Raw genomic sequence first — 106,844 nt, 5'->3', positions numbered from 1 at the left:
TTCAGGTTGATATCCTAGCGGCATCCCAGGCAGGTGCGGAACAGGCAGTGTCTACAGGGGCGGCTGATTTTGCATTATCTAATGCTTTTAATGTAGGCGTCGCGAATATTAAAGATGCTGGAATTAAACTCATTGTGCAGGTACAGCAACGCACTTCAGCGATTTGGTGTTCATTAGCATCAAATACAAGCATTAAATCTCCGAAAGATTTTGATGGTAAGACATTTGCAACATTTGGTGCAAATGAATCGGATGCAGTTATACGGCGAATGATACAGGCAGATGGTGGAAAAGGAAACTTTGATAAAGTCACTGTAGGCACGTCCACTTTCCAGACCCTTACATCTGGAAAGGCTGATTTTGGTGGTTTTTATTCCACGTGGGAAGGTGTGCAAGCTGATCTGTACGGGCCAAAGCTCAATTGTTGGAATGAGCCCGATTATGGTGTCCCAGGAAATGCTGATGAAATTGGTATCATCACATCCGATAAGAAGATTGCTCAAGATAAAGAAACCGTACAAGGTTTTACTCGTGCAATTCAAAAAGGATATACGTGGGCATATCTGCATCCACAAGAAGCTGCACAGATTCTAGTGAATGCGGCAAAGGATTCCAATCTTGATGCAGCATTAGTGAAAAAATCTATGCAGACAATTGTCGATGGACAGTACTGGGGAAATGTGGATGAAGTTCGTTCTGGGCAATTTGCTATCGGAACGATGAATGAACAAGCTGCACAGCAGTACTTTGACTTTATAGCTGACGCTGGCGCGTATACTGATGCAAATAATCAAAAGGTAACAAAGGCGCCGGTTGCTTCTGAACAAATGGATGCGCAGTTCCTTACCTCAGGGGCTGACATTGTGAAGGCTATAAAGTAGGACTGTTCTGCACGGGTGTGAGATGAAACCGTGCAGTAATGTGCAGTGCGTTTGCACAACACAGATAGAAATGAAAAAAGAAATAAGACGAGGTAAGTAAGTATGGTTCAACGCGTAATTCTAGATTGCGATACAGGCATTGATGACACTATTGCTTTGATGTATCTTTTTGGCTCTCCAGATGTCGAGATTCTGGGTGTGGTAGGAACGTTCGGTAATGTGACGGAGGAGCAAGCGTGTAACAATAACCGTACTCTTCTTGATGCAGCAGGGTTCTCGCGAATTCCCTCTTATCGTGGTGTATTCAAACCGTCCTTTGATGAAACTGACGGTGATTATATAGTCGATGAAGGGTGCGAACGTTTCCATGGAAAAAATGGATGGGGTGGTGCTCAGCTTACATTGCCTTCATCACTCCAGCGAGGAGAGATTCTTACTGGTGGTGTTGAATTCGAAGCGGATGCAGTGCGACGTTATGGTCACGATGTAATCGTTATTGCTACCGGACCTTTGACAAATATTGATGCAATGCTTACACGATACCCAGATCTTGCGGGACGATTGCGACTCGTTATCATGGGTGGAGCTCTCACTCAGCCGGGAAATTGCTATAACCTTATCAGTGAAACAAATATGGTCAATGACCCGGAAGCGGCTAATCGCGTATTCCATAGCAGTGCGGATATCAGTGTTATCGGTATAGATGTTACTCATCGCACTTTGATGACCCGTGCTCATGTAGATGGATTCGCTACGGATGGTGGACAAATCGGACAGTTCCTTGCTGATGCATTACGGTACTATGTCAATGCAAACGAACAGGCTGATCCCGTGTTCCTTGCTGGCTCGCCTCTGCATGATCCACTGGCTGTAGCGGCAGCGCTTGATCCAAGCTTAGTGGGGTATTTCCCGATTAACCTCATGGTTGATTTACAGGGTCCGCAGCGTGGACGAACGGTAGGAGATCCAACTCTTATTAATGAACCAGCTCGCAATGTTCGTATGGCGCTGACAGTCGATAGTGAACGTTTTGTTAATCAATGGTATGAGCGGGTACAGCGTGCCATAGCAATGATGAATTCTGTTATTAATACGTGCAGCTAGGGTATTAAAAGCCTAGATAGTGAGACTAAATCTCACAAGATTATTTGCGAATTTTCATCCATTTCCAAAACTTGAGTCGAACTCACTCAAGTTTTGGGAATAATCGTATTGAAGCCGATGTTGTATATATCAGAAACGTGGTAAAGCCTTATACATACAAGTGATAAGGCTTAGGAAAAGAAGGTTTGTGATATGGAACAGAAATTTACAACATTGGCTCAAGAAGCCATATCGTCAGCTGTGCAAAGCGCATCGGCGGCTGGCAATCCTCGGGTTGAGACCTTGCATCTCGTAGATGCTCTTTTGACTCAAGAGCAGGGAGTAGTTCGAGATCTTATAGAAGCTGCTGGTGCAGATGTACAGTCTATCGGGGCATCGATCCGCCAAGCTCTTGTGTCTCTTCCAAGAGTTTCAGGTAGCTCGGCTGGACAAGCTACTGCAGCTCGTTCTTTGGAAACAGCGCTTACTGATGCGCAAAAAGTAATGAGTGAAATGGGCGATGATTATATCTCGACAGAGCATTTGCTCATTGCTATAGCTCAAGGAAATTCTGAAGCAGCGCATATTCTGACACGCTTCGGCGCAACTGCCGAGGCTCTAAAGGGGGCCGTTGAAAGTGTACGCGGTGGGGCACATGTGACTAGTCCTGATGCGGAAAGTTCATATAAGGCATTGGAGAAATATTCTACTGATTTGACGGCACGCGCTCGCGAAGGAAAGCTCGATCCTGTAATTGGTCGTGACAAAGAAATTCGTCGCGTAATACAGATTCTGAGCCGTCGTACCAAGAATAACCCAGTTCTTATTGGCGAGCCAGGTGTAGGAAAGACGGCAGTTGTTGAAGGACTTGCACAACGAGTAGTAGCAGGCGATGTGCCTACTACCTTGCAAAATAAACGCGTTGTGACATTGGATATGTCTTCTATGGTTGCGGGTTCAAAATATCGTGGCGAATTCGAGGAAAGATTGAAAGCTGTTCTCGAAGAAATTGAACGTTCTGATGGAAATATTATTACGTTCATTGATGAAATCCATACGATAGTTGGCGCTGGTGCGACAGAAGGATCCATGGATGCTGGAAATATGCTTAAGCCAATGCTTGCGCGAGGTGAACTACGACTTATCGGTGCTACTACTTTGGATGAGTACCGCGAAAACATTGAAAAGGATCCGGCACTCGAACGCCGCTTCCAGCAGGTATTCGTAGGAGAGCCAAGCGTCGAAGATACAGTTGCTATCTTGCGCGGACTTAAGGAACGTTATGAAGCACATCACAAGGTAACTATCGGTGATGATGCTCTCGTGGCAGCGGCAACACTGTCCAATCGCTATATTTCCGGCCGACAATTGCCGGATAAGGCAATTGATTTGGTAGATGAGGCTGCGTCTCATTTGCGTATGGAACTTGATTCGTCACCAGAAGAAATTGATGAATTAACTCGTCGAGTAACGCGTCTTGAGATGGAGGAAATGCAGCTTAAGAAGTCTGAGGATATTGCATCTCAAGAGCGTTTAGAGAAGTTGCAAGCTGAACTTGCTGATACTCGTGAACGCTTGGCAGGTCTCAATGCGCGATGGGAGGCAGAAAAGAGTGGGCATAATAAGGTTGGCGATTTGCGCGCACAACTTGATGCTTTGCGTGTAGAAGCTGATAAAGCTACTCGCGATGGTGATTTGGAGAAAGCCTCTCGCATACTGTATGGTGAGATTCCACAGATTCAAAAGGAATTGGTTGCGGCTGAAAAGTCTGATGAGGACAAGCGTGACAATGAATCTGCGCCTGAGGCGGAGCCAATGGTTCCAGATCATGTAGATGCTGATTCTATTGCTCAAATCGTGTCAGACTGGACAGGAATCCCAGTAGGACGTCTCATGCAGGGTGAAAATGAGAAGCTTCTACATATGGAAGATGAGCTGGGGAAGCGCGTTATTGGTCAAAAGGAAGCTGTTAAAGCAGTAAGTGATGCTGTACGTCGTTCGCGTGCAGGAATTTCTGATCCAAATCGTCCAACTGCGAGCTTCATGTTCCTTGGACCAACCGGTGTAGGTAAGACGGAGCTTGCGAAGGCTCTTGCTGATTTCCTCTTCGATGACGAGCGCGCTGTGGTGCGCATTGATATGAGTGAGTATATGGAGAAGTCTTCCGTATCTCGTCTGATCGGTGCGGCGCCGGGCTATATCGGTTATGAAGAAGGTGGTCAGCTAACAGAAGCTGTGCGTCGTCGTCCATATTCAGTAGTGCTCTTCGATGAGGTTGAAAAAGCTCATCCGGAGGTATTCGATATCCTTTTGCAGGTTCTTGACGATGGCCGATTGACAGACGGTCAAGGTCGTACAGTGGACTTTAAGAATACGATTTTGATTATGACGTCCAATCTTGGTTCCCAGTTCTTAGTATCGGGGGATTTGGATGCTGCTGCTCGCAAGCAAGCTGTGATGAATGCTGTGCACGCGCATTTCAAGCCTGAATTTATCAACCGCTTGGATGATCTGATTATCTTCGAACCATTAACTCGTGATGAGCTTGCACACATCGTGGATATTCAGGTAAAGTCCGTTGCGTCTCGCTTAACTGATCGCCGTATTACCTTGGATGTAACACCATCTGCTCGTGAATGGCTTGCTGATATGGGGTACGATCCAGCTTATGGCGCTCGTCCGTTGCGTCGTTTGGTTCAAAGCGAGGTGGGCGATCAGCTCGCTCGTATGCTTTTGTCTGGACAGGTTCATGACGGTGATACAGTACTCGTAGATCAAACTGGTGGTGAGCATCTTGAACTAACGAGTTGGGCTACTGAAGAACTTGCTGCTGGGGCTGAGGCACAAGCTGATGCTAATCGCGACAGGGAAGAGCAGAATGAGCATAATGAGAATAATAGCGATGCGAACAATGCTTAACTAACTTGTGAGTTTTGTAAAATATGATTGTGCATAGCTGATATGGTCATATTCATAGTGGTGGATTGGTACTTATGTATCAATCCACCATTTAGTTTGGGCGATTCCGTATGATTAATGACATGAGAAATCGCAGTATTGAAGCAAATGAGCCATCAGATCCAAGTCGTTTTTTGCACTTTTACAAAGTTCAAGTCGAGCTTGATAATGGCGAAATTAACCGTTATGACGTTGTTACTCGTCACGAAGCTCATACCTTAGAAGATCTCGATCGCAGCGAGGGTGATGCTGTGAGCATTATCGCGACTTCGCATGATAAGAATCGTATGCTTATTATTCGAGAGTATCGTCCTGCAATAAATGGGTACGTATGGGCATTCCCGGCTGGGCTTATCGATCCTGAAGATGAGAACTTTGAAACGGCAGCAATGCGTGAACTCAAAGAAGAAACAGGGTATGACGTGGAGCGAGTTGATGATGTACTACGTGCTACCTATGCTACCCCTGGCATGACAAATGAATCTGTCGCTTTTGTCTATATAACTGTTGATGACAAACAGGCTAACGTTCAGCAACATCTTGAAGATAGTGAAGATATAACTGTTCGTTGGGTAAATCGCGCAGAAGCACGTGAAATTCTTGCTGGAACTGATGCAATTGACCAGCGTATGGCCTTGGTTCTTCATGAATTTATCGCACATTAATAGAAAATAGATAGAATTCATAGATGGGGAGAGCTACTGATGGATTCATTTAAGTGTTTAACTTTTCTAGGTGCTTTGATTATTTAGGTTTAAATACACGTTTATTCGTCTGATTTTCCTGCTGGTGTTATTTCTTTTAAATAGTATGATCGCGTTTGCGAGTGGAACGATTTGGGAAGTCGCAAGATATGGCAATGAATATCGGCGGTATTAGATTGAGCTGCACATTATGGCTCGAAACAGTATGTCGGTCATCTGAGATCACTAATTAATCCATATCGGCTGATCGTTATATTTAATTTGGTATCCTGATACAAGCGGCTTAAGTCTAAGGAGATAGGTGTGAATATTGTTATTGTCGATGATGACAATACTGATGCAATGCATACAGAGACCATGGTGAATAATTTCTTCACTGAACTCAAACAAGAGCGCTTGTCTATAAGTACCTCTGGCATGCCCGAAGACAGCAAAGATCAAGAGATACATTATCGAATTGATAGATATACTAATGGGGAAGATTTTCTTCACGAGTACAGCAGTAATACAGACATGATTTTTCTAGATATTGAGATGCCTGGAATGTTGGGAATGGAAGTCGCTCAAACACTAAGAACTGTTGATGCGCATGTCCCGGTAACATTTACTACACGCCTAGCGCAGTATGCTGCCCAGGGTTATGATGTAGATGCTGTAGGATATCTCGTTAAACCGTTCAGCCAGCAAGCATTTGATATAAAAATGCGGAAAATGTTTACTATAGCGACTCGCAGAAAGTCACGCTCGCTACTTGTTGCGGCTGAGGGTAAAGTTCAGCGCATAGATATACGTGAAATACTTTATATTGAAGTTAATCGACATGAAGTGACGTATCATTGTTCCACATTCGAAGTGACAAGTTGGTCAAGCCTTAAAGATGTGATAGCAATGCTTGAGAGAGAAAATCTTTTATCATCATTTTCACAGGCAAATAGGTATTCCATTATTAATTTAGATCATGTTAGCGCGGTTCAAGGTGAAAATGTGTTTGTAGGAAAGAGGAGCATTACTTTAAGTAGGGGTAGGCGAAAACAATTTATGATGGATCTGGCACATTACTTTGGTTCTTAAGAAATATGCGCAGAAGCTGTTGATTAGAGCATTTGTATTAGGGAAAATATGGAATTTTACTCGATACGATTATCGTTATTTTATATAGAGTTAGTCCTAGGGGCGCTTATATTTATCCGAAAAGAAGACTGGGAAACCATTATTCTCAGTTCGCGTATCTGGAAACTCTTAGTTTTGCCCTTGTTAGCTGTTCTGTATGGAAGTGTTCCACTTTTATATCTCAAATTTGTGCCAATCGAATCTTATTATTTAACGCGTAGCGTCATGCACAGTAATGGTAGCCTCATGTATTACATTGTTTCAGCAGCTATTGTTGCCTTGTCTTTGCGCTTTGCGACAGCAATGACATGGATAAAAACATTAGTTGTTGTTTCGTGTGGATATGCGACTCAACATATTGCATTTGACATATATCGTGTGGTTCTTAACGTTTTTAACGTTAACATTGAAGTCAATGATTGGAATCGTTGGAATTACAGTGATGCATATTATGCTGTAATTTACCCCATTATCTTTTTATGTGCATGGATATTTTTTGCACGACGATTCAAATTTGATGAGAGTAAAGTACGAAGGAAAGTAAAGTGGGTATGCGGTTGTATTGTTCTTATTTTCTTCTTAGCTTTCGTCAATTTGTACTTTATTCAGCAGATTAGCGGACAGGCGAGAATGCTGGTCTATATTTATGATGCTGCGTTAACTATTTTCGTGTTAAATACCCTCATTCAGACGTCTACGAATACTCAGCTTTCATATGATTTGATGACAATGAAGAGACTTGACAAGCTACAGAAACATCATTATCAATTGGCTCGTGAGAATGTCGAAATTATTAATGAACTAGGACATGATCTGCGCAAATCTATGAGAGATCAGGAGATGATATCCGAAGCTGATCAGGCGATAAATATATATGACTCGGTATTTCGTACGGGCAATACCGCTCTTGATGTTTTGCTTACTGAACGCTCATTTTATTGCAATTCACACAATATCACGTTAAGTGCACTCGCTGACGGAAGTAAGTTAGACTTTTTAGATGATAGTACTGTCTATTCGATTTTTGGTAATCTTATTGATAATGCCATTGAATATATAGAGAAGTCTGATAATAGTCAAGAATTAAGCATTATTGATCTTACAATTCGCAGAGAAGCGAATTTTGTAATTATCGAAATCAAGAATCCGTTAATGGATAAAATTTATATGAGTAATGGACTGCCAATGACAACAAAAAAGGGTAGTGATACGCATCTTCATGGGTTCGGCACTCGGTCAGTCCTGCGACATGTGCATAAACTTGGTGGCGAAATGGTAATATCGACGGAAAATAATACATACTCTGTAACTATTCTTATTCCTTCCAATACTGGGCTTTCATAAGCGTGGACCTGGTGGTGATATGCTGCTGAGGTGGTAATGAACTATTCGTGCGTACTTTAATGCAGTTCGTGCGAGGCATGCTCAGTGCCTCTCCTGCGAAAATATATGGTTGAAAGTGATGTAGCAAGTCACACTGTATTTTCGAAGGAGAAAAAATGAGTAAAGAAAAGAAAGTGAAAATTCCTCGTCGAAGGATGAGCCAAAGAGCATTTAAAACATGGTGGATAACGCTTATAACACTTTTAGTTATTATCGCGCTCGCAATTAACACCGCAGCAATCATGTTTGCTCCAATGCTTGATAGTTTTTTGGGTGCGGGGAGAACTCAAGTGCATCGGGCTCAAGGTACGCAGCAATGGGATGCTCAGTATTACAAAAAGAAATATGGTTCACTTGCCGAAGCCGTTAAACACAGTACTCAGTTAGCTGAGCAAGTGAGTAACGAAGGGATTGTGCTTCTTAAGAATGACGGTACATTACCCTTGAGAAAAGGTGATGCAGTGACACCATACGGTTATGCATATAATAATCCGGTGTATTCTGGCACTGGTGCTGCTGCAACAACAAATGCTGACAATACAACTCCTGAACAGGGTCTGAAGAAATATTTTTCGGTGGACTCAACCATTGCTGATAGCACAATAAAAGCAACACCAAATTACCCGCAGGCAGCGAAGAATACTCCTGCACTTGATTACGATAAAACTAGCTTGCAAGCAAAAAATGATGCCGGCAAGAGCGCTCGTATTTATGAATATGAGAAATCAATCTATGAACAAGCTGTAAAAAGGAGCGAAAAGAGTTCCCGAGCAACCGCGATCGTGTTCATTGCACGAAATGGGTCAGAGGGGATAGATAAGCGTCAATTTGCCTACGCAGATGGAACGCCGCATTATCTTGCGCTCACTCAGGCAGAAAAAGATATGATTTCAGTAGCCAAAAGTGCGCATGACAAAGTTATCGTGATCCTCAATACTGCCAATCCAATGGAATTAAGCCCTCTTATGTCCCAAGAATTGGAAGTTAATGCAATTGTCTGGATGGGGACTGCTGGCTCCCGAGGTTTTTCAGCATTGGGTAATATTCTCAGTGGAAATGTAAATCCTTCGGGTCGATTAAGCGATATCTATCCTACTGATTTCACGAAAGATCCTACATACTCCAATTGGGGACAATTCGGATATTCGAATATTAATTACAACGATACAACTTTGATTAGTAGTGGATCTGCGACCCCATGGCCGTTTGTTGAATATGAAGAAGGCATCTATGTGGGATATAAGTATTATGAGACAGCTGCGGTAGAAGATAGTTCGTTTATTTATGGCGTAACAGATAAGCAGGGGAAAATGGCCCAATTGGGTGCTGTGGCATATCCATTTGGCTATGGATTATCATACACGCAGTTTGAGCAGACATTAGATAACGTTACGGTGGATAATCAAGGGAACGTATCGGTTAATGTCACTGTGAAGAATGTTGGCTCGTCTGCGGGTAAGGATGTCGCGCAGATCTATGCGACATTGCCGTACACTCAGTATGATCGTGATAATGGTGTGGAAAAGGCAACTACTCAGCTTGTTGATTTTGCAAAAACCAAATTACTTGAACCTGGTACATCACAAACTCTCAATATGATATTCCCGCTGGATACGTTAACATCGTACGATGTCAGTCATGCGAATTCCGATGGTACCAAGGGATCGTATATTTTGGAATCAGGTAACTATGCAATTGAACTTAAAAACAATTCGCACGATGTCATTGATTCTGAAACTATCTCGGTAAATCAGACGCACTGGTTTGAGGGGAAGAATCCTGTAACCAGCGACAAGAATGCGCAATCTCAGCTCAGTGATGATGGAAAGCCATTATCCAAAGCGATGCGTGGACAGTCATATACGGCTGCTCATAACCAGTTCCAAGATATGACTGATTATATGAAGGATAATACGACTGAACTTACTCGAGCAAGTTGGTCAACGACACAGCCAACGATGCCCAAAAATCGAACTGCGCAGGCATCAGAAAATGTGAGGAAGAATCTAGAGCGATGGAAGAATTTCGATGTAGACCACGATGAAGATCTAGGTAATACATCAGAAAGCAAAGTGTATTCTCAGAAAGCACCGGTCTCCAGAGCGGAAAACGGATTATCGCTTATTGATCTTCGCGGTGTAGCATACGATGATCCTCAATGGGATAAGCTTATGGATCAGCTTGATTTTAGTGGTGATAAAACGGATATTCAGCGATTGCTATTTATGGCTGCGTATCAAACTCCTTTTATCAAGTCAATTGGTAAGCCGATTACTGTTGACAAAGATGGCGCAATGGGATGGTCTACTTCAGGCGCGAGTTCGTGGCCATCGGTGAATGTAATGGCGTCTACATATGACACGCAATTGATGACATCCATGGGAGAAGCGATTGGAGAAGAAGCCCTTCAGCAAGGACTCACAGGCTGGTATGCTCCAGCGGTTAATACTCATCGTTCTCCATTTGGAGGCCGTGTGTATGAGTATTACTCTGAAGATGGTGTGCTTGCCGGAAAGCTTTCCGCAGCAACAATTTCGGGTGCGGGTAATAAAGGTGTCATTAGCTATTTGAAGCATTTTGCAATCAATGAGCAAGAAATGAACCGCTCTAACTATATGGCTACATGGGCAAATGAACAGGCGATACGCGAAATTTATCTCAAGCCATTCCAAATAGCAGTAGAGTCAGCTCGGTCATCCTTACCATATCTGACAAAAACCGGGCAAAAGAAAACCAAAATTATTCGCTCGGCGACTGCTATTATGTCAGCGCAAAATAATATCGGAACCGTTATCGGTTTTGGTCGATATAGTTTACAAACTAGCGTGTTGCGTGGCGAGTGGGGATTCCGTGGCGCTGTAGTGACGGATATGTTTATGGAGACATTGCCGCAGGCACGTGACTTATCGCTACGTGCTGGGTCAGATATGTACATGATTCAGATGCCAGGATATAACGCAACTGATTATGATTCTCCAACATCGCGCATGGTCATGCGACAAGCGGTGAAGAATGTTGCCTATGCGACAGTCAACTCAAATGCCATGAATGACGTTACACCTATGTCAACAGTATCTCAAGGTATTGCTGGCTGGCAGAAGCTTCTGTGGGTCTTGGATGCGTTCGTAGTATTAATTGTTGGATTGGAAATTTGGTGGATTATTCGCAGAGGGAGAAGAGCGCGTAGATATCCAGAGCAGTACAAATGGCCAAAGAAAAGTAAATATGCGAATTACAGTAGTAACAACTAGTGATAACTGATAAATTGCGATGACTTATTGGTGGCTTTGCCTGTATCAAGGGTGAAGCCGCCAATTATTAGGTGGTTACTTAGTGATGGAATTTACTATCTAAAGCAGTCTAAAGAAAAAAGAAATGTTGGCACATCGTTATGAGAAATGGTGATACGTTTTGCTATTATCGAACATATGTTCGAAACAATTCTTGGTCTGGTTATCGGTGCTGTGTTAGGTGCAGTTATTGGTTTTTTGTATGCGAAAAATCGTTACGGAAGCGACTCTAATGCCGCTGAACGTGAACTTGAGAATCAACAACTGAGCCAACAACTTCATGACGTGCAGTCTGAGCATGCTCGTATTACTGAACAGTACGAGCAAACTCGTATGGCGTTGGGAAATGAGCGAGAAAATACTGCGAAACTGAATGGGCAGTTACAGGGTGCTCGCGAACAACTTGACTTTGTACAGGAACAATTGGAACGTGTCCAAGATGCTGAGAAGCAGCGTATTGAGCATGAGCGTCAGCAAGCGCAAGAGCGAGAAGAAGAACGACTGCGCGCGCAAGAGGAGAATCTTCAAGAGGAATCTCGCGTACTGAAGGCGCTTAGTCCAGTTCAAAAGAATCTTGATTTGCTTCAGCAGAAAGTGACTGAGATTGAGGAATCTCGACAATCTCAGATGGGTAAACTGAGTGAGCAGCTTTTAGGACTTGGGGACGCTCAGAAGAAGCTCGACCAAGAAACTACTAATCTTGCTATGGCACTTCGCAATAATAAGGTTCGTGGTGCTTGGGGAGAAGCACAGCTGAAGAACATTGTAGAATCCGCTGGGCTTCGTGAACACGTCGATTTTGAAACACAGTATTATGTAGAAAATGAGGACGGTCAGCAGCAACGTCCAGATATGGTTGTTATGCTTCCCGACGGCAAGTTCATTCCTATTGATGCGAAGGTACCATATTCTGATTATCAACGCGCTATGGCTATTAGCGATGCTGCGTCGGAGCAGGAACTCCACTTACGTGAAGAATACTTTGCTAATCATGCCAAGGCACTTCGTGGTCATATCGATGTATTAGGGAAACGAGAATACTGGAAGAATAGTGGTAATCGAGTCGCTCCAGATTTCGTTATTGCTTTTATTCCTAATGAGTCTTTGCTTCAGGCAGCGCTTGACACGGATCCGACGATTCTCGATTATGCATTTAATAAGCAAGTAGCTTTGACGACACCAGTGACATTATGGTCTGTGCTTAAATCGGTAGCTTTCGCATGGCAACAACAAACTCTCAGCGATGAAGCACAACAATTATTTGACTTGTCACGTGAAATGTTTAAGCGTTTGAGCACAATGAGCCAGCATGCTAGCAAGCTTGGGAAGTCGCTCGGAACAACAGTGCAAAATTACAATGCTTTCGTGGGGTCGTTACAGTCCCAAGTCGTGCCTACTGCACGGAAGCTTAATTCCCTAGAGCCAGGGAAAGTTTTTGATGAACCCGTACCACTAGAAGAAGAAAAGAAGAGCGATATTCGTGAGATAACCGCTCCTGAACTTCTTCCTGACTTTGACGATTAGGTAGATGGGGTAGTAAGACGACGAGAGTGAGCGATAGAGTAACAGATATGACACAAGAATTTAAGGCAACGGGTAGTGCGGATTTACGAGAACAAATTGCAGCATTACCAGAGGATATGCTTGAACCTCAGCAGCGTTTGGAAAAGCTCGTACGAGCTGAAGTGCATGATAAACAATTTAGCGAGCTGACATCCGTGACTTATCATCACGATGGTGCTACATTAGCTGGTCATGCGTTACTTGATGTTCTAGAAACTGCCGGATTTGGAATTGACGATTTTGATGCTGTCGGCGCTATGACAACTGCTGGGATTCCTCTCGTCAGCGCGATGATTCATGCGGCAGCTTCACGCGGCCAAAATCTTGATGGATTCTTGATGGACTTCGTTTTTCCGGGAGTAAAAGGACCTTCCATTGCTGGGAAGAGAGTCATTCTTGTTGATGCATGGCTTTCAGAAAAATCTTTCGTACAAACGTCGTCAGTTGTCACGCTTACTCACGGAAATGAACTTAACCTTGATTTTGCCGTCTTGGAAAATGAAGGTGCGAATATTCTAGCCATAGCATCATTGGTTGGAAGTACGGGTACTGTGGAGCACTATGCGGATAAGGGTGATGCTGATACAGGGCAGTTACTGACTATTAGGCTTATTAACCCAATTACAGAACATGAAGTAACTGTTCCTTTCATTCCAGTCTTTTCTGATAAGGAATTGCAAGCATAATGATCCCACCCAGTGATTTTACACAACGAGTTTTAGCAGCAGGAGATCCAGGTCTACGTGAAGTAGGTGTGGGGCCTTGGGAAGAAGAACATCCCGATGAGCCACGGCCAGAAGGCGAGCAGTTTGATGCTCAACTTCTTGATGAAGGCGATCGCAGAAATGTCATGGATAAGTATCGGTACTGGACTGTTGAAGCGATTAAGAGTGATCTTGACCGCCAAGGACGCTATGGCTTTGAAGTAGCAATTGAAAACTGGACCCATGACTTTAATATTGGGTCTATTGTACGGACAGCAAATGCTTTCACTGCACATGCGGTTCATATTATCGGCCCCAAAAAGTGGAATCGCAAGGGGTCGCTTATGACAGAGCTTTACCAGCATGTATACAATCATGCGAGCATTGAAGAATTCGTCGACAATGTGACTGAACAGGCGCAAAGAGAAGGCAAGCCTCGACCTCGCATTATCGCACTTGATATCGTCCCGGGAGCAGTGCCTATTGAGACATACGATTTCCCGACGAATTGCATTATGATTTTCGGTGCTGAAGGGCCAGGGCTAACGAGTAAAGCGCTTGAACTTGCCGATGACGTCGTGTATATCTCGCAAACAGGTTCAGTTCGTTCTCTTAACGCGGGAGCGGCAGCTGCAGTTGCCATGCATACATGGGTTATGCAACACGGAAATATCAAGTAAATTACACGTTAATTCATGTGTTTGAAGCTTTACAAGTGTCGTGTTCAAACTCTAGTATGGGCTCATGCCTACATTTACACGTGAAGAAATTGAGCACTTGGGAGATCTTGCCCAGATTGCTCTGACAGACGAAGAAATTACTCGTCTCCAAGGCGAATTGAATGCTGTAGCTGAAGCAATCGCACAGGTTCAGGAAGTCGCAGGCGAGGATGTCAAGCCAACTGCAAATCCAGTTCCTTTGGAAGCATATATGCGTCCAGATGTACCAGCGACTCCATTGACTCAAGAAGAAGCGCTTTCAGGTGCGCCACTTGCTGAGTCTGGCATGTTCGTCGCTCCACAAATTTTGGGAGAGTAAGTCGTAATGGATAAAGAAACTCGCAATGAAATAGTTAAGCTTTCTGCATCGCAGATGGCTGAAAAGTTTAAGTCGGGTGAAGTAAGTTCTCGTGAACTCGTCGATGCTCATCTTGATGTTATCGAGGCTGCTGAACCATCAATTAATGCATTCCTGCAGGTTAGCGCAGACATAGCACGTGAGCAAGCAGATGCAGTTGATGCAAAGCGTGCTTCCGGTGAGCAGTTAGCTCCTCTTGCTGGTGTGCCTATCGCAATCAAAGATATGATTGTTACCCAAGGAATCGAGACTACTGCAGCTTCCAAGATTTTGCAGGGATGGATTCCTCCATATGACGCAACTGTTATCACAAAACTTAAGAATGCTGGAATGCCACTTTTAGGCAAAACAAATCTTGATGAGTTTGCTCAGGGGTCATCAACCGAGCATTCCGCATATGGCAATACTAATAATCCATGGGATACTTCTCGAGTTCCAGGAGGCTCTGGCGGTGGCTCAGCGGCGGCTGTAGGAGCGTTTGAAGCACCACTTGCATTGGGAACAGATACCGGTGGCTCGATTCGCCAGCCGGGTGCATTCACAGGAACTGTGGGTGTTAAGCCTACGTATGGTGGCGTATCGCGATTTGGTGCTATCGCTATGGCATCATCGCTTGATCAGATTGGTCCGGTAACTCGTACGGTTCTCGACTCTGCACTTTTGCAGGAAACTATTGGCGGACATGATCCTAAGGACTCTACATCGATTCCAAGCCCTGCTCCGGCAATGGTCGCTGCTGCTCAGCAAGGCGCAAACCGTGATTTGAAAGGCATGAAAGTTGGCCTTATCAAGGAACTTTCCGGTGACGGCTTTGATGCTGGAGTATCCAAGCGCTTCGATGAAGCTGTAGAAGAACTTAAGGCAATGGGAGCGGAAGTTGTAGAAGTCTCCTTGCCACACCTTAAGTATGCACTTGGTGCTTATTACATTATTATGCCTTCAGAAGTATCATCGAATCTTGCACGTTACGATGGCATGCGCTACGGTTTGCGCGTGATGCCACCAGAAGGTGTCCCAGCAACTGCAGCAAATATGATGGCGTATACACGTGAGGCTGGCTTTGGGGATGAAGTTAAGCGTCGTATTATTCTGGGTACATATGCGTTGTCAGCAGGTTACTATGATGCATGGTACGGAAGCGCTCAGAAAGTACGTACGCTCATTATTAATGACTTTAACAAGGCATTCGAAAAGGTAGATGTACTGGTTTCTCCTACTGCTCCATCAACTGCATTTAAGTTTGGTGAAAAGAGCGATGACCCAATCGCTATGTATTTGGGAGATATTGCTACAATCCCAGCAAATTTGGCTGGCGTCCCAGCAATTTCGGTTCCAGCAGGCTTAAGTGATGACGGCATGCCAGTCGGATTCCAATTCATTGCGCCACAGCAACATGATGAAGTTCTCTATAAGCCAGCAGCAGCTTTGGAAGCAGCCTTGGAGGATAAGTGGAACGGCCCAGTATGGCAGTGGATGAACACACCATGGTTGGGCGAATAGGCGAGTAGGTCAAAGGATAGGAAAATGGCTGAAAAATTAATGAAGTTTGCCGAAGCTGTAGAAAAATACGATCCAGTTATCGGTCTTGAAGTCCACGTAGAGCTCAATACAAAGACTAAGTTGTTCTGCCCTGCAGAAGTATCCTTCGGTGGCGAACCAAACACTCAACTTACTCCAGTATCATTGGGTCTTCCTGGGTCTCTTCCAGTAGTCAATAAGAGCGCAATTGATTATGCGATTAAGCTTGGTTTGGCATTACATTGTGATATCGCTGAGTGGAGTCAGTTTGCACGTAAGAATTATTTCTACCCAGATATGCCTCGTGATTATCAGATTTCACAGTATGATAAGCCACTGAACGGTGAGGGATACTTGGACGTTGAACTTGAGGATGGGGAAGTATTCCGTGTCCCAATCGAACGTGCTCATGTAGAAGATGACGCTGGAAAGAATACTCACGTTGGCGGCGCTGACGGTCGTATTGAAGGCGCAGATCATTCTCTTGTTGATTACAACCGTGCTGGTGTGCCACTTGTGGAAATCGTGACGAAGCCAATTACAGGTGCTGGTGCTCGTGCAGCAGAAGTTGCAGGTGCATATGTGCGCACAATTCGCGATATCGTACGAGCGCTCAACATTTCCAATGCTCGCATGGAACAAGGTAATATGCGAGCTGATGTGAATGTTTCTCTTCGCCCATCTGCAGATGACCCATTTGGAACTCGTTCAGAAACTAAGAATGTTAATTCGTTCCGCGGAATTGAACGTACAATCGTCTACGAAATTCGTCGTCAAGCAGCAGTTCTCGAAGCTGGTGGAGAAGTTCTTCAGGAAACTCGTCACTGGGATGAGGCAACGCAGACAACCGCTGGTGGACGCGTTAAGACAGATGCTGATGATTATCGTTACTTCCCAGATCCAGATCTCGTCATGGTTCACACCACGAAAGAACATGTAGAAGAACTTCGTGCCCAGATGCCAGAGATGCCTCGCGAACGCCGTAATCGTTTGCAGGAAGAATGGGGCTTATCAGATAACGATATGCGCGATCTTGTTAATGCCTCAGCTCTTGACTTGGTCGAGGAAACTGTAAAAGCTGGAGCAAGCGCAGCAGGTGCTCGTAAATGGTGGATGGGAGAAATCTCTCGTGCAGCTAATGAAAGTGATAAGAGCCTTGAAGAACTCAGCATCACTCCTGCAGATGTAGCGCGCGTTGAAGAACTTATCTCGGAAGGTAAGCTCAACGATCGACTTGCTAAGCAAACAGTTTCCGGCGTTATTGCTGGAGAAGGAACTCCTGATGAAGTTGTAGCAAAGCATGGCTACGAGGTAGTTCAGGATACAGGTGCTTTGGAAAATGAAGTAGATAAAGCGCTTGCTGCAAATCCAGATATCGTAGAGAAGCTTAAGAGCGGCAATATGAAACCTATGGGCGCGATTATTGGGGCTGTTATGAAAGCAACTCGCGGACAGGCCGATGCTAAGACTGTTACTTCTATCGTAATGTCGAAGTTGAAGTAAGATTGCACTCTACACATCGTTCGCTTTTCTGCGAATGATTATTGCTTTACTCGCATTAGTCAGACATGCGTACACACATGTGCACGCGTGCCGCGACTAATGCGAGTAAGCTTATATACGGCACAAGGATAATTAGGTGGGAAGGTGTCCGATGCTTGAGTCGAATAACGGCGTAATCAGTGATGATAATATGCGCGTACTATCTGAAAGCATAGAAATTCCGCAAATTCAGGGCGAAATGCTTACTCTTCGTGCTGCTCAATGGAATGATTTCGCAGCACTGGAACATATTGGCGCATTCGCGAATAGTGTGGGATTAGTAGGGAAAACTGGTGAGTCTACACGTGCAATTGTTCGTTCATGGATTCAACGTTCTATCCGTTGGCAAAAAGGAATTCGTACTCAAGAAGAAGGCCTTCAGGATGCTGAAGCACGTGGTGTCATGGCGTGGTCCATGTTCGTGGCAAATTCAGACGATACTGTGACGGACGAGACGGATACTAACCGCCATGATGAATTCATTGGTATGGCATTTCTCGTGGATATTGATGCGTGGGCTTCATCTGCGAGGATCCAGGTAATTCTGGGAGAAAATTATCGTGGTCGAGGCTACACGCGAGATGCAATGCCTCGAGTCATGACCTATGGCTTCGCGCCAAAGCCAGCTGGTCTTGGTTTACATCGTATCTGGATAAGCGTCCCGTCGACGAATACTAGGTCCCAAGCCGTATACCAGTCTCTTGGATTCATTGAGACGGGTGTTTCTCGAGATAGCTTATGGGACGACATTGAAGAACGTTATATCGACATGCACGTCTACGACATGTTAGTGGATGAATATGATCCTATTCGTTCGTTAGAAGCTTTTGGGTTGCATGCCATTATGGATAATCCAGGCGTACGTGAAGCCCTCGCTCAACATGAGCATACGATGGAATTAAGAAAACGTGTATCGCATGAAGAGCAAGATCTGACGGTGACTCAGACAGAAATGGAATCGGATTCTTTAGCTCGTGAAAACCATAATAATGAAGTGGATTCCACTCGCGGACATGAATATGTGCGTGAGGCAGGAGCAGTTTCTTCGCAGCATCGTGAGAAAATAACTGAGCATGGTGAACACGAAGATGAATTGAGCACGAGTAATGCCGAACTACCATGGTGGCGTAAACTAGGGGCAGGGCGTACTCGTAACTAGTAGCGACAACTGTTAATGTAATGCTACTTTAATGTAGCGTTACATCAAGATAAACGTTATAAGGAGAAATCCATGAGCGCAGAAGATCTCGATAATTACGAGACTGAGGCAGAGCTTGCGTTATATCGCGAATACCGCGATGTCATTAAGCTATTTACCTACGTCATCGAGACTGAACGACGTTTTTATCTTGCGAATCGCGTCGATTTTAATGTGCGTCAAGCTGGGCAAGATGCATATTTTGACGTCCAACTTACCGATGCCTGGGTGTGGGATGTTTATCGACCAAATCGTTTCGTCAAAAATGTTCGCATTGTTACTTTCAAGGATGTCAATGTTGAAGAGGTACAGAAAGAAGAAATAGAGGTACCTCGAAATCTTTAACTCGCTTAGACGTTGTAATTGCTAGCGTGCGCAAATGTATATCGTGCCTGTCGTAGCGGTGCTGATTGCTTAATCCTGCCTTCTAAGACCTATGCGAGGTGTAAAATATAGAGAAAATGTAGGGCTGAGGGTATTCTTATAAAGATTTCTATTTTAGAGGAGTAATTGTGGCAGAGAAACAGTCTGTAGTCATTATCGGTGGCGGTCCTGCTGGTTTGACCGCTGCATGGGAATTGGTCAAGGATAATTCCGATGCTTACGATGTAACCGTTTTGGAAGCAAGCCAAGAGTTTGGCGGAATTTCCCGTACTGTGAAGTACAACGGCAATCGAATGGATATCGGCGGTCATCGTTTCTTCTCTAAAGATGATCGCATTATGCAGTGGTGGAAGGAAGTATTGCCTCTTCAGGGTGCTCCTTCATATGATGACAAGAAGCTTGGTCGTCATCATGAACTGACAGAAGGCGGCCCAGATCCGGAAGAAACTGATGAAGTTATGCTCAAGCGTCATCGCTTGTCACGTATCTTCTGGAATCAGCATTTCTTTGACTATCCGATTAGTTTAAGCCCAAATACTATTAAGGCAATGGGTTTGTGGCTAACTATGCAAGCCGGATTTAGCTATCTGTGGTCATGCGTGCATAAGCTTCCAGAAGATAATTTGGAAAACTTCTACATCAATCGCTTTGGCCGCAAACTCTACTCCATGTTCTTCGAAGGTTATACAGAGAAGCTGTGGGGACGCCATCCATCTGAGATTTCTGCAGATTGGGGCGCTCAGCGTGTTAAGGGTTTGAATATTTGGAATATCCTCGGCAATGCTTTTAAGAAGCTTATGCCTAATCACAAGGCGGATAATTCTAAAGTCGAGACATCTCTTATTGAAGAATTCTGGTATCCAAAGCTTGGTCCAGGTCAGCTCTGGGAAGTTGTGGCTGATAACAGCAAAGCTCATGGTGCGCACATTATTACAGGAGCAAAGGTTACAGCAATTCGCACTCGTGACGGTAAGGCATGTGGCGTTGACTATGTAACTGAGAATGGTGAGACCGTAAGCCTTGACGCTGATCAAGTAATTTCTTCTATGCCACTTAATCATCTTGTCGATGCGTTGGCTCAAGGCGGCGCGACTGTGCCTGAAAATGTTGTAGAAGTGGCTCATGGTTTGCCATTCCGCGACTTCGTTACGGTTGGATTACTAGTCAAGAAGCTTCGCGTAAAGAACACTACAAGCGTTCCTACCTTAGGAAACCCACCAATCGTTCCAGATAATTGGATCTATGTACAAGATCCAGGATATAAAGTGGGACGTATTCAAATTTTCAATAACTGGAGTCCATATCTCGTCAACGATCCTGATAACACCGTATGGATTGGTTTGGAATATTTCACAGCTGAAGGTGACGACTTCTGGAATATGTCAGAAGAAGAAGCTCGAAAGTTTGCAATTTCTGAAATGATTCGTATGCGAGTTATTGACAGTGCCGATGACGTCATCGATGCTCATCGTGAGCGAGTACCAAAGGCATATCCTGCTTACTTCGATACATATGATCGAATTGATGAACTGACTAACTGGATTGATTCGTTAGGTAATGTATACTGCGTTGGTCGAAATGGTCAGCATCATTACAATAACCAAGATCATTCTATGGCTACTTCGATGGAAGCAGTTGAGAATATTAAGACTGGTCGCGAAGATAAAGCGAATGTATGGTCAGTGAATACTGAAAAGGCATATCACGAGTCAAAGTAATAGTTTACGAATGACAAGTGAATAAGCTGAATAAGCTGAATAAGCAAAGACGGCGTGGAATGATGAGTTCATCCCACGCCGTCTTGTTATGTTTATACAAAATCTTATAAGATATAGGTACATGAGTTTCATGGTATTGACTCGTACTAGAAGGAGGCGTAATGGATAAGTTTGTGGTTAAGCAAGAAGAATTATCGGGGCTTCACGATGGGCTTGATAACTCAGCAAACTTGCTAGAGGGGATGGCCAAGATACAAACTTCATCGTCTTCATTAGGCAAAGAGGTTAATTCCGCTATGGAGAATTTCTTTGAAGGATTAGATCAACGACGTACGACAATAACCGAAAATACTCAGAAGCTTGCTCAATATCTGCAAACTATTATGGATGAAACAACAAACCTTGATAATGAGATAGCATCTGGCTTACAACAAGAAGAAAAGTAGTTTAACACTTAGCATCAGATGTGTGGCTGCTTAATGCGATTGGCAAAATTACAGAACTTAACAGAATTTAAACCAATTTTCCTGTCATCTATACATGATGTAGGGATCGAGAAGAGAGAAAAATAATGGCACGACCTGACAACTCACAGTGGGCGATTGTTGGATATTCAGAAGATCCAGTTCCAGGAAATCCAGAAGAGGTTGAAACATTATCATCTAATTTGACGACTAAATATGTAACTCCTCTGTATGAATTAGCTACATCGCTCAAGCGTATTCAAAATCAGGCGAGCGGATCCCAAACGATGTTAAATAGTGAAGCGGGTAAAGCCTTTATTGATATGTTGGGAGATTTCCCGACTAAAATTGGTAATCTTCATGATGGTGTGAAGAGTGCAGCTTCTGCTCTTGACTCATGGTCTGTAGAAATGCGTAATCAGCAAAATTCGGCAGATAAAGCGTTGCAAGATGCAATAGATGCATATAATGCAAAGAAAACGGCACAATCACAGCTTACTGATGCACGCAGTCGGGAGCGCACACTGCGCAGCAAGAGCAATAATTGTGATGATACGCAGTCCTCACAAATTAAGTCGTCTCTGCAAGAAGTGCAAGACCAGACAACACAATTGCTCAAGGGGATCGCGGATTTAGACTCAACGATAGAAAAGGCAAAATCGTTAATACGAGTAGCAAAAGCTGGGTATGATGAAGCTGCGCGAGATGTAGCAAATAAAATTCGTAACGCGCAGAGTCAAGCTGGCATAAAAGTTATGAGTTTGTGGGAGAAAACGAAAAAGGCTGTGGGCGATTTCTTCCATAGCGATTTATGGAAAACAATCGTTAAAATATCAGAACTGCTCGGCGCAATCGTTGGCGTATTGAGCATCTTTATCCCAGGTCCTGGATGGCTATTTGCTGCGATTATATTAGGAACATCGTTAATCTCACTAACAGATTCTGCGGTACAATACGCAGATGGTGAGATGAGTGGCTGGGAATTTGCGGGCAACGTTCTTGTGTCCTTGCTAGGAGTAGGAGCCGGTGCTGCCGGAATCCAGAGTGTGCGTGCAGCGGGAGCTGCTGCAAAAGAAGCATCAGCAGTGACTACTGTGGGTAAACACGCACAAGAAGTCTCTAAGGGTAAAGCCTTGTTTGCGAAAGCTCTTGGTTTTGGTGATCAAGTCGTTACTAAGGATGGGGCACAGTATCTTGCTAAAGGCGCTATCAAGCACGGTGTGGGTAGTAATATGGTCCAAAGCATGATGCCGGGTATCGTGAAAGGCGATGCACTCGCCGAGGGTGGGGTTAAAAACCTCAAATTCGTATGGAATGGTGCTTTGGAATCAGCTGATGATATAGAAAAAACATTTTCATTCGCACATGACTCAGCTTCAACACTTAATGATATGTATGAGAACTTCGTAAAACAATCTCCTACACAAGCTAGCGGAGCAGATGCGATTTCGACAACTCTTAATACAGTCCATGTTGCTTTCCCGGGCCTTTCTGGCGATTTCGGAGCTGTCTCAGATTTGGCATCAAAAATTGAAGCATTTAAGAAAGACTAGGCAAGAGCGCTGAGTAAGAGAGACTAGCTAAGAAAGTCTGTGGAAGAAAATATAGAAGAAAATAGGGGAGAAGTATGAAGAGAAGCCTTACTGAACGAGAAAAAGTGACAGGTTTTCCTGCTGGATACTGCATGTCTATTTTCGGCAAGGGAATTCGGAAAGCTGCAGATGGAGATAAAGTCTATACGCTAAAAGGCGCTAAAACAAAATTTCTTATGCTGCTCATTCTTTGCACCATTGCATACTGCGCAAATTTAGCTTTTTGCATGCAATTTGGCGGACAGGCCAACGAGGATATGCGAATTTTTGCTTGTATGTATGCTTTCTTTGCAGCAATTTTTATCTTTATTTTTGGTTGGTGCTCAACGATTACCAAAAATACTTCAAGTAGAGCAAGAGTGTGGGTTGTTGGGGTACTTTTGGATATTGCCCTTGCATCATTCTTTGGCGCCTTATCTGCTGGTGATCATGAACTCAACGATATCGCATTCGTCGTTATTCCGTTTGCTATTACTGGATTTGTTGGGATTTTTTCAATAGACCTGTTATCGCGTCATGTGAAGGGAATAATTCCGATTATCGCTATTATTACTCCGGTATCAATCATTCCGTTTTGGCTGTTATCGCTGTTTTTCTCAACTTTCAAACCGGGCATTTTTGTTTTATCAGCAATTTTATGTGTGATTAGTGTTTTCTCGTTCGCTATGGATTTGACGACTATGAAGAATTTTTCAGAGCGTGGCGATGTTGATGCTTCATATGAATGGTATACAGCGATTGTCGCAGTTTTCGATCTCTTTATTGCAATTGGAGGCGCTTCTGGCGCAGGCGGTGCTGTTAGCGGCAAGAAATAGGGATAAACTATGGCTCAGTAATGCTTAATGAGATACGAGGAGTTGTGAACAGCTATGAACAGCTATAGAAGATGTGCGTTCATGCATTATTCGTTTCTATAGTGCTCCTTGTATAATTAAGACTTGCACGTGCCGAGTAGGATATTGCCACATAGATATGCTACTCATTAGGTCTAGTCCGCGTTCATGAGGCGAGGCAGACTGGTACCTCCGTGGGCAAACTCACGGAGAAAATAGTGGAATTCGTAGGTATCAATTGAATTGACGAATTCCCCGACTTAACGCTGATATGTGGCGGCGTATGAGGATTAGCATGAACGCTATTGAAGCTTTTGAAGCTAAGCAGCTTAAGGCTGAGGATTCCATTCCTCAGTTCCGTCCTGGCGATACCGTTAAGGTAAACGTAAAGATTCAGGAAGGTAACAACTCTCGTATTCAGGCATTCCAGGGTGTAGTAATTGCACGCCAGGGTGCGGGCTTGCGCGAGACCTTCATGGTTCGTAAGATTTCCTTCGGTGTAGGTGTAGAGCGTCGTTTCCCATTGCATTCCCCATCTATCGATTCTATTGAATTGGTACGTAAGGGTAAGGTACGTCGTGCAAAGCTTTACTACTTGCGCAATTTGCGTGGTAAGGCTGCTCGTATTGCTGAACGCCGCGACAACTCTGCTAAGTAAATAGTTATGCGTTGAAACCCGAGGCGTCTGTCTCGGGTTTCTTTATACCTAGTAAATGCGTGCGTGAAGAGAATTAAGCATACACTGTACAAAACGCATAACCCCATAAAAGGTAAGGACTTACCTATGAGCGACCGTCATATTCCTCGACATGATTCAGGCAAAAGGATTCGTTCACGTAGTAGTCAAGCAATGCTTGGTTTACTTGATACAACGGTTTATTTCGTGATGCCTTTGGCGATACTTCTTGTTCTTCGTTTTCTTGTTTTTGGACTTTTTATTATTCCATCAGGTTCGATGGAAAATACCCTGATGGTGGGAGACCGTATTATTACGTGGAACGTGAATATCAATGCTCAAACTCTCAAACGCGGCGACGTTGTGGTGTTTGCTGATGATGCACATTGGCTTTCTGTGCAAGATATTGAGAGCGCTGCAAACGCTACCCACGGTTTTGGCTATAATAACGGCGAGGAGCATCTCGTTAAGCGTTTAATTGGTATGCCGGGGGACGTTGTTGCTTCGCAAGGCAATGGGGCTCCGGTAACTGTTAATGGTAAAGCTATTGATGAGTCGTCGTATCTCAAGCCGGGGGTTCAGCCATCTGATCAAGCATTTTCTGTTACTGTACCAAACGATAGCATTTTTGTTATGGGCGATAATCGTTCGAATTCTGCGGATTCCCGATTCCATATGAACGATGGAAACTCTGGATGTGTGCGCATAAGCTCGGTAACAGGTGTGGGACTTGCTGTCTTCTGGCCAATTTCTGACTGGTCGCTACTTAATTCGGGTAGATCAGCATTCGAAAGTGCGGGCTTATAATGCCTACGCGAAAAGCTACATCAACCTCTACAATTATTCCGACATGGGAATTAGAATCGCAGATTGTTGATCAAGGTGCTCAATGGATAATTGGTATAGATGAGGTAGGGCGTGGATGCCTTGCTGGTCCAGTAACATTAGGCGCTGCAGCATTTCGAGCTGATCATATCGGTAGTGATACTATCCCTCAAGGGCTTAAAGATTCGAAGCTGCTTACTGCGAAAAGACGAGAGTCGCTTATAGATCCAGTTAAGCAATGGGCTGATGCTATAAATGTGGGCTCATCGTCAAATAATGAAATCGACGAATGGGGAATTAGCTATTGTCTGGGAATCGCGGCATTACGTGCTCTGTATAAAATTGAGCATTTCCTTATCGAAAACGATCGGGAACATTTTATGCCACGAACGCGTGTAGCAGTTATTCTTGATGGTCCACATGATTATATCTCACCAGTGATTGGCACTTTCGAGTCGCCAGATATCCCGATTATTCCACGTGTGTATACTTTAGTAAAAGGTGATCAAAAGTGTGCTAGTGTTGCAGCAGCCTCTGTGTATGCCAAAGTGCATCGTGATACTTTTATGTCTCATCTAGCACAAGAAAACCCTCAATGGTTGGCGTATGGTTGGGACAAAAATAAGGGATATGGATCTGCTCAACATCGTCAAGCAATTAAGGATTTTGGGACTACTGAGTATCATCGAGTTAGCTGGAACTTGACGTAACTATTGTATTGGCAACTTCTGTAATGCTGTTGCTGTGCGAAACGTCTTACAAGCTAAGATATGTGTAATACACTGGACGTATGAGTAAAAAGAAGGTTTCGATTGTTGACGTGGCTCACGCTGCGGGTGTATCGTACCAAACTATTTCGAGAGTGATCAATAATTCTTCTTCTGTTCGCGAGGAAACGCGTCGAAGGGTTTTAGATGCGATTGAAACACTTGATTATCATCCATCATTGTCGGCGCAGACATTGAAAACGCAACGAACGCGAATGATTGGTGTCATTGCATCGCAAACTCAATATGCAGGCCCATTGCTTACTCTTGCCGCTATTGAAAAGATGGCGAGAGATCATGGTTTATTCGTATCGCTTGCAACTGTTGATGAAGCGCATCTTTCACGCAATGATTTTGCGCAAATAGAGCAGAGCTTTATCCAATTGGGTGTGGAGGCGATGGTCATCGTTGCACCAACAGAAAATATGCTTACGCTTGCTGCCCAACCTGATAGCCGTGTTCCTCGCGTGCTTATTACGGCGCCCGAAGGTATTCAAAGCTTAGACAGCAGAGGGTTCGACGAAGAAAAAATTAAATTCGTGTGCACTGATCAATCACAGGTGAGTAGCGATATTGCTTCGCGGCTTAAGCATGCTGGCATACGTCACGTGTATTACATCAATGGCCCTGAGCAATGGCGTGATGCTTATACTCGTCGTAGTGCATGTGAGCGGGCTTGCAAGCTACATGGGTTGAGCGTGGATATAATAGATGCCGATGATTGGGTAAGTAGCAAAAGCTACGAGCATCTTTCGCGATTAATTAAAGAAGTTGGCTCTGATCATCTTAAAAACTGTACAATTTGGACAGCAAATGATTTACTGGGGATGGGGGCATATCGAGCCGTTCAAGAAGCGGGGCTTGATATACCGAAGGATGTCAGCATTGTTGGCTATGACGATATGCCGGGTACGGAAAGTTTAATGCCAGCGATGACAACGGTCAACCCTCAGTACGAAAAAGTTGGTTCTGTAGCTATGCGACTCGTATTAGATATGCTCAGCTATAAGCCAGTGATTAATAACGAAGCATATGAGATGCAACCCGAACCGATTGTCTCCCGCGAATTTTCTTACATGTATCTTGTAGAGCCTCAGCTCGTTATTCGTGAATCGACACGCCAGGAACGATAAGACTCGGTGACGGAGTTTTGTACTAGTAAAACTAGTGCTGCAGGCAGTTTCAACGATGTTAAATTTGAGTAGCGTATGAATTCAGTGTATAATTGAATGTAAGAAATGTGAACGTTCACATAAATGGAAATGATGCTCATACTGAGCATAACAGAATAGGCAATAACCTTACCATGACAACTAACACGACAACTGACACAATGGAGTGAGAAATGGTACAGACGCAAACAGAAGCTATCGCTCAAGGCAACACTTCTCTCGGTATCGAGTTCGGTTCGACTCGTATCAAAGCAGTTCTTATAGATGAGAACTATCAGACACTTGCTCAGGGGGATCATGCATGGGAAAATCATCTGGATAACGGCTTATGGACGTATACTCTCGACGAAGTGTGGGAAGGCGTTCGTGATGCATACGCAAAGTTGGCTAGCAATGTCGAGAAAGACTATGGAGTTAAGCTGACTCATATAGCGCGTATGGGTTTTTCCGCAATGATGCATGGGTATCTTGCATTTGATGCCGATGATAATTTACTCGTGCCATTTCGTACTTGGAGAAATACGAATACTCAAGAAGCACATGAGAAGTTATCTGAGCTTTTCCAATATAACATCCCACAGCGCTGGTCTATCGCCCACATTTATCAGGCAATACTCAATCAAGAGGAGCACGTATCGTCCCTGAACTTTGTGACAACTCTTGCCGGATATGTGCACTGGCAATTGACAGGGGAAAAGGTTCTTGGCATTGGCGATGCATCGGGAATGTTCCCAATTGATCCTCATACTCATCAGTATGAAGAGGAGCTCTTGAGAAAGTTCGAGAGTTTGCCAGAAGTGAGTTCACAGCCATGGAGCATTCGCGAAATATTGCCACAAGTTCTTGTAGCAGGACAAGAGGCCGGGGTTCTTACAGATAAAGGTGCAAAGCTTCTCGACCCGACAGGCACATTGCAAGCAGGATCTGTGCTTGCTCCACCTGAAGGCGATGCTGGAACGGGTATGGTAGCAACGAATTCTGTACGAGTACGTACAGGAAATGTCTCAGCTGGAACGTCGATCTTTGCTATGGTTGTGCTTGAGCACAAGCTTAAGGGGTTGCATCCTGAAATTGATGTGGTCACGACACCAGCAGGTGATTTGGCAGGCATGTCTCACGCGAATAATTTCACCTCGGACCTCAATGCGTGGGTGGGGTTGTTCCGTCAATTTGTTACAGCCGCTGGTATTGAGATGTCAGATGCGCAGCTCTTCTCAGTTCTTTTTAATGCTGCAATTGATCCTAGTACTGATGCTCATGCAGGTGGGTTGCTTAATTATTGCTTCTACTCTGGTGAATTCCTGGTGGGTCTAGAAGAAGGTCGTCCTGTATTTGCGCGCGGACCTCAATCATCTATGACACTTGGAAACTTTATGCGTGCGCAGCTCTTCTCAGCGTTTGCTCCAGTAAAAGTGGGAATGGACGTGCTGACGCACGATGAAGGAGTGCAGGTGGATTCACTCGTTGGTCATGGAGGTATCTTTACGACTCCAGTGGTAGCCCAGCGAATTTTGGCTGCAGCATTTAATACTCCTATACGTGTTATGAGTACTGCGTCTGAAGGTGGAGCATGGGGCATGGCAGTTCTCGCTGACTACACAGCACATTCAGATCAATTACTTGACGAGTATCTTGATTCGCGTGTATTTGCGGATGCGCAGTATTCCACTGAGCAGCCAATTGATACTGATGTAAAGGGCTTTGAAGACTTCTTTGCTCGATTTAAGCAAGGACTTAGTATTGAGAAAGCTGCCGTGGAATCAATTGATATAGAATCACGATAAGTTTCGACATAACATCCATAACTTGCAAATTTTTAAATCGCTTTTAATTATAAGGAGAAAAGATGGCTACTTTAGCAGATTATTCTGAGGAAACTCGTGCGGAAGTTAAGCAAGTACGAGAAATCGTAGCAAGTTTGCACGATCAACTTCTTAAATGGAATCTTGTTGTATGGACTGCAGGTAATGTTTCCCAACGCTTGAAGACAGCTGATTTGATGGTCATTAAGCCATCAGGACTTCGCTATGAATATCTCACACCTGCCAGCATGGTCGTGTGCGATCTTGATGGCAATGTAGTTGATGGGGCTGCTTCTCCTTCATCGGATACGGCTTCGCATTGCTATATTTATCGTCATATGCCTGATGTTTATGGTGTAGTCCATACACATTCCACATATGCGACAGCATGGGCTGCAACTGGCAAGAACATACCTTGCGCGCTCACAATGATGGGTGATGAATTCGGAGGAGAAGTTCCTGTCGGCCCATTCCGACTCATTGGTTCAGAAGCAATTGGAGAGGGAGTAGTAGAAACTCTTAAGAAATATCCAAAATCTCCAGCTGTTCTCATGCAAAATCACGGACCATTCACCATCGGAAAGGATGCAGAATCAGCAGTAAAAGCAGCTGCGATGACCGAGGAAGTGGCGCATACTGTATGGGCTGCACAGATGCTCGGAGGAGTTATCCCAATTCCTCAACAAGATATTGATAAGCTTAACGACCGTTATCAGAATGTGTATGGTCAGCATTAATCGACAGTTATAAAACTAAAAAAAATGGTTCGAGAATATACAGAAAGGAAATTCAATGAAGAATCCATTTGAAGGTAAAGAAATTTGGTTTGCTGTAGGATCTCAGGATTTATATGGCGAAGAGACACTGCAACAAGTAGCACAGCAATCACGCGAGATTGTTGATACATTGGACGCAAGCCCTGCAATTCCTGTAAAGCTCGTGCTGAAGCCAACGCTTAAGGATTCTGACTCGATTAAGAAGTTCATGCAAGAAGCAACAGCTGCTCCTGAATGCATCGGCGTTATCGCGTGGATGCATACTTTTAGCCCAGCTAAGATGTGGATTCGTGGCCTTAATGAATTAAAGAAGCCACTCCTGCAGCTCAATACTCAGCATCATCAAGAAATACCATGGCAGAGCATGGATATGGACTTCATGAATTTGAACCAAGCTGCTCATGGAGATCGTGAATTTGGTTATATCGTAACGCGCCTAGGAATTGCGAGAAAGATAGTTGTCGGACACTATACGGACCCTGATGTTGCTGAGCGCATTGGTGTGTGGGCTCGTGCATGCGCCGGTTGGGATGCTGCGAACACTATGAAAGTGATGCGCTGGGGCGATAATATGCGAAACGTCGCAGTTACCGAAGGTGACAAGACTGAGGCGGAGCGCGTATTTGGTGCTTCTATTAACACGTGGCCGGTTAACGAACTCGTTGAGCATGTCAACGCTGTATCTAAAGAACGTGTGGAAGCTCTTATTGAAGAATACAAGAAGGAATATGATGTTGCGCCTGAATTGCTTGGTGAACGTTATGAATCCTTGTATGTTGCTGCTCAAGAAGAACTTGGTATGCGTGACATGCTCGAAGAAGTTGGCGCCACGGTTGCTGTGGACAACTTTGAAGATTTGGGAGCGCTTCGTCAACTTCCAGGCGTAGGTGTGCAGCGCTTGATGGCAGATGGATATGGATTCTCTGCCGAAGGCGACTGGAAGACGGCAATGCTTGTGCGCATTGGAAACGTTATGGGTTATGGTCTCGAGGGTGGATGCTCACTCATGGAAGACTATTCTTATAATCTTGTGCCTGGCAAGGAAAAGATTCTCGGAGCTCATATGCTTGAGGTGTCTCCAACTCTTAAGACCGATGGAAAAGCCAAGCTCGAAATTCATCCTCTTGGAATAGGCGGCAAGGAAGACCCAGTTCGTTTGGTCTTTACTGCTACCCCTAAGAAGGATGCTGTAGTCGTTGCTATGAGCGATGTACGTGAACGCTTCCGTTTGGTTATGAATGTTGTCGACGTAGTAGAACCTGATCAGGATTTGCCAAAGCTTCCTACAGCACGTGCATTGTGGGAACCACGTCCAAACTTAAAGGACGCTACGCAATGCTGGCTTCTTGCAGGTGCAGCTCATCATACATGTATGACTACAACAGTTGGTCGCGAGGCATGGGAAGATTTTGCTCGTATGGCGGGAGTAGAACTTGCTGTTATTGATGAGAAGACAACTCCGGCAGAATTTGAAACAAATCTACGAGTTAACGATGTCTTTTATCGTCTAAACGAGCATTTCTAAGTTGTATCGGGTGAATCTCGATAACCTCGGATAATGTAATAAATATGGGGAGGAACTCGTATAATTGTGAGTTTCTCCCCATTGTTTTGGTTATTTTGTTCTGCTAATTTGGTGTTGTTTCGTGTGTAGCGACTAGCGGTGGTTTTGATCGTAGCAATATGAATGTCATTATGATATTCAAAATAAATATGATAATTAGAGTGATTATTTTTACTCGTGAATCATAAATATAAGAAATATGTCGAATGTAAAGATACGATGCTATAGAACCAAGGAAATCAGTAGTAAAGCAAAGTATGAACTCGCCTATACAGAATGCGGAAAGAATAATTCTTTGCCAGCTCTTAGTCATCCTCATAATGAATGAAAGACAAATAAGAGGGAATAAAATCGAGACGAAGAAAAAAGCCATGTTGCTACTGACGTCGAAATAGCCGGTGAGGTAAATGCTACACGCCGCAACTATAGTGGGAAAAACATTAATAAGAGTGAAATATAAAGCTAAGAGTAGCTTTGAGTCTTTGAAATATTTATCGGCGTACACGGTAATACATTCCTTTATGACTTGAATCTGGCCAATGGCCATTCCAATCTAGATAGTTACGGGTGTGTTGAGCGATTCGTAAGCGGTTTCCGGATTTTTGATAAACAAAACCGATATGATCAACGGATCCATCGTTAGAGAAGTCAACTCCGATAAAATCACCATCACGGACATAAACGACAAATGCATTCCAATCTTTCACGTGATAGCCACTTCCCATATAATTCTTAAATACATTGGCATTTACCCATGAAACAGAATGGTTGTTTTCGTCGGCGCCTCTCCACCACCAACCTTGATCTTTGTTCCCATAAACCATTCCAATTCCGCCTGCGTGAAGGATTTGAGATGCGAAATTGGTACAATCAGCATCTTCAATCCAAGGCCCCCAGCCTCTTTTCATGACCCCATATTGCTGATTAGCATTGACAGCGTACTTCGCAGCATATGCACGGGCTGCCGCAAGATTTATGCCAGAATTTCTATCGGGATAATATGGTCTATCATTCCCATTTTCTTGCTTCGTTGGCACAAGCATCCGCGCAGTCTCAACAGCTTGCCTTTTTGATACTTCACCGATTTCGTAACTATGAGCCACTGCGATAAGATTACGGATAATCTCAGCATTCTCACTCTTATTCTCATATAAGTCTAAAAATTCTAAGATTTCTTGACTGTCTACAGTACTGTTACTATGCGATACCAGAGTATTTTTATAAAGCGTTGCGGTATCTTCAGTTAATGCAGGGAGTGAGTATTGTTGCTGAAGCTTGGTTATAGCAGTCGTGTATTTATCCGTAAAAGTTTTCTTAGCTGCTTCAGGACTTTTATATGTGTCTAGCAGCGAAAACTTTTCACTGAGAAAATTATAGCTATTCTGCGTTAGCTCATAAGGATTTTCAGATTCTGAAGTTTGCCCTGCATATGCATGTGGAGTTCCTACGAGAACCGTTAAGGTAACAACAGATAATAGTGTAATCAATTTACATTGCTTTTTATGTAGCATTGTAGTTCCTTTCAACAATCATCGATGATTACTGTAAGTTATATGTCGCTCTATTCAGCCGTGAATAAAGTAATACTATTTTACTACTGGAAGTACACTCTGTCTATGAACTGAAATGCATGATGCAGTAAGAATGTAGAGAACTAACTACATTACTTTCGAGATTCGATAACGTGCATATGTTAAACGTGCAGTTCTTACGAAATGCAAAAGCATAAGAATCGCTACGAAAGATAGAGGAAGCATATGACGTTCAAAATTATTGGCTGGAGCCATAATCATAACGCCCATGAGAAGGATAAGCGGACTATATCGTAAGAGATCTTTCCATCGACGAAGGATGATAACTGCACATCCGAGCAGAAGAACGCACACAACGTAGAAGTTACCATGCATGAGCCATCCTAATATTGGAATCTCGCCGATGGTATTGCTAAATAGTTGTTCGATTTGACGTACCTGAGGTACCCAATATCGAAGTATCGGCGCGTTAGAGATTCGTGAATTGCTCAAATAATAACTTGTAGATACGTATGGGGTATCGTTCACATCAAAATAACCGTAAACTTTAGCCAAGAAAGCGTCTACATAAATTGTCGGATGAGTCAGCCCCAAGCTTAGCCACGCTTTATTGAAATTCGCCATATCTTCTTGGGTAACAGTTTCCCATTTATATGTTTCAACTTTTCCGTCGCTACCAGATGATTTCACTCGGTCTGCATCATCAGGAGAGTAAGTTGCCCCCATCGTATACAAGTTAAAAATAGGTCTAAGCTCGCTACGAACTTCTTCGGAAACACTTGATGGGTCATCTCGCATAACGCGTGCTATTTGTTGCAACTGTATACCTCTGCTCTCAATAGGATCTCCAGATATAATCGAGCCGGTATTAACAGCTATCGTTAAAGCACCTTGGAAAATAATGAATGGGATAACGAGTGAAATAAGATATGCCCGCCAGCGTTTACGGTCGGCTATAAAAATAAGTACGATTTGAACAGCAATAATATACGTTGCATATTTTGCCGAGCTGAGCATAACTGCAGTGCTCACAACAATGCCAACGATGAGCGAGCGTGGAATGTGCGTGCGATCTCTACGCGAGAAAATCTCATACCATTGACCAAACCACCAAAGGAAAGCAAATGCGAAAAGAGGGGACTTAGTCAAAGCAGTGGTTGAATATAAAACTTGAGGATTAAGAATGAAAAAGAGTAAGATAACTACTCGCCAAGCGATAGATGCTTCGCTGTTCTTGAGATGTGAATGCGAACGATTATAGATACGCAGTGGTCTTCCAAAAGTAAAGAAACGATTGAGAGTAACGCTTACACAGAAAATGGCGAAAACCATTTGAGTAAAGGATAGGATAACTAACCCCAAGTCAATCGTACCTGTATTGCGCTGCGACCAAATCAAGGTTGCACCATAAATGAACGTTAGTACAACGTTATGCTGATTCGTCAGATACGTAGGTGTATCTGGCCACATATAATGCGCGATAGGGTAGATATCGACCACGTTAAAAGTGTCGGCATAGGAGACATAAGTTCCGTTGAGTGATGTGGTCCAACGAGTCATTTCAGCGTATTGACTCATTAAATCGGCAGCAAAAATGGTAGGAACGAGGATAAATTGAATCGTCCAAAATGTGAGTAAGATGAGCGCAATTTTCCACCAACTGTTCGTCATAACAAGAATGTACTGACGAATTTTATGCCACCACGAGGTGAAAGCGCGAAGACGATTATTAAAACGCTTATGTTGGAGCTTGAAAGCATTCCATTTTTTGTTCAACTTTGGGTGGAGGTGGTGCCATCGTTGTGTAAGAAAATGAAGAATCCCTGATTGCGGTTGGCATAAACGCACGAGCAGCCAAATAACGGTCATACATAGAATCCATGTAATCGCAAAAAGAATTGCATTTCCAATTCCAAACGTTGCAATGGAGTGATCGCGACGATAAATTGGCCCTACACTTGTGCATAATGCAACCCACGCGCTCGCTAAGGCAGCAAGAGCCCACGCAGCAATATTTCCCCACGCGATTTTGTGAGTCGCAGATGTGGTGGAAGCGCTCATGTAAACTCCTCATTTTAGCTGCACAAATGGCATCTTGTTATAGGTGCGTTGTTGTCAGGTTGGTGCTCCACAACATAGACTGTATAACTGAACTATTTAGTAGCGAAGCAATCCAATACTCTCACTCAGGTTAAGCCTAAACTTTTGTTAGAACTTTACCGAAGCAAAATTATATCAAGAGAATATTAGGTATACAGAAAAACCGTTACATTCATACATATCTCTCATAGTTGATGTGCACAGGTAATGTACACAGTTGATGTGCTTGGCTGGCATACGGTGTAATCGTGCACCAACTTTGCAACGAAGATTTAAAAGTATGAACGTAACGGCTTTAGGTTTATCTTACTTTACTTGGCTTTGCGGCTTACAGGCTGCCAAGGTTCAAGCTCAACAGTTTCAGCCTCAAGCAACTGAGGATCCAAATATTCTTTACGAATAATGACTTCACGGACAAAGCGATCAAACCACTTATTTGTCATAGCATAGTAGCCATCTTTGCCGTTTTCCTTGCCCCAGCTATTCTCGACCCTCCAGCGGTTTGGATTTCCATCCTCATCAAGGTTGACACCCACGAAAGTCATAGCATGGTTGCTTGGATAGTCCATGTATTCGAGTCCTTGAGCTTTATCAAGGTTGAAAGTTGTGCCAAAGAGTTCATCAACACGAACAGTATTCTCATCAAAGAAGCCATCACCACGAAGAGAGAATTGTGTGCAATCACATGCAAACCATACTGGATGACCATTCTTAATCATCTGAACAGTAAGGTTACGGAATGTGTCGAGATCAACATTTACTGCATCCATATTTCCAGCTTCGATAACGGTTGCTGAGTTCTTGTATGCGTAGCGCTTGCCATAAGGAGTTGACTCGAGCGGGCTGTTAATAACAGTCTCATAGTCGTTAACATCAACAGGAACATACTTTTTGTAGAACTCCATAGGAGTAATGCCCAAATCTACAATCTGCTTACGAGTGTCCTTGCCATCCTTTGGCTTATCTTCAGCTTTGGTTGAAGTAGAATCGGACTCGTCGCTCTTGCTATCGTCCTTCTTGTCATCTTTCTTCTCGTCTTCAACGCGTGCAAAGAAATCAAACTTTACAGGTGGTTCGCCCAAGGAAATAGCGCACATGCGGTATACGAGGTCCATGTACTCATCTTTGCGAGCTCGAATCTGTTCTTCAGTCTCACCATCCTTATGAGCTTGGCGCATCTGAGCTGCGAATTCGCGCATCTTTGAGTTGATGTACTGGATGAAGTCATCAGAACTACGAGAATTAGCGGATTCTGGGTAAGCGCTCTTTGGCACCAATCCGTACTTAGAGACGAGATCAGCGAAGCCCTTCCACCAGTTTCCATCGTCAACAGGGCCTTCATTAATAGCTTGGAAACGACGGTCATCTACTGGAGCATCAATCGTTTCGATAACGTACTCAAGATATGAGTTTGCCTTCTCCATCTTCTCCCAGAAGAAAAGATAATTTTCAGAGAATTCAAAATCAGCGAGATTCCACTTATGCATTAATTCATAACGCAATACATTAAGACCTGCAAACATCCAGCAGCGGCCAGAACGCTCCTGATTAGTAATAGACCCCTGCTTGAGCTCAATATTGAAATCCATTGGTGTCTCGCGAGAGCCAGCATACGAAGTAGCTGCCTTGAGAACTCCCATGCTCACAGCTGCATTTGCTGCAACGCGATTCGCACGTTCTGCATTGAAGTGCTCAGAATAAGTGCTCAGCGAGGAAAGAGCTAGCGCTTTATCTGCCATTTTTATCTCCTATTTCATCTATGTAATTACTTGGTTTCTCCATGTATGCGATGTGTATATTGATAAATCCATTGATTATGAACTCATCGGTGCACCTGCTATATGAGGGAAACCGTTAAAGGCTATGAAGAAAATCATACTCAGCATGGGGTATGAGGATAGAGGTTGTGTGGTGAAGCATGATGAGCGCTTTTGAATGAAGGTACGAAGCGCTTACGTGAGGTGTCTCTATAGCTTAGCTGTGATACGACTCCTGAAGCAAGGCTATTTGGGAGATTGAATTTGCCTGTTGCGTGGAGCGGTTTCAAGTTATGCATATTTTGTATGAACAGATTGCTGGGATTATGCCAGTGACTGCGAGTGCTCCCGAAGCTCTTGAGCAAGTTGTTTATATGTACGTTTCCTCTGTACTAACTCTTGTATCCATTGGTATAGCTTGTTTTCAGTCGTGTCATCGGAATCTAAAAAGTTGATATAAATCTTTGCGCGTTTTAGGAGCAAGAGCATTGTAAGTACTGTTGTGCGCTTATTCGCATCGGAGTATGCATGTGCAGCTGCTAAGTGATAAGCAAAATCGGATACTTGGTCGAAAATATCTATGTAACCATGCTGGTCGTTGATGTTACCACCATAATATGAGGTGAAGCATGAATAAACTACTGATTCAACTTTTGCCCGAGTGTTAGGAAGATTTATATTAAATCCCTGATCTTTAATGACCTTACGATGATATGTGTCGATATCAGATATGAGAGCATCGAGCTGCTCTTGATCATAATCAAGGCAGCTCGTTTTCATGCATCACCTAGCAAGCGGAAGGTATTGTGATATCTATTGTAGATATCATCCATATCTTGAAGCATGGTTCCTTCTCGTGCGGGATAGCTTTTTACATCATCTGAATTCAAGATATCCTTGTTGGTTATCGTTTTATTTCGATCGCCGTCATATGTGTTTTTCCAAGCACTGTTTTCTCTATGCGAGTACGTTACGAGATCATAAGCAGTCAGGAATCCATATTTTTCTGCGACAATGTCAACGATATTTGTCGCGTACGCATCATTTACTATTTTTTTTGAAGGATTCGCGATATGCTCATGCCCGTACGATTGGAACGCATGGTATACATCTGGTTCTACTGGCCCATATTGCCATGCTTGAATCTCTGAATCATAGAGAGGTTTTCCGGTTTCTCGTAAAGACTCCACTTGTGCAAAATAAACGAGTTTATTAAGCGACAGATTAGAGAAGTTCAGAGATTGATGGCGAGTAATGAACAAGTTAGCGATGTCTAAAGCTGTTAGTGTCATATTTCCCTCCCATCATTTACAGTAAACATTATATTATACGGGGTAGTTAATTGATTTACAACTGCTTCAAGATATGTCGAGAGTTTGCCTGTACGTGGGTTAGTGCCGATAAGTCGGCGTATGCCATTTTTTATTTTTGTCTTGCCAGATGGTTCCTTGACCGTTTTCTCGCCGTGTTTTCGTTCTCGGCATGAGTTAGTCCTTTCTCATATTGGTGTGCTTATGAGAAAAGAATAAAAGTATATTTAAAGTATACTTTTAGGACAACAAAGAACAATCTAGGGCAAAAACTTGCAAAAAACTTGCATGTATAAAATTGCTTAGAATTGTTGAAAATGCTTAGAAAACCCTGTGATTACAGGTGGAGCGGATGACGGGAATCGAACCCGCGTAATCAGTTTGGAAGACTGTCCTATGATAGTGGTTTAAGCGTTGCAAATATTAGCTTTAGAAGCATTCTCGTTTTGCAAAAGTATATACTTGGTGTATACCTGTTCTTTTCTCTGTTTAATTTTTCATGCATTTCCAGTGTATCTTATCCATCGCAGTAAAGCATGGCTGTGAGATTTGAAGCTCATAATGTGTTTGTATGTAGATAACAAAAAATGCCCCTAACTCTCATGTAAGAGTTAGGGGCTGTGCTTGATGGAGAATAATGCTTTTACTGGATGAGTAGTGTTTGTCCTGGATGAATTAGATTAGGATTACTCAAGCTGTTAATACGAGCGAGCTTTTGCCAGCTTGTACCGTAACGTGCAGCGATACCACTTAATGTTTCACCACGAGACACCGTATGATATGTCTTCTGCGTGCCTACAATCTGATTGACACGTGCTTGTACAGTATCATAGTTAGCTCCAAGCGCATTACGACGAGCATCACCGTCACCATACTTGCCAGCAATAACATCACGTGCTAACTGCTCAATATCAACTGTAGGAGCAGTAGTTGCCTGTGGGGAAGTTGTAGCTGCGCCTGTAGGGTTAGCGTACTTATTCCACGCAGTAGCATCACCATAGAACTTATTCACATCTAATGGCCCATTGTAGCCAGTAAAACGACCGTTCGAAGAATACTGACGCATAGCACAGTTATAAGCTCCCTCATTCCACGGAGTAGCCTGATAACCCGTAGGATCATTATTCGCATACTGAGCAATCCACAAACCATAATCACCAACATTCGCAACCTTAGCGAGCGCGGATGCTTGTATGTAGATGAGTGGTTTGATTCCTGTTTGGTTGGTGATGTGGTCGCAGAATGTTTTTATCCATGTGTTTGGGTTGTTGTTCCAGGCGTTGTTTTCTCCTGCTTCGAAGTCGAGGACGAGGAGTGCTTGGTGGAGGTAGCCTTGGATGTTGGTGAGGAAGTAGTTTGCTTCTGCTGTTGGGTCTGTTCCTTCTGCGTAGTGGTAGACGCCGTAGAGTTTGCCGAGTGTTTTTGCTTGTTGGATTTGTTTGTCGCATGATGGGCTGACGTAGTGTGTGCCTTGTGTTGCTTTGGCGATGACGAAGTCGAAGCTTATTTTGGTGAGGTCTATGTTTGCTTGCCAGTTGCTGATGTCGATTCCGTTTAATGCCATGATGTGGTCCTTTCTGTTTTTAGATTGCTATGAAGTAGACGATGAGTAGGAATTTTGTGAGTGCTACGAGTGTGAGTGCTCCGATAATGAATAATCCTGCAAACATGAATGCTGTTAGCAGGATTATGAGGAGTGTGAGGAGTATGTGTTTGAGTTGTGTCACTCGTTTTCCTTACTGTGTTCTTCGAGTGTTTGTATGTGTCGTCCTGTTGTTTGTGTGGTTTTGATAAGGCTTGCTGGGGAGACGGTTTCTCCGCCTGCTGAAGCGATGGAGGTGAGAATACTGATTAATGCTGCCATGAGGGTTACGGATAGGACGTTTGTCCAGTCGATTTGGAGTAGCCCAACTGCCCCTGTACCGAGGACTCCGATTGCTGCTTGTGCAGCTGTTTTTACTGCTCGTTCAGCAGTGTCGAGCCAGAATTCTTTGTTGAAGTGTGTCATTTTATTTCTCCTTATTGGTTTGGTTAACTTGTAAGCCGACTTGTTGTGCTGTGTGTTCGATATCGTGACGGATTTCAGCTGGCAGATGTGGTTTAGGGTGTTTTTTAGACCAGGCAGGTTCTAATACTTCGCATAAATCTGCAAGCCAATGTCCGACAGAACGTATGTATGCTGTTTTGATATCGTCTTTGAGTTCTAACGTCGTTAATTGATTTTTTAAATCTCGACGTTTCTCTTGTTCCTGTCCTAAAAGGTCAGATAACTGTCCTACGCGGTGATCTGTTTCGCGGAGCTGTTCTCGTAGTTCAGTTTCGATTTCTACTTGGATTTTTTTCGACTGTTTCTCATCGTTTTTAGCTTGCGAGCGCGATGTGATGTATGCGACTGTGAAGCTGATGAGTCCTGTGATGAGGGCTACGATGACGTTGTCGAGGTCGAAGGGGCTGAGTGGTGGCATGTGGTGCCTTTCTGTGTTGTTTGGGTGACATAATATAAGTTCTCGGTTGCAAGGTGAGATTACGGGTCAAATTACTAATATTCTCAGCACGAGATGGTGGTCTGTTTCCAATGTTCGTGTCAGTGTGATTGATGACATGGTGTTCGCGGAATGTACGTTGAAGCGTCTTGATTCTTCATGGAATGGAGCATCTACTGATACGCTGTTTACCTTACCAGCAAAATACATGCCTAAGAATAATCGGTGGAGCATGTATGAGCCGCGTTTCGGAGTTTACGTCATTCCACGAGCAACAGGTAACGTCGAATTCGGACATTGGGGCAGTACCGCTCAAATGGGTAACGGTCAGATTATTGATTTAAATTTCAGCTGGCATCTACCGCAATAGTTTTAAGCGGTTAACCACATGCCAAGAATTTGCATGTAACGTCCATTACTAATATTGCCGTTAATCTCGACCTTACCGTCTTTATCAACCATAAAGCTAGCAGACTGGCCACCATGGTCACTGAGCATAATAATGCCTTGCTTGATAGGACGATAATCTGCAGGAATACTGTGATAAGGCGACACAGAGTGCGTGTTCTGCGGAGTATTACCACTAGTAACCGCCTGCTCAGAAACCATGACAAGACGACCCTGCTTATACAACGTCACGTTCCTATCAATATAAGGCAAACCTATTGATACAGACGTAACGTGATCAAGCCGAGAACTTATATTATGTATGTTTCCAAGCTTTGCAGCGGTCACGTTGACTGTTGGTACTAGTCCTGTAATAGAGACTTGGCAAAATCCGATTGTCGAATTTACAGTTGTATCGGATTGTAGAGATGGTGATGATACTGATGGTGCTGATGCGGTTCCCGTGGTTGGTGTTCCGCGTACAACGGTTAACTTGATATCTTCTATGCCTGTGTTTGATTGACGTGTATAGGTAAAGCAGAGTAAATCGATTCGATTGTATCCTGTTTGCCCTGACGTGATTGTTAACCGTTCCTGGCTTGTGATACGAATGTGACGTCCATTCACGAGCCAATGAGATACAGGGATAAGAATAGTGTTCGCATCTAAGACGGTGATGGTTGGATAGCTACCATCTTCGCTTGCTAATAGGTAGACTCCTCTACCTGCGAGCGCGGCGTTGAGTTGTGCGTCGTCTACTGCGCTGATATGGTTTTTTCCTGCTTTGCCTGTGATGAGTTCGATGCTCATTGTTGTTCTCCTGTGTTTATTCGACGGCGTTCATGAATTGCATGAAGCTGGTGTTGAGGCTGTTCATTTTTTTGCGTGCGAGTTCTGCGCATTTTGGGCAGATGAGGTAGTCTTTGATGGTTCCGTTGAGGTCGGGGTATTTGATGTGGATCCATGTGCTTTGTGTGGTGATGTCGTCGTCTTTGATGATGGCGGTGTGGTTGGTTGGGTAGCGGTCGCATGTGTACATGCTGTATCCGTTTGTTATTGGCATGGTTGTCTCCTTAATTGATTTGTTGTGTGGTGTCGTGGAGTGTTTGGTTGAGTGTGTATTCGATGTTTGTTGTGTCTCCTTCTATGGTGATGACTTTTTTGGTGACGTAGTTGGTGACGGTCAGGTGTGCTTGTTGTGAGATGGCTGTGACTTTGTCACCGATGTCGAGGTGGATACTTGTGTCGCTCATGTCTGCGTTGATGGTTCCGAGTGCTTGGTATTCTTCAAGCTTCTTTCGAGTGGTGTCGTTGAGCTCGTCTGGTTCAGCGTTGGTGTTCTCGTAGACGATGGTGTTTTCGAGATTGCCTGTGAGGGTTTGTGTGGTACTGATTTTGCCGTTTGTGTCGGCGTACCAGTGGACGACTGTTCGGTTTTTGAGTTCGCCTTTACCTAACCCGATGGCATGGTTGACTCGGTTGTAGTTGCGTGTGATTTTCATACCGAACGCGTTAGCGACAGCTAGGTTATTAATACTCTTTTGTGGTCGTGTTGAGATGAGTACTTTTTTCATGTCACTCTTATAAGTGAGTAAGAGTGTGAGATTGTTTGCTTGACACATGTCGAGTAAACCAGTGTATGCGTCTGTGTAGCGAGCAAACTGGTACGTTCCGTTTATCGTGTGTGGACAGGTCATGTCTGTTGTGAAAAGGCTCGTTAAGCCTAAACGTGTTATGAGTTGTTCGATGATGGTGCGGAATGCTCCGTTAACTGTGTAGTAGTCTTGACCGGTGGGTGGTTGGATGATTTTACCGGCGAGTATGCCGTGCCAGGAACGACCACTATAGATGATTTGATTATTGTCATCCGTGACAGTGTCAATGATTCCACCTATATCACTGTTTTCGGATACTAAAAGGCAGCTACCAGAGATGATAGCTGCCTCATGAGTGTCTACGGTAAGTTCGAAATCGTTTTCTCCACTCCCATACGCTATATCAAGAGATGGATTAAGTAAAACTTTAATCCTATTGCCTTGATTATCGGTAATCATATAGTCCATGGCAAACGTCCTTTCTTGACCCATAGGGTTACATCGAAATCGAATTCGTTAGACCATAAAACGGGGTGAGAACCCGGAGGAACAGGTGCAAAAATATTCTTACCGTCTACAAAAGAAGCGTTATCGAGAACATTTCTGCTCGTTCCTAAACTATCGATGAGAATAACTGTTTTCTCACGCGAATCAATCGAGAGCCTATACGTGTCTGGAACATCGATAGATACTTGATACACGTTGTTAGCGATACTGATTTGTGGATTTGTAACTGGACCATATATCGTCAAATCGCAATCAAGAGTGACGAGCTGAGGATTAGTAATATCACCATTCATCTGAACGAGTGAATAATCATAATCGTAATCGAGACCTGTCTGGTCAACAATATCCATCGTGTAAGATTGACGTATCGGCTCACGCCACACACCATCAATAAGCAGCACGGTCAACTCAGTTTGGGCAAGCAAAGGTGAAACGTGTTTTGCTTCATCTTTAACGATAAAACATAATGTCTCACAATCATCCGCTACAAGAGTTGCTGGAGTATTATTCTCAACATCCGCATCACACGTATCAAGAAAATCCTGCAAGACCTGCTTATCAATAGCAGAAAGAGTAATAGTACGAGTCTGACTATTCTTATACCGTTTCTGCAGATAACGACCCTTATTCTTATATGACCATTCACCCGAACGTAAAGACTCAACAGTCCCGCCAAAAAGAGCAGGACCATTGAGCTCAAAACGACGATTCACACAACCAGAACGATACGAAAGACTATGCGATACCATAAATCCTCTTTCTCTGACGTAACGACTCCGATGGAGCATTATCAGCAATAATGTCACCCAAATCCTCATACAAAGACCCCACCAAATCAGTCAACCTATCCAACTGAGACACCTGCGAGCGCGCGGTGTCGATTTCGTATCGTTGTGTGGTTGTCAGTAGTGGTGTGGTTGGTTGTGCTGTGAGTTTTGTGTTGAGTGTTTGGTGGAAGCTGTCGGCGAGTGTGTCGTTCATGGTGTTGACGGTTTTTTGGACGTCGGTGAAGGATGTTTTGAGTCCTTGGTTGAGTCCGTGCATGATGGCGTTGCCGGCTGGTATGAGGAGTTTTTTGTCGTAGCTAATTGGGCCTTTGTGTTGTTTGATCCAGTCTGCTATTCCTCCGACGAAGCCGGTGACGTTTTTCCATGCTTCTTTGAGTCCGCCTAGGAGTCCGTCCATGATTGCTTTTCCTGCGTTTGATAGCCATGAGCCTGCACCGTTGAATGCGCCTGTGATGGTGTTTTTGACTCCGTTCATGAGGTTTTTCACTGTGTTTATACCGTTGTTGATGACGGTAGTGAAGTTTGACCAGGTGCTGGATAGGATTGAGCTGATTCCGTTCCAGGTGGAGTTCCATATGTTTTTGATGAGGTTGAGTTCTCCGGTGAAAATGGTGATGATAGTATTCAAGACGGTGGAGAAGATTGTTTGGATTGCTTGCCATATGCCTGAGAATACGTTTTGTATTCCTTGCCATGCGAGGCTCCAATTACCGCTGATGAGTCCTGTGGCAATGTCGATGATGCCTTGGATGACTGTCATAGCGTTTTGTACGACGGTTTGGATTCCTGACCATACGATACTGATAACACTACTCACTGTGGACCATAGAGTATTCCAGGTGACGCTAATGTTGTTTCCGATTGCTTGGAATATGGATGCAAGGTTATTCAGGATTGGTTGAATAATCGGTATGATTGCATTCCATACTTGAGCGATCATGCTTCCAGTACGTTGAAGAACAGAAATTATTAGTGTGAATGCTTGGCTAACGATAGGAGAGACAATATTCCACACGTTTTGGATGACTGTAATAATCCCTGAGATGACTCCTACAAGCCAATTCAATACACCACCTAACGTGTTAATCACAGCATTGAAGATTCCTGATTGTGCTACAAAGATGGCAATCTGCTTAACCCATTGTCCCAAAGGTCCTACGATACTTCTGAAGAGTTCACCTAACTTGGACATGAGTGGCCCAAGAGATGCAAGGAAACTCTGGAAAGGGGCAGACGTCGCGACAGCATTAATAATACTGTTGACAAGCTCTGTAAAACCCGCAATAACAGGCTGAATAAAAGCACTTACACCCTGAAATACTGCTGTAACACCTTCCATTGCTCCACGGAGCATAGAAGAAATAGACGTGAGTAGTCCGGGGTTCGATAGCGATTGAATCATGCTCGTCCACTGAGATAAAACAGACTCACCAAGCTGATCAAAAATGCCTAATACACTTTGTGCAATAGACTGCAATCCAGCTGATAAGCTCTGCCCTAATCCTGAACTAGCAAAGACTGTCTCAATATTCTTCCACCCGTTAGAAGCAGCAGACACTAATTGCTTAAACTTGTCAGTGAACGCTTCCTTAATATAGTCAAGCTGACCCGTAAGATTCTCAGAAATACCAAGGTTCTTGCCCTGGAATAAGTCTGTGAAAGCCTGACTAATTTGACCGCTAAAACCAGTAATAACCTGTGGGATAGCAGCAATCATACCCTTAGCGATTTGCACGATACGTGGAGCAATGTTCCTACCAACTGTGATCACGCTGGTTACGAGGTCTTGTGATAAGACAGCGAGATTAGCGTCGTCGCGTCCTAAACCTGTAACCCAGTTCGTCCATGATGCTTTCATGGAACTTACAGACCCTTCGATAGTGGTTGCTGCTTCCTTAGCGGTCGTACCTGTAATACCGAGGTTCTCTTGGACAAGATGGATAGCGGTGACAACATCACCGAAGTTGCTGATATCGAATTTCTTCCCCATCGCGCTAGGAAGCTTGGAAGCGTCATTGAGCAAACGCTGAAGCTCTGTCTTCGTGCCACCATAACCAAGCTTCAAATTATCGAGCATCATGTAATTGCCACGAGACAACGACTGATACGTTTGAATAATGGAATCCATGGAAGTACCCATCTTATTCGCATTATCACTCATATCACGTATAGCCATATCTGATAATTCAGCAGACTTGTGTACATTACCGCCCACAGAGCTCGTCATAGCAGCTGCAAATGAAGTAACAGTATTCATGTACTCATTAGCTGATAGTCCAGCGGTTTTAAAAGCACTCGAAGCATACTGCTCAACCTGTCCTGCTGCATCCTTAAACAAGGTTTCGATACCGCCAACAGCCTGCTCATACACAGCATAAGCATCTAATGCCTGCTTACCGACAGCAACAAGTGCAGCACCTCCTGCAGCAACACCAGCAATAACAGCCGCCTTAGCAACACTTCCTAACGCTTTCGCTTTAGATGCAAAACCAGCATTATACGATTCGCCTATCTCACTTCCAGCTTTACTACCAGCGCTATTACCTGCTGACTTGAAAGCGTCTGCAATAGACTTACCCACACCCTTCATGCTCGGAATAATCTCAACATAAGCTGCAGCGAGCTTGACACCGTCATCAGCCATAATAAGTTTTCCTTTCTTCTATCCGTAAAGAGCTGTGAGTAGGTCATCTGGATTCATTGACCCAGTCTTCTCAGTGTTACCTGCGGATTCTTGACCAGGGCGAATAATAGAGCTCTTCCATTTACCGTTACTTTGCGCGGCTTTCGTTTTCGTCCACGCATTAAATGACACGGCATCAGCAATCTCAGCAAGTAAATACGCTTCAGTACTCCACGTTGCCCGTTCATCAAATACTTTCCAAATACTCGCGTTCAGTGGAAGGTTTGCAGCAAGATCTGCAGCACGGCGAATATTAAGACCATCGCCCAAGTAATCAATATTGAGCCCATAGAAACGTTGAAAATCAGCACGTACCACATCAGGGTGCGTTCCAATCATCTCTATGAGCATTAAGAGTTTGGGTTTAGCTGCTTCATCACATCCATCGTGAACTCTTGAACAGTCTGCGCATCAATACGACCAGACTCAGGATCGCGCAAAGCACTCTTCACTTCCTTATACTTATCACCACACAAAGTACGCAACAGTGGAACAACAGCGAGCGCGCCGTCTCCGTCTTGTGTGGTTTCGTCTGCGTGTGTGAGGTCGTAGAGGTGTTCGATGAAGTCGAGGTCGTCGAGGATTGTTGGGTCGATTTGCCATGTGAGGTCTTTGTAGGTGACTGTTTGTGGCTTGTTTTCGTGTGGTAGTGGCATTGTGTGTCCTTACGGGTTTTATAAAGCGAGGAGGGCATCTGTTGTTAGATGCTCTCCTCGGTTGTTGTGGTTTGTGTTTTAGTGGGATTCACCTGGTGCTACGACTGCGCCTGATTGTGTTTTTGGTTTGAGAGGTTCAATGTAGTTTTCGGTGAAGTGGTTTTGTGAGTTCCTGTATGCTGTGCAGGTTACGCCGTAGGTTATTGCGTCTGCTGCATGCTCTTGGCGTTCTTCAGTGTCGGTTACGCTTGCGACTTCGATGACTGTTCGCTTGCGTCTATCGTTTCCTGCCATGAGGATATCTGCAACGAGTGCGACCTTTTCTCCTGTTGGTGGAGTGGTCGAGTAGTGGATTGATTCTTTCGCTGCATCGATGATCACGTTTTCACTGCCGAAGCGGAGCTTGAGGCTGTACTCGTTTGTTTCGAGCATTGTGAATTTAATGGTCTCTTCATGTGACGAGTTGATAGCGAGCGCGGTTTCGCCGTCCATGTCTGCGACTTTTGTGGTGTCGTTGTCTTCTCCGTAGGTGACGCCGTCTTCGTCGAGCAGTCCAACGCTGTGGAATGCTTCGTTGAGTTTGTCGTGTGCGTTTTCTGGTAGTGGTGTGCCTAGTGGTGCCCACCAGAGGACGCCTGCGGGGTTCTTTTTGGCTACTGCTACATCAGCCATAGTGTGCTCTCCTTAAAATTGTGTTGGTTGTGGTTTGCTTGTTGTTATGAGTAGTGTGAGTGTGTATCGTTCTCTCACTGGTGGTCCCGGGTCTGGGTAGTGTGCGATCGCGTTGATTTGGTAATCGGCAACTACGGGTATCTGGTAGAGGATGCTTAGGCGAGGAACGATAAGAGTGTGCATGAGCTTAGAGCATTCGTATCTAGTTGAAGCGTACCCGTTGATGGTGAGTGTCCACGCGTCGGTTACGTTTCCGATACTTGCTCCGATTTGCTCTACAGTGATTACGCGAGCGTTATCACGTGCAGGCATATCTGCCGAAATGGTAACGTCATGCAGGTTCTTATCGTTTTTGAGCCAGTCGATAACTATCTGTTCGATAATCATGCAGCCCCTCCACTGCTTAATGCTCTGCGCAGTGTATCGTGCTTTGCGTTGTCTAAGCACGCGTACAAGTTACCTCGACTCGTAACGAGAGCTATAGAGCCTTTACGTGAGTCTCTGACTTGGACAGCCGTGTATACGACTGGACGATATTTGAATTGTGCCATGTTGTTCGCTTTTTTAGCGAGCTTTTGAGCTTCACCATCAACGACTTTCTGCACAATCTCACTACGCCTATAGTCAGTAAACGCGCGCATACGTAGCTTCACATTCGTGCCAGCCATTATCCCTCCTTATCGGCTACTTGGACGACAAGATTCCATGCGGTAGGAGTTAATCCAGCGTTGTACGGTCTAGGGTCTCCTATAACCGTGTACTCGTTATCATCGATACGGATTAAGCAGCCACGTAGACTCTTAAACTTCCAAGCACGAGGAAAATACAGAGTGTACGCGACTGTAATACCGTCAGGATGAGTATTCTCAGTAGAATTCGATTGCGCGCCTGGTGCAACAAGCACGTTAGGAACACTCTCGAACACCTGTTCATACACGGATGCGCCGAATGGGTCCACAGTAGACTCTCGTTTATAAATAACGGTTACTGTTTCACCACGCATGATTATTCACCTGCCAAATCAATATGAAACCCGGTCTGTCCCGAGCTCTTCGATAAACGTCTCTTCTCCGCGCGAGACAAGTACAAGTCTCCCGTCGGATTAGTAAACGTCCATGATTGAGAAAAAGGACCCGTGGCTTGAGTTGCTTGAGATACTCCAGAAAGACCATCCCCTAAAGTAGTGGATGCAGCCAAAGCTCGCTGAACCATAGCGCATGCCATTACTTCAAGGATTCGCTTATCGTCAGTGAGACGATGTGGAGGAATCTCACTACGAATAACGTCAGAAGCGTCAGAAAGCAATTGCGTTGCACGCTTCTCATCACTACTACTGACGTTATAACGCTTTTTCAACTGTTCCACAGTCGCAAATACTTCCTCCATACGTCGCTACTCCTAGTGAGAGGAAGAAGCGCCTGAAGTGGAAGCGATAACAGCGAAACGCTTTTCGAAGACATACCATGCGTAATACATTTCCATACGCAAAGCAATCTGATTCTTACACTTCAAATCACCAAGCCCATCAGGATCACCAGTAGAAATGAGCTCGACAGGCATCTGGCGCTGAATACCCCAATACACACCGTTCTGGAAATCACCAACAATACCCTTCACGTTTGGCTTCGTGGTAGCCTCAGGCGGGTTAACTGTTGTAGTTACGCTAACAGGTACGCTCTTAAAGCTTTCAATACCTACACCAAAGCCAAGCTCTGGATACAATGGACGATTATTCTTATCAGAAGCCGTAGCAAGCTCATACGATGCAGTAGGAGTCAAAGCCATACCGTTAATTGGATAACCCTCATCATCAGCTGAAAGAACCATACCAATCGCCTTCTGCAAATCCGCATTAAAATCAGACGTAGCAGCTACACGATTCGTTGTAGCATTCAAATAATTCGTCCAACTAGACACCTCGCCACCCGTCAAAGGATTCAGACGATAGAAAACACCCAAATCAAGAGCACGTGCGAGCGCGGACTGTCCTCCGTTTGCGAGTTCGCTGAGTACTCCAATCTGGTAGTCTTCGTCTGCGTAGAGGACTTCTTCGTCAAAGCGCATAGTGACTTGTGCTTTGTGCTGTGATGTGACGACTGTGCCGAAGTCTGCAGGTGTTGGTGCCTTATCGCCACCTTCTTCCACGAATTCAGCTCGTGGCTTGGTTGTGAAAGTAACGAGCTGGTTCTTACCGAAGCGCATTGGCTTCTGTGCGGACAGCTTACCGACTGCGCTTCCACTTGTTACTTGTGATACTACTCCTGATACGAGGTCGTTTGGGAGGTTAAATTTTCCTGTTGCGAGTGCAACCATAATATATCCCCTTTCAAAGGATAAATAGGATGTGGTTAGTTGTTTGAGTTACCAAAAAGGGCTTGAGCTAGTCCCTTCATTCCTTGAGATGGTTGTGTAGTTGGCTGATTGCCAAGCAATGGAATGACAGGTGCTTGTGGTTTACGCGCAGACTCAAGTATTCCTGCTACTATCTTTGCGTGTTCTTGAATTTCTTCAAGAGTAGATCCACGCAGAGCTTCAGCAGGTACTCCTGTCTCTTGCGAGACTTTCGTTTTCCATTCATTCTGCTGGTTCGCAGCTTGAATAGAATCCAACTGCATGTGAAGAGTCTTGTTTGCTTCTTCAAGCTTGTGCACTTGTTTATCGTGGGATTCTTGAAGCTCTTTCAGCTTGAGAGAATCCTTATACGATTCTTTAGCTCTCTCTTCCCACATGCGTGCTTTAGCTTCCCAATCGATAGTGTCTGAAGTACCCTGCGGTTCTTGATTATCGACTGGTTCAACTGGTTCATCGTGGTTCACTGTTGGTTCATCAGCCATAATGGCAACTCCTTAATAATTTTTATTTCTCCCATTTCGGGTATGAAAATACCCCGACAGCCCTGCGGCTTATCGGGGTTAAACGTGGCAATGAAAAGAATCGAACTATTTCAAACCTTTTGGTTTTCAACCATGAAATGCCTAAAATTCGTTATACGTAGACAATTTGTTATGCAAAAGGGGTACCTCATTGTGAGATACCCCTTAATAAAAAATACTTGTACAGCTAAGCTACTTTTTGTAAAAGATATTGACAGTCCTCAATAGCCTGCTCATCTTCTTCCTGCTTGGCAACGTAAAGTACATCAGATATATCTTGTTTAGTTATTTTAATCTTAAACTGGCGAATGTAACCGATGGCTATACACTGAGCGACAGCCCATTCACCAGCACGTACAATAGATTTAATTGTTTCACTTTCAGATATATGTCCAGCTTGCACAAGTAAATCAATAATACGTTTCGATAGGTCATCAATTCTTGATGCCATGAGTTATTATTCACCTCCCAAGTCGATACGCAGTAATTACTTTCCCTTTACGAACAATTACTTGTATCTTAACACCTTTATATGTACTAGTAAATAGACCATCACTTGAAGTGTTACCGACGGTATGCTCAATAGCGTTTAGGATGTCTTCGTTCTTCCATGAAGAGGGGAATTCATCGCCATTCGTTATCCAGCCGAAACCTGAGGAATGTCCACCTTTGAAGTTCCATTCCTTTTCTTTAGTCTGGCTATTTCTGACTTTCTCTCTATCCCCATAAAGAATATGATTCCATTCTTTAGCACGAAGTTGAGGTAAATCTTTTGGCCAGTCTTTTGGCGCTTCAACAGGAGTTTCTGGTGGCATTTTATATTTAGGATTATTGGCTGCAATGAAACGTTCAGCAAGACTCGACCGATAATCCTTATAAATAGCATACGAGAGGCTTTGATCACTGGTCATACGAACATCAGTATGTACACCATCCTTATACTCGTCAGGTTTCAAATGACGCATCATCCATACTTCAGCACTACGACCAGAAGCTGTAGCATCTTTATGCGGATTCTGCTTCTCAAAATCCTTAAACGCCTTCGCATAAGGACCCTCACCCTTGCGAGCGCGTGCGAGTTCTTCTCGTGCTTCTTGGTAGTCGTTGTAGAGTTTGTCGGGGTCGTAGCCTTGGATGAAGGCTTGTCGTGATTTGAATGATGGGCATGGCCAGCAGTCGCAGTTTGCGTGTTGTGCTGCTTGTGCTTTGTATTTTCGTTCGTAGTGGAATCCGTTGCTGGCGAGCATGGTGCAGAAGGCGCATGTTTTGCCTTGTGGTACGAGTGCCCATTTGACTTTGTGTGAGTCGTGTCGTACGTTTTCCATGATGGTTGCTCGTCCGCAGTATTTGACCCACCGGTCGATGGAATTGTTGAGGAAGCGTTGCATCTGTTGTGGGTCGTCCCATAGGACTCCTGCTTGCCATCTGATGGAGTCTTGGACTGCTTCACTCGGGTAACCTTCGCCTATGGTGGCGATGAAGTCGGATTTACCTAAGTCTGCTTCTCGTGCTTGTTCGTACCATTCTGCAGCTGCTGTTCCTGCTACATCTCCGTATTTGGAAACGAGCTCTGGAATGAGCTTTAGCAGGGCGTTACGTTGTTTGTCTGGTTCTAATCCTTGTAGTGATTTCCAGAGCTTGTCAAGGTCTCGTCTCGCAAATTCTACGTTATGGTTCTGTGCTTTCGCTAGCAGTTCCAAATCCGCTCGTGTTGGCATTTGTATCCTCCGTGGTGAGACTGTCTAGGATTGAGCGTGCGTTTTTACGCGCTAAATCGGTTTTTAGGCTTGTGATTTCTTCTGGCGTGAGTCCTGCACGGCTTAAACCGACGCGACTTGTGGAGTATCCTTCGATAACTGCTGATAGTTTGCTAAACGCATCTGCGAGCGCGGCGTTGGATACTTCTTTTGTTGGTGCCCAGAGGGGGCGTATGGATGCGAGGTCGTCTGGTATGGTTGTTAATCCGTCTCGCATGCGTACTGCTTGGATGACTGCTTTTTTGATGGCAGCGCCGAAGCGGAGGTTTTGGCGGTCGGCTTCGCGTGAGAGTTTGCGTTCTGCGGCTGCCATTGCTTCTGCAGATGCTGGGTTGTCAACTGTTATGCCGAGGTCGTTTACTGGGAGGTTTGTTTCTGCAGCAACGAGGAGTGCGACGGTTCGTAGCATGTCGGAGTGAGGTTGCATGCTTGCTTGGCTGATTTGTGTGATTGTTGGGCTTTCACCGTCTTCGTCTTTGCTGACAGCGTTGATGGACGATTGTAGTGATGACCACGTGTCAGCAGAGAAAGAATCAGGATCTAGTCCGAGGAACCATAAGCGTGGTGCTGAATAGAATTCAGCAGTGGATTCCATGCGCACCATTGTCCTGTACCCGATATTTGTCAAACTCATGAGTGTTCGACTGATACGTGAACGACCGAATGGTCGGTTGAGCTGCGCATCGTAGGCGAGTGGAATGACGTTGACTTCATCGAGTTTGGTTTCTTGCATATCGATGACTGACCAGACGTTCAGTGTTCGACTAATAGTGATGACGAGTCCTGGAAGCCACACAATAAATTGCGTAATCTTTCCATCTTTATCCGCATCGGTAATGGTGAGTGCAGCTTTAACCGTGCGCTCAACGTTGTCCCAAATTGCGGCAGACCAGTCAGCAGAGCGTGGAACGATTCTGATCTTACCCGTCTTATCCGCAGCAACAGTAAGAAAAGCACACGAGTGAATGTAAGCACTGGTTATCGCTTGACTCATTTCTACTTCGAGCTGATTGTCAGCCACGAGTTGAGCAATACCATACGTATCTTCATCATCCGTTTCAAACCCTTGGAATACGCTCAAATCAGCAAGTGAACGTACAGCCTTTGCAGGCCACGCAATCATTGGCTGTACTTTATTGCGAATGCGGTCTGGAATACCTATACCAAAATCATGGAACTCCTCATGAGCTGTATAGTATCGAGTCCTTAAAATATTACGCCCGTAATGGTCACGCCACACTTCAAGCAAACTATTAACGATAGGTAGGTATTGGGCATCTAATCCTTGAACAGTGGTCAGATTTGCGGATGCTACATCGAGATACGCTTCATCTTTAGACCATACTTCAATGTCACTTGTGTTACTCATATCATTACTCTCACTTTTCTTCCTGGCTTACGTTTGCTCACGGCAGCCATATGCAACGCGTTGGTACAGGCCACAAGAGGGCTAATGTTGACGTCTGCCCCCATTTTGTTCCAGGCGAAAGCGCCTGCTTTACCGATTGGGCGTTTAATTGCTCCGTGAACAGCAGAATATAAGGCTTGTTGTTGTGGTTCGGGTAAATGTGTAAGCTTTCCTGTGTTAAGGAGGTCGAGGAATCGTCCTGCAGCTATACCTGCATCACGGTACCCCATGATTAATGGTTTAATATGATGCTCAGTAAGTTCAGGCAGATAGACCATTGCTGGATTGTTTGAATCAATCGCTAATCCAAGCATGCTTCGTTTGCGTTCTGCAAGGAAATCAAAGACCTGCGATACATCTTCGGATTGTGGATCTATATGCATGATGTCTTCTGTGTGATATGTTCCATTCTCGTACTTCATACATGCGGCAAGAGTGAGCTGTGTACGGTCTGGATTCATATCTAAAGCGAAAGCAGCGTTACCACCTTCTGGCTTATCAGACACAGCAGTCTTATCCCATAGCTCAGGGTTTATTGCAGACTCAGCTATGACCATATCCCACACTCCGAGTGCTTCTCTACGGAAGGAATCGTCACTGAGTTGACGGCGCATGCGTAGTATCGCGCTTTCAGAAGTTCGTTCAGGATAGCTTGGATTAGCCTTACGCCACTGACTTCTATCGTCTAAATCAGCTTCACGGTCGGCACTGAATTCTACGAATAGAGTGTCTGTATCGCGACCTGAAATACAATCAAGACGTTTCAATCTGAAAGCTTCGCCCGGGTCTTTAGGGCGTGGAGGAGTACCCATGTAGAAGACGAGTGGGTTCGATGATGCGTTCGTCATTGGCACCATATCTTCCATAGCTGCCTCGGTCAGAATCTGGCACTCATCAAAGACAATCATGTCTACGCCCGCCATGCCTCGTCCAAAGCCTTGCTCACGTGCGCCGAACATAATTCGGCTTCCATTAGTGAAGCTGATTTCTTGCTGACCGTTAGCGCGACGTACTACATTAACATAATTACTTAAAGTTGGTTTATTGATTAAACCAGTCATCGTTGTAAATGTTTCTGTTGATGTGCGAGTGTGATGTGCAGTCCATACAACTTTGAGATTGGATCGTGCCAGGGCAAGCATGATGATGGTATTGCCGACAAGATATGTTTTACCGATTTGACGAGGCAAGCTCATCCAAATACCGCCAACACTTGCAGCATAACGACCATCAGAACGTTTTCCCAGCATATACATACCGAACTCGTTTTGCCAAGTGTCAAAATTAATCTCACAAGCATGAGCAAGCTTGCTGACAGTAGACCATTCCGTGCTCACTATTCCCTCAGGATAGATCAAATGATGAGCTGTTTTATTGAGACTCTGGTCGGAAGACAACGTCATCAGTAGTTTCTCCCTTCAACAATGATTCAAGACTCGAATTTGATGAATCATGATCCAAACTATCCAACTGTTTGCTCGCATCTAAAAGCGTTTTTGCCAGACCAGGAAGAGCAGAAGCTGGCGTAGTGTCATCAGTCATTGCTTTCTTCGCAATTTGCTTCACAAATTCCAAATCGTCAGTGAAACCATGACCCATCATTTTCTCAAAATCACGATTAGTAATATCATCACGTACCTGGCTAACGATGCTCAATGGAACATTGTCAATCTTGCCTGACGAAGTGACCCGAATAGACTCTCGGGATGTTGAATAAGACGTTCCAGAAGTGTTTTCTGCTTGTTCTTGTCGTTTCTTTGCTCGATTTGCTTTCCTTCGGCATGTATCTGAGCAATAAGAAGGCCTGCGACCATGTCCATTCCATGAAAAAATCTTGCCACAAGTCTTACAATGCATGCTATTTTCTCCATTTCGTCCCTATTCGGGACACTGTCCCGATATGGCTGTCCCGATAAGACCGACCTCGTGGGGGGATATGGGCGCTGGGCGCCGGGTGATCGCCAAAGAAACACACGGGGGAGGGGCTCCCCACCTTTTCACCATGAACTCGGTTGCGGTTTAACATTGACTGTCTTTTCTGCTTGTATTTCACGCTCTTTGAGCTTGTTACGAGCGTATGTGACTGTATGATTACTCTTAATCTCATTACAAATACGATGAGCAAGCCTACAATTATTCCAATCAAACGGACTCCCACCACGCGAAACAGGGATAATCTCATCGACTTCTGGACTCATAGGGTGCGGAGTCTTCAACGACTTATCAATCGGCTTACCACAAATCCAACATGTATCATACGCAGCAATCACACGAGCACGAAGCTTACGCCTGCGATTACCATTACGATAACGAATCTGCTTTTCAATACGAGACATCATTACTCTGCTTTCAATGAATCAATTAAAATAACTATGAACATACGCACGTTGAGAGGACTAGGAATGTTCAATTGGCTTACAGAAAATGTTGCTTTACTCGGTTTTATTTGGACTGTTGTTGGAACGATAATTGGCGCAGTAATTAATCACTTCGTGAATAAGCGATCGGCTCAGAAAGCTCAAGAAAAATGGGACAAAGAATTAGCTGCTAAAAACGAACAAATACAAGTACTACGCAACCAGAACAATGAACTACAACGTCAAACTGATGTACTAGAGAAACAACTAGCGCTCGAACTAGAACATAGCGAAGCGCCACAATGGAATTTATATCGAGACTCAAGTATTCGTTTTATCCTTGAGAATAGAAATACTTATACATCCTGTGGCGTAACCGTTCATTACATAACATCACAGGACGGAGAAGTTGCAGAAGAATTGGGCAATCTCACCTCTGGTAGTGAAAAAGTTTTTGAATGTATGATGGCTGGAATATGGGGAGGATTAGACAGTGATGAGTTTCGTATCACATGGCATCGTGAAAATAGTGATGAGCTACGAGAGATTACTCTTGCTATCCCACCACAGTGATAATAATTCTTGTGCTTTGTCTGGTGGAAGCTCAACCATTTTCGTGTATGTGACAATAATACCTTTTTTAGAAACAGATAAAAGTTTTATTGGATCATTTTTGACGTAGCCGTGTTCACTTTCTAAAAGTTTCGCAGCAGCTGCACCGTGTTCACTGTTGTCATCGAAGTCAATGAACTCCATAGGCTTCCACTCAGTATCATGTGACGTTTTATCGCTCATGATTATTCCTTTATTTAAGAGGTATAAGTAAAGCTCACATGTTTTCTTTCCTAGAAGGACTAGTAAAACTAGGCTAGAAAACTGTGAGCTTAGACCAATATTATGTGAGCAAGATTGCTTGGGTGGGTTCCTTACAATTCTTGCTACTCTAGTAACTATATTGCGCCAAAATTTTTTTAGCAACCCGATTGCGCCATTTTTAACTGACGGATAACATCACCAACACGAAAAACCATTGTTCCTCGACCATCTATCGTCTGTGTGTGTATTCGTCCTTCTTGACACCAGCGTTGCACACTACGTTTGCTTATCTTGATACCGATAGATTTTAACCATGTAACAAGTTCGCTGATAGTTGCTGTGTATTCACAGTTGTACAAGCTACGCAACATATGTTGCTTCACATCGATCGTGTTCCACTCACTATCGCAATGCGGGCAATGCACTGTAATATCTTCCGCTATAGCCCATAGGCTCGCATTACAATTTAAGCATGTACCAATGTATGTTTTGTCTGGCTCGACAGTGAGGAGCGTGTGCAGTGTGTGAGCGAAAGATATAAAACCGCGAATATCACGAGCATACGTTGATGACGTGTATCGTCTTACCTCGCGTAACAAGTACAGCTTATTCGCATATGAGATTGAGCTAGTAATGTTTACCTGATTGCGTAGGATAACACCGTCAGTGAAAGCGGTGATATCGTTATATGTTTCCCAAGCTGTCACTCTGACAGGTAGCTGAGTAAATGATGGACTATTAAAAGCAGAATGCTGGTAGAGTGTTGCTCCTCTCGTTGCGATACTATACAAGTCATCAATGAACGTTGACAGGTAGATCACGCTTTTCATGAAAGTCTTATAACAGGAATCACACATTCTTGCTGAAGTAGTGAGATGATTTTTTTGACAGACAGGACACAGTTGCATACAAAGCCTTAAAAGTTTACAGAACGGTTGGAGAATCAAAAACAGTCAGACTACGAATGGATGAGTTAAGTCGTCTCTCACCAGTCCTGGTGTTCACAAACATGAGAACAAAACTATCCAAAATTGGGTCACGAGTGTCTAAATGCAGCACGTACTGGTTCTCATCAATAATCTTGTTCACATGCTTTAATGCTTGTGTCTTAGAATCAATCACCGTCCCGTTACCCATTAAGGCGATGATACGCCTGTGTTCAAGCTCGTGTGCTGGTGCTTTCTGCCAGTTCACGGTTGGATATGCTTTCCCGTTTTTCATGATATTTTCTCCACAATAAACTCGCGAACCTTTGCCACATCGCTGGTGTTAATCATGATGTTCAATGCTTGAGCAAACAACTGTTCCTTCTGACTCATCGACAAGCCAAACTCTGGAGCACTGAGCAGTTTACGAGTCGAATCAGCAAACACTCCACTGGTCGTGTGATAGTTACGATTATTCGTCGAAACAAGCCGAGACGGACTAGACGCATGCGCTACTGGCAAATGCGTTGCAGTGGCAGGAGTCGTGTATGTTTTCTCACGACGCAGCCATAAACGGAATTTCGCACCCCAATCCGAAAAACGCTTACCGCTAGCCGTATAGTAATCCTTAAACGCAGCGAAAGCAGTCGCAAGCTCCACACCAGCCAAATACGCCAACTGAATCGCTTCAGAATCCGAAGCAGGATCGTAATCACTTTCAAGCACACTCGTAGCCGAAGAACGACGAACCGGTCTCGAAGAATTCGCAACCGAAGTTGAATCAAGTTTTGAATTTTCATTTTTTGCGCGCGCGCCCTCTCTCGGTTTAATAGGTTTAATCGGTTTATACGGTTTGGGTGACAACATGCTGTCACCCCTGTGACACCCCAGTGACACCCCAGTGTCACCCCTAGAAGAGTCCAAAAAAATATCTTGGGGTGTCAAATTGTCACCCCCATTCGAACAAATGTTCGACTCAGAAGAAGAATTATCAGACTCGTTACCAGCATGAGAAGTAGACTCAGTATCAACCTCAGAAGACTCTGAAGCTTCTACAAGCTCATCAAACTCACTATCAGACCACTCATCCACCTCAGCAGCCTCTAGCACAGGCTCAACAGGCATGGAAGAGCTCCCCATGCCACTATAAGGACGCTCACTACTGTTTGTAGTCATGTTGAGGTTATATACACGAGGACGCTTATTAGCAGGTAAATACGCAACAATACGCTGGTCGCCATCAACAATAAGACCACGGTCTTTCAATACCTGTAAATGACGTTGAGCGCTACGCACACTCACACCAGTAAACTGCGCAAGCTTGCTCATACTGTAATAGAAGCCTTTACCATTCTCATCACAGTTATCAGCAATAATCATCAAAATACGAAACTCAGTCGCATCAATATCTTTCGGCGCATCATACAACGCCCACGTCGTAGCTTTTAAACTCATGATAATCACTCGTTTTCAGGACTCAAAGAAGGAGAAACAGTCGTGTGTACAGTATGATCATGCTCATACTGTGTAATAGCTTGAGAAAGAGCGCGTAAGCCTTCTAAACTATGACCTTGAGCAAGATGTGACTGAGCGAGATAATAGTCGCAATAATTCTTCAAAAGTGGGTCAAGCTTGTCACTCAAATCAACCCAAGATTTGATAATTCCGCAAATTACCGCTCCACAATGAGGACACCGAGCACAAATATTATCTGCGGTTACCTTAGACTCGTCATCGACATCAACGTAAACACGACTAGTATGATGACAGTCAGAACACAATAAATCGACAAGTGTCTGAGCATCATCAAGATTTAAATCAGTATAAACGTAATTGACATCAGTCACATACATAATGCAACTCATAACAAGCCCCCTTTAGAAATTCCTACTATTGTTAATACGATCATGTAAACGTTGAATCTGTTCTAATCGTTTACGACCAATACGAGTAAAGGGTGTCCATTGATACGTCGACACCATACTCACTGACGCGCTGATAATCGTTAAATAAATACCAGCAGGATAATTACTATCCTCATACGCTTTCATAATGTTCCAATGAACGATACGACTATCATTCGTGATAACACCTGGCTTATTCTTCGCTGCATAACGCGACTTAGACACTTGCAACGCGTCACCAATAGCACGCAGAAGCTTGTCTAAATCACCACCACCCTTATCCTTAGCAGTCTGATACGCAGGCAAAGAATGCAATCCTGTTGCAGGCTTAGGAACACGAATCTGACCAACAATACTCACTGGCTCATCAAAAGGCTCCAAACCAGAAGCCTGCAAAGCAAGCACAGCTTCCTCACGTATCTGAGCCTCCCACACAGATTCACGCGCATCCACATTAATCGCTTTACCATTACGCGTGTAAGGAGCATACGAACCTTTAGTAATCGGAGTACCCAAAACAATCACATCAAGAAAAGCCATAACCTATGCCTCCTTCTTACTTGAAGGAATAAACGTACAGCAATAAGATTCTTACCATCAGCTAACTGAGCAAACGCTTCAAACCGTCCAGTAGACGACTGCCACGTCCTCGTTCTACCCACACGAATATTCGACGCCATATGACGAGCAGTAGTCACACTCTTATACTCTTTATCGAGCAAAAGCCACTGCAAAGGATGCTTTTGAAGAGTAGAAGCAACACTCTTGTAATAACGCTGTACAGGAGACAAAGGCTGAATAATAGTCGTATCAACACTGTCAACAAAACGGCCTAACACCACGCCGTCCACAACAACAGTGGAAGAAGGTTCGCCAGGAATACTCATACTCTTATCATCCACAGAAACCTCAGAAGACAAAGAGGCGGACTTAGGCGACTCCTGGCGGAAATCTTGCACGGTCTCATTGAAAGATTTTGACTCTGTTACTGGATCTATCTTCTTCAAGTTCGCAGACTCAGCAAGAATCTCAACCTTCTTCTCATTGAGCATATGAGGAATAGGCTTTTTACGAGCCTTCTCAACAGAAGTGGTTAAACCTTGTGGCTCAGGCATCATCAAACCAAGCTTGCGAATATAACGAGAAAGAGCAATCTTCTCACCACGAGACAAAACATCCCAACCATTCGCCTGAACTTTGTAATACATTTCCTGTAAATCAGCGTCAGTAAACTTAGTACTACTCATAATCGATTTCTCCTTAACTGCTTACTCGTCAAATTGAGCAAGAAACTTCTGCATTACAACACGTCTAATACGACGACGCCCTGGAGTACCGCGACGGCTCAACGGTCTGAAAGTATCAATCAAACCCATATTGACCCATCCACGCAAAGCCTCGTAATCAACACCAAAAACACGAGCAGCTTCCGGTAAACTAAAACTTTCCTGCTCATACGCAGGAATATGTGTAGCTGGCATAACACTCAATCTATGTTTCTGCGCGGTAGACATAATCCGCTCAGATGATGCAATATCGCGCGATACGTTAATTTGCTTTAAAACTGTTGTTTCTGTCATAACTAGTCCTTTCTAAAAAATGCGATCTACTCATCCAGCGAGCGCGACGTGGTGTTATCGTCGTTGCTGTTATTGTCGTTGTTGTTGTGGTTTGTTGGTGGGTAGTGTGTTCCTGCCCACATGATGATGAGTCCGAAGCTTCCTGTGAGGAATACTGCGAGTGCGAAGAGGCTTTGTATTGGGGTGTAGTTTGCGTTGTGTGTGATGATGTATTGGAATGCGCTGATGGTGATTATTGCGAGCGCGATGGTGCTTGTTATTTCTATGATTGATTCTGTTATTGTGTGTTTACTCATTTTTTAGTCCTTTAGGCTTGTGTGCTGGCGATGATTCCTATCGTGAGACCGGCGAGTGCGAGTGTGATAAGAATGAAGATGTCACTCATGACTTATCGTTATTGTTTTTATAGTGTTTGAATGTGCGTATGCTCGTACTGATTTGTGTGAGAGCGAGGATAATAATCGCGCAATTCTGAATCAAATCAATCATTACTATCAGTCCTTTCAACTTCGAGACGAGACTCACGAAGAATCTCAATCGGATCTACGCCGACGTAGCGAGCAATTGAGAAAAATTCGCGCATTGACATATCGCTTTTGTTGAGATGCATGCTCACTGTTGATCTATTGAGCTCTACATGATTTGCGATTTCTTGCTGAGTTATAGATTTTGCAACAGCTAGCTTTTTAAGCTTCGTGATTGCGTTATTTATGTAATTGTCGCTATTTGTCAACATATTTATATAATCTCGCAATATGTTGCTATTTGCAAACAGCGCGTGTCGCTATTCGACGACGATGGATGACTATATTTGTAATCAATGTTGTCGAATGCTAACATCGTAATTATGGGACGTAGCTATGAAAGAGCAGCTGCAGATATAGCTGCTCAGCAGATAATAGATGAGATGCTTAATAGATATGGATATTCTGTTAGAAAGGCAGCTGAACTTTCTGATGGTTTAATTACATATAGTCGTATTCATGATTTGCGGAATGGATTAAAGTCTCCGCTGAAGTTGTCTGAGTCAATTGCTTTTGCTCGTATTTTTAATATTGACGTTGAGGATTTTGCGAGCGCAATTTATGAGAGAACAAACGAGCTTGAGTCTGCTTCGTTGTTGTCTCAGTCTGGTGTTGAGCTTGTTGCTAGTCGTGATGATCGTAAGTTTGAAGAGATGGAAGATTATTACGAGTAGTTTTTTGATTTTGTAGGTGTAACATTTGGTGGTAAAATTTTCTTCATATTGTTATACAATTGTTTTTTTTGAAAAGGTGGTTGTTAAAGATGACTGAAAATAATATGAAGAATGGTGAAATGAGTGAGAAAGAGTTTACTCGTTTGTATTGTAGTGAGCTTGATACAGTGATGAGTGATATTATTCCGCAATGTGTTACTGACGTTGATATGTCATTAAAGAATATTGGTTGGTTGACTAGTAAGCAGAAGAGGAGTGTGAGAGCGAGTTTTATTAATCGTGCTGTTGCTAAAGCGTGTGGTGAGCATGCGTTAGGTGACTGGACTGTTGATGAATCGGGGTACACGCATCTTACGCATAAGCCTTCAGGGTTGAAGATTCGTCTGCGTTCTGTTGATAAGAAGACAGGGCGTGCTCCTCATGGTGGTAATACTTTCGCTGCTCGAGCGCGTTATAATCAGGGTTCCTTGCTCGGGCCTGAATGTATACAGTTTGGTGTGGATGGTATTCCTGATTTAAGTGGTATTAATCTGATGCTTGTGTGTGATTATGAGAAGTTAGACTCTACGTTTATGACAATTCATAGGCCTATCGAGAATGGGAAGTATGGTAGTGGTATTGTCTCTGCTTATTCTTACCCTCTTGAACGTGGCATTGACGGTATGATTCCTTTGGTAGAGTTTGTTCCTGATCAGAATGATTCGGTTAATGTTTTGGACTTCCTCGCACAAGACGAGGATGTAAAAGTGAATGGTTAATAATGAATTCATTTAATCTTGAGTCTCTTATCCTTCTCCAACAGCTAGAAAAAGTGACAAAAAATGATATAGCTACATGGGGTGGAGTATCACTGCCGACATTGAGCAAGATTCTTAATCGACAGAAAGAAGCACCAGATAGCTTATTCGAGAGGGTAAGTGATAATTCTGGTTATCCACTCGAATTTTTTCAGCGTGATACGTCAATCCCCCCAGCGTATGAGTTGACGTATCGGCATACGAGTCGTACTACTATTCAAGAGCTTAATGCTATTGCTGCTGAATACTCGCTTTTATCAGATGTCGCTGATACGTTAGCTGGAAAGATGAATATCAAGAGTAAAGCTGGGTGGATAGATCAGATAGCTCCCAAAACCGAGAGCATTACTCATGCTGATATTGAACGATTAGCAAGCCTTGCTCGTCAGTATATGAATTTACCTGCTCATGGTGCGGTCAGTAACGTGACACGTGCTTTAGAACGTTGCGGTATTGTTGTTGCACCATTACATGCTTTAACGCCTGATGATGCTGATACGAAGCTCTCCAGTGATGGTGTAACGCATCCGTTGAGTAATGATGAGCTTCTTTCTATTGGGTTTAAGGAAGACTCTAATGCAGGAGATAGAGACCGCTTTACTAAAGCTCACGAATTAGGACATCTTATACTGCATAAGTATCGTCGTTTAGAACGCTACAGTGAAATGGAACGAGAAGCACACGCATTCGCTGGAGCATTCCTCATGCCTGAAGACGATGCAAAAACTCTCATAAACCCTAATATCATGCTTTCCGACTTCTTACAACTCAAAGCTAGCTGGGGAATCTCTATAGCTGCGCTTATCTCACGCGGATATGATATGAATATCCTGTCAAGAGATAGATGGCGTTCCCTGTATATGCAACTAAGTGCACGGGGATGGCGTAAAACAGAACCAATCACTGTAGTAAAAGAAAAGCCGTTACTCTTACAACAGATACTGCAAAAAGAGTATGGTGATAAGAATGGTTTTATAGACTCATTCACAGCTGAACATGAGCTAGGAATTAGATTCGGATATCTTGACGTGTGGGCTGGAGGCCTAATCGAGCAGGGTAGCGAACTAGGGTATAGAGCACGCAGATTCTAAACAAAAGGAACTTACAGTGAATAAGTATGATTGGCGTGTACGTCGTATTAATGGGTATCGCAGGTTTTATCTGGATAAACGGTTTATTAATCGTGAGATTCTTGCCTGGCGGAAATTCTATTTGCAGGATTGTCATATCGTCAAGGTTGAACAGTCGAAGGGCCGTAAACCACACTACATTGTGTATACGAGTGATAACCGGCAAATCTGTGAGATAGAAGCACGCTCCACTGGTGCATACAGAGAAATACAGTTAATCGCGAATCTTCCAATACTTACTGTTTCTATTGCACCTATGGAATCTGGTGACGATAGCTACATGATTGACATGCAAGCAGATTTACGTCCTATACATAATTACGCTAACCCAATACGCAGAATCGTTATCGACACGGAAACCACTGGTTTAGATCCACGCAGAGATGAAATACTGCAATTATCTATTATTGACGGGTTTGGTAATACCATTCTTAATAACTATTACAAGCCTGAATATGTAGATTCGTGGACTGAAGCAGCACGGATTCATCATATTACAAAAACAATGGTGAAAAACAAGCCGCCTATCAGTAGTGATAAAGAGCTTATCCAATCCGTCTTGAATCAGGCACAAGAAGTCGTTATTTATAACGCTCCATTCGACCTCGCGTTCCTGGACGAGCTCGGTCTACTGTTAGATACTCGTAAGGTCACAGATACCATGCGTGAATACGGGCAACTAGTACACAAAAAAGAGTATTACAAGCTTATAAACGCTGCAGCAGAATGCGGATACACGTATCATGCGCATAACTCGTTAGAAGATTGTAAAGCAACACTCCACGTGCAATATCGAGTAGACAATCTCAAACAAAAGAAGAATCGTCCAAGCCATAACCAGCCTACGATGCTTCAACCACAGCACATACAAATCCAACAAGCCGACACTAAAAGCTGGGCTCACAATCTCATGAGCTCACTCAAAGCACTCTTCAAATAAAAACATTCTTCTAAACTGATAGGAGATAACTTACGAGTAACGCATACACTATAGAAGCACTTGAACAGCTCATCTCCGAGCAAGGAGTAGAAATCATCGAGGAAGAGCTTGAGGGTAATGTTCTTGGATATTACGTGGATTGCGAGCGCGTGGTGTTTGTTGATTCGCGTTTGTCGTGTCGTCAGAGGCGGTGTGTGTTGGCTCATGAGTTGTGGCATGTTTCGTTTGGGCATGTGTTGGTTGGTGGTGTGTTTGGGGTGAGGGATGAGTTGAGGGTTCGTCGGTTGACGGCTCGTATGCTTATTAGTGTGGTTGATTATGTGTTGGCTGAGCGTGTGTTTGAGGGGAATAAGTGGCGTATGGCTGTGGAGTTGGATGTGACGTTGCAGGTGTTGGAGGATTTTCAAGGGTTGCTTGTTAATGGTGGTGTATGTGTTGAGTCGTGATGAGTGCTTATTGTTTATTGTGTAGGTGTTAGTGATTGTGGGGAACAGTGATGTTTGAGCGTGCTAGACGGTTTATAGAAAAGTTTAGTAACTATACGATGCGTGATGTTGTTCGTGGGTTGGATAGGTCTAAGTCTCGTGTGTATTATGCTCGTCCGCAGCGGTATTATGTGGTGAATCAGTATGCGGATACGGTTGTTCTTGATACTGAGACGACTGGGTTGGATAATGATGCTGAGATTGTGCAGATAGGTGCTGTTTATTTGCGTAATGGTGTTGTTGTGGGTGAGTATGATCAGCTTGTTAAGCCAAAAGTGTATAAGCCGATTGTTGCTCGGATTTCTGGTTTTAGTGAAACGGATTTAATGTATCAACCTGATATTAGGCAGGTTCTTCCAGGGTTTATTGCTAGTATTAACGGGCTTGTGATTGTAGGTCATAATATTGGGTTTGATATAAACCAGTTGAATAATGAAGCACGGCGTATGGGGCATCCTTTGGTTAATCCTCGTGCTGTGGTTGATACGTTAGAGTTGTCTCGTTATATTTTTCCTACGGTTCGTTCTCATACTTTGCAGGCGACTATGCATATGGTGGGGATTTATGAGGAAGAAGAGCATACGGCGTTATCGGATGCGCGTTATACGTTGGAATGTTGGAGAAGGCTTACTGCTATTCCAAGGCCTTATACTTATACGACTGAGCAAATGCGGAGAGCGCAGGAAACTGCTGAAGCTCTTAAAAATAAGCATGAGGATAGTCTGCGGTTAGCGCGTAAAGCAGCGTATAAGGCTTCTTATCTGGCGGATAGTGATTTAACTCCACGTAATAGTAAGCCGGATGGATTTTGTATCGAGACAATGGATTGTGGTGTAGATATCCTAGGTGAGCAGCATCATCAAGAGGTCTTAGCGCCGTATGGTTATGGCGCGTGGCTATGGGTGTTTGTTGTTCCTGGCGAGATTCCAACAGGTAAGTATGCAGGTGAAAAAACTTATATGGTGTATCTTGACGGTGTCGAAATTGGATATTTGAGTCATATACAGATGATTAAGCATGCTAATCAAGTTCCAGACAGTGGTGCGGTGATGCTTGCACATATTGCTAACACAAAAGCCGATCGCGATAAAGGCAAGTTTAATCTGAAACTCGAAATGCCTGACCCGGTGGTCTAAGAGTCTGTGGGAAGAGAACAGGGAGGTGAATAGAATCGATGTCTATTCACCTCCCTGTTCTCTTCGTTACTAAGCTGTGATTCTGATACCTAGAATAACGTCTTATATGATATTACAAAACGTCGCTGCTATTCTATTATCAAAGAGAGCAGATGCAGATATCATCAGCGAGATGATATCTAATTATTCATTGTCGTTCAATCTTGAGAATTTTTCTATGTCTAGTTCATATGGAAGGTTCGGGTCTGTCATCCCAAATTCGTAGTATTTATGGTCAATCGTTTGTCGGATGATTGGCCATAGAGCAATGATGAGATTTGGCATTATCTCGTCACTAGGTGTTTCTGCTTGCACTCCGTATTTGAGAGCGAGAGTGAAAACGTTTATCGTGTCTTTTTGATTATGCGGTGTACCAACTATTGTGACGAAGATGGAGACAATGTGATTCCAGCGTGGATTAGTTGTTTCTTCGTTGCTGGAAAACTGTATATTTGTGTTGAGCTCTGAGTAGTCTAATTCATTCAAAGAATAGTCTCTGCTTGCCGCGCAGTCGATTAGATTAATGCTTTTAATGTGCATGATTTTCTCCGATATTAGGCATGTGTTTTCTGCAACTCTAGATTGAAACTAGTTCTTGGTACTTTAGGTGTTGCTTTCGGCGTGATGGATGTAGATAATATATTGAGTTGTGTAGCTGACTCATAAGCATGAGTATCTTCCATAGGGAATGCTTGTAAAACTATTCGCGCATCCACTGCGTATGCGTAATCGACAAGATTATCGAACATGCTAGTAGATCCGTTTTCTAAGCGGGATACGTATCCTTGGGTAACGTCCATTTCTTCGGCAACATCTGCTTGAGTCATTCCACGCGCGCTACGAATATTTGTGAGTTGCTTGAGGATGTTGGTAATCATGGCATAGTTTGCACTCGTGTTTGCTATCCGTTTTTTACGTTCCTCGTCTAACTGTGCATAAGAAGTAATGCTAGATTCTGTCATGATAGTTCCTTTCAATATAAATAATATTACTATATGGAATAATATTTCATCATGAATTATTATTTTCTGCACATTTGTGTGTTTGGAACATGCTTGCGGTATGTATCTATTGCTGTCTTAATATGCTCGTTTTGGTCTTGTCTGACAACATCATCGTCCTCTTCGTTCCAAGGCTTGATATGCATAACTAAACCGTATATCAGGTCATTGCTAGGGCATGGTGGTTCTCCGGCATAATGGCGAATCTGCTGAGTCTTCTTATTAGGTGGCTCGGTAGGTTTAAAGATAGTTGTATTAAAATGCCAGTAGTGTTCATAGATGGGTAGATGTTCTCTTTCGCATAATGTGATTACCTTTATACCCCCTTTGGCTTTATCATCTCCGCCCGCGCACATATTTTCAAGACGCGTATGGATGAATGCTGTTAACATATTCTCATATTTATTTTTCTTAAGTGGTTTTATATCTCCATTTGCGAGCGCGGTGTTGGCGAATTGTTGTGCGAATTTGAAGGCTATATCGTATAGGTCATTATTGTTGTCTGGTATTAGGTAGTAGGTGAGTTTGTTGCCTTTGTTGCATCGTCCGTGATATATCTGTTGCATGGTGTGCCTCTTCAAGTCGTGTTTATTTAACTATAGTGCATTTTTATAGAAGTGTTTGGTTGGCTTGTTCTGTTAGTTCTGCGAGTGCGGTTGGTGTCCAGTGTGTGTATCCGGCTGTTGTTGTGATTTTGGCGTGTCCCATTATTGCGGTGCGTGCGTCTTCTGGTGCGCCGTTTTGTGCGAGTTGGGTGCTGAAGTAGTGTCGTGCTGCGCGCATGGTTGTGTAGGGTAGTCCTGTTGCTTGGAGGAGTGTTTTCCAGCGTCGTCTTTCTTGTGTGCTGGTGAGGGGTTGGTTGTTGATGGTGAAGATGAGTTGGTTTGGTTGGATGTTGTGTTGTTGGATGCGTTGGTTGAGTTGGATCCATAGTTGTGTGTTGAGTGGTATGAATCGTTTTCCTTGTTGGGTTTTTGGTGGGAGGAGGTAGAAGTTTCCTCGTATGTGGGTTGCGTGGATCCAGTTGGGTATGGTTGTGTTGGTTTTGAGGTGTTGGAGTTGGTGGGTGATGGTGATGCCGTGGATTCCGTCTTGTGTGGTGAGTTCTGATGGTGTGAGTCCGAAGCGTTCTGCTTGGCGCATGCCTGTGGTGAAGGCGAGTGTGAAGAGGAGTTTCCACATGTCTTTTTCGTCTTGGCTGGCGGTTGTGAAGGCGTTGTTGGGTATGGTGATGTGGTTGATTGCGTTGATGGCTTGGAGGGGTTGGTTGTCGTGTAGGATTTGGGTTTCTTGGATTGTGTAGCGTGGTGGTCGTACTTGTTGTGCTGGGTTGGTGGTGATGTGTTTGTCGAGCATGGCGTCGTTGAGGATTTGGCGTATGCGGATGTAGTAGTTGTGGATTGTTTTGCTGGAGCGTATCTGTCCGAGTGTGTCTAGTGCGTTTTCGATGTGGAGTGCTGTTATTTGTGTGAGTTTGAGTTCTCCGAGTTGGCTGTTGATTTGGTTTATTTCGCCTTGGTAGGTGGTGTAGACGCGTGGTTTGACTTGTTTTTGTATGCGGTTTAACCATTGCTCGGCGTATTGGCGGAGGGTTGGAACGTTGTCGTAGGGCATTTCGCCGGCTGTTTGGAGTGCGATTATTTTTGCTTCGAGTTTTGCTTTTGCTGCTGTTTTTGTTGGTGCTACTGCTGTGATGAAACGGCGTTTGCCTGTACGTGGGTTAGTGCCGATAAGTCGTTTGATACGCCAGTGCCCAGCCTTGTCTTGCCAGAGTGTTCCTTGTCCGTTTTCACGAATTTTAGTGCTTGCCATTTTTTAGTCCTTTTCTCGTGTCGCACGCTTTTTGAGTGCTTGTAGAGAAAAGAATAGGTGTATACCTTGGTGTATACCATTAGGCGGAGATAGGGGGTCTTAGGCGGAAAACTTGCAATGAAGTATACACCTAGAGGGGTGTATGAAATGTTTGGAAAGCCTTGAAAACGTTGGAAATAAAGGAGAGCGGATGACGGGAATCGAACCCGCGTAATCAGTTTGGAAGACTGAGGCTCTACCATTGAGCTACATCCGCAGATAAGCCACTAGTATATGCAAAAAAAACTGAGAGCACAACTCAACTGTTATGCGTGTTGCTATGCTTGGAGATATGCAGCATCATGTTTTTATTATTGGAAGTCGCGGTCTTCCCGCTAATTATGGGGGTTTCGAGACCTTCGTGGAGAATCTTGTAACGCGTCGAATTAATCCAGATATTGTTTATCACGTGGCGTGTCTCAGTGACGATGAACATCACTCACATAAGGATTTTCATGGAGTTGATTGCTTTACAATAAAACCTCCTGCTATAGGCCCAGCCCGCGTTATTGCTTACGACATGATGGCGCTAAATTATTCATTGCGGTTAGTAAAAGAACAGAATATCGAACATCCAGTTTTTTGTATTCTTGGGAACACTATTGGTCCTCTTGTCGCTTGGTATGCTCGTCTAATCCATCAGGTAGGTGGTACGTTATTAGTAAATCCTGATGGACTTGAATTTAAGCGATCTAAGTGGAGTAAACCTGTACGTGCATATCTCAAATTTGCGGAAAAATGCATGGCTCGTACTGCCGATTTAATTGTTAGCGATAATATCGGTATTCAGGAGTATATGGAGCATACGTATCCTGGAGTAAAAAGTACGTTTATTGCGTATGGGACGGATACTGTACCCTCTACTCTTGAGACGAATGATACGAAGGTACGAGAATGGTTCGATGCGCATAATGTAACCGAGCACGAATATTATCTCATCGTTGGGCGCTTTGTTCCTGAGAATAATTACGAATCCATGATTCGTGAGTTTATGGCTTCTCAAACAAATCGCGATCTTGTTATCATCTGTAATCATGAAGGTAATGCGTATTACGATTATCTACGTGAAGTAACTGCATTCGATTCGGACTCTCGTATTAAATTTGTTGGTACTGTCTATGATAAGGATTTACTGACTTACATTCGAGAAAATGCATTTGCATACATTCATGGTCATTCGGTTGGAGGGACGAATCCAGGACTTCTTGAAGCGCTGAGTTACACGGATTTGAATCTCGTTCTTGATGTTACATTTAATCATAGTGTCGCCCAAAATGCATGCGAATACTGGAAAATAGATAATATGGATGATGCGCATGAAGCTGTGGAGGACGTACAATATTTGCATGATGTCATTAATCGCGTTGATGAATTCTCCCGTGTAGAACGCCAAACGTATGGTGCACAAGCGAAATATATTATCGGACGAGATTATACGTGGGAAAAGATAATCGGACAGTATGAAGGACTTTTTACACATGAAGGTTAATATTCTTCTGTCTACATATAACGGGGAAAAATATCTCGCCGAACAGGTGAACAGTATACAGAAACAATCTTTTACCGACTGGAATCTTCTTATTCGAGACGATGGGTCGACAGATAACACTGTTCGCATCATCAGAGAACTTGCAGAGCGTGATAAACGAATTAAGTTTATTAATGACGGTAACGTTGTTAATCTTGGTGTCATTCGTTCGTTCTACGAATTACTCACTTATGAGCAGGCGGATTATTACCTTTTTTGCGATCAAGATGATTATTGGTTAGAAGACAAGATACAGACGCAAATTGAAGAAGCATTGCGTCATCCCGTTAACGAGCCGCATATGAATTACATGGATCCAGTTGTAGTTAATTCGCAACTTGAAACAATTAATTCGAGTATGATTCGTTCTCAATCAGGTCATGCGAATACGCAACTTCGTCAGGAATTGACAGAAAATACGGTAACGGGTGGAGTGAGTTTAATTAATCATGCTTTGGCTGAGAAATGGGTTGGATGCGACTCGAGAATCATGATGCATGATTGGTTCCTTGCTCTATGTGCCTGTGCATTTGGCTCACTTGTTTTCATAGATAAACCGGGCGAACTATATCGTCAACATGATTCGAATGTTTTAGGTGCTCGAACCTTGTCGAAGCGTTTAAGAACTATCGCTCATCCCATTGCGTTAGTTCGTAAATACTGGACACTTATAAGGCGTTCTCAGCAACAAGCCGCGATTTTGCTTACTGATAATTATAAGTCGGACTTGCGGTCATACGATCGGGAAATGATTAACGAATTTATCAACATTACTGAGCAGTCTTTTACGCGAAGGATTGCAATTTTACGGCGATTTAAGTTACGTAAAAATAAGCTAATCATGTCACTGGCATTCTGGTTACTTCTTATCACGAAATGGGGATACGAGCATGATGGAAAATAAAGAAAAAGTTGCTGTCGATGCAATTGTTGCTACCTCGACCAATGAGCAAATCTCCATTGCAGATGCTCAACGCTCAAAGAAGTCGAGTCCATGGAAATATGCGCTCGTTGCTGCGCTGGTTCTCCTTGTAGTCACTCTCCCATACGGTCTTGGTCGACATAATGCGGTTTATAACACATCGTGGACTATCTGGTTTCTTAGTCAAATTCAGCCTATTGGGTGGGCGATTATCAGCTGGATTACGATGGTTGTGACGATGCTGGGGCTCGCCTTGGCAACGATTGAATCGTCGTGGAAGACGTGGGGAGTTGTGGCATATATCACGTTCGCATGTGAACAATATCTCTCTGGGCTCGCTATGTATAGACCAGATTATTGGTGGGGGACTAAAGTAATTTTTGGATCTTATGCCTCCTACGCGAATGGCATAAACGCTGCAATTACAACGTCTGTATGGGGTTTGGGTGTGTTCGTAGTGATGTACGTTATAGCACTATTCTTTATTCCAAAAGATTCCAAGTTGAACGTCTTTACACGAAGCTGGACGGCGTTTGTCGCTTTCTTTATCGTACAAATTTGTGCTTTAATTGTAGCTATGTTCGGTGGCTTAATTTAGAGCCATAAATTAAGGCTCGGGGCACCATCGGGGCACGATTATTACGTAATATCTCAAGGCATTACGTGATATGACCGAGTAAATATATAGATAAAGAGAAAGGGAACTCATGATTAAGGGTTTCAAGGACTTCATTTCACGCGGTAATGTTGTCGACATGGCTGTCGGTGTTGTTATGGGTGGCGCTGTAACAGCTGTAGTTAACTCAATTGTAGATAGCTTTATTAATCCATTAATTGCAATGATTTTTGGCAAACCAGATATGTCTGATTTGTTGAAGATTACCTTTAACGGTGCAACTATTTCCTTCGGCGCAATTTTGACAGCGTTAATTAATTTCCTCATCATCGCTGTAGCTGTTTACTTCTGCATAGTTCTTCCAATGAATAAATTCAAGGAAATTGCAGAAAAGGCTGCTAAGAAGGAAGCTGAAGAAGCTGCCGCTCAAGAAACTACTCCTAGCGCCGACGAGCTCACACTCTCAACATTGCAAGAGATTCGTGATTTGCTCAAGGAAAAGAATTAATGCTAAGGAACTAATATTTACTTGCGTAAGTTAGATGAAAATCTTTCGACGTATTGCAAATAGTATTTAGTTCTTGTATAAAGTCCTCAACGAAAGAGTTGAGGACTTTTGTATAACGTATTAGGTATACTGCTTAGTGGCGTGTTTCGCCCGCGGATAAAGAGCGCGTCATCAAAGGGATGATTGCACCGCGCAACTGATATAAGGAGAATGCTATGGCACTTTCTAAGGATGAAAAGCAGGCAATTATTGCAGAATATGCAACTCACGAGGGTGACACAGGTTCCCCTGAAGTACAGGTTGCATTGCTCACCAAGCGTATCAACGATTTGACAGCTCACATGAAGGAGCACAAGCACGATTACCATTCTGGTCGCGGTCTTTTGCTCATGGTTGGTGAACGTCGTCGTCTTCTTGGTTATTTGCGAGATGTAGACATTAACCGTTACCGCTCTTTGATTGAGCGCCTCGGTTTGCGTCACTAAAGTCTTCTGTGCCCAGGCAGTGTGCCTGGGCTCTTTTTGCATATAGAAGCAGGTACCAACGGGGAGAGGGTCTCCCCACTATGTGCAAAAGAAAGAAGCAAGTAGGTAGTTGAATGATATAAGGAGGAACCCATTGCAGGGTCCCGAGATTAAAGCAGTAGAAGCCGTTATTGACAACGGCGCATTTGGCAAGCGCACACTTCGCTTCGAGACGGGTCGTCTCGCCCAGCAAGCTGATGGGGCAGTAGCAGCTTATCTTGATGGAGAAACCATGATTTTGTCTACCACCACAGCTGGTAGCAGCCCAAAGGAAAATTATGATTTCTTCCCACTGACAGTTGATGTTGAAGAAAAAATGTATGCAGCCGGAAAGATTCCAGGCTCTTTCTCCCGTCGCGAAGGACGTCCATCAACAGAAGCAACTTTGGCGGCACGAATCATCGACCGACCATTGCGACCATTATTCCCTCACACGCTTCGTAATGAAGTGCAGGTAGTGGAAACAGTTCTTTCTATCCACCCAGATGATGCATATGACATGGTAGCTATGAATGCTGCATCTGCATCTACTATGATTTCTGGTTTGCCATTTAGCGGTCCTGTATCCGGGTTGCGTTTGGCTTTGATTGATGGACAATGGGTAGCATTCCCACGCTGGTCCGAGCGTGAGCGCGCAGTATTCGAACTCGTTGTCGCAGGTCGCGTTATTGAAAATGGCGATGTAGCAATCGCTATGATTGAAGCAGGTGCGGGCAAGAACGCATGGAACTTAATTTACTCAGACGGACAAATGAAGCCTGATGAGGAAGTAGTTGCAGGTGGCCTGGAAGCTGCAAAACCATTCATTAAAGTTATCTGTGAAGCTCAAAATGAGTTGAAGGAAATTGCAGCAAAAGAGACTCGCGATTTCCCTCTCTTCCCTGAATACACCGATGAACTCTATGCACGTATCGACGAAATTGCTCATGCAGATCTGAACGAAGCACTTTCCATTGCTGAAAAGCTTCCACGTCAGGACCGTATTGCTGAAATTAAGCAGGTTGTTAAGGATACCTTAGCTTCTGAGTTTGAAGATATGGAAGAGGCGGAAAAGGAAAAGGAAATTGGTAATGCATTCAAGGAATTGCAGCGCCAAATTGTTCGCCGTCGAATCCTTACTGAAGATTATCGTATCGATGGTCGCGGTCTTCGTGATATCCGTACACTCTCAGCTGAAGTAGATGTCATTCCACGAGTTCATGGTTCTGCTCTATTCCAGCGTGGAGAGACTCAGATTCTTGGTGTTACCACTTTGAATATGCTCAAGATGGAGCAGCAGACAGATGCATTATCTGGTCCAACAACCAAGACATATATGCATAATTATGAAATGCCTCCATATTCTACCGGTGAGACTGGCCGAGTTGGTTCTCCAAAGCGCCGTGAAATTGGTCATGGTGCATTGGCTGAGCGCGCCCTTGTGCCGGTATTGCCAAGCCGTGAAGAGTTCCCATATGCTATTCGTCAAGTTTCTGAGGCAATTGGTTCAAACGGTTCAACCTCTATGGGTTCTGTATGTGCTTCGACATTGTCTTTGATGGCTTCTGGCGTCCCAATCAAGGCTCCAGTAGCAGGTATTGCAATGGGTCTTGTATCTGGTGATGTTGACGGTCAACACATCTTCAAGACTTTGACTGATATCCTCGGTGCAGAAGATGCGTTCGGCGATATGGACTTCAAGGTAGCTGGTACATCTGAATTTATTACTGCATTACAGCTTGATACAAAGCTCGATGGTATTCCAGCTGATGTTTTGGCTTCTGCTCTTCAGCAGGCAAAGGAAGCTCGTACGACAATCCTTGATGTTATTACTGAATGCATCGATGGTATCGCTGAGATGAGCCCATACGCTCCACGCATCATCACAACAACGGTTCCAGTTGATAAGATTGGCGAAGTTATCGGTCCTAAGGGCAAGATGATCAATCAGATTCAGGAGCAAACTGGTGCTGAGATTTCTATTGAAGATGACGGAACGGTATTTATCTCATCTGAGGGTGGTGATTCTGCTGAAGCTGCTAAGAAGTTGATTGACCAGATCGCTAACCCTCATATCCCAGAGGCAGGAGAAACCTTTAACGGTACGGTAGTTAAGACTACAAGCTTCGGTGCTTTTGTAAATTTGCTTCCAGGAACTGATGGACTTCTTCACATCTCGCAGATTCGTAACCTTACAAATGGCGAGCGAATCGATGCTGTCGATGATGTCTTGAAGGAAAACGATACTGTTGAGGTTGTCGTACAGTCTGTAGATGATCGTGGCAAGATTTCTCTTGCAATCCCTGGTTTTGAGAACCAAGAAAATAACGCAGACCGTGCACCTCGTGGCGACCGTCGTGATCGTGATGACCGTGATAATCGCGATCGTCGTGATCGTCGCCCACGCCGTGATTATGATGATTTGCGTGATCGTGATGACCGTGGTCGTCGTGATGATCGTTATGACCGTCGTGACAACCGTAATGACCGATATGATCGATATGACCATGATGATCGTCGTGATCGTGATGACCGTCGTGACGATCGTGGTTCACGTTACGACCGTTATGATCGTGAGGAACGTTATAGCCGTTCTGATCGCTCAGATCGTGACCGTCGCAGCGGCCATCGTGAGAATCCACGCTATGCAGTTGATGATTCGTATGATGATTATCGTGCTGAGCGTGCGGAACGCACTGAGCGCCCACGACGCCGAGTACGCCGTGACTTCGACCCATTTGAGACCGAAGATTAATACGGGATTACTGCAGCGTGCTAACGCATTGCTCTCATAGCTTTCTATGCTGAGTAGCTAAACGGGGACATCTTATTAAGAGATGCCCCCGTTTTTTATAGCCGCGTGTATTGGGCTGTATGGGGATTGTGAATGTGATCGTGAATATAAGCGGTGTGTATCGTGAAACTATAAGGGGCTGTGTTTTGGAATTCGACCCCGGATAGAGATGTGTAAGTGTGTTAGCTTGTATGGAATATTGCAGTAGATTTCTTAAAATTAGTAGCTCCTGGATTGACGAATATCGGTTGTTAACACGACGTTTAGTAAGCGAAAATAGTTAAATTCATGAACTTTTGTGCATATCGGGTACTTTTTATTTAGATTATTTCGAAAACGTTGAGAAAAGTGACCCTGTTTTGCCCAAAAGGTGTGTGAGATAAGAATAATAGATAATTTTCTCTCTGGTTCTTATTTCAGTGGACGGTGATCCGTAAGCGCGAATCTACCGTGTAGATGCGGATGCCGTAGCATTATCGTCATATGTCCCGTGCTTGCGTGATGCAACACACCTAGTGAAGACAAATGTGAAGAAAATAGTTCAAAAGTTATGCATATTTTTACAGAAAAAGTCGAATTGCATGGACGAAGTGTAAATATATCTGAGTGTAAAGTATTGATAATTCAATTGTTTATAGTACTAACAAAATACTCTTTGTTAATGAATAAAACTTTTATTATGCATAAATATACATAATTATTTGGAAATATTTTTTAAATCTTCACATTTCCTTGTAATGATTTGTGATATGAATCACAAAGTGGTATAGTCGAGGTGTCGCGACGAGGAAGTGTGATAGTTACAAGTGTAAAGGAGCACATTATGTCTACGCACCCTATCCATGTTTTCTCAGAAATTGGGAAACTGAAGAAAGTGTTGCTTCACCGACCTGGTAAAGAGCTAGAAAATCTCATGCCAGATTATCTTGAGCGTCTTCTTTTTGATGACATTCCATATTTGGAAGCAGCTCAAGAAGAACATGATGCATTTGCTAATGCTCTGCGTAACGAGGGAATCGAGGTTCTGTATCTCGAGAAACTCGCTGCTGAATCATTAACGACACCAGAAATTCGCGAACAATTTATCGAAGAATATCTGGATGAAGCTAATATTCGTGGTCGGGTGACAAAGAAAGTTATCCGGCAACTGCTCAATGATATTGAAGATAATCAGGAGCTCATTGATAAGACCATGGCTGGTTTCCAGAAGTCTGAGCTTCCAGATATTCCACCTGATGCAGAAGGCTTGACGGATTTGGTCGAATCGGATTATCCATTCGCTATCGACCCAATGCCAAACCTTTACTTTACGCGTGATCCATTTGGATGCATTGGCAATGCAGTGTCTCTCAATCATATGTTCTCAGATACACGAAATCGTGAGACTCTGTATGGTAAGTACATCTTTAAGTATCATCCAATTTATGGTGGAAAAGTTGATCTCGTCTATAACCGTGATGAGTCGACTCGAATTGAAGGTGGCGATGAGCTTGTTCTTTCTAAGGACTTGCTTGCTGTCGGTATTTCACAACGTACGGATGCAGCTTCAATTGAGAAACTTTTGATTAATTGCTTTAAGAAGAACCTCGGATTTAAGAAGGTATTGGCATTCGAATTCGCAAATAATCGCAAGTTCATGCATCTTGACACGGTATTTACCATGGTTGACTATGATAAGTTCACTATCCATCCAGAAATTGAAAGTGGACTACGAGTTTACTCTGTCACATATGAAAATGAAAAGCTTCATGTAGAAGAGGAAACACGCGATCTGGCTGTAGTCCTTGCTGAGAATCTAGGTGTCGAGAAGGTAGATCTGATTCGTTGCGGTGGCGGAAATATCGTAACTGCAGCACGCGAACAGTGGAATGATGGATCAAATACTTTGACTATTGCTCCAGGTGTTGTCGTTGTCTACGCTCGAAATGCTGTAACGAATAAGATTCTCGAGGAGCACGGTCTACGTCTCATCAAGCTTCGCGGAAGTGAATTGGTACGAGGACGCGGCGGCCCACGTTGCATGTCTATGCCATTCGAACGTGAAGATATCTAACACCACATTACGTGTTATCGCGGTGTGGCATCATTAGACATGTGAATGCCACACTGCGGTTCACCTCGTCAATTCTCATCATAAAGAAAGAAGCTAACAATGACAGATTCAGTATTCCAGGGTCGAAGCTTCCTGGCAGAAAAGGACTTTACTCGGGCAGAGTTAGAGTATCTCATTGGGCTTTCAGCTCATTTGAAGATGCTCAAGAAGAAGAATATTGAGCATCATTACCTCGCGGGTAAGAATATCGCTCTTCTCTTCGAAAAGACTTCTACTCGTACTCGCTCGGCATTTACTACTGCAGCTATTGATTTGGGTGCACATCCAGAGTACTTAGGTGCTAATGATATTCAGTTAGGTAAGAAGGAATCAACCGAAGATACTGCAAAAGTGCTTGGTCGTATGTTTGACGGTATCGAATTCCGCGGCTTTAGTCAGCGTACGGTTGAGCAGCTTGCAGAGTTCTCTGGCGTCCCAGTATGGAATGGTCTGACAGATGAGTGGCATCCAACTCAGATGCTGGCTGATTTCTTAACTATTCAAGAAAACTTCGGACGGCTAGAGGGACTAACGTTAGTATACTGCGGAGATGGTCGCAACAATGTTGCAAACTCTCTCTTAGTAACTGGCGCAATCTTAGGTGTCAATGTACATATCTTCTCTCCACGTGAGCTTTTCCCAGAAGCAGGCATCGTTGAAATGGCAAAGGAATTTGCTAAGGACAGTGGAGCTCGCATTCTTATCACAGAAGACGCTGATGAAGCAGTTAAGGGTGCGGACGTTCTTTATACGGACGTATGGGTTTCAATGGGTGAAGAAGATAAGTTCGCAGAACGTGTAGCTTTGCTTAAGCCATATCAAATCAACATGGAACTCGTTGAAAAGACAGGTAATGAAAATGTAATCTTCTTACACTGCTTGCCAGCATTCCATGATACAAATACGGTTTATGGAAAGAATGTATCTGATCAGTTTGGTGTAGACGAAATGGAAGTTACGGATGAAGTCTTCCGTAGCAAGTATGCACGTCATTTTGATCAGGCCGAAAACCGTATGCATACGATTAAGGCAGTTATGGCTGCAACCCTCGGCAACCTTTATATTCCACGGGTATAAGTGGCATAAAGGTGAGTATTGTGAGGGCTTGGATCAGCAATTAATCCAGCCCTCACGCCGTTCGTGACTATTTCGATGTCGAAGAGGAGTCGAAAATATGAGCAATCGGAAAATTGTTGTTGCCCTAGGTGGAAATGCTATTTTATCCTCTGATCCTTCTGCTGGGGCGCAGCAGAAAGCATTAGAAGATACAGCTCGGCATTTGGTCAAGCTGGTAAAAAATGGTGATAATCTCATTATCACTCATGGTAATGGTCCACAAGTAGGCAATCTACTACTACAGCAAATCGCAGCAGATTCGAAGAAGAACCCTGCACTTCCACTGGATACGTTAGTAGCAATGACGGAAGGAAGTATTGGTTTCTGGCTTCAATCTGCTATGCAAAACGCTCTTCGTGAGAAGGGCATAGAGAAAGGAGTTGTATCGGTTGTTACTCAAGTAATCGTAGACAAAGATGATCCTGCATTTGAAAACTTGAGTAAGCCAATTGGCCCATTCTATACAGAGGAGGAAGCACGTGCAGAAAGTGAGAAAACACATGCGACCTTCAAAGAAGATGCCGGTCGAGGATGGAGAAAAGTTGTTGCTTCTCCAAAACCTGTAGATATCCAAGAAATTGATGCTATTCGTACGCTCAGTGATAATAATCAAATCGTTATCGCTGCAGGTGGAGGTGGTATACCAGTTGTTAAGGATGATCAAGGGAACCTGCATGGTGTTGAAGCGGTAATTGATAAAGATTTCGCATCGCAACGCCTTGCTGAGTTAGTAGATGCTGATCTGTTCATCGTGTTGACGGGCGTTGATTACGTCTATGTCAATTTCAATAAGCCAGATCAAGAGAAGTTGGATCGGGTTACGGTTCCACAGCTCGAAGAGTATATTGCTCAAGATCAATTTGCTCCGGGCAGTATGCTTCCAAAGGTTCAAGCTGCTATAGCTTTCGTCAACGGGCGGCCTGAAGGTAAAGCTGTTATCACTTCTCTAGAAAATCTGGGTGCACTTATTGAGTCAGACAGCGGAACAACTATAGAGAAGGGTTAAACGCTTCTCGCGTTAATAACTCATATACGTTTCAAAGGAGAAAATGATGAGTGACAAGAAGAAGGTCCTTAAGGGATTTAAGCTTCCATCGTCATACACTGTTTTGATTATCGTTATTGCGATAATGGCAGTACTGACGTGGATTATCCCAGCAGGTGCGTTTGTAGATGGCGTATATAAATCACAAGCGGCTCATCCTCAGGGATTCTGGGATGTGATTATGGCGCCGGTTCGCGCAATGCTTGGTACAAGTCCTGAAGAAGGCTCACTTGTTAAGAGCACGAGTGCTGCAATTGATGTCGCATTCTTCATTCTGATGGTGGGTGGATTCCTAGGAGTTGTCAATAAGACTGGCACTCTCGATGTGGGAATTGCCTCAATCGTTCGTAAGTTCAAGGGGCGCGAAAAGATGCTCATCCTTGTTCTGATGCCTATCTTCGCATTGGGCGGTACAACTTACGGAATGGGTGAAGAGACAATGGCATTCTACCCATTATTGATTCCAATCATGATGGCTGTAGGATTCGACACTATTACTGGTGTAGCTATTATTCTGATAGGTTCACAAATTGGATGCTTGGCATCAACGCTTAATCCATTCGCTACGGGTATTGCTTCGGCAACGGCTGGGGTAGGCGTAGGTGACGGTATTGTATTGCGTTTAATATTCTGGGTTGTTCTTACAGCAGTAAGCACATATTATGTCTATCGTTACGCAGGCAAGATTCAAAAAGATCCTACCAAGTCTATTGTGTACTCAACTCGTGCAGAAGATGAGAAGTTCTTCAGCTTGGAAGAGGCTGAAAAGATTGAGTCCAAGATGAATGGCAAGCAAAAGGCAGTATTTGTGTTCTTCGTCATTACCTTCGTCATCATGATTATGGGCTTCATTCCATGGCCAGATTTGGGAGTTCATATCTTCGATGATTTCACTGCATGGCTCACGGGTATTCCTGGCGTTGGTGCAGTTGTAGGTACAAGCTTGTCAGCATTCGGTACGTGGTACTTCCCAGAAGGAGCAATGCTCTTTATGGTCATGGGTATTCTGATTGGCATGATCTACAGGCTGAAGGAGAGCACTATCGCTTCCTCCTTCATCGCAGGTGCTGCAGACTTATTGAGCGTAGCATTGATTGTAGCTCTTGCACGCGGAGTCCAAGTAATTATGAATGATGGTATGATTACCGATACAATCTTGTACTGGGGCAAGATGGCTCTGAGTGGACTTCCTCCACAGGTATTCATCGTGCTGACATACATCTTCTATCTGCCAATGTCTATTCTCATTCCATCGTCATCTGGACTTGCAGGTGCGACAATGGGAATTATGGCTCCATTAGGTGAATTTGCAGGTGTGCATGCAAGCCTCGTAATCACTGCTTACCAGTCTGCTTCTGGTTTGCTCAACATCCTCGCCCCAACTTCTGGCATCGTAATGGGTGCTTTGGCACTTGGACGTGTCGATCTTGGAAAGTGGTGGAAGTTCGTCGGCAAGCTTGCATTGATAATCATTGCGATTACCATTCTTCTGCTGCTTCTAGGAACGTTCTTACCGTTCCTGTAGCGTGCACTTCCATTGGAAGTTAAACGAATGAACATAGCTATGATCACGCTATAATGTTTTGGCTCCTACTTTGATGAGAAGTTGGAGCCAAAACTATGTGTTTAGAGTGGATCACATTCTTTAGTTTCCACATTAGTGCGTGGGAAAATTGCATATTTTAGATGCTCTCATACTCAGTTAGTTTTATCGTCTTACGTGTAGGATAAAGGAAGAAAAATTTATAAATCTAAGGGGAAAAATGTCAGCGCTAGTACGATCAATCGGTTCTGTTTCTACCACTGCTATCGGTTTAGGCGGTATGGGGCTTTCCATTGAGAAAAGACCAAGTCGAGACATTGCTATTTCGGTTATCCATGATGCGTTGGACGCTGGGTGCCGTCATCTTGATACTGCTTGGGCGTACTACATGTCGGGTGGGCAGGAGCAGCATAATGAAATGCTTATCCGTGAAGCCTTAGAATCATGGAAGGGACCTCGAGAAGAAGTTTTTGTAGCTACGAAAGCGGGACATTTTAGAAATTTCACTGATGGTGTTCCTACTTGGGATGTTAATGGTGCTCCTGAGGCGCTGATTCGATATGGAAAGCAATCAGCTCAAGCTCTCGGCGTGGATGCCATCGATTTATTGTATTTCCATCGGCCAGATCCAAAAGTGCCATATAACGAGTCAATTGAAGGTATGAAAGCTCTCTATGATGAGGGCGTCGCTAAGAAAATTGGTATTTCTAATGCAAGCATTGAGCAAATTGATATCGCGCGTTCGATATTGGGCGATGCTCTTGTAGCTGTGCAGAATCAATTGTCTCCAATTTATACGCAGAGTCTTGATACTGTCGAATATACAAAAAAACTTGGCTTAGCATTTGTATCATGGAGCCCATTAGGCGGGTTTAGAAAACCTAAAGATGAAACTAAGTACGACGCATTTAAGCGTATTGCAGTAATGCGCGAAGTGGGCTACCAGCAAATAGTACTAGCATGGGAGCTTGCTATGGGAGAACATATGTTTGTTCTACCAGGAGCGCACAGAAGCCAGACTATTCTTGATTCGATGAAAGCAGATCAGATTACTCTTACTGAACAAGAAATTACTCAACTCAACGAAGTTCTTTAAAAACGGAAATATACAACGGTTTATTTCCATACGATACGTCACTATACATAGTGCTCATAAATGAGCGAATGATTTCGCTGTATGAAAAGCGCAGATTGGTAAAATATCAATATGACTACTGATATGAATGAAATCAATATCAATGAGCTAAGCAGTACTGACCCGACTGAAGGTGACTACGGGGAAGAAAGAATCCCGGCTGTCATTCCTATTGATATTGCTGATGGATATCGTGTATGGTATTCCACGCGTTTAGGTGGATATTCTGATGCGCAGTTTGGTTATGCGAACATGAGTAATAGGCAAGAAGATAATGCTGAGCGCGTTCGACGTAATCGTCAAGCATTGGATAAGGTCATTGGTGCGCCAGTGCGTACGGTTCATCAGGTTCATTCTCAAGAAGTTGTATTTACAGATGAAGTTGATGATGACGAGTATCTTAGCGAACTTGAAGCAGATGGTATGGTCAGTACACAAGGTCAAGCATTAGGCGTCTTTGGTGCTGATTGTTTGCCAGTGCTGTTAGTAGATCCGGTTGCAGGAATTACGGCTGCGGCTCATTGCGGGCGCAGGGGGCTGATGAATGACATTATCGGTCAGACGGTAGCGGCAATGGAATTCAAAGGTGCACAGCGCTCGCGAATTAAGGTAACTCTTGGCCCTTGCATCTGTGGTGAATGCTACGAAGTGGGTACAGATATTGCTATGGAATTCGATAAGCAATTTCCGGGGACAGCAACGATTACTCGATTCGGCGGCGCTGGAATTGATTTGGAGAAGGCTGCATTGATTGCGCTAGATAGAGCAGGAATCGTATCAGATAATCTGGTTGATTCGTTGCCTCGTGTAGCAGCTGCCACTGAATATCTGGCTCCTGATCAAGAATTGGCTCAATTGTGCGATACGGATGGAGAAGGGGCAAGCATTACTGAGCGTTTTGATGCTCTGAAAAATATGCTATGCACGTTAGAAAATCCTCTGTGGCATTCATATAGGCGTGCAACTTTAGCTGGGAAAACGCATTCGGGGCGTCATCTGGCATGCGTGAGTACATTTTCCGGTGAGGAATTGTAATGGATAATTATCGTGTTGTTATTTGTGGTTTTGACCAGTATGAAGGCGTAGAAAAAAATCCGTCTCGGTTGGTTACAGAAATAATTACTGATGAAGGCATCGCTTTTGAAGGTGCCTCAGTATCAGTTACGTCAGTTTTGCTACCACTGAGCTTCGCTCACGCATGGCCGACGTTGCAACAAACTCTTGATGCTGTAGAACCACATGTTATCTTAGCTACAGGGCTCAAAACTCATGCTCGTACCATTGCACTGGAAAGATGCGCTACGAATATTATCGATGCTTCACGTCCGGATATTGATGACGTACAGCCAAAAGATATTCGCATTAATGAGAATGGTCCTGCCGCGTACTGGACCGGATTACCGTTACGAGATATTAGTAAAGTTCTTGCTAAAAATGATATTCCTGTGACTTTCAGCTCTGATGCAGGTACTTTCGTATGTAATTCAATTTTCTATGAGTTGCTAGAATGGACGTCCCATCATAAAGATACATATGCTGGTTTTGTATCCTTCCCGCATGTAGAGAAAGCTGTGGGATATACAAAAGGTATGAAGCTCGATATCATGGTGAATGCAGCACGTGAAATTATTACTGCAACTTTGGAATATCGAAAAAATAACCTTTAATTGCGTAAGGCAATTGTCCTGTAACTAAACCTGTAATTAATATGCGAAAAAATGGGGTTACATGTGTATTGTGTATTCCCGAATGTGTACCCTTAACTAAGGGTTAGAAATTAATGTAGTGGAGTGAAGATGGCTGATAATTTCCCAATAGTTTTACGCGGATATGATAAGGAACGCGTCGATGATGCTTTCATGCGTGCTCAAGAAAATACCGCACGTTTGCGCGAACAAATTAAGATTTACGATGCGAGAATTCTCGAACTTGATGCTCAACTTCAGGAAGAAAAAGAGAAGAACAGTGGGCAACAGCAAAATTCGTTTACAGCTTTGGGCGCAAATGCTCAACAGCTTCTTGCTTCGGCAGAACAAACTAGTCGAGAATTACTAGCCCGAGCTAAACAAGATGCTCAAACTATTCGCGATAATGCGAATAATGAAGCTCAAACCTTGTTGAACAATGCGAAGCTTGACGCTGATGCAATGCGAAATAATGCGCAGAGCGAATCCGCTTCTATGCTTTCTCAAGCGCAGGAGCAGGCTGATAAATTACGTGCAACTGCACAAAACGAAAGTAATCAGCTGGTAGCAACGGCTAAACGAGAAAGTGAAGATCAGCGACGTACATTGGACATTGAGCTCAATGCAAAGAGTGAAGAGCACATTAAACAGCTTAATGTGCAACGCTCCGAGCAAGATTCGCAAATTGCCCAAGCGAAAGCTCAAGCTGCAGAGGAAATCGCCCAGCAACGTAAAGAGGCTGATGATGAAATTGCAGCAAAGAAGAGTGAAGCAAACGATCAGATTCAGAAAGCTCTCGACTCTGCTAACCAAAAGTTGGCGGATGTGCGTGAACAAGTGAGCAAGCTCCTTTCTGATGCAAAGCGACAAGCTGATGAAATCACAGATGCTGCTCGTGCTCAGGCTCGTCAAATTACCGATGCAGCTGATGTTGAACGTGCCCAGACCTTGGCAAAGGTCGCTCAGGAGGCAGAACAAGTTCGTCAGGATATCTCAGCAAATCAACAGGATGCGAATACTAAGGTTGAAGCAATGCTTGCTGATTTGGCACAGCGACGCAATACGGTGGAAGAAGAATCTACTCAATTGCTCGATGATGCGAAAGCTGTGCGTAAGGAAGCCGACGAGTATGCTCAGCAGACTCGCCAGAAGGCTCAGGATGAAGCTGATCAGATTATTGAAGAAGCTAAGAAGCAGGCGCAGCAGGTTGTTAGCGATCACCGTGCAGCAGCTCAAGATGAAATTGACGGTTTGCAAAATAGAATTGCAGTTCTTCAAGAACGTGAAGCGTCCATTACATCGCGAGTTGATGAGCTTCGTTCTATCTTCTCCAATGCTTTTGGTGCTTCATTATTTGACGCTCCAGCTTCTCGTCCTCAAGATAATGCTCAAGAGAATACTCAAGATAATCAAGAAGAACAAGAAGATACGGTTGAATCTGAAGATACGCAATCAGAAGATGCATCATCCCAACAAACAGATAACGATTCTCCTGAAGAAGCTACCTCTGAGGAATAATGCACTCACATATCGCACGATGACATTCTCATGAATGAGAATAATGCGAGAATAATTATTGCCTAGAACAGCAGATGATACTGATAAGAGAATTTTAAGAAAATAACATTAACCGCGCGGTGTTCACACTACGCGGTTTAATTATAAGTAAATATCAATCAACTCAAGGAAGGGACACCTATGTCTTTTGAACCATTGAGTGCACAGACTTTGAACGGTTTGCGCGCAAACTTCGACAGTCGTGAAGCTAATCGTATTGCTATGAACGCAGTAACTACTTCAGGCATCGATGCTGTAGCTAAGAATTTTGATCGTGCTCGCTATTTGCAGCGTCGTTTTAGCACGGTTATCGATAATGGTGATGCTACAAGTCAGAAACGCTCTGGCCGTTGCTGGTTGTTTAGCTCGTTAAACGTAGCTCGCTTCGTAGCAAAGCGCGAAATGAACTTGAAGAATAAGGACTTCGAATTCAGCCAGTCTTACGCTATGTATTTTGACAAGCTTGAGCGTGCAAACTACTTCATGCAAGATATGCAAGCATTGATTGCAGCTGGCGAACCATCCGATTCTCGTTTGGTTCAGTTCCTTCTCCATGATTTGATGGGTGATGGCGGTCAGTGGACTATGGCTATGAATATTTATACCAAGTATGGTGCAGTTCCAAAGGACTTCTTCCCAGAAACAGCATCAAGCCAAAACACTGGTGAAATGAATACCCAACTGCGTTCAGCGTTGCGTCAAGCAGTTGCTCACATGTATGCGCATCCTGAAAATGCACAGGAAATTGCTCAGAATGCGGTAGAAGAAGCGCATCGTATTTTGACAATTCACTTGGGAACTCCTCCAACCTCATTCGAGTGGGAATACACAGATAAGGATGATAATTTCCACCGTGTAGGTGAAATTACTCCAGTTGAATTCTGGCATAAGTATGTAACCGCTGGCTTGGAAGATTATGTATGCCTCGTAGACGATCCTCGTTCTGAACATCCTAAGGGAAAGATGATTGGTATCGAGCATTTGGGCAACGTTGCAGGTGGTACTCCAACTGCATACCTTAATGTAGATACTGACTTCATGAAGAAGTGCGTTCGTACTATCCTCGAAGAACAGGGTATACCTGTATGGTTTGGTGCTGACTGCCACCCAATGATGGATCGCAAAGATGGGGCATGGGCAACAGATCTTTTCGAATACGGTCGAGTTTATGACATCAATTTTGATTTAAATAAGGAAGATCGCGTTCGTTTTGCTGATTCTGCTATGAATCATGCAATGGCGTTTGCAGGTGTAGATGCTGATGGCGAAACCACGAACCGCTGGCGTGTAGAGAACTCGTGGGGAACTGATATCGCAGATAAAGGCTTCTTTACCATGGATGATCCTTGGTTTGACGAGTTCGTTTATGAAGTGGCAGTGCCAAAGTCAATGTTGCCAGCTGAGTATCAGGCAGCTCTTGAAGAAGAGCCAATTATGCTTCCAGCTTGGGATCCAATGGGCGCTCTTGCCTAAGTCTTGCATAGGACTAGCGTAAACCTAGCGTAAGTAGTGCGTAAGCCTAGCGTGTAAAGACTAGCGCGTAAAACAACCGTTAGTGTTTAGCAAAAGCGCTTAAGACATACAGTTAAGAACTCTGCCTAATTCAATGAAAATAAGACATCATTTGAGTTAAGCAGAGTTCTTCGGCATAATGGGGAGCATGATGAATCAGATGCGAGGACCTCTTGAGGGGAAAAATAACATAGAGCTAGGGCATGAGGCTGTTCTACCTGAAACAGTAGATGTTAATATTCGTCAGCTTGACCCAATTCCAGCGCCTCGATCTTTTATTAATGAGATTCCACTTGGAAGGCATCTGGTTAAGCGAGTGCAAGAATCACGCGCAGCTATTCGTGATATTTTGCATGGGCGAGATGATCGACTTGTAGTTATAGTCGGCCCGTGTTCTATTCATGATCCACAAGCGGCACGAGACTATGCTCAGCGTCTTTATAGTGTGGCGAAAGAGCTTGAAGACGATATTCTCGTAGTGATGCGCGTGTATTTTGAGAAACCACGCACGACTATTGGATGGAAGGGTCTTATTAATGACCCGGACCTCAATGGGACATTTAATATTCGTAAAGGTATGTGGCTCGCACGAAAGATCTTGGTGGATACAGTAGAAATTGGATTGCCCACTGCTACAGAATTTCTTGACCCAATTACGCCGCAGTATATTTCTGATGCGATTAGTTGGGGTGCGATTGGTGCGCGTAATACTGAGAGCCAGGTGCATCGTCAGTTAGCGTCTGGTCTATCTATGCCGGTTGGATTTAAAAATTCAACAGACGGAAATGTTAAAGTCGCAGCCGATTCATGCTATACAGCATCGCATGAGCATCATTTCTTATCAATTAATGTAGATGGTGCAGTAATTTCTGCAGAAACATTAGGAAATCCGGATTGTCATGTCATTTTGCGTGGTTCTATACATGGTCCAAATTATGACGCTCAATCTGTCGCAGATGCTCTTGAATATTTGCAAGAATCGAATGCTCCTGATGCTGCTTCTCGAGGGCTAATTATTGATGCAGCACATGGCAATAGTGGTAAGAATGAAGTGAAGCAAGCTCGTGTTGTTGAAGAAATTGCAGAGCGTATCCGATTAGGTGAACAGGGTATTTCTGGAATCATGATGGAGAGCTTCATTGAGTCAGGTAATCAATCGCCAGCTCCTTTGAACGAACTTGTCTATGGAAAGTCGATTACCGATCGTTGTATTTCGTGGGAGCGTACGAATGAACTTCTTCATAAGCTTAGTGGAGCAGTGCGTGAAAGGCGTACGCTAAACTAGCATCATGGCCGAAGTTAATCCGTCATCTCAGCATATGAATCCTTCAGCAAGTGAGTTAGAGCGCGATGCGCATGACGCGGCAATTCGTCGCGAATATTTGCATACGCAAATTGAGAAAAACCACGATAAAAATCCGCTAAACCTTACATCCGTTTCGCGGTGGGAAGATGAAGTTGGGTTGGCTCCAATTATTAATCGACGTGTACTTGAGCTCGACCCTCTTCCGTCTCCTGCTGCAGTATTACAAAGTCTTCCACTTAATGATCAGGCACGTAAACTTATCGTAGAATCTCGCGAGGAAATTCGAGCTGTGCTCAGTGGTGAGGATGATCGCTTACTTGTTATTGTAGGACCGTGTTCCATCCACGATCCTCAAGCTGCACTAGACTATGCGCAACGTTTAGGACGTGTACGCAAGGAATTAGAGGAGAACCTGCTTATAGTGATGCGCGTGTATTTTGAGAAGCCGCGTACGACCATTGGGTGGAAGGGTCTTATTAATGATCCTGATGTGGACGGCACACATAAGATCAACAAAGGGCTTTTGCTCGCACGACAGATTCTGCTAGATGTACTTAGCCAGGATATTGCTGCGGCCACAGAGTTTCTCGAGCCAACATCACCGCAGTATATTTCTGATGCGATTAGTTGGGGTGCGATTGGTGCGCGAAATACTGAGAGTCAGGTGCATCGTCAGTTAGCGTCTGGTCTATCTATGCCGGTCGGTTTCAAAAATGCTACTGATGGTTCGGTCTCAGTAGCAGTGGATAGCGTAATTACCGCTATGCAGGAACATACCTTCTTTGGAATTGATCATCAAGGGCGAGCCGCGGCCGTTGAAACGCTGGGCAATCCTGATTGTCATGTCATTTTACGCGGTTCTATACATGGTCCAAATTATGATGCGCAATCAGTTGAGCAAGCTCTTAAAATAACGCATGAGAAAATTGACCATGAGTGTATTGCTACACATGGTGTGGTAATTGATGCGTCTCATGGTAATTCTGGAAAAGATGAGGTACAGCAGGTGCGAGTCGTCAGAAATATAGCACAGCGTGTAGCTGAGGACGAGCCGGGCATTTCAGGAATTATGATTGAAAGCTTTATAAAAGGTGGAAATCAAGAGGCTGCGCCTTTGTCTCAACTCGAATACGGCAAATCGATTACTGATAAATGTATTTCGTGGGACGACACTCATGCATTGCTTCATGAATTATCAGATGCTGTACAAAAACGTCGTGATACTCACACATTGAGATCATAAACAGTAAAGGAAGATAGATATGACACGTACAATTGCAGTCATCGGAGCTATGGATGTTGAAGTCGAATTAATTTCGCAATCCTTGACTCGCATATCACAGAGTAAAAGCGCGGGTGTAACTATTTTTGATGGGTATTTGGGTGCTTCGACAGATGAGATACATGTTGTTGCTACAGTAGCGGGCATGGGAACGGTTAATGCTGCTGCTACAACACAACATTTGATTGACCAATATCATCCAGAATGCGTTATATTCTCTGGAATTGCTGGAAATCTTACTGATAGCTTACGCATTAATGATGTTGTGCTCGGAAAGACCTTGGTGTATCTTGATACGGATATGCGCATGATATCGCAATCCGCACCATTTACCGATGAATACCATAGCGATGAGAAGCTTATCGAAATCGCACATGCGGTCCTTGATGATATGAATATTAAGCATCTTGCTGGCAAAATCGCAACGGGAAATACCTTTGTTGAAGGTGAGAAGGCCCAGGCTGTTAAACAACTAACAAATGCCGATGCTGTTGAGATGGAAGGTGCAGCAGTTGCTCATGTTGCAGCACGAAATGATGTACCAGTTTTGGTGATACGTGCGCTTAGTGATGATGCGGATACTGAGTATGAAACATTCCGTGAATTTGACGTTAGTGTTTATGCTGATACTGCTGCAAAAATTGTACTCGCAATTGCTCAGAAATTAGTGTAAATAGCGAGGTTGAATAATAAAAAGAAATTGTAAGCCACGCGGGGTGTAGACAAAATCTATACCCCGCTGTATATTTGTCTACGTAAACCACAGACCGTTGGTTGGAGTAATCCAGTAAAGCGTGAAAGCGCCATCGCAGGTTGAGATAGAAGCTTTAGATAAGTGTGTGCTCTGCCTGCGCAGGGCTTTTTTATTTTGCTTCTATGGAACTTCGACGAAGCGGTTCCATAGGAAGGAATGCCAATGAGAAGGCCAGAAAAGGCAGAGGCAATCGCTCAGCTGACTGAGAAGTTCAACGAAGCTGATGCTGTGTTCCTCACCGAGTATCGTGGCCTTAGCGTTCCACAGATTTCTGATCTGCGCGAAAAGCTTGGCACCGATACAACCTACAATGTGGCGAAGAATACGCTTGCTCGTATTGCAGCAAAGGAAGCTGGCATCGAGGGTCTCGATGAGATGCTTTCCGGTCCTACCGCAATCACCTTCGTTAAGGGTGACTTCGTAGAGGCTGCAAAGGTATTGCGTGACTTCACCGCAGCAAATAAGCAGCTCGTTATTAAGGGCGGCTTTGCTGATGGCTCTATCTATGATGCTGCAGGCGTAAATACTCTTGCAGACCTCGAGCCACGCGAAGTACTCCTTGCCAAGGCAGCTGGTGCACTCAAGGGCACCATGGCCAAGGCAGCATTTGCATTCGCAGCATTGCCTACCAAGGCAGTTCGCACTATCGATGCATTGCGCGAAAAGCAGGAGAAGGCTGCATAGTTATTACGTTAGTTCACTAACGATAACTGTTTAAGAATAAAGATTTCGGCACTCGATTACTTACGTAGGGTGCCACAACGAAAGGAAGCCATTATGGCAAAGCTCTCCGCTGATGAGCTCCTCGAAGCTTTCAAGGAAATGACCCTCGTAGAGCTCTCTGACTTCGTAAAGAAGTTCGAAGATGAGTTCGATGTTGAAGCTGCTGCTCCAGCTGCTGTTGCAGTTGCTGCTCCAGCCGCAGGCGCTGCTGCTGCTGAAGAAGAGAAGGATGAGTTCGACGTAATCCTCACCGCAGCTGGCGACAAGAAGATCCAGGTTATCAAGGCTGTTCGCGCTCTTACTAACCTCGGTCTCGCAGAAGCAAAGGCACTCGTAGACGGCGCTCCAAAGCCAGTTCTCGAAGGTGCAAACAAGGAAGATGCAGAGAAGGCAAAGGCAGACCTCGAAGCTGCTGGCGCATCTGTAGAACTCAAGTAGTTTCTTCCTTACTGTTTAAAATCAGGTTTACATTAGTCCTGTCGCATCGCGCGACAGGACTTTTCTTTTTAGCACGATCAGTTATCAAAATTCTGTGTTATAGAGAAAATGGGGCCTATAGGCAGAAAATGAGAATTTGATTCACGTGAACTAATGTTATGATATTTTGCGCATAGTGGTACACCTCAGCCCGCAACTCCTTCTTTGTAATCTTCTAAGATGACTCATTGTGCACAAGATAATAGGTTAACGACCCAGTATTTTTCTGTGCGGATACAATAAGATTCATGTTCGTGATACCTGCAATTTTCCATCATCATGGCTATTTTTGTACAAAATGTTGATTTTTATAGTGTTTTGGTCGAGATTGGACAAGGTGAAAGTACAATGAAAACAGTATGTCTTATTGCGAGGCAATGACGAGTGAAGGAAGCTATCGTGACAGATTCTGCAGTCAAAGATGTGACATGGGTTATTTCTATAAATGGATTAACCAAAGAAGTCCATGCTCCAGCACAGGTATATATTGGACGAAAGCCATTGCGCCCTGTGGAAGTTCCCGCAGAAGCAATTCGTTTCGACATTCCTGATACTACGAAATCGATGTCAAAAAATCATGCAAAGCTCACTATCAATGAAGAGGGCGATGCTATTCTTGCAGATTTGAATTCTACAAACGGAACGTATATTCGAAACTCAACCGATGTACTTCTTCGTGTGCCTGCAGAAAATCCTTTTACGATTGTCGATGGATTTATCGATGGCCAGTTTGGTGATGTTATTTATGAGATTCGGTTGAGAGATGAGTCATCGCACAATGGTGATGACACTGATGAAACACGTGTACCAAATCTTTTTGAAATGCAAGGTCAGCAAGATGACGTGTCAGCGCGTTCTATGTCAGTCGACGACATTCTTGATTTACGTGCGGGTGAACCAACGAGCATGTTTGCTCTTCAAAAGCCAACTCGTGCAGTTGTAGAGGATCTGCAAGAGCCTGCAGCTCATGAAGAGGATATTCCTGAGAAGAGCATACCTGAAAAGGCCGTAGGCGAACAAGTAGAGGAAGTTTCTGATTCATCCATTCTGATTGTTAATGACGAGGATGAAAAAGAAAGCATTGATGTCACGCAGCTTCAAGAAACCACGGGTGACGAACAAGCAGAATATGAGCATACTGATTCCGCTGTTACACCACAGGTTGTCATCAATGAGGATTCAGGATTTATGCCAGCATATGAAGCAGGTTCTGTTTTCGATCGGTTATCACGTGGTGAGTTTGATCATCACGACAGTGTCGTAGAAGCTGGCGGTCATACAAGTATTGAAGCTAAGACAACGCAAGATTTTAATATTCAATTTGAGATTGCTCAAATACCGCAGTTACTCCCATTCTTGAGTTTGAACCCATTCTTGTATGACGATATGTATGCGTGGTTATTAGCGCAAAATAATGAACAGATTAATACGGCTTTGGAATCGAATGAGGGATATAAGACGTGGAAAGCGAGCGCAGAGTAATGAGTAAAGAAAGCGCACAAAACCTTGATACATTAAGGGCGTGGTATCGAGATTATCGGGCAAATCATGGCAAAGTTCCTGTAGAAGATATCAACCAATTATCAGCTAGGCTTGAGCTAAATTATGCACATCCGTCTGGAATTGCTCAACTATTTTCCACAGGTCGTGCCCATTTAGACTCTCTGTATCGCGATAATGGCATGCTAAAAGCTACTGAGCGAAAACTATCGCGTGTACTCGATGACAAGGCGAATAAAGAGCATAATGAAGGTGCTGCCCATCTATCGTTAAGTATTGGATCTGCGACATGGGCCGGTCATAATCTGCCAATTTTGCTGTATCCAGTTCGTGTTGATCAAGAAGACAATACTACGCTTGCGCATTCAATTATTCGTATAACTGGACCAGGTGAAGTTAATGAAGCATTTGTCAGTGCTTTACGTGAAGCAGGCGTTAATGTTAGTGCAAAGCAGCTAGTAGAAAATGCTGACAATGATGGAATTAACATTGATAGCGATGCTGTGTTTGCGAATGTAAAAAAATATGTGGGTACACATATCGAAAAATTCGCTATCGATAAGACTATGATTATCGGTTGCTTTATTCGTTCTTCAACACTTATGCTCGCCGATGTAGACTATACTATCTCGCAACTTGAGCAAGGTCCAACGGGTAACGACTTAGTTGATGTTTTTATCGATCCAGATACAATTGGGGCGAAGCTAAAGGCACAAAAGTTACCAGAATATAAGCCTTTTGATAATGATCCACATGATGAAGTTGAAGTTGGAGACATTGATAATGTAACACGTTATGCTGCGCGAGTGGCTGCTTCGGGGACAAGCGTCTTTATGAACCTTCCTGTAGCGTATGACAGTGTGCCACATGCTGTTGCTATTGCAACTCGTGCAGCGCTTTCGGGCAAGACTGTTTTGTACACACCAGGTGTATCTGAACAAAAGCGCAATTTCTTGCTAGCGCTTCGTGATAACAAGATTAATGGTTTTGCCCTTGACTTAGCGGATGCTCATGGTGGGTCATCCATTGATAAGCAACTGATTGCAGCTGTTAGCTTTAAACCTGGATCAGCGCATGAGCGTTTTAATCAGCTTGCCGACGAACTTGTGGGTGTACGCGGACGCTTAACCAAATATTTAAGTGACCTGCATGGCAAGAATGAAAAATGGAATGTAAGCGCATACGAAACAATTGAAAATCTTGCTCGTATCTCTGCACTTCCAACTCACCCTTCTACACATGTGCGCTTGACCGCAGATATCGCTCGTTCTTTGGTCGGGCATGAAGCGCAATGGGGTGAAAAGCTCATTCGTGCTGGTGAATTAGGTGAATTCACTATTACTGCAGAAGATACTCCATGGTTTAATGCAGGACTTTATACCAAGGATGAGGCTCTTACCGCTTATCAGCGAGTAGAAAGAATGCTTGAGACCACTCTTCCAACGACCGCGAAGCATATAGCTTCTACAGCGCAAACGTGTGGTTTCCCTGTCCCGACTACTCCTCGTCAGTGGAATAAGCAAGTTCATGTATTACGCAATTTGCGAAAAGTACTTGATGTATTCCAGCCAGCAATATTTGAACGTGATATCGATTCGATGATTGAGGCAACTGCATCTAAGGAAGAGCGAAAAGAAACCAATAGTACGATGGGATTCTGGGAGCGCCGTCGTCATATGAAGGAAGCAAAGAGTTTGCTTCGTACGGGAGCACAACCAGCAAATCTTCATGATGCTCTCGTTGTAGTTCGTCAGCAAGCAGACTTGTGGCGTGAATTTGTTCCACGTGGTGGTTGGCCTGTACTTCCTCCGCGTCTTGATGAAATCATTGAGACTCAGGAGAATCTTGAACGTGACGTTACCGCCTTATCGGCAGTGCTTGAGCATACGACAATGGGCGGAGACTTAGATAATACTGCTTTTGAGATTCTTGAAAAGAATTTGCGGGCACTTTATAACGACCGCAAAGCTTTGGAGACTCTACCGGAGCGTGCAAGTCTTGAAATTGAATTTAGCAATGCTGGATTGGATGAATTGATTGCTGATTTACGCGCTCGCAAAGTTGAGCCTCATGCTGCGCCAGATGAATTAACCCTAGCATGGTGGACGACGGTATTCGAAAGTATCGTAGAATCTTCTCCGATTATTTCTAATCAAGATGGTTCTATACTATCTTCCGCAACAGAACGATTTATCCATGTTGATAAGCAGCATATCAGCTCTATCGGTGAGCTTGTCAATGATGAGCTCATGAAGCGATTGGCCGATATCGTTTACTCTCATTCAAACGATGCGAATGCAATTCATGCTACGTTGACTCTACAACCGAGCATGCGATACAACGCAATTCGAGAGATGTATCCACAAATTGTGAAAGCAGCGAAACCAATTATAGTTGGTATGCCTGTAGCAGTTGCATCAGAAACTCGTACAGATTCCAAACTTGCTGATATAGCAATTATTGACGCATGCGCGCATATCCAGCCACTAGAACTGTTGAGTATTGTTTCACGAGTGGACACAGTAATTGTTCTAGCGCATGAAGAAACAATTTCATCGTCATCGGTTAAGACACTTATCAGCGTCTTACCTCGAATTGAGGCTACAGCTCGTATTGATAAACGCGATTCCCGCTTGTCAACCTTCCTGCTGAATGCTGGATTTGGATCATTAACGCGGGGAGTTACGCCAGCTACGGTTGATAATTCGGTAACCTTTACTCATGTTCCAGCCAATGGTGTTCCTTCAGCATCTAACGGACTTGTGGAGACGAGTCGCCATGAGCTAGATCGTGTTATCAGTATTATCACTGAGCGCGCAGCACGTATGGAGAACGTGGAGCATGATTATAAGCTCACAGTTGTGTGCCTCAATGATACTCATCGCCAGCGTGTTGGAGCAGAGCTTAAGATTCTCGCTGGAAAAGATATGGCTTTGCGTTCATTCTTGCAACATGTTGCTGTGGTAACAATTAATGATGTAGCTGGAATGGATTCGACAGATGTCATCTTGACTATGGGCTATGCCAAGACGACTCACGGGCGCCTCATTCAGCAATTTGGTGTGCTCGAAAATACAGATGGTGAGGGTATGCTTCTCGATGCGCTTGCATTAGCGCATTCTAAACTTGATGTAGTATCTCCATTCACTAGTGAAGATATGGATGATGATCGTTTGCATCAGCGTGGTCCACAACTTCTCAAGAAATTCCTCTCTTGGGTAGAACATTTGAATGATTCCAGCGATATGCCACATGAGCATGTGCTTGAAGATGACATTTTGCTTAATGATTTAGCTGAGCGTATGCGATCTCGAGGCTTAAATGTAGCAGTCAATTATGGTTATGAAGACGGCCAAAAGATTCCACTCGCTGTGGGTCTTCCAAATCAGCCATATACGCTTGCGGTGTGTACCGATGATAAGCAATTTATGAGTATTGCATCCACTCGTCAACGCCATCGCTTTGCGGTAGAAGATTGGCAGGCCTTAGGCTGGTCAGTTATGTATGTGTGGTCCGTTGCTGCGTTCGTTAATCCTGAGAAGGAAGTTGACCGAATCGTGGCTTATCTAGCACGACTGAGTGAATAGCTATGAAACCATTAGGAAAAAGTACTAGGCCTCATAAACGTGTGCTCAGACAAGGAAATGAATGGTTCGACGCTGACGGGGTCAAACTCGAGCCATCTGATACATTGACTGACGATCAAAAGAGTGATGAGGATGATCAGCGTATCCTCAATGAATTACCTCCACATTTTGCGGTGTTTAATTCTAAACGCTGAACGGTTTGTCGATACGGTTTAGCTCTAATTGTTAGATACGTAGCCTCTATGAATAACGGTTCGCTCATTATCTGCCTGTTTCTTTCGACAGGGGAACGGCGATAATGGGCGAATTATTTTGTGCTGTGAGTACTTTCATAGCATCGTGTGCTGGGAGAGCAAGAGTAATAGCGGAAGTTTCTGAATTTTGAGTGTCCCATATCTGTTGAGGACGATGCTGCTGTGGTATATGAAGTACTACAGCAGAACTACTTAACGTTTCTTCAGATGTGAGAAGTGAAATAGTCTCACCGATTTTGATGGATGACGCCGAACTTGCAAGAGTTACATCAAGTGAAGTATATCCATGGGGGACAATAGGTACATCCTCTATAACAGATTGAGGAATAAACGATCCCTGAGTGAGTGTTATGGGTGATAGTTTCCCCGAAACCATGTGCACAGATGTCACCATAGCTGAGGTATCAAGAGAAGACGATACTGTTACGAGGCGAAGATCGCTATCTTTTATAATCATGCCTCGTGGAATAGTATGAGTAGTCTGCACAATATATACTTCTTCATGGCGGTGACGAAGCACTGAAAGTGTAAGGAGCATAATCATACCAAGAAATACGCAGAGAAAACTAATCAGGAGCCTGTGAGCGATTAATCTTTTACGAGCCGATGAGAAGAAATGCGTGTATATCCAGGAAGCGAAAGAACTTATGAATGGATTAGCTGGTGGATAACTATGCGCCTGTGATTTTCGAGATAGCCGTTGCTTATGCCCAGAACGGATACGATTGCTAGGAGAAGAATCGTGTCTATTCGTGTGAGTTGAGTGATTGGTAATGTTCATACCATATATTGCACGTCATGATACTGCAATGAGTAAAGTTTAAAAAACATTGTGAACGAATGTGAATACACAATTGATGTGACACAAATCTATTCGCTGTCATGAAGATGCGCTTTTGTGCGCATCGATGAACTGTCTACCTTTTATTGCGGGTATAGAAAGTTAAAATCTTGGTTATTCGTCGTTTTTAGGAACTTTTGGGTAAAAAGGGGTCACTTTTACCGTAAAAATTGGTTTCTGTAGGGCAAAGGTGGCCCGTTGTGCATAAAAGTTCGGGAATGTTTGGAGAAAAGAAAATGCGAAGTCACTGTAAAAATTGTAAGAATCGTAAGGGGAAAGAGCATGCATGTGTGCATTCTGTCGTTTGCGATTAATGTATGCTGAAGCAGGATTACAAATGAGATTACAAAATTTTAGATACGTATCTTTCTAGTGAGAAGCTCCAGAACCACTATCAGTGTGATAGAAACCAGAGCCTTTAAAAGTTACCCCAGCAACGGAATACACTTTATGAACCTGCTCTTGTTTGCATTGTGGGCATACGGTAATAGGATCATCGGAGAATGATTGCGCTAACGTGAAATCATAACCACAATTCTTGCAACGGTAGTGATATGTAGGCACTGTCCCCTCCTAAAAAAGCTAACGTGTCTATACTAGCGATGCCCTTAACATAACACAGAAATTGAAATTTGCTGTTATGCTAACTCTGTGATCGCGCAATCTGGAAATACGATTCATTCAAAAAGTAAATATTTACGCAACACGCGTGCATAAAGGGCCCTCAATTGTCAATTAATACTCTATTGTAGAAGGTATGGATATTCAGTCTCTAAGCGGAATCGTTGTTATAACGCTAGCGCTTATTATCGTCGTCGGAATTATTCCGACGAAAACCGTTAAGAGCCTGAATAATGCAACGCGACATAGCGAGGATAAGTATTCAGCATCATTGCATGTTATCGGTGAACCCGATGAACATCTTCATGGGGATGCTCAGAAAAAATCCATGTATAGCGATAAACAAGAAGCGCAGCGCTTTTCAAAAAAGAATGTTGAACGTCTGAGAAATAAACGACGTGCAGGAGTAAAACGGCGCAGAATTCTAGTCTTTTCAATGTTCATTGTGACATGCGTGGTCGCACTCGCTGCGTATTTATATAACTTTTCGTATTGGTTTACTCTTATTCCTGCATCTATCGTTATATTTCTGCTCATGGGCGGAGTAGTTCAAAGCTATCGAGTAAGGCAGTGGGAAAAGCAGTATGCTCTGTATCGCTTAAATAAGTCAAAGACAGAGCAAGAATTCTTGCAGCACGATTGGGTTACCTCGTTTAATTACAATCTCAACCATGATTTTCGAATAGGTGAAATGGATGAGGATGTAATGAGTCGCGAAATCATTTCAACCAGGCAAGTGTCTGCAGCAGTGCCTCCAAGTCATACTGTCTTAATTCCATCAAGAGATGATGAGACGATATTGAGCGAAGATACCGGTATGAAGACTATAAACCAGGTTAATGCGTAAAAGCGAGGCTTAGACACAGTGCCTCAGAGCAAGAGTTACGATCTTTCGTTTTAGACATATGACTAAACCTGTAAATTTCGTATACGGCAAGGCGGCTGCGTTTGTTTTGAAAGAAATTGCAGAAATGCGCCGATAGTAAAATCAGAGAAAACTTGCGTCTTCGGTTAGCAAGTTTTGTATGATTAGTGGTAGATTTAACGGTAAGACAATTATTTAGGGAAAGGAAAGCAATGGCAATTGCACTTACACCTTTGGAAGATAAGATTATCTTGAAGCAGGCTGCTGCTGAAACAACAACTGCTTCTGGTTTAGTAATCCCAGATAGCGCAAAGGAAAAGCCACAGCAGGGTGAAGTTCTCGCTGTTGGTCCTGGTCGTCGTAATGATGCAGGAGAGCGCATTCCTATGGATGTTAAGGTTGGAGACAAGGTTCTTTACTCTAAGTATGGCGGAACAGAAGTTTCCTACCAGGGTGAAGATTACCTCATTTTGGGAGCTCGCGATATTCTTGCTATCTTGAACTAATAAATAAGGTAAGAGTAGTGCCGGTTAGTATCATACTAGCCGGCATTTTTTGTTGGGAATTTGTGTATCTCAATGGAGAGATCAGGTGACCAGTACAAATCTTTGATGCATATAATCAATTGGTGCATTCTTGATGATATATATTCTTGCCTATAGCTAGTACTGCATAATGAATGATTCCGCTCATATGCGTAATCTTTTGGGCAAAATGGGCACCTTTTACGAACAAATACGACAAATATAACGATAAAAAAGACCCGATATACCCAAAAGCTGAAGAAGATAATGTGATTGTCAAAAAATAAATCAAGTTGTCTGTGAGAATCGTCGATCTGTTAAATAGTTCGCGAAGGTAAGGCAGAAGGAGAAGACAAAGGAGACGGTGAAGGCGAGGCAGAATCTGAAGCTGAAACCGGTTATATATGTAGAAGCCCTCAATCTGGGCGTTCGTGATGTGTGAAAAATGTGAGGTAAATGACACTAAAATTCTGGCAAAACGCCGAAGATAAAACCGTTTTAAACCTCTTTTTGGCTTAAAATCAAGCGTGTCGAAAATCTACTACATGTAGTGCAATAAAAATGTTCAATTAGCATATATAGTAGATATAGCAATTTTGAAACTACGTTAGTGGTGACTGAAATGACGTTAAAGTAGAAAGAAGAGCGTGATGACTCAGTTACATGAGGAACGCGAACTAAGCGAACCTGAGCTTGCCGCTCATGGTCAAGCAATCGGTGCAGTCGTTTACTTTTCGTCTGCTTCTGAAAATACTTCGCGATTCATTCATAGTTGCAAATTAGAGGAGCGAGGGATTAACGTGTATCGAATTCCTATGCGCCCTAAGGATCCTGAATTGAATGTAGATGAACCGTACATCCTTGTGGTTCCTACATACGGTGGTGGAGTAGCTAAGAAGGCTGTGCCTGTCCAGGTAAAGAAATTCTTGAATAATCCCGATAATCGAGCAGGAATCCGTGGAGTAATTGCTAGTGGTAATACCAATTTTGGTGAGGCTTTCTGTATGGCAGGTGACTTAGTTGCTGCAAAATGCAAAGTTCCATTTATGTATTACTTCGAACTTATGGGTACACAGACTGATCGAGAAAAGGTTACTCAAGGAGTTGTGGATTATTTCACTAAAAATCCGTTGACAAAGAATCTGCAATAAAGACGGCGATGTAAACGTCCATCAAGCACAGTTATCGGTCAAGTTCGATACAGAAACCATCAACATACAAAACCTAAACAACTATACCGAATATCTAAAAAATAGCAGAAATAACAGCAGAAACCTGAAGAGTATAAGTTCATTGAGTTGATTGATGAGTTATACCAACTATCACCACATATGAGGAGAAATATATGGCACAGGCAAACGTTTATGATGCCGCGCAGGATTATCATGCGCTTAATGCGATGCTTAATCTGTATGATGAAAATCATCAAATTCAGTTCGATAAAGATGTAGCAGCTGCTGAGCTTTTTGTAAACGGTGAAGTAGCCGAAAAGACAGTGAAGTTTGCTTCAACTGCTGAACGCTTGACGTATCTTTTTGATAATTTGTACTACAATAAAGCTGTTTTTGATGCGTATACGCCAGAATTTCTTGATGAAATTTACGCGTATGCAGATTCATTTAATTTCTCTTTCGAGACGTTCTTGGGCGCTTTCAAATTCTACTCATCGTATGCGCTAAAGACATTCGACGGAAAACAATATCTCGAGAATTTCGCTCAGCGTACTGTGGCAGTTGCTCTTGAATTAGCGGCAGGGGATGAGGCTAAGGCAAAGGAATTTGTTGAAGAAATTATCACCGGTCGTTTCCAGCCGGCAACGCCAACATTCTTGAACTTGGGTAAAGCACAGCGTGGTGAACCAGTATCATGCTTCCTTGTGCGTATTGAAGACAATATGGAGTCTATTTCTCGTGCAATCAACGCTTCGCTTCAGTTATCGAAGCGAGGTGGAGGCGTGGCTTTACTGCTGTCTAATCTTCGTGAACAAGGCGCGCCTATTAAGCATATCGAGAATCAATCTTCGGGTGTAGTACCTGTGATGAAACTTCTTGAGGATTCCTTCTCATATGCAAATCAATTGGGCGCTCGTCAGGGTGCAGGTGCTGTGTATCTTAGCGCTCATCACCCGGATATTTTGACCTTCATGGATACAAAGCGTGAAAATGCAGATGAGAAAATCCGTATTAAGACTTTGTCTTTGGGCGTGGCCATTCCTGATATTACTTTCGAATTATCGAAGAAGAAAGAGCCAATGGCACTCTTTAGCCCATATGATGTCGAGCGTGAGTATGGCAAGCCATTTGCTGATGTGCCAATTAGCGAAAATTATTACGATATGGTCAATAATCCTCGAATTAAGAAGACCTATATTAACCCTCGTGATTTCTTCCGCACAATTGCTGAAATTCAGTTCGAATCAGGATATCCATACATTCTTTTCGAAGACACTGTGAATAAGGCTAATCCGATCGAGGGTCGTATTTCTATGTCTAATTTGTGCTCGGAAATTCTTCAGGTGCAGGAGCCAAGTGTGCTCAATGAAGATTTGACTTTTGCACACGTGGGACGTGACATCTCCTGCAACTTGGGTTCACTAAATATTGCTAAGGCAATGGATAATGGCTTGGGCGAGTCTGTAGAGCGCGCTATCTATGCCCTTACTTCTGTTGCAGATCATACGAATATCGTGTCTGTTCCTTCTATTAAGCGTGGAAATGATGAAGGCCACGCGATTGGTTTGGGCCAGATGAATTTGCATGGTTTCTTGGCGCGTGAACGTATGTTCTACGGTTCAGAAGAGGCACTTGATTTTACGGACATGTACTTTATGACCGTGGCTTTCCATGCTTATAAAGCAAGCCATGATATTGCCGTCGAACGTGGCACTAAATTTAAGAGTTTCGATACGTCTGCTTATGCAAAGCCTGCAGGTCAAGGAAATTATTTCGATAAATATACTGATGGATCTCGCTCTCTGGAACCGCGCACGCAGAAGGTTAAGGAATTATTCGAACGTTTCGGCATTCATATTCCAACTGTTTCGGATTGGGAAGAATTGCGCGATGCAATTATTCGCGATGGTATTTATAACCAAAATCTGCAAGCAGTACCTCCAACTGGTTCGATTTCCTATATCAATCATTCCACAAGCTCAATTCATCCACTTGCGTCAAAGATTGAAATTCGTAAAGAGGGTAAGCTTGGGCGCGTATACTATCCAGCTCCTTATATGACCAACGATAACCTTGAGTATTACGATGATGCGTATGAAATTGGTTGGGAAAAGATTATCGATACATATGCGGAAGCTACTCAGCATGTCGATCAAGGATTGTCATTGACGTTGTTCTTCCCAGATACTGCTACAACACGTGATGTCAATCGTGCACAAATTTATGCATGGCGAAAGGGCATCAAGTCATTGTATTACATCCGTATCCGTCAGGCAGCGCTTGAAGGAACAGAAGTCGAAGGTTGCGTATCCTGCATGCTGTAGAAGTTGTAAGGAAACGTACAAACGTACAATTGTTATCAACTTGTTATCAATGTTTAAGAGAAGGAAATAATTATGGTTACTGCACCAATTTCAGTGCCTCGCAAACCGCTTAAATTAATTGACCGTGTCAGTGCAATTAATTGGAATCGTTTGGAAGACGACAAGGATCTGGAAGTTTGGGATCGTTTAACGGGTAATTTCTGGTTGCCTGAAAAGGTACCAATTTCCAATGATTTACCATCATGGAATTCTATGACCGAAGAAGAGCATACCTTAACTATGCGCGTTTTCACCGGGCTAACTCTTCTTGATACGATTCAGGGAACTGTTGGTGCTGTATCTTTGATTCCTGATGCGCTTACTCCGCACGAAGAGGCCGTATATACTAATATCTCTTTCATGGAGTCGGTGCATGCGAAGAGTTACTCATCCATTTTCTCGACTTTGGCAAGTACTAAGCAAATTGATGAGGCGTTTGCTTGGTCTGAGGAAAATGAATTCTTGCAAAAGAAGGCATCCATCGTTCTTGATTATTATGAAGGCGACGATCCATTAAAGCGTAAGGTTGCTTCAACTTTGCTTGAATCCTTCCTCTTCTACTCAGGATTCTACTTGCCGATGTACTTCTCAAGCCATGCGAAGCTAACTAATACTGCTGATGTTATCCGTTTAATTATTCGAGATGAAGCAGTGCATGGCTACTACATTGGTTATAAGTACCAAAAAGGGTTAGAGCTTGTATCTCAAGAAAAGCGCGATGAGCTTGAAGAGTATACATATGACTTGCTCAACGAATTGTACGATAACGAAGCAGAGTATACAGAATCATTGTATGCGGGCGTAGGTTTGGTAGAAGACGTCGAAAAATTCTTGCGTTACAATGCGAATAAAGCATTGATGAATTTGGGATATCCTGCACTCTTCCCAGCAGATGCGACGGACGTTAACCCAGCAATTATTGCTTCACTAAGTCCAAACGCTGATGAAAATCATGACTTCTTCTCAGGCTCAGGCTCTTCCTATGTGATGGGTAAAGCTGTAGAAACTGATGATGATGACTGGGATTTCTAGGCACAGCAAGTAAAATCCGCGCTCAAACTCGAAGTGAAAGGCCTGTGGGGATGTGCGCTGCTTAGCATAAGCATATTCTCCACAGACCTATAACTTTTTATAGGTAGCACATAATCGATAAAAATTAAAGAAGATATTCGACACGCCGTAGGTAGATACTTGCGGTTGAGCGAAATTCGTGACATACTATTCAAGTTGCCAATCGACAGATTCGGAAACCCTGGCGGATTTCCCAAGCGGTCAAAGGGAGCGGACTGTAAATCCGCCGGCTTCGCCTTCAGTGGTTCGAATCCACTATCCGCCACGCCTCGATAGCTCAGTGGTAGAGCACTTCCTTGGTAAGGAAGAGGTCGCGAGTCCGATTCTCGCTCGAGGCTCTCATAGCGGGATAGCTCAGCTGGCTAGAGCGTACGACTCATAATCGTAAGGTCGAGAGTTCGAGTCTCTCTCTCGCTACAAAAGCCGATTTGGCTAGAAGTAATTTATTGAAAGGTGAACAATGGCAAAAAGCGCCGATATTCGTCCAGGCATTACGCTGGCGTGCACCGAATGCAAGGAACGTAATTATCAGACGACTAAGAATCGTCGTAACACACCAGATCGTTTGGAACTCATGAAGTTCTGCCCACGTGATGGTCGTAAGACTCTCCACCGCGAGACTCGATAAATGTTACAAAAGACCCGACTTCGGTCGGGTCTTTTCATATATTTAGAGCAATTTCCTTTTTGGAAGCT

The 106,844-nt window shown here is 43.8% G+C and carries 107 protein-coding genes, 4 tRNA genes and 1 pseudogene; 68 read left to right on the top strand and 44 right to left on the bottom strand.

The features are described from left to right. The 26 genes from EJ419_RS07535 to araA all read left to right on the top strand — a co-directional run. Positions 1-881 (top strand): ABC transporter substrate-binding protein (locus tag EJ419_RS07535; protein WP_240680373.1); only part of this gene is annotated, 881 nt, incomplete at its 5' end. A gap of 102 nt (positions 882-983) precedes the next feature. Continuing rightward, complete coding sequence (locus EJ419_RS07530; RefSeq protein WP_131285182.1) at positions 984-1,985, top strand: nucleoside hydrolase; 1,002 nt, start codon at positions 984-986, stop codon at positions 1,983-1,985. Between the two features lie 192 nt (positions 1,986-2,177). Beyond that, complete coding sequence (clpB, locus tag EJ419_RS07525) at positions 2,178-4,883, top strand: ATP-dependent chaperone ClpB (protein WP_240680372.1); 2,706 nt, start codon at positions 2,178-2,180, stop codon at positions 4,881-4,883. Positions 4,884-5,005: 122 nt separating this feature from the next. Then, positions 5,006-5,587: an NUDIX domain-containing protein gene (locus EJ419_RS07520; protein WP_165496276.1), complete on the top strand. Its 582-nt coding sequence runs from the start codon at positions 5,006-5,008 to the stop codon at positions 5,585-5,587. A gap of 342 nt (positions 5,588-5,929) precedes the next feature. Further along, positions 5,930-6,697 (top strand): LytR/AlgR family response regulator transcription factor, encoded by a 768-nt coding sequence (locus EJ419_RS07515; protein WP_131285178.1) that lies wholly within the window; start codon positions 5,930-5,932, stop codon positions 6,695-6,697. A 264-nt stretch (positions 6,698-6,961) separates the two neighbouring features. Then, positions 6,962-8,080 (top strand): ATP-binding protein, encoded by a 1,119-nt coding sequence (locus EJ419_RS07510; protein ID WP_165496275.1) that lies wholly within the window; start codon positions 6,962-6,964, stop codon positions 8,078-8,080. Positions 8,081-8,235: 155 nt separating this feature from the next. Then, a complete protein-coding gene (locus tag EJ419_RS07505) occupies positions 8,236-11,370 on the top strand; it encodes a glycoside hydrolase family 3 C-terminal domain-containing protein (RefSeq protein ID WP_131285174.1) in 3,135 nt (1,044 codons plus the stop codon). Between the two features lie 177 nt (positions 11,371-11,547). Then, entirely contained in the window at positions 11,548-12,933 is a 1,386-nt protein-coding gene (locus EJ419_RS07500; RefSeq protein WP_131285244.1) for a DNA recombination protein RmuC, read from the top strand. 47 nt (positions 12,934-12,980) lie between these two features. Continuing rightward, a complete protein-coding gene (locus EJ419_RS07495) occupies positions 12,981-13,658 on the top strand; it encodes a hypothetical protein (protein ID WP_131285172.1) in 678 nt (225 codons plus the stop codon). Next, positions 13,658-14,356, top strand: a complete 699-nt coding sequence (locus EJ419_RS07490) for a TrmH family RNA methyltransferase (RefSeq protein ID WP_131285170.1) — start codon at positions 13,658-13,660, stop codon at positions 14,354-14,356. Before EJ419_RS07495 ends, EJ419_RS07490 begins: the two co-directional genes overlap by 1 nt. Positions 14,357-14,420: 64 nt before the next feature. Beyond that, a complete protein-coding gene (gene gatC / locus EJ419_RS07485; protein ID WP_131285168.1) occupies positions 14,421-14,714 on the top strand; it encodes an Asp-tRNA(Asn)/Glu-tRNA(Gln) amidotransferase subunit GatC in 294 nt (97 codons plus the stop codon). A 6-nt stretch (positions 14,715-14,720) separates the two neighbouring features. Then, positions 14,721-16,253, top strand: coding sequence for an Asp-tRNA(Asn)/Glu-tRNA(Gln) amidotransferase subunit GatA (gatA, locus tag EJ419_RS07480; protein ID WP_131285166.1), 1,533 nt, complete (start codon positions 14,721-14,723; stop codon positions 16,251-16,253). A gap of 24 nt (positions 16,254-16,277) precedes the next feature. Beyond that, complete coding sequence (gene gatB / locus EJ419_RS07475; protein ID WP_131285164.1) at positions 16,278-17,774, top strand: Asp-tRNA(Asn)/Glu-tRNA(Gln) amidotransferase subunit GatB; 1,497 nt, start codon at positions 16,278-16,280, stop codon at positions 17,772-17,774. 151 nt (positions 17,775-17,925) lie between these two features. After that, the gene (locus tag EJ419_RS07470; RefSeq protein WP_131285162.1) at positions 17,926-18,972 is read left to right on the top strand and encodes a GNAT family N-acetyltransferase; all 1,047 of its coding nucleotides are present in this window, start codon (positions 17,926-17,928) and stop codon (positions 18,970-18,972) included. A gap of 72 nt (positions 18,973-19,044) precedes the next feature. Next, entirely contained in the window at positions 19,045-19,356 is a 312-nt protein-coding gene (locus EJ419_RS07465; RefSeq protein ID WP_131285160.1) for a DUF2469 domain-containing protein, read from the top strand. Positions 19,357-19,523: 167 nt separating this feature from the next. Then, a complete protein-coding gene (locus EJ419_RS07460; protein ID WP_131285158.1) occupies positions 19,524-21,113 on the top strand; it encodes an NAD(P)/FAD-dependent oxidoreductase in 1,590 nt (529 codons plus the stop codon). 161 nt (positions 21,114-21,274) lie between these two features. Beyond that, complete coding sequence (locus EJ419_RS07455; protein WP_131285156.1) at positions 21,275-21,559, top strand: hypothetical protein; 285 nt, start codon at positions 21,275-21,277, stop codon at positions 21,557-21,559. Between the two features lie 125 nt (positions 21,560-21,684). Then, positions 21,685-23,130 (top strand): putative T7SS-secreted protein, encoded by a 1,446-nt coding sequence (locus EJ419_RS07450; protein WP_131285154.1) that lies wholly within the window; start codon positions 21,685-21,687, stop codon positions 23,128-23,130. Between the two features lie 74 nt (positions 23,131-23,204). Then, complete coding sequence (locus EJ419_RS07445; protein WP_131285152.1) at positions 23,205-23,984, top strand: hypothetical protein; 780 nt, start codon at positions 23,205-23,207, stop codon at positions 23,982-23,984. 313 nt (positions 23,985-24,297) lie between these two features. Beyond that, positions 24,298-24,660, top strand: a complete 363-nt coding sequence (rplS, locus tag EJ419_RS07440) for a 50S ribosomal protein L19 (protein WP_131285150.1) — start codon at positions 24,298-24,300, stop codon at positions 24,658-24,660. Positions 24,661-24,786: 126 nt separating this feature from the next. After that, positions 24,787-25,485, top strand: coding sequence for a signal peptidase I (lepB, locus tag EJ419_RS07435; protein ID WP_131285148.1), 699 nt, complete (start codon positions 24,787-24,789; stop codon positions 25,483-25,485). Then, positions 25,485-26,213: a ribonuclease HII gene (locus EJ419_RS07430; protein ID WP_131285146.1), complete on the top strand. Its 729-nt coding sequence runs from the start codon at positions 25,485-25,487 to the stop codon at positions 26,211-26,213. The genes lepB and EJ419_RS07430 overlap by 1 nt, the downstream gene beginning before the upstream one ends. A gap of 80 nt (positions 26,214-26,293) precedes the next feature. After that, on the top strand, positions 26,294-27,403 hold the full coding sequence (locus EJ419_RS07425) for a LacI family DNA-binding transcriptional regulator (protein WP_131285144.1): 1,110 nt from the start codon (positions 26,294-26,296) through the stop codon (positions 27,401-27,403). Between the two features lie 212 nt (positions 27,404-27,615). Beyond that, complete coding sequence (locus tag EJ419_RS07420; protein ID WP_131285142.1) at positions 27,616-29,226, top strand: xylulokinase; 1,611 nt, start codon at positions 27,616-27,618, stop codon at positions 29,224-29,226. 62 nt (positions 29,227-29,288) lie between these two features. Next, on the top strand, positions 29,289-29,981 hold the full coding sequence (locus EJ419_RS07415) for an L-ribulose-5-phosphate 4-epimerase (RefSeq protein ID WP_131285140.1): 693 nt from the start codon (positions 29,289-29,291) through the stop codon (positions 29,979-29,981). A gap of 55 nt (positions 29,982-30,036) precedes the next feature. Continuing rightward, on the top strand, positions 30,037-31,545 hold the full coding sequence (araA, locus tag EJ419_RS07410; RefSeq protein ID WP_131285138.1) for an L-arabinose isomerase: 1,509 nt from the start codon (positions 30,037-30,039) through the stop codon (positions 31,543-31,545). 530 nt (positions 31,546-32,075) lie between these two features. Here the strand turns inward: araA and EJ419_RS07405 are convergent. From EJ419_RS07405 to EJ419_RS07370, 8 genes are all read right to left on the bottom strand, one after another. Beyond that, positions 32,076-33,095, bottom strand: a complete 1,020-nt coding sequence (locus EJ419_RS07405) for an amidase domain-containing protein (protein WP_131285136.1) — start codon at positions 33,093-33,095, stop codon at positions 32,076-32,078. Between the two features lie 147 nt (positions 33,096-33,242). Next, the gene (locus EJ419_RS07400) at positions 33,243-35,177 is read right to left on the bottom strand and encodes a DUF6020 family protein (protein ID WP_131285134.1); all 1,935 of its coding nucleotides are present in this window, start codon (positions 35,175-35,177) and stop codon (positions 33,243-33,245) included. Between the two features lie 350 nt (positions 35,178-35,527). Next, positions 35,528-36,955, bottom strand: coding sequence for a C1 family peptidase (locus tag EJ419_RS07395; RefSeq protein WP_131285132.1), 1,428 nt, complete (start codon positions 36,953-36,955; stop codon positions 35,528-35,530). Positions 36,956-37,297: 342 nt separating this feature from the next. Continuing rightward, positions 37,298-37,753 carry a Fic family protein gene (locus tag EJ419_RS07390; protein ID WP_131285130.1) on the bottom strand — a complete coding sequence of 152 codons (456 nt, stop codon included), beginning with the start codon at positions 37,751-37,753 and terminating at the stop codon, positions 37,298-37,300. After that, positions 37,750-38,265 (bottom strand): Panacea domain-containing protein, encoded by a 516-nt coding sequence (locus EJ419_RS07385; RefSeq protein WP_131285128.1) that lies wholly within the window; start codon positions 38,263-38,265, stop codon positions 37,750-37,752. The genes EJ419_RS07390 and EJ419_RS07385 overlap by 4 nt, the downstream gene beginning before the upstream one ends. A gap of 661 nt (positions 38,266-38,926) precedes the next feature. Then, positions 38,927-39,847 (bottom strand): GH25 family lysozyme, encoded by a 921-nt coding sequence (locus tag EJ419_RS07380; RefSeq protein WP_131285126.1) that lies wholly within the window; start codon positions 39,845-39,847, stop codon positions 38,927-38,929. Positions 39,848-40,006: 159 nt separating this feature from the next. After that, positions 40,007-40,291: a holin gene (locus EJ419_RS07375; protein WP_131285124.1), complete on the bottom strand. Its 285-nt coding sequence runs from the start codon at positions 40,289-40,291 to the stop codon at positions 40,007-40,009. Between the two features lies 1 nt (position 40,292). After that, positions 40,293-40,748, bottom strand: coding sequence for a hypothetical protein (locus tag EJ419_RS07370; protein WP_131285122.1), 456 nt, complete (start codon positions 40,746-40,748; stop codon positions 40,293-40,295). A 46-nt stretch (positions 40,749-40,794) separates the two neighbouring features. Here EJ419_RS07370 and EJ419_RS07365 point away from each other — a divergent pair, with 46 nt between their 5' ends. Then, positions 40,795-41,136: a hypothetical protein gene (locus tag EJ419_RS07365; protein ID WP_131285120.1), complete on the top strand. Its 342-nt coding sequence runs from the start codon at positions 40,795-40,797 to the stop codon at positions 41,134-41,136. Between the two features lie 2 nt (positions 41,137-41,138). On the opposite strand, the gene EJ419_RS07360 is transcribed toward EJ419_RS07365, so the two are convergent. Beyond that, the gene (locus tag EJ419_RS07360; protein ID WP_131285118.1) at positions 41,139-41,963 is read right to left on the bottom strand and encodes a hypothetical protein; all 825 of its coding nucleotides are present in this window, start codon (positions 41,961-41,963) and stop codon (positions 41,139-41,141) included. Here EJ419_RS07360 and EJ419_RS07355 point away from each other — a divergent pair. After that, positions 41,956-42,234, top strand: a complete 279-nt coding sequence (locus EJ419_RS07355; RefSeq protein ID WP_131285116.1) for a hypothetical protein — start codon at positions 41,956-41,958, stop codon at positions 42,232-42,234. The two genes, EJ419_RS07360 and EJ419_RS07355, sit on opposite strands and share 8 nt — an antisense overlap. Here the strand turns inward: EJ419_RS07355 and EJ419_RS07350 are convergent. The 18 genes from EJ419_RS07350 to EJ419_RS07265 all read right to left on the bottom strand — a co-directional run bounded on the left by EJ419_RS07350 (position 42,227) and on the right by EJ419_RS07265 (position 56,431). After that, positions 42,227-43,216 carry a hypothetical protein gene (locus tag EJ419_RS07350; protein ID WP_131285114.1) on the bottom strand — a complete coding sequence of 330 codons (990 nt, stop codon included), beginning with the start codon at positions 43,214-43,216 and terminating at the stop codon, positions 42,227-42,229. The two genes, EJ419_RS07355 and EJ419_RS07350, sit on opposite strands and share 8 nt — an antisense overlap. Next, a complete protein-coding gene (locus EJ419_RS07345; RefSeq protein WP_131285112.1) occupies positions 43,204-44,004 on the bottom strand; it encodes a hypothetical protein in 801 nt (266 codons plus the stop codon). Before EJ419_RS07345 ends, EJ419_RS07350 begins: the two co-directional genes overlap by 13 nt. Continuing rightward, positions 43,991-46,687: a phage tail protein gene (locus EJ419_RS07340; protein WP_131285110.1), complete on the bottom strand. Its 2,697-nt coding sequence runs from the start codon at positions 46,685-46,687 to the stop codon at positions 43,991-43,993. Before EJ419_RS07340 ends, EJ419_RS07345 begins: the two co-directional genes overlap by 14 nt. A gap of 18 nt (positions 46,688-46,705) precedes the next feature. Continuing rightward, positions 46,706-47,065: a DUF5361 domain-containing protein gene (locus EJ419_RS07335; protein ID WP_131285108.1), complete on the bottom strand. Its 360-nt coding sequence runs from the start codon at positions 47,063-47,065 to the stop codon at positions 46,706-46,708. A gap of 11 nt (positions 47,066-47,076) precedes the next feature. After that, positions 47,077-47,382 carry a hypothetical protein gene (locus EJ419_RS07330; protein ID WP_131285106.1) on the bottom strand — a complete coding sequence of 102 codons (306 nt, stop codon included), beginning with the start codon at positions 47,380-47,382 and terminating at the stop codon, positions 47,077-47,079. A 78-nt stretch (positions 47,383-47,460) separates the two neighbouring features. Continuing rightward, positions 47,461-48,054, bottom strand: a complete 594-nt coding sequence (locus EJ419_RS07325) for a phage tail tube protein (protein WP_131285105.1) — start codon at positions 48,052-48,054, stop codon at positions 47,461-47,463. A 12-nt stretch (positions 48,055-48,066) separates the two neighbouring features. After that, positions 48,067-48,441, bottom strand: coding sequence for a hypothetical protein (locus EJ419_RS07320; RefSeq protein ID WP_131285104.1), 375 nt, complete (start codon positions 48,439-48,441; stop codon positions 48,067-48,069). Then, on the bottom strand, positions 48,438-48,722 hold the full coding sequence (locus tag EJ419_RS07315) for a hypothetical protein (protein ID WP_131285103.1): 285 nt from the start codon (positions 48,720-48,722) through the stop codon (positions 48,438-48,440). Before EJ419_RS07315 ends, EJ419_RS07320 begins: the two co-directional genes overlap by 4 nt. Next, a complete protein-coding gene (locus tag EJ419_RS07310; protein ID WP_131285102.1) occupies positions 48,722-49,057 on the bottom strand; it encodes a hypothetical protein in 336 nt (111 codons plus the stop codon). The genes EJ419_RS07315 and EJ419_RS07310 overlap by 1 nt, the downstream gene beginning before the upstream one ends. A gap of 2 nt (positions 49,058-49,059) precedes the next feature. Continuing rightward, the gene (locus EJ419_RS07305; protein ID WP_131285101.1) at positions 49,060-49,440 is read right to left on the bottom strand and encodes a Gp19/Gp15/Gp42 family protein; all 381 of its coding nucleotides are present in this window, start codon (positions 49,438-49,440) and stop codon (positions 49,060-49,062) included. Between the two features lie 12 nt (positions 49,441-49,452). After that, positions 49,453-50,367 (bottom strand): phage major capsid protein, encoded by a 915-nt coding sequence (locus tag EJ419_RS07300; protein ID WP_131285100.1) that lies wholly within the window; start codon positions 50,365-50,367, stop codon positions 49,453-49,455. Positions 50,368-50,402: 35 nt separating this feature from the next. After that, positions 50,403-50,888 carry a hypothetical protein gene (locus EJ419_RS07295; RefSeq protein WP_131285099.1) on the bottom strand — a complete coding sequence of 162 codons (486 nt, stop codon included), beginning with the start codon at positions 50,886-50,888 and terminating at the stop codon, positions 50,403-50,405. 226 nt (positions 50,889-51,114) lie between these two features. After that, positions 51,115-51,378, bottom strand: a complete 264-nt coding sequence (locus tag EJ419_RS07290) for a hypothetical protein (protein WP_131285097.1) — start codon at positions 51,376-51,378, stop codon at positions 51,115-51,117. A gap of 10 nt (positions 51,379-51,388) precedes the next feature. Beyond that, entirely contained in the window at positions 51,389-52,645 is a 1,257-nt protein-coding gene (locus tag EJ419_RS07285; RefSeq protein ID WP_131285096.1) for a VG15 protein, read from the bottom strand. Beyond that, complete coding sequence (locus EJ419_RS07280) at positions 52,596-54,053, bottom strand: phage portal protein (protein ID WP_131285095.1); 1,458 nt, start codon at positions 54,051-54,053, stop codon at positions 52,596-52,598. Before EJ419_RS07280 ends, EJ419_RS07285 begins: the two co-directional genes overlap by 50 nt. After that, positions 54,050-55,495 carry a terminase large subunit domain-containing protein gene (locus EJ419_RS07275; protein WP_131285094.1) on the bottom strand — a complete coding sequence of 482 codons (1,446 nt, stop codon included), beginning with the start codon at positions 55,493-55,495 and terminating at the stop codon, positions 54,050-54,052. The genes EJ419_RS07280 and EJ419_RS07275 overlap by 4 nt, the downstream gene beginning before the upstream one ends. Then, positions 55,464-55,949, bottom strand: a complete 486-nt coding sequence (locus tag EJ419_RS07270; RefSeq protein WP_131285092.1) for a DUF2256 domain-containing protein — start codon at positions 55,947-55,949, stop codon at positions 55,464-55,466. Before EJ419_RS07270 ends, EJ419_RS07275 begins: the two co-directional genes overlap by 32 nt. 140 nt (positions 55,950-56,089) lie before the next feature. Further along, positions 56,090-56,431: an HNH endonuclease gene (locus tag EJ419_RS07265; protein WP_240680371.1), complete on the bottom strand. Its 342-nt coding sequence runs from the start codon at positions 56,429-56,431 to the stop codon at positions 56,090-56,092. Between the two features lie 33 nt (positions 56,432-56,464). Here EJ419_RS07265 and EJ419_RS07260 point away from each other — a divergent pair, with 33 nt between their 5' ends. After that, positions 56,465-57,022 carry a Z-ring associated ZapG family protein gene (locus tag EJ419_RS07260; protein ID WP_131285090.1) on the top strand — a complete coding sequence of 186 codons (558 nt, stop codon included), beginning with the start codon at positions 56,465-56,467 and terminating at the stop codon, positions 57,020-57,022. Here the strand turns inward: EJ419_RS07260 and EJ419_RS07255 are convergent. The 10 genes from EJ419_RS07255 to EJ419_RS07210 form a co-directional block, all read right to left on the bottom strand. Then, positions 56,987-57,244 carry a hypothetical protein gene (locus tag EJ419_RS07255; RefSeq protein WP_131285087.1) on the bottom strand — a complete coding sequence of 86 codons (258 nt, stop codon included), beginning with the start codon at positions 57,242-57,244 and terminating at the stop codon, positions 56,987-56,989. The genes EJ419_RS07260 and EJ419_RS07255 overlap by 36 nt on opposite strands. A 176-nt stretch (positions 57,245-57,420) precedes the next feature. Further along, entirely contained in the window at positions 57,421-58,095 is a 675-nt protein-coding gene (locus EJ419_RS07250) for a hypothetical protein (RefSeq protein ID WP_131285085.1), read from the bottom strand. A 94-nt stretch (positions 58,096-58,189) separates the two neighbouring features. Next, positions 58,190-58,486, bottom strand: a complete 297-nt coding sequence (locus EJ419_RS07245) for a hypothetical protein (RefSeq protein WP_131285083.1) — start codon at positions 58,484-58,486, stop codon at positions 58,190-58,192. Continuing rightward, positions 58,483-59,646, bottom strand: coding sequence for a helix-turn-helix domain-containing protein (locus EJ419_RS07240; RefSeq protein WP_131285081.1), 1,164 nt, complete (start codon positions 59,644-59,646; stop codon positions 58,483-58,485). Before EJ419_RS07240 ends, EJ419_RS07245 begins: the two co-directional genes overlap by 4 nt. Before the next feature lie 5 nt (positions 59,647-59,651). Then, positions 59,652-60,056, bottom strand: coding sequence for a hypothetical protein (locus EJ419_RS07235; protein ID WP_131285079.1), 405 nt, complete (start codon positions 60,054-60,056; stop codon positions 59,652-59,654). A gap of 12 nt (positions 60,057-60,068) precedes the next feature. After that, positions 60,069-60,635: a RusA family crossover junction endodeoxyribonuclease gene (locus EJ419_RS07230; protein WP_131285077.1), complete on the bottom strand. Its 567-nt coding sequence runs from the start codon at positions 60,633-60,635 to the stop codon at positions 60,069-60,071. Further along, positions 60,617-61,342, bottom strand: coding sequence for a hypothetical protein (locus EJ419_RS07225; protein WP_131285075.1), 726 nt, complete (start codon positions 61,340-61,342; stop codon positions 60,617-60,619). Before EJ419_RS07225 ends, EJ419_RS07230 begins: the two co-directional genes overlap by 19 nt. A gap of 21 nt (positions 61,343-61,363) precedes the next feature. Further along, on the bottom strand, positions 61,364-61,675 hold the full coding sequence (locus EJ419_RS07220) for a MerR family transcriptional regulator (RefSeq protein ID WP_131285073.1): 312 nt from the start codon (positions 61,673-61,675) through the stop codon (positions 61,364-61,366). A gap of 26 nt (positions 61,676-61,701) precedes the next feature. Then, positions 61,702-61,971, bottom strand: coding sequence for a hypothetical protein (locus tag EJ419_RS07215; RefSeq protein WP_131285071.1), 270 nt, complete (start codon positions 61,969-61,971; stop codon positions 61,702-61,704). A 185-nt stretch (positions 61,972-62,156) separates the two neighbouring features. Continuing rightward, the gene (locus tag EJ419_RS07210) at positions 62,157-62,411 is read right to left on the bottom strand and encodes a helix-turn-helix domain-containing protein (RefSeq protein WP_131285069.1); all 255 of its coding nucleotides are present in this window, start codon (positions 62,409-62,411) and stop codon (positions 62,157-62,159) included. Positions 62,412-62,522: 111 nt separating this feature from the next. Between EJ419_RS07210 and EJ419_RS07205 the strand changes: the two genes are divergently transcribed. The 7 genes and pseudogenes from EJ419_RS07205 (at position 62,523) to EJ419_RS07185 (ending at position 67,361) form a co-directional block, all read left to right on the top strand. Beyond that, positions 62,523-62,873: a hypothetical protein gene (locus tag EJ419_RS07205; RefSeq protein ID WP_131285067.1), complete on the top strand. Its 351-nt coding sequence runs from the start codon at positions 62,523-62,525 to the stop codon at positions 62,871-62,873. Between the two features lie 89 nt (positions 62,874-62,962). After that, positions 62,963-63,631 carry a hypothetical protein gene (locus EJ419_RS07200; protein WP_131285065.1) on the top strand — a complete coding sequence of 223 codons (669 nt, stop codon included), beginning with the start codon at positions 62,963-62,965 and terminating at the stop codon, positions 63,629-63,631. Between the two features lie 2 nt (positions 63,632-63,633). Beyond that, positions 63,634-64,761, top strand: a complete 1,128-nt coding sequence (locus EJ419_RS07195; protein WP_131285063.1) for an ImmA/IrrE family metallo-endopeptidase — start codon at positions 63,634-63,636, stop codon at positions 64,759-64,761. Positions 64,762-64,777: 16 nt separating this feature from the next. Next, positions 64,778-65,740, top strand: a complete 963-nt coding sequence (locus EJ419_RS07190; protein WP_131285061.1) for a 3'-5' exonuclease — start codon at positions 64,778-64,780, stop codon at positions 65,738-65,740. A gap of 50 nt (positions 65,741-65,790) precedes the next feature. Continuing rightward, positions 65,791-65,964 (top strand): annotated as a pseudogene (locus EJ419_RS08565) (ImmA/IrrE family metallo-endopeptidase); the annotation flags it as partial. 60 nt (positions 65,965-66,024) lie between these two features. Further along, on the top strand, positions 66,025-66,186 hold the full coding sequence (locus tag EJ419_RS08350; RefSeq protein ID WP_165496274.1) for a hypothetical protein: 162 nt from the start codon (positions 66,025-66,027) through the stop codon (positions 66,184-66,186). Positions 66,187-66,236: 50 nt separating this feature from the next. Continuing rightward, positions 66,237-67,361, top strand: a complete 1,125-nt coding sequence (locus EJ419_RS07185; protein WP_131285059.1) for a 3'-5' exonuclease — start codon at positions 66,237-66,239, stop codon at positions 67,359-67,361. Between the two features lie 183 nt (positions 67,362-67,544). On the opposite strand, the gene EJ419_RS07180 is transcribed toward EJ419_RS07185, so the two are convergent. From EJ419_RS07180 to EJ419_RS07160, 5 genes are all read right to left on the bottom strand, one after another. Continuing rightward, positions 67,545-67,940, bottom strand: coding sequence for a hypothetical protein (locus tag EJ419_RS07180; protein WP_131285057.1), 396 nt, complete (start codon positions 67,938-67,940; stop codon positions 67,545-67,547). Between the two features lie 14 nt (positions 67,941-67,954). Beyond that, complete coding sequence (locus EJ419_RS07175) at positions 67,955-68,362, bottom strand: helix-turn-helix domain-containing protein (protein WP_131285054.1); 408 nt, start codon at positions 68,360-68,362, stop codon at positions 67,955-67,957. A 59-nt stretch (positions 68,363-68,421) separates the two neighbouring features. Next, positions 68,422-68,967 (bottom strand): hypothetical protein, encoded by a 546-nt coding sequence (locus EJ419_RS07170; protein WP_131285052.1) that lies wholly within the window; start codon positions 68,965-68,967, stop codon positions 68,422-68,424. A 43-nt stretch (positions 68,968-69,010) separates the two neighbouring features. Beyond that, complete coding sequence (locus EJ419_RS07165; RefSeq protein WP_131285050.1) at positions 69,011-70,213, bottom strand: tyrosine-type recombinase/integrase; 1,203 nt, start codon at positions 70,211-70,213, stop codon at positions 69,011-69,013. 185 nt (positions 70,214-70,398) lie between these two features. After that, positions 70,399-70,469 (bottom strand) — tRNA-Gly (locus tag EJ419_RS07160). 75 nt (positions 70,470-70,544) lie between these two features. Here EJ419_RS07160 and cps2T point away from each other — a divergent pair. The 23 genes from cps2T (at position 70,545) to EJ419_RS07045 (ending at position 98,631) form a co-directional block, all read left to right on the top strand. After that, positions 70,545-71,741, top strand: a complete 1,197-nt coding sequence (cps2T, locus tag EJ419_RS07155) for a beta 1-4 rhamnosyltransferase Cps2T (RefSeq protein WP_131285240.1) — start codon at positions 70,545-70,547, stop codon at positions 71,739-71,741. Then, positions 71,731-72,684 carry a glycosyltransferase family 2 protein gene (locus EJ419_RS07150; RefSeq protein WP_131285048.1) on the top strand — a complete coding sequence of 318 codons (954 nt, stop codon included), beginning with the start codon at positions 71,731-71,733 and terminating at the stop codon, positions 72,682-72,684. The genes cps2T and EJ419_RS07150 overlap by 11 nt, the downstream gene beginning before the upstream one ends. Then, positions 72,671-73,300 carry a hypothetical protein gene (locus EJ419_RS07145; protein WP_131285046.1) on the top strand — a complete coding sequence of 210 codons (630 nt, stop codon included), beginning with the start codon at positions 72,671-72,673 and terminating at the stop codon, positions 73,298-73,300. Before EJ419_RS07150 ends, EJ419_RS07145 begins: the two co-directional genes overlap by 14 nt. Before the next feature lie 109 nt (positions 73,301-73,409). Beyond that, positions 73,410-73,826 carry a large conductance mechanosensitive channel protein MscL gene (gene mscL / locus EJ419_RS07140; protein ID WP_131285044.1) on the top strand — a complete coding sequence of 139 codons (417 nt, stop codon included), beginning with the start codon at positions 73,410-73,412 and terminating at the stop codon, positions 73,824-73,826. Between the two features lie 215 nt (positions 73,827-74,041). Continuing rightward, entirely contained in the window at positions 74,042-74,311 is a 270-nt protein-coding gene (gene rpsO, locus EJ419_RS07135; RefSeq protein WP_131285042.1) for a 30S ribosomal protein S15, read from the top strand. Positions 74,312-74,444: 133 nt separating this feature from the next. After that, positions 74,445-77,084 (top strand): polyribonucleotide nucleotidyltransferase, encoded by a 2,640-nt coding sequence (locus EJ419_RS07130; RefSeq protein WP_131285040.1) that lies wholly within the window; start codon positions 74,445-74,447, stop codon positions 77,082-77,084. Positions 77,085-77,946: 862 nt separating this feature from the next. Beyond that, positions 77,947-79,176, top strand: a complete 1,230-nt coding sequence (gene arcA / locus EJ419_RS07125; RefSeq protein WP_131285038.1) for an arginine deiminase — start codon at positions 77,947-77,949, stop codon at positions 79,174-79,176. A gap of 99 nt (positions 79,177-79,275) precedes the next feature. Continuing rightward, positions 79,276-80,292 carry an ornithine carbamoyltransferase gene (gene argF, locus EJ419_RS07120; protein ID WP_131285036.1) on the top strand — a complete coding sequence of 339 codons (1,017 nt, stop codon included), beginning with the start codon at positions 79,276-79,278 and terminating at the stop codon, positions 80,290-80,292. 97 nt (positions 80,293-80,389) lie between these two features. Further along, positions 80,390-81,337, top strand: a complete 948-nt coding sequence (gene arcC, locus EJ419_RS07115) for a carbamate kinase (RefSeq protein WP_131285034.1) — start codon at positions 80,390-80,392, stop codon at positions 81,335-81,337. 46 nt (positions 81,338-81,383) lie between these two features. Continuing rightward, complete coding sequence (locus tag EJ419_RS07110; RefSeq protein WP_131285238.1) at positions 81,384-82,901, top strand: YfcC family protein; 1,518 nt, start codon at positions 81,384-81,386, stop codon at positions 82,899-82,901. 238 nt (positions 82,902-83,139) lie between these two features. Further along, positions 83,140-84,015, top strand: coding sequence for an aldo/keto reductase (locus tag EJ419_RS07105; protein WP_131285032.1), 876 nt, complete (start codon positions 83,140-83,142; stop codon positions 84,013-84,015). Between the two features lie 111 nt (positions 84,016-84,126). Further along, positions 84,127-85,089, top strand: coding sequence for a purine nucleoside phosphorylase YfiH/LACC1 family protein (locus EJ419_RS07100; protein ID WP_131285030.1), 963 nt, complete (start codon positions 84,127-84,129; stop codon positions 85,087-85,089). Continuing rightward, a complete protein-coding gene (locus EJ419_RS07095) occupies positions 85,089-85,721 on the top strand; it encodes a pyroglutamyl-peptidase I (protein WP_131285028.1) in 633 nt (210 codons plus the stop codon). The genes EJ419_RS07100 and EJ419_RS07095 overlap by 1 nt, the downstream gene beginning before the upstream one ends. 129 nt (positions 85,722-85,850) lie before the next feature. Then, positions 85,851-87,257 (top strand): cell division protein, encoded by a 1,407-nt coding sequence (locus EJ419_RS07090; RefSeq protein WP_205668849.1) that lies wholly within the window; start codon positions 85,851-85,853, stop codon positions 87,255-87,257. Positions 87,258-87,437: 180 nt separating this feature from the next. After that, positions 87,438-88,769, top strand: a complete 1,332-nt coding sequence (locus tag EJ419_RS07085) for a C1 family peptidase (RefSeq protein ID WP_131285026.1) — start codon at positions 87,438-87,440, stop codon at positions 88,767-88,769. 190 nt (positions 88,770-88,959) lie between these two features. Next, positions 88,960-90,093: a 3-deoxy-7-phosphoheptulonate synthase gene (locus tag EJ419_RS07080; RefSeq protein ID WP_131285236.1), complete on the top strand. Its 1,134-nt coding sequence runs from the start codon at positions 88,960-88,962 to the stop codon at positions 90,091-90,093. 4 nt (positions 90,094-90,097) lie between these two features. Then, positions 90,098-91,357, top strand: coding sequence for a 3-deoxy-7-phosphoheptulonate synthase (locus EJ419_RS07075; RefSeq protein ID WP_240680370.1), 1,260 nt, complete (start codon positions 90,098-90,100; stop codon positions 91,355-91,357). Positions 91,358-91,376: 19 nt separating this feature from the next. Beyond that, positions 91,377-92,069: a 5'-methylthioadenosine/S-adenosylhomocysteine nucleosidase gene (mtnN, locus tag EJ419_RS07070; RefSeq protein ID WP_131285024.1), complete on the top strand. Its 693-nt coding sequence runs from the start codon at positions 91,377-91,379 to the stop codon at positions 92,067-92,069. 243 nt (positions 92,070-92,312) lie between these two features. Further along, on the top strand, positions 92,313-92,834 hold the full coding sequence (gene rplJ, locus EJ419_RS07065; RefSeq protein ID WP_131285022.1) for a 50S ribosomal protein L10: 522 nt from the start codon (positions 92,313-92,315) through the stop codon (positions 92,832-92,834). 93 nt (positions 92,835-92,927) lie between these two features. Continuing rightward, a complete protein-coding gene (gene rplL / locus EJ419_RS07060) occupies positions 92,928-93,311 on the top strand; it encodes a 50S ribosomal protein L7/L12 (protein ID WP_131285020.1) in 384 nt (127 codons plus the stop codon). 438 nt (positions 93,312-93,749) lie between these two features. Continuing rightward, the gene (locus tag EJ419_RS07055) at positions 93,750-94,832 is read left to right on the top strand and encodes an FHA domain-containing protein (protein ID WP_165496273.1); all 1,083 of its coding nucleotides are present in this window, start codon (positions 93,750-93,752) and stop codon (positions 94,830-94,832) included. Continuing rightward, positions 94,832-98,437: a helicase gene (locus EJ419_RS07050; protein ID WP_131285016.1), complete on the top strand. Its 3,606-nt coding sequence runs from the start codon at positions 94,832-94,834 to the stop codon at positions 98,435-98,437. The genes EJ419_RS07055 and EJ419_RS07050 overlap by 1 nt, the downstream gene beginning before the upstream one ends. A 2-nt stretch (positions 98,438-98,439) precedes the next feature. Then, positions 98,440-98,631 (top strand): BAG family molecular chaperone regulator 5, encoded by a 192-nt coding sequence (locus EJ419_RS07045; protein ID WP_131285014.1) that lies wholly within the window; start codon positions 98,440-98,442, stop codon positions 98,629-98,631. A gap of 67 nt (positions 98,632-98,698) precedes the next feature. Here EJ419_RS07045 and EJ419_RS07040 read toward each other — a convergent pair whose 3' ends face one another. Together EJ419_RS07040 and EJ419_RS07035 are read right to left on the bottom strand one after the other, a co-directional pair. After that, positions 98,699-99,229 carry an SAF domain-containing protein gene (locus EJ419_RS07040; RefSeq protein ID WP_165496272.1) on the bottom strand — a complete coding sequence of 177 codons (531 nt, stop codon included), beginning with the start codon at positions 99,227-99,229 and terminating at the stop codon, positions 98,699-98,701. 672 nt (positions 99,230-99,901) lie between these two features. Beyond that, on the bottom strand, positions 99,902-100,096 hold the full coding sequence (locus EJ419_RS07035; protein ID WP_131285009.1) for an FmdB family zinc ribbon protein: 195 nt from the start codon (positions 100,094-100,096) through the stop codon (positions 99,902-99,904). 193 nt (positions 100,097-100,289) lie between these two features. Here EJ419_RS07035 and EJ419_RS07030 point away from each other — a divergent pair, with 193 nt between their 5' ends. From EJ419_RS07030 to rpmG, 9 genes are all read left to right on the top strand, one after another. Then, complete coding sequence (locus EJ419_RS07030; RefSeq protein ID WP_131285007.1) at positions 100,290-101,000, top strand: hypothetical protein; 711 nt, start codon at positions 100,290-100,292, stop codon at positions 100,998-101,000. Between the two features lie 230 nt (positions 101,001-101,230). Continuing rightward, entirely contained in the window at positions 101,231-101,524 is a 294-nt protein-coding gene (groES, locus tag EJ419_RS07025) for a co-chaperone GroES (RefSeq protein ID WP_131285005.1), read from the top strand. A gap of 668 nt (positions 101,525-102,192) precedes the next feature. Then, positions 102,193-102,693: a class Ib ribonucleoside-diphosphate reductase assembly flavoprotein NrdI gene (gene nrdI, locus EJ419_RS07020; protein ID WP_131285003.1), complete on the top strand. Its 501-nt coding sequence runs from the start codon at positions 102,193-102,195 to the stop codon at positions 102,691-102,693. 194 nt (positions 102,694-102,887) lie between these two features. Continuing rightward, positions 102,888-105,038: a class 1b ribonucleoside-diphosphate reductase subunit alpha gene (gene nrdE / locus EJ419_RS07015; RefSeq protein ID WP_131285001.1), complete on the top strand. Its 2,151-nt coding sequence runs from the start codon at positions 102,888-102,890 to the stop codon at positions 105,036-105,038. A gap of 72 nt (positions 105,039-105,110) precedes the next feature. Continuing rightward, entirely contained in the window at positions 105,111-106,109 is a 999-nt protein-coding gene (nrdF, locus tag EJ419_RS07010) for a class 1b ribonucleoside-diphosphate reductase subunit beta (protein WP_131284999.1), read from the top strand. A 222-nt stretch (positions 106,110-106,331) separates the two neighbouring features. Next, positions 106,332-106,413, top strand: a tRNA-Tyr gene (locus EJ419_RS07005). A 1-nt stretch (position 106,414) separates the two neighbouring features. Next, positions 106,415-106,486 (top strand) — tRNA-Thr (locus EJ419_RS07000). Between the two features lie 5 nt (positions 106,487-106,491). Beyond that, a tRNA-Met gene (locus EJ419_RS06995) sits at positions 106,492-106,565 on the top strand. A gap of 43 nt (positions 106,566-106,608) precedes the next feature. Beyond that, entirely contained in the window at positions 106,609-106,776 is a 168-nt protein-coding gene (gene rpmG, locus EJ419_RS06990; protein WP_021618688.1) for a 50S ribosomal protein L33, read from the top strand. Positions 106,777-106,844 lie beyond the last annotated feature (68 nt).

It is taken from the genome of Alloscardovia theropitheci (assembly GCF_004332295.1).
GTDB classification, from domain to species: Bacteria; Actinomycetota; Actinomycetes; order Actinomycetales; family Bifidobacteriaceae; genus Alloscardovia; species Alloscardovia theropitheci.
Note: the sequence above shows the minus strand (reverse complement) of the source record. Positions and strands in the feature narration are given on the sequence as shown.

What these genes read in the sequence shown, in the direction of transcription:
- EJ419_RS07530 (WP_131285182.1), top strand. Translation starts at nt 984, where the DNA reads ATGGTTCAACGCGTAATTCTAGATTGCGATACAGGCATTGATGACACT.
- clpB (WP_240680372.1), top strand. Translation starts at nt 2,178, where the DNA reads ATGGAACAGAAATTTACAACATTGGCTCAAGAAGCCATATCGTCAGCT.
- EJ419_RS07520 (WP_165496276.1), top strand. Translation starts at nt 5,006, where the DNA reads ATGAGAAATCGCAGTATTGAAGCAAATGAGCCATCAGATCCAAGTCGT.
- EJ419_RS07510 (WP_165496275.1), top strand. Translation starts at nt 6,962, where the DNA reads ATGCACAGTAATGGTAGCCTCATGTATTACATTGTTTCAGCAGCTATT.
- EJ419_RS07505 (WP_131285174.1), top strand. Translation starts at nt 8,236, where the DNA reads ATGAGTAAAGAAAAGAAAGTGAAAATTCCTCGTCGAAGGATGAGCCAA.
- EJ419_RS07500 (WP_131285244.1), top strand. Translation starts at nt 11,548, where the DNA reads ATGTTCGAAACAATTCTTGGTCTGGTTATCGGTGCTGTGTTAGGTGCA.
- EJ419_RS07495 (WP_131285172.1), top strand. Translation starts at nt 12,981, where the DNA reads ATGACACAAGAATTTAAGGCAACGGGTAGTGCGGATTTACGAGAACAA.
- EJ419_RS07490 (WP_131285170.1), top strand. Translation starts at nt 13,658, where the DNA reads ATGATCCCACCCAGTGATTTTACACAACGAGTTTTAGCAGCAGGAGAT.
- gatC (WP_131285168.1), top strand. Translation starts at nt 14,421, where the DNA reads ATGCCTACATTTACACGTGAAGAAATTGAGCACTTGGGAGATCTTGCC.
- gatA (WP_131285166.1), top strand. Translation starts at nt 14,721, where the DNA reads ATGGATAAAGAAACTCGCAATGAAATAGTTAAGCTTTCTGCATCGCAG.
- gatB (WP_131285164.1), top strand. Translation starts at nt 16,278, where the DNA reads ATGGCTGAAAAATTAATGAAGTTTGCCGAAGCTGTAGAAAAATACGAT.
- EJ419_RS07470 (WP_131285162.1), top strand. Translation starts at nt 17,926, where the DNA reads ATGCTTGAGTCGAATAACGGCGTAATCAGTGATGATAATATGCGCGTA.
- EJ419_RS07465 (WP_131285160.1), top strand. Translation starts at nt 19,045, where the DNA reads ATGAGCGCAGAAGATCTCGATAATTACGAGACTGAGGCAGAGCTTGCG.
- EJ419_RS07455 (WP_131285156.1), top strand. Translation starts at nt 21,275, where the DNA reads ATGGATAAGTTTGTGGTTAAGCAAGAAGAATTATCGGGGCTTCACGAT.
- EJ419_RS07450 (WP_131285154.1), top strand. Translation starts at nt 21,685, where the DNA reads ATGGCACGACCTGACAACTCACAGTGGGCGATTGTTGGATATTCAGAA.
- EJ419_RS07445 (WP_131285152.1), top strand. Translation starts at nt 23,205, where the DNA reads ATGAAGAGAAGCCTTACTGAACGAGAAAAAGTGACAGGTTTTCCTGCT.
- rplS (WP_131285150.1), top strand. Translation starts at nt 24,298, where the DNA reads ATGAACGCTATTGAAGCTTTTGAAGCTAAGCAGCTTAAGGCTGAGGAT.
- lepB (WP_131285148.1), top strand. Translation starts at nt 24,787, where the DNA reads ATGAGCGACCGTCATATTCCTCGACATGATTCAGGCAAAAGGATTCGT.
- EJ419_RS07430 (WP_131285146.1), top strand. Translation starts at nt 25,485, where the DNA reads ATGCCTACGCGAAAAGCTACATCAACCTCTACAATTATTCCGACATGG.
- EJ419_RS07425 (WP_131285144.1), top strand. Translation starts at nt 26,294, where the DNA reads ATGAGTAAAAAGAAGGTTTCGATTGTTGACGTGGCTCACGCTGCGGGT.
- EJ419_RS07420 (WP_131285142.1), top strand. Translation starts at nt 27,616, where the DNA reads ATGGTACAGACGCAAACAGAAGCTATCGCTCAAGGCAACACTTCTCTC.
- EJ419_RS07415 (WP_131285140.1), top strand. Translation starts at nt 29,289, where the DNA reads ATGGCTACTTTAGCAGATTATTCTGAGGAAACTCGTGCGGAAGTTAAG.
- araA (WP_131285138.1), top strand. Translation starts at nt 30,037, where the DNA reads ATGAAGAATCCATTTGAAGGTAAAGAAATTTGGTTTGCTGTAGGATCT.
- EJ419_RS07405 (WP_131285136.1), bottom strand. Translation starts at nt 33,095, where the DNA reads ATGCTACATAAAAAGCAATGTAAATTGATTACACTATTATCTGTTGTT.
- EJ419_RS07400 (WP_131285134.1), bottom strand. Translation starts at nt 35,177, where the DNA reads ATGAGCGCTTCCACCACATCTGCGACTCACAAAATCGCGTGGGGAAAT.
- EJ419_RS07395 (WP_131285132.1), bottom strand. Translation starts at nt 36,955, where the DNA reads ATGGCAGATAAAGCGCTAGCTCTTTCCTCGCTGAGCACTTATTCTGAG.
- EJ419_RS07390 (WP_131285130.1), bottom strand. Translation starts at nt 37,753, where the DNA reads ATGAAAACGAGCTGCCTTGATTATGATCAAGAGCAGCTCGATGCTCTC.
- EJ419_RS07385 (WP_131285128.1), bottom strand. Translation starts at nt 38,265, where the DNA reads ATGACACTAACAGCTTTAGACATCGCTAACTTGTTCATTACTCGCCAT.
- EJ419_RS07380 (WP_131285126.1), bottom strand. Translation starts at nt 39,847, where the DNA reads ATGGCATTAAACGGAATCGACATCAGCAACTGGCAAGCAAACATAGAC.
- EJ419_RS07375 (WP_131285124.1), bottom strand. Translation starts at nt 40,291, where the DNA reads ATGACACACTTCAACAAAGAATTCTGGCTCGACACTGCTGAACGAGCA.
- EJ419_RS07370 (WP_131285122.1), bottom strand. Translation starts at nt 40,748, where the DNA reads ATGCCACCACTCAGCCCCTTCGACCTCGACAACGTCATCGTAGCCCTC.
- EJ419_RS07355 (WP_131285116.1), top strand. Translation starts at nt 41,956, where the DNA reads ATGCTCATTGTTGTTCTCCTGTGTTTATTCGACGGCGTTCATGAATTG.
- EJ419_RS07360 (WP_131285118.1), bottom strand. Translation starts at nt 41,963, where the DNA reads ATGAGCATCGAACTCATCACAGGCAAAGCAGGAAAAAACCATATCAGC.
- EJ419_RS07350 (WP_131285114.1), bottom strand. Translation starts at nt 43,216, where the DNA reads ATGGACTATATGATTACCGATAATCAAGGCAATAGGATTAAAGTTTTA.
- EJ419_RS07345 (WP_131285112.1), bottom strand. Translation starts at nt 44,004, where the DNA reads ATGGTATCGCATAGTCTTTCGTATCGTTCTGGTTGTGTGAATCGTCGT.
- EJ419_RS07340 (WP_131285110.1), bottom strand. Translation starts at nt 46,687, where the DNA reads ATGGCTGATGACGGTGTCAAGCTCGCTGCAGCTTATGTTGAGATTATT.
- EJ419_RS07335 (WP_131285108.1), bottom strand. Translation starts at nt 47,065, where the DNA reads ATGATTGGAACGCACCCTGATGTGGTACGTGCTGATTTTCAACGTTTC.
- EJ419_RS07330 (WP_131285106.1), bottom strand. Translation starts at nt 47,382, where the DNA reads ATGCCACTACCACACGAAAACAAGCCACAAACAGTCACCTACAAAGAC.
- EJ419_RS07325 (WP_131285105.1), bottom strand. Translation starts at nt 48,054, where the DNA reads ATGGCTGATGTAGCAGTAGCCAAAAAGAACCCCGCAGGCGTCCTCTGG.
- EJ419_RS07320 (WP_131285104.1), bottom strand. Translation starts at nt 48,441, where the DNA reads ATGATTATCGAACAGATAGTTATCGACTGGCTCAAAAACGATAAGAAC.
- EJ419_RS07315 (WP_131285103.1), bottom strand. Translation starts at nt 48,722, where the DNA reads ATGGCTGGCACGAATGTGAAGCTACGTATGCGCGCGTTTACTGACTAT.
- EJ419_RS07310 (WP_131285102.1), bottom strand. Translation starts at nt 49,057, where the DNA reads ATGCGTGGTGAAACAGTAACCGTTATTTATAAACGAGAGTCTACTGTG.
- EJ419_RS07305 (WP_131285101.1), bottom strand. Translation starts at nt 49,440, where the DNA reads ATGGAGGAAGTATTTGCGACTGTGGAACAGTTGAAAAAGCGTTATAAC.
- EJ419_RS07300 (WP_131285100.1), bottom strand. Translation starts at nt 50,367, where the DNA reads ATGGTTGCACTCGCAACAGGAAAATTTAACCTCCCAAACGACCTCGTA.
- EJ419_RS07295 (WP_131285099.1), bottom strand. Translation starts at nt 50,888, where the DNA reads ATGGCTGATGAACCAACAGTGAACCACGATGAACCAGTTGAACCAGTC.
- EJ419_RS07290 (WP_131285097.1), bottom strand. Translation starts at nt 51,378, where the DNA reads ATGGCATCAAGAATTGATGACCTATCGAAACGTATTATTGATTTACTT.
- EJ419_RS07285 (WP_131285096.1), bottom strand. Translation starts at nt 52,645, where the DNA reads ATGCCAACACGAGCGGATTTGGAACTGCTAGCGAAAGCACAGAACCAT.
- EJ419_RS07280 (WP_131285095.1), bottom strand. Translation starts at nt 54,053, where the DNA reads ATGAGTAACACAAGTGACATTGAAGTATGGTCTAAAGATGAAGCGTAT.
- EJ419_RS07275 (WP_131285094.1), bottom strand. Translation starts at nt 55,495, where the DNA reads ATGACGTTGTCTTCCGACCAGAGTCTCAATAAAACAGCTCATCATTTG.
- EJ419_RS07270 (WP_131285092.1), bottom strand. Translation starts at nt 55,949, where the DNA reads ATGCATTGTAAGACTTGTGGCAAGATTTTTTCATGGAATGGACATGGT.
- EJ419_RS07265 (WP_240680371.1), bottom strand. Translation starts at nt 56,431, where the DNA reads ATGATGTCTCGTATTGAAAAGCAGATTCGTTATCGTAATGGTAATCGC.
- EJ419_RS07260 (WP_131285090.1), top strand. Translation starts at nt 56,465, where the DNA reads ATGAACATACGCACGTTGAGAGGACTAGGAATGTTCAATTGGCTTACA.
- EJ419_RS07255 (WP_131285087.1), bottom strand. Translation starts at nt 57,244, where the DNA reads ATGAGCGATAAAACGTCACATGATACTGAGTGGAAGCCTATGGAGTTC.
- EJ419_RS07250 (WP_131285085.1), bottom strand. Translation starts at nt 58,095, where the DNA reads ATGAAAAGCGTGATCTACCTGTCAACGTTCATTGATGACTTGTATAGT.
- EJ419_RS07245 (WP_131285083.1), bottom strand. Translation starts at nt 58,486, where the DNA reads ATGAAAAACGGGAAAGCATATCCAACCGTGAACTGGCAGAAAGCACCA.
- EJ419_RS07240 (WP_131285081.1), bottom strand. Translation starts at nt 59,646, where the DNA reads ATGAGTTTAAAAGCTACGACGTGGGCGTTGTATGATGCGCCGAAAGAT.
- EJ419_RS07235 (WP_131285079.1), bottom strand. Translation starts at nt 60,056, where the DNA reads ATGAGTTGCATTATGTATGTGACTGATGTCAATTACGTTTATACTGAT.
- EJ419_RS07230 (WP_131285077.1), bottom strand. Translation starts at nt 60,635, where the DNA reads ATGGCTTTTCTTGATGTGATTGTTTTGGGTACTCCGATTACTAAAGGT.
- EJ419_RS07225 (WP_131285075.1), bottom strand. Translation starts at nt 61,342, where the DNA reads ATGAGTAGTACTAAGTTTACTGACGCTGATTTACAGGAAATGTATTAC.
- EJ419_RS07220 (WP_131285073.1), bottom strand. Translation starts at nt 61,675, where the DNA reads ATGACAGAAACAACAGTTTTAAAGCAAATTAACGTATCGCGCGATATT.
- EJ419_RS07215 (WP_131285071.1), bottom strand. Translation starts at nt 61,971, where the DNA reads ATGAGTAAACACACAATAACAGAATCAATCATAGAAATAACAAGCACC.
- EJ419_RS07210 (WP_131285069.1), bottom strand. Translation starts at nt 62,411, where the DNA reads ATGTTGACAAATAGCGACAATTACATAAATAACGCAATCACGAAGCTT.
- EJ419_RS07205 (WP_131285067.1), top strand. Translation starts at nt 62,523, where the DNA reads ATGGGACGTAGCTATGAAAGAGCAGCTGCAGATATAGCTGCTCAGCAG.
- EJ419_RS07200 (WP_131285065.1), top strand. Translation starts at nt 62,963, where the DNA reads ATGACTGAAAATAATATGAAGAATGGTGAAATGAGTGAGAAAGAGTTT.
- EJ419_RS07195 (WP_131285063.1), top strand. Translation starts at nt 63,634, where the DNA reads ATGAATTCATTTAATCTTGAGTCTCTTATCCTTCTCCAACAGCTAGAA.
- EJ419_RS07185 (WP_131285059.1), top strand. Translation starts at nt 66,237, where the DNA reads ATGTTTGAGCGTGCTAGACGGTTTATAGAAAAGTTTAGTAACTATACG.
- EJ419_RS07180 (WP_131285057.1), bottom strand. Translation starts at nt 67,940, where the DNA reads ATGCACATTAAAAGCATTAATCTAATCGACTGCGCGGCAAGCAGAGAC.
- EJ419_RS07175 (WP_131285054.1), bottom strand. Translation starts at nt 68,362, where the DNA reads ATGACAGAATCTAGCATTACTTCTTATGCACAGTTAGACGAGGAACGT.
- EJ419_RS07170 (WP_131285052.1), bottom strand. Translation starts at nt 68,967, where the DNA reads ATGCAACAGATATATCACGGACGATGCAACAAAGGCAACAAACTCACC.
- EJ419_RS07165 (WP_131285050.1), bottom strand. Translation starts at nt 70,213, where the DNA reads ATGGCAAGCACTAAAATTCGTGAAAACGGACAAGGAACACTCTGGCAA.
- cps2T (WP_131285240.1), top strand. Translation starts at nt 70,545, where the DNA reads ATGCAGCATCATGTTTTTATTATTGGAAGTCGCGGTCTTCCCGCTAAT.
- EJ419_RS07150 (WP_131285048.1), top strand. Translation starts at nt 71,731, where the DNA reads ATGAAGGTTAATATTCTTCTGTCTACATATAACGGGGAAAAATATCTC.
- EJ419_RS07145 (WP_131285046.1), top strand. Translation starts at nt 72,671, where the DNA reads ATGATGGAAAATAAAGAAAAAGTTGCTGTCGATGCAATTGTTGCTACC.
- mscL (WP_131285044.1), top strand. Translation starts at nt 73,410, where the DNA reads ATGATTAAGGGTTTCAAGGACTTCATTTCACGCGGTAATGTTGTCGAC.
- rpsO (WP_131285042.1), top strand. Translation starts at nt 74,042, where the DNA reads ATGGCACTTTCTAAGGATGAAAAGCAGGCAATTATTGCAGAATATGCA.
- arcA (WP_131285038.1), top strand. Translation starts at nt 77,947, where the DNA reads ATGTCTACGCACCCTATCCATGTTTTCTCAGAAATTGGGAAACTGAAG.
- argF (WP_131285036.1), top strand. Translation starts at nt 79,276, where the DNA reads ATGACAGATTCAGTATTCCAGGGTCGAAGCTTCCTGGCAGAAAAGGAC.
- arcC (WP_131285034.1), top strand. Translation starts at nt 80,390, where the DNA reads ATGAGCAATCGGAAAATTGTTGTTGCCCTAGGTGGAAATGCTATTTTA.
- EJ419_RS07110 (WP_131285238.1), top strand. Translation starts at nt 81,384, where the DNA reads ATGAGTGACAAGAAGAAGGTCCTTAAGGGATTTAAGCTTCCATCGTCA.
- EJ419_RS07105 (WP_131285032.1), top strand. Translation starts at nt 83,140, where the DNA reads ATGTCAGCGCTAGTACGATCAATCGGTTCTGTTTCTACCACTGCTATC.
- EJ419_RS07100 (WP_131285030.1), top strand. Translation starts at nt 84,127, where the DNA reads ATGACTACTGATATGAATGAAATCAATATCAATGAGCTAAGCAGTACT.
- EJ419_RS07095 (WP_131285028.1), top strand. Translation starts at nt 85,089, where the DNA reads ATGGATAATTATCGTGTTGTTATTTGTGGTTTTGACCAGTATGAAGGC.
- EJ419_RS07090 (WP_205668849.1), top strand. Translation starts at nt 85,851, where the DNA reads ATGGCTGATAATTTCCCAATAGTTTTACGCGGATATGATAAGGAACGC.
- EJ419_RS07085 (WP_131285026.1), top strand. Translation starts at nt 87,438, where the DNA reads ATGTCTTTTGAACCATTGAGTGCACAGACTTTGAACGGTTTGCGCGCA.
- EJ419_RS07080 (WP_131285236.1), top strand. Translation starts at nt 88,960, where the DNA reads ATGAATCAGATGCGAGGACCTCTTGAGGGGAAAAATAACATAGAGCTA.
- EJ419_RS07075 (WP_240680370.1), top strand. Translation starts at nt 90,098, where the DNA reads ATGGCCGAAGTTAATCCGTCATCTCAGCATATGAATCCTTCAGCAAGT.
- mtnN (WP_131285024.1), top strand. Translation starts at nt 91,377, where the DNA reads ATGACACGTACAATTGCAGTCATCGGAGCTATGGATGTTGAAGTCGAA.
- rplJ (WP_131285022.1), top strand. Translation starts at nt 92,313, where the DNA reads ATGAGAAGGCCAGAAAAGGCAGAGGCAATCGCTCAGCTGACTGAGAAG.
- rplL (WP_131285020.1), top strand. Translation starts at nt 92,928, where the DNA reads ATGGCAAAGCTCTCCGCTGATGAGCTCCTCGAAGCTTTCAAGGAAATG.
- EJ419_RS07050 (WP_131285016.1), top strand. Translation starts at nt 94,832, where the DNA reads ATGAGTAAAGAAAGCGCACAAAACCTTGATACATTAAGGGCGTGGTAT.
- EJ419_RS07045 (WP_131285014.1), top strand. Translation starts at nt 98,440, where the DNA reads ATGAAACCATTAGGAAAAAGTACTAGGCCTCATAAACGTGTGCTCAGA.
- EJ419_RS07040 (WP_165496272.1), bottom strand. Translation starts at nt 99,229, where the DNA reads ATGCTCCTTACACTTTCAGTGCTTCGTCACCGCCATGAAGAAGTATAT.
- EJ419_RS07030 (WP_131285007.1), top strand. Translation starts at nt 100,290, where the DNA reads ATGGATATTCAGTCTCTAAGCGGAATCGTTGTTATAACGCTAGCGCTT.
- groES (WP_131285005.1), top strand. Translation starts at nt 101,231, where the DNA reads ATGGCAATTGCACTTACACCTTTGGAAGATAAGATTATCTTGAAGCAG.
- nrdI (WP_131285003.1), top strand. Translation starts at nt 102,193, where the DNA reads ATGACTCAGTTACATGAGGAACGCGAACTAAGCGAACCTGAGCTTGCC.
- nrdE (WP_131285001.1), top strand. Translation starts at nt 102,888, where the DNA reads ATGGCACAGGCAAACGTTTATGATGCCGCGCAGGATTATCATGCGCTT.
- nrdF (WP_131284999.1), top strand. Translation starts at nt 105,111, where the DNA reads ATGGTTACTGCACCAATTTCAGTGCCTCGCAAACCGCTTAAATTAATT.
- rpmG (WP_021618688.1), top strand. Translation starts at nt 106,609, where the DNA reads ATGGCAAAAAGCGCCGATATTCGTCCAGGCATTACGCTGGCGTGCACC.